Consider the following 115,343-nt stretch of genomic DNA (forward strand, 5'->3'; position numbering starts at 1 on the left):
GGGAGTTTTTTCATTTAATTCAACTGGAGGTAGTCAGCATGTTTCCAATTAAAGCAATTCATACACCAACTGTTAAAGCTTCGGTAATTTTGACGATTCTTATTGTCGCCATGATCAGCATCAGCATCGTCAACTTCGGTTCTGTGCCGCATGTGCCGATTTTGTTTGCGATTTTACTGCTCTTTGGGTATGGATTATGGAAGAAACTTACATACAAAGAGCTTGAAAGAGGATTAGTCGAAGGTGCAAGTGCAGGAATGAGTGCGGTCTTCCTGTTTTTCTTTATCGGCATTCTTGTCAGCAGCTGGATGATGAGCGGCACCATCCCGACCATCATTTATGCAGGCCTGCAATTAATTACACCCGCATTTTTTTACGCGATTGTTTTCGTCGTTACAGCGATTATCGGTCTCGCAGTCGGCAGCTCACTGACAACCGTCGCCACGATCGGTGTGGCTTTCATCAGCATGGCGCATGTCCTCGAACTGTCGCTTCCTCTTGCGGCAGGCGCTATTGTTTCGGGAGCATTCTTTGGAGATAAAATGTCCCCGCTTTCCGATACGACCAACCTGGCTTCTTCCATTGTCGGCGTCGATCTATTCGAGCATATACGGAATATGGGATGGACAACGATTCCTGCCTTTTTTATCTCCCTGATTTTATTCGGAGTGCTGTCACCTGACGTGTCAGGCGGCAATTTTGATACTGTCGGGACATTCAGCAGTGCATTGCTCGGCACCAATCTGATTCACTGGTACACACTGGTTCCGGTAGCTGTGCTAATCATTTTGACGTTTGTTAAAGTGCCTGCTATTTTAACGCTGTCAGTCAGCTCGCTGACGGCAATTGTCGTTGCTTATTTCCATACGTTCTACTCAGTTTCTGAAGTTATGACGATTTTATTCAGCGGTTATGAAGGAGCTACCGGTGTCCAGGCGGTGGATGAACTGCTTTCGAAGGGAAAAGGCATGGAGGGCATGATGTTCACCATTTCACTGGTGATGCTCGCACTCAGTATGGGAGGAATGCTTTTCACACTGGGCATCGTGCAGTGCCTGCTCGAAAAAATCGAAAGCTTATTGCGCAAAGTGTCTTCCGTGATTTTGACATCTGCGCTGACTGCAATCGGCATCAACGTGCTGATTGGGGAGCAATATTTATCCATCCTATTGACAGGCCAGGCATTCCAGTCATCTTACGAAAGAGTCGGCCTTGCCAATAAAAACTTGAGCCGCGTAATGGAAGATGCGGGAACAGTCATCAATCCGCTCGTGCCCTGGAGCGTCGCCGGAATATTCATTACGCAGGCGCTCGATGTACCGACGATTGCCTATTTACCATTCGCCTTCTTTTGTTTGCTGAGTCCTGTTCTGACAGTACTTTTTGGTTACTTGGGCAAAACACTGACACGCATTTAAACTGCTTTACACATAGATTTCCCGCATCGGCTCATACTCCCTATATTATCTTTAGCAGGCGGTGGCCGATTTATGGATTTCAATTCAATTTGGGAAGCTGTTCTGATTATTATAGCGGGCATTGTGCTATTGCATATTTCAGGACGGAAATCTATATCACAAATGACGGTGGGACAGACCGTATTGATGATCGCTGTCGGTACTTTGCTGATTCAGCCCGTAGCCAGCAATAATCTTTGGCAGACCTTGCTGCTCTCGCTTATTCTTGTCGTAACCCTGCTGCTGTTTGAATTAATTTCGTTAAAGTGGAATTTTTTTGAAGGTCTTGTGCGCGGCAGATCGAAAATAGTTGTGGAAAACGGAGTGCTGAATATCCGGAATATGCGCAAGCTCCGGCTGACGGTTGATGAACTGGAAATGCATTTGCGTCAAAATAGCATCGCAAAAATTGATGATATAAAATGGGCAACGATGGAAATGAGCGGACAGCTCGGCTATTTATTAATCGAACGCAAGCAATATGCAACAAAAGAAGACATTGACCGGCTGCAGCTCTCTCTGGAAGAAATGAGCCGGCAGCTGAATCTTCAGTTGTCAGCAATACCTAAACCTCTTCCCGTTGCTGAAGAAGAGAATCTCTTTACTGAAATTAAAAATCCAAAGCCAGAACCCGAGTATCTCGAATAAGGTGTTTAAGAGGTCGGCGAAAAGGGAATTTATCAGTAACAACTTCACGATGAGAGGAAGAACTGCATATGAAAAAGTTAATAAAAACCGTAATAAAATGGGGACCCCTTCTATACCCGGTCGTTAAAAAGATCATGAATGATAAGAAGAAAAAAGAAGCCTATACACGCGGCAGAACAGCAAGATAAGTAATTAGATAAGTGCTGACAGCTCGAATGCTGTCAGTTTTTTTGTTTACCTGCAGATAAAAAAGTAAAGTTAATTTCTCAAATTGGTTTATTTTATTGTAAATAAGAGTATACTAGTATTGAGGATTTTTTTCTGACCTCTTTTTTCCTCTCAATGTTTGACCCCCAAACAAAAAGCTCCAGGTACACCACATTACCTATGGAGGAGAATTTAACAAATGCATTGGTACAACAAATTAAACGAGTATTTTCCAGTTGAAGAAATGAAGTCAAAAGAACATATGGAGACATTATTGATCGATAAGGGAAATGTCTACCATAAGGAAGAAGGACCGAAACACGTTTTGATGTACGTGGAAACGGAGGACTTCGTATTCGTAGACTATCTTTTCGTTTCATCAGCGGCACGCGGTGAAGGACTCGGAAAAAAACTGCTGGATTCGTTGAAAACCAAAAACAAGCCAATTTTATTGGAAGTGGAGCCGGCTGCAGAAGAAGAACCTGACACGGCGAAAAGACTCAAGTTTTATGCTAGGGAAGACTTTTCCCATGCACAAAAAATCGGTTATCACCGCCGCTCCCTTGCGACCGGTGAAAAGAACAGCCTCGAAATTCTTTATTGGGCGCCCCCTGCTTCGTCCTCTGAACAGACGGATGAAAAAGAAGTATTCGACGCCATGAAGACCACCTACGAAGAAATCCACACCTACAAAGACCAAGACTTTTACGGAAATTCGTATGAACCGGCTGAACAGGCACTCAGCTTTTACACGAAGCCAAAAGAGAATATATTAGAAGCGTTTGAATCAGTAAACGTATAAGGTAAAGCCGGTCTTTCACAGACCGGCTTTTTGCATGCCTTCAACCTTGTATCTTGTTAGTTGACTTCGCCTGCCGAAAGTCACTCAGGAGTTGATTGTATCAACCAGCAATACATCATACACTGTAGATAACAGAAAGGTTGTGAGAGCATGCTGCAGATTGGAAAGACGATTTTACGTGAGCGGAAGCGGCGCCAGATCACTCAGGACACGCTGGCTGCCTATTGCCGGGTTTCGAAAGCCTCCGTTTCCAAATGGGAGAAAGAGCAGAGCTATCCGGATATTACGCTGTTGCCGAAAATCGCGGCCTACTTTGAAATGACGGTGGATGAACTGCTCGGCTATGAACGGCAGCTGTCGAAGGAGGAAATTCAGAACTGCTATCATTCATTTGCCGAACGTTTCGGAAAAGAACCGTTTGACACCGTGCTGCTGGCCGTTGAAGAGAAGGTGAAGGACTATTATCACGAACCGGCACTCCTGCTGCAGATGAGCATTTTACTGCTCAATCATCATATGCTCAGTACGGGCGGAGCAGCGATTCTTCAAAGGGCGGATGAGTGGCTTGAACGAATCCGCAATGTAAGTGAAGATGTCTGGATGCTGCGGCAGGCAAATACACTGCAGGCGACCGCCGCGTTGATGCAGGCAGATCCCGAAACGACACTGCGGCTGCTCGACGGCGTGGTCAAACCGATGATCGGGGATGAAATGCTGCTGGCGAAGGCCTATGAACAAGTGGACAACAAAGAGGAAGCAAAGCGCGTAATCCAGGTCATGATGTTTCAGAATATCCTGCAGCTTGTCGGCAGCAGCCCGCTGTACTTGTCTCTGTCCGACTATGATTCCCCTTCATTCACTGAGACACTGCGTCGCACGAATGGATTGGTGGAACTGTATTCGCTGCGAAAACTGCATCCGAATGTATGCCTGCAATTTTATTATGGTGCAGCCCAGTGTGCAGCGCTGAATGGAGACCGAAAAACGCTGTATACCTATCTGACCCGGTATGTCGAAGGGTGTGTCAACGATATGTTCCCTTTTTCGCTGAGAGGAGACGCGTATTTTGATTTATTGGAAGACTGGCTGACGGAGCAGTTGGATTTAGGCACCAGTGCACTGCGAAATACGGAAGTCATTAAACAGTCAATGATTGAATCCATGGATGCACCTTTTTTTGAAAGTTTTCAGGAAGATCAGGAGATGCAGGAATTACGGGACCGCCTGCGATGGGGATTGGAGGAACAATCATGAATAAAGACTTCGATTTACTGATAGAATATCTTCCGTTTTTAGCACCATTGATTGTGCTGCAGATCGGGCTGGCGATTTTTTCAGCGGTTCATGTAATACGCCACCCTCACTACCGCTTTGGTAATCAAGTGATGTGGCTGCTTGTTGTTCTGTTTCTGCAGTTCATCGGTCCGCTGGTTTATTTTGTATTTGGAAGAGGTGATGGCCATGGTCGTGCAAATTGACGGGGTGACGAAACAGTTCGGTGACCGCACCGTGCTGAGCGATATTCATCTGCATATCCCGGCGAATTCGATATTCGGCTTTGTCGGGGCGAACGGCGCCGGCAAAACGACGCTGATGAAATGCATGCTCGGTCTGCTGCCGCTGAACGCCGGGACAATCACGGTGGCGGGTGAACAAGTACGGTTCGGCGAGACGCCATCGAACCGGCATATCGGCTATTTGCCCGATGTTCCGGAGTTCTATCCGTTTTATACGGCGCGTCAATACTTGGAACTGTGCGCAGTAATCACGGAGATGCCGAAGCAGGAACAGAAACCGCGGATTGATGAATTATTGGAACTGACGGGGCTCGCGGATGTCTCTTCCCTCATCAGCACATATTCAAGAGGAATGAAGCAGCGTCTCGGCATCGCACAGGCTCTGCTCAACCGGCCGAAACTATTGATTTGCGATGAACCGACATCTGCACTGGATCCGGCGGGCCGTGCACAGATCCTGTCGATTCTGCGGCAGGCCAAGGGCGAGACGACGGTGTTTTTCTCTACTCACATTCTGTCGGACGCAGAACACATCTGTGATCATGTCGCCATGCTGCATGAAGGGAAAATTATTTTTCAGGATGAATTACAGGCACTGCAGCGGCAATTTCAAGGCCAGTATGTCTTTGCTTTCAATGTTCCGGCGGCTCAGGCAAAAACACAGCTGCAGGATACTTCATTTGTCATGGAATGCAAAGTTGATCAGCTGATTGCTCACCTGCCTGATGATGCGTCGCGTCTCGCGTTCATGGCGGAGCTGACGAAACAAGGATTACTTGTGGAATCCATGCATCCGCAGACCCGCCTGCTCGAACAACTCGTGCTGGAGGTGCTCGGATGAACCGCTGGATCGGTTTTTTCAAGAAGGAATGGACGGAAAGTGTGAAGACGTATAAACTTCTTCTCGTACTGTGCATTTTCGGATTTCTCGGTGTATTAAATCCGTTTACTGCCAAGATCATGCCTGTCGTGATGGAAAACTTCCTGCCTGAAGGTACGGTCCTCAATCTGCCAGAACCGGTCGCCCTCGATTCCTGGCTGCAATTTTTCAAAAATGTGCCGCAGCTCGGGCTGACCGTTTTCATTCTGCTGTTCAGCACGATGATGTCCAAAGAGCTGGAAAAAGGCACATTGATTATTCTGCTGACAAAAGGTCTGCGCCGCAGCACCGTCATTACTTCGAAGTTCAGTCTGGCGCTCGGCTACTGGACGATGGCGCTGACGCTGAGTTTCTTCATTACGTATGCCTACACTGCATTTTATTGGGATCAAAGCGGACTGCCGCACCTCTTCTTCGCAGTTTGCTGCCTGTATCTATTCGGTATCCTGCTGCTGGCGGTCACGCTATGGGGCAACACGTATTTCGCTTCATCATACGGCGGCATTCTCGTGACATTTATCGGGCTAATCGTGTTATTCACCGTTTCCATCTTCCCGACCGACACGCTGTGGAACCCCTTAACGCTCGCAACCGCAGGCCCCGCATTGCTGACGGGTGAAATGGCTCCGGCAGATGTATGGCTCCCATTCATTCTGTCATTCGGGCTGGCTGGATTCTTCCTGTGGCTGACTGTCTCGCACTTTAAGAAAAAATTATTGTGATCGTTCGTTATAAACCTCTTTGAAAACGTTGACATCCGCCAAATAATATTGTAAATTACTAAAGGGCGAATAATCCCAATGAATTCAAATGAAAACATTCGTATATAGAGGTGAACGTAATGGATACAGTATTTGATTACGAAGATATACAGCTGGTCCCTGCAAAATGCATCGTGGAAAGCCGTTCTGAATGTGATACATCAGTTATGCTGGGCGGACATACTTTCCGGCTGCCGGTCGTGCCTGCTAATATGCAGACGATTATTGATGAAAAGATCGCGATCCAACTGGCAGAGGAAGGCTATTTCTATATAATGCACCGCTTCAATCCGGAAAAGCGCGTGGATTTCATTAAGGACATGCATAATCGCGGGTTGATTGCTTCTATTAGTGTCGGTGTGAAGGAAGAGGAGTATGGATTTGTCGAGCAGCTGGCGATTGACGCGCTCGTTCCTGAATTCATCACGATTGATATTGCACATGGTCATTCCAATCAAGTCATTCGCATGATCCAGCACATCAAAAAGCACTTGCCGATGAGCTTTGTCATCGCAGGAAATGTCGGAACTCCCGAAGCCGTGCGTGAACTTGAAAACGCAGGCGCTGACGCAACAAAGGTCGGCATCGGACCCGGGAAAGTATGTATTACGAAATTGAAAACCGGCTTTGGCACAGGCGGCTGGCAGTTGGCTGCGGTTCGTTTATGTGCAAAAGCAGCTTCCAAGCCAATCATTGCAGACGGCGGAATCCGCACACATGGTGATATTGCCAAGTCTGTGCGTTTCGGAGCCAGCATGGTCATGGTCGGTTCCCTGTTTGCAGGCCACGAAGAATCACCGGGCCAGACAGTAGAACAGGACGGCCAGAAATATAAAGAGTACTTCGGCTCTGCTTCTGAGTTCCAAAAAGGCGAGAAAAAGAACGTCGAAGGCAAAAAGATGTTCGTGGAATACAAAGGACCATTAAAAGATACATTGATCGAAATGGAACAGGATCTGCAGTCAGCTATTTCGTATTCAGGCGGTAAAACGCTGAGCTCAATCCGCAACGTAGATTATGTTATCGTGAAGAACTCCATCTTCAACGGAGATAAAGTATTTTAAACAGACTACACCAGGGCTATCCGAAAAGTCATCTTCATCTGACTTTGGGATAGCCCTTTTTTGCAGCTAAACAGGGTTTGGTGCGGTGAACAATGAGATTGGCTCGGTCATTAGTCGGTTTCGTGCGTTTCAACAGGATAAATGCGCGGTCTTCATAGTTTTTGGTTCGGTCCTGATGGTTTTTGGTGCGGTCCGAAGCTGCTTTGGCGCGTTGCTGCTGTATAGCAGGACGATTCATTTGAGTTTACTCTCCCCTGTTCGTAGAATGACAGAAGCAGGTAAAAGGAGTGATTTCATTGGATAAACAAAAAGAACAAATTAAACAGCAGGTGCTTGACGCGTTCCGTTTCAGACACGCGACGAAACTTTACGACGAAACAAAACTGATTTCAGATGAAGACTTCGAATATATTCTCGAAGCCGGCAGACTGTCCCCCAGTTCACTCGGCTCGGAACCGTGGAAATTCCTGGTTGTGCAAGATCCGGCGATGCGCGATAAACTCATGCCGTTGTGCCCGGGCGCAGTGGAAAAACTGAGAACCTCCAGCCACTTTGTCATCCTGCTCTCCCGCAAAGATGTGCGCTATGACTCTGCATACTTACGCAGTCAAATGAAAGATATCCAGCAAATGCCCGAAGAGGTTATTGAAACGGTTACAGGACACTATCAGAATTTCCAGGAACTGCATCATCTTTTGGAAAATGAACGTACGCTGGCCGACTGGTCTTCCAAACAGACCTATATTGCACTCGGCAATATGCTGACGGCAGCTGCACTGATTGGGATTGATTCGACACCTATGGAAGGTTTCAACGCAGACGAACTGGAAAAACTGCTTGCGGCGGAAGGTTTGCTCGGGAACGGAGAATTCAGACCTGCCGTGCTGGCGGCGTTCGGGTACAGAAAAGACGAACCCGGGCGTCCGAAAATGCGCCGTTCTTTGGAGGAAGTTGTTACATTTGTTTAAACCGATTTCCAATTCATGAATAGTTTACCCATTTATCTTACAATGATATATTTAAGTTCTCGTTACTCTGCGTTTTTTCGGTCCGACGAGGAGGGACGCTTATGTTAAAAAAGAGAGTATGTCTACCAGGAAAACGCTGCAGAATTTATCATTTATCATAATAATAGGTTCGATGTTTCTTTTACTTCATGTCACCGGACTGGCAAGAAGATTTCCTAAAGAGATGTTGGATGCATTCCAGTTGGCGGGCATCCTAATTGCTTCATTGTTAAAGGTAAACAGTGAAATGTATAACATTGTCCTCCTATAAGTGAAATTTTTGAGGATGAAAGATGAGGTTGTAAAGTAAACAGGTGCATTTCCGTTACGGGTATTCTATAATCGGGCCATTTTATTGTAAAGGGGGAAGACATTTGGAGCGCCGTATATTCAAATTCCTGTTATATTTTTTAGTTCTTTTCACCGTAAACTTGGTGATTAATGCTGTGTTTAAACATGATTTGAATGTATCAACGGCATTTTCAGTTGCGTTAGGTGTTAGTTGGGGAATTATCTACTTTGGTCCATACGTGTACGGGAAATTTAGTAAGAGGTAAGCACATACTTAAACAAATGGGCGCAATTCTATGTGCGACACGTTCCTGGCTCAAATGAATTGTGGTAAACACAATTTCAATAAAGGCCAGGCGATTTATATTTTAAATTGAAGGATATTATCGAGAAGTCGAATGAAGAGGTAACGCTCTGAAAGGCTTCCCCTGCGTCGAGTAGCACGCTGCTTAGTAAGGAAACGCGTGTTATAAGCTCGGCTAATAGGCGTGAGAATTTACCGTAACAGTCCGGCTGACGAAAGCCTACCCGATGGGGTGGTGTAAATCATGGTGCTTGGGTTGAACAGATATGGTGAGAATGGCAATGTAAATACAATAAGATACTGTATTGCTGACGAACTTCCGAATGTACGGGTCTAGACGCGCGTTATATAGAAATGTATTTACTACCAAATGTAGGGTTAGCTGTGGATGAGTAAGAATCTAGAATATAAAAATCCATCTTGTGTTATAGGCGCATGCAATGCTAACAGGCTCATAGGAAGCACCTAAGTTTGTTCCATAATAGACAATATTCAACGTGGTAAGCTGATGACGTGGAGGGCTTACTCCCTGTGAAGCGTTGAAAAGGAAAATAGTCGCGAGACTAGCGGATATATAACTTTTCTTTATATCAGTGAAAGTGGTGGCACGGTACCATAGAAGCGTGTAATGAACGTGGAGGGACAGCCACTAGACTAATAAAAGATTCATTCACCATGCAAGACAGTTCTTCAACGATTAATAAGGTTCTTGTAAGACTAATAGAGGTTCAGCTCCTAAAGGAGCCACCGACTTGTTAAAACGAAAGAAACTGAGACACAACGAGTATTATAATATGCAGATTCATTTTGATTCTCTATATGCTCAAAGTGCTAATGGTCAAAATTTTTATGGTTTACTCGATATAATGCAATCTGATGAAAATATTCGATTAGCTTATCGCAATATTAAACGAAATACTGGTAGTAAAACAGCCGGATATGACGAAAAAACGATTGATGATATAAAACGACTGTCTGTATCAGAGGTTGTATCTACGATACAACGAATGTTTGAGCACTATACCCCAAAAGCAGTTCGGCGGGTATTCATTCCAAAGCCAAATGGAAAAACACGCCCTCTGGGTATTCCAACAATCTGGGATAGGTTGTTTCAACAATGTATCCTGCAAGTGCTTGAGCCGATATGTGAAGCGAGGTTTTATAAACATAGCTATGGTTTTAGACCAAACCGCAGTACACATCATGCGAAGGCTAGGCTTGAAACTCTTATCAACCGTGCTTGCCTATACCATTGTGTAGACGTCGACATAAAAGGCTTCTTTGATAATGTAGATCACGCCAAACTATTAAAACAAATGTGGACGCTTGGCGTCCGTGATAAAGCACTGCTTTCCATTATCTCACGTCTATTAAAAGCTGAAATTATCGGAGAAGGCATCCCAACGAAAGGGACCCCGCAAGGGGGGATACTATCTCCCCTTTTATCTAACATTGTATTAAATGAATTAGACTGGTGGGTCAGTAATCAATGGGAAAGCTTTGAAACAGATAAGCCATACAAATCAAAATTAGGCAGATATAATGCATTAAAACAATCGAATCTAAAACATTGCTATATCGTACGATACGCAGACGATTTTAAAATCTTATGTCGCACTCGTGCTCAAGCAATTAAGATGTTTTACGCCGTAAAGGATTTTCTTCAAACAAGACTGCATCTTCAAGTTAGTGATGAAAAATCAAAAGTAATCAACTTAAAGAAAAATTCTTCAGAGTTTCTAGGCTTTCGGTTTAAAGCTCATCCAAAAAAGACGAAAAAGAGAACTCTCTATGTTGCTCACTCACACATGACAAAGAAGGCGCTTGAAAATGCTCACGCAAAAGTGAAACAAGCAATCAAGTCGATTCAGAAACATCAATCAATAGAGAACGTTTGGCGCTTCAATACAGTTATAATGGGCATACAGAATTATTATTCTGCAGCCTCACACATCACAGATGATTTAAATGAGTTGAGCCACCGTCTCCACAAATCGTTATATAATCGTTTAAAAGAAATGAAACAGGAAGCAACGTTTCGGGACTTCACAAATTCCCTGCAGAAAAAATATAAGGGATATGAATGTAAGCTGTATAAAATAAAAGGAATGGTTCTTGTACCAATCCATGCCCAACGCTGCAAGGTCAATCTAAACTTCTCCCAAATAATCTGCAACTACACGACCGTTGGTCGGGATAAAATTCATCAAAATCTGCGGGCGATTGATAAGCTAATACTCGCTTATGTGATGAAACAATTTATACCAACCCGCTCCATTGAATATAACGATAATCGGATTAGCCGTTTTATCGCACAATATGGAAAATGTGCTATTACGGGAGTTGAATTAGGTCTGGATGATTGGCATTGTCATCATAAGACTCCATACCATCTTACACAGGATGATTCATACGGAAATTTAATGATATTGCATAAGACAGTTCATCGTCTTATTCATCTTAAAGACCACCAGAAGATACGAATGTCCTTAAACATGCTTAGGTTAAATGAAAAACAACTTACAGAAGTGAACAAATTGCGCAAGCAATGTCTGAACGTAGCAATCTGATTCTACATTTCATCTTGCTGAATACATAAAAATATTGAATGAATTGGATTAGTTGGAACGCCGTATGCGATGAAAGTCGCACGTACGGTGTGAAGTGGGGGAAAAGCCGGAGATAACTTCAAAGGCTTACCTATCACTATAACAAGGATTTGTGTCCGTTCATTAATCGGGCCAGATTGTTCAAGGTAGATGAGGGGGATAGACATTGAATAAAGTAGTAAAAGGATTACTGATTTTAGGCAGTTTAGTACTCGCAGTAATTTTGATTTTTGTAATAATTTTTTGGATAGAGATGTCGCCTAATAAATCCGAAGAAGAAAAAGTGAAAATGCAAGCCGAGGAATTTTTAAATTCTAACTATGATGGTGAATATGAAATATACGATGTGTTGTATGATAACATGGAAAACTTCAATTATTTTAAATACGCTGCAAAGGTAAGAGATAAGTCCAATGGAGAAGATTTTCTGGTTTATTATAATGACGAACTTCAGAAAATGGAAGACTCTAGGGAAGCTGATAAAAGATACAATGAGATTAAAAATAATGTGGAACCAAAAGTGAAGAAGTTTATTGATGAAAACATTAACAAAGAAAATGTGACATCTGTTCACTATCTACCTAAACGTGATGTATTAGTAAATATACGTTTACTTGAAGATCAGAAGGAAAATCAGGAAAAATATTATAATTTAATTACAGAATATCTAAAAGATGAATTGGGATATCCAAATGCTGACGTAAATTTAATATATGAACAAGAGATTAATTAAGAAGATATATCGCAATAGGACGCGTTACTGAATAATCTTCGAATTGATCGGAGCGAAAGCCGGCTGCAGTGCGCTCAACGAGTTCCAAACACAAGCCTCTTTTGGCACGATGTTAAATGAAAAATAAGAGCGATACTATACAAGATTGCTTGTATAGTATCGCCCTTTACTATTTTAGTGCTTAACTGACATGAATATCATATTATTTGCTGTTATTCAACACTAGTTTTCTGCTCTCTAATCATTTTAAGTGAATACCAGCCAATTTCCTTAATAGCTTGAAGCTGTTGTTCAGCCGTAAGAGATGTAAAAGGGACACTGTCGGTATGTAAATCACTGAAATAAGCTACATTTCTTTGTTCATCCAAATAGTAGTGAGCCATTTCTTTTGTCACTTGCTTCTGTTGGTCAGAAGAGAGCGCAGAAAAAGCATAATCATATTCGGAACCGTCGGAAAAAGTGGAGCCTCCCTTTTTTTCATCTGCTGCAATCTGTGTCTTTACTGCACCAGTAACCTCTGGTGTAATTTTCGCAGCCCAAACAGCTGTAGATGTACCAAGAGCACCAATAATAAGAATTGTAATTACTGTCATAAATTTAGTATGTTTTTTCAATTTCTTTACATTCAACATCATCGTCAACCTCCTCTTTAACTGTATTCCATCATCTGATAATGAAGAGCAGAACTTTATAGGCAATCCTCTACACCCTATCATGACGTTCAAAATCGTTTCGCCGTATCTTTTACGCTCGTCATGAGACATATCCTTTACAACTTCTGCATCGCAGGAAAGTTCACTCCACGTATGAATGTCCTTACGAAGCACGTGAACAAGAGGATTGAACCAATGGATGGCCCCAGCGCTTAGAACAAGCATCTTCACCCATAAATCCTTGCGCTTGAGATGAACTAATTCGTGGCGAATGACCATACCTAAATCCATATCCAGTTTATCGTTCGCAGGAAGTAAAATGGTTGGCTTTAGCAACCCGACCAAGACGGGACTTTTAATACTTGAATTATACTTAATTCGTACAATTTCTTTTATCCCTACTACTTGCTTCATATAAATAAGCTGTGTAGCTGCTTCGCTATCATTCGAAACAGGCATACTGGATGCTCTTATATTTTTTAAAAATCTTTGATAGCAGTAAATTTGCCAAATAATAAAGGTCAGAACGCCTGTTGCCCACAAGCTTAATAATACTGCAATTATCTCGAAGGAAATAATATATTCTGGGATCAACCGTCTAATGTTTCCAGCAGCTGTTTCCGGTATAAGTGTAACCGTTCCGGAAGCAGTCCCGATCTGCCCTGACTTGAAACTCACGAATGTCATGAGTCGTTCCGCTATAAATGCTATAGGAAATACATAGAAATAAACAGCCGTCTTTGCAATTATATAACGTACTTTTGCAGGGAAAACATCAGGTGAAATGAGACTCATCAAAGAGATGCAGCATACAATTATACTGCCGCTAACCGTGAGTGTGACAAGAAGTTCTAGAAATAAACTCATTTGGTTTTCACCTATCTTTCTGAAAACCATTGCTTCAATTCTGCAATGTCTTCACTTGAAAGCTTTTCACCATCATACAACGCTGAAATCAAATTTTTGACCGAGCCCTCATATAACCCATCTAGTACATTTTGTGTTTCTTGTAGTTTGTAATCCGCTGATGAAATGCAGGGCACATAGGTATTGATCCGGCCCCGTCTTGTGACATGTAAAAATCCCTTTTCTACTAATCTGGATAAAAATGTGGAGATTGTCTGGGACTTCCACTCTCTTCCCTTTGTGGAGAAGGTATTCAATAATTCTCTTGAAGTGACAGGTTGTTCATAACCCCAAATCTCTTCCATTAATTCTATCTCAGTATCAGACAACTTCTGTAAATAATTCAAAGTGTACACCTCTTTACTTAGTGTTATGCGTCCATAACAATTAAACCACTACAACTTGTAGTAACAATAATATACTACAAGTTGTAGTGACTGTCAAATAAGCTAATAATTACTGCACTGTTGCAATTGAACAAAAATAAAAACATCAATGAATTCAACTCCATTGATGTTTTTATTTCAGAATCGTTACTCATTATCTTTTCTTTTTAACCCTTCAATCTCCTCGCTCGTCAAGAAGCGCCACTGGCCCCGCGCCAATGAACCGAGCTCAATATGCTTGATCCGCACCCTCTGCAAATGCGTAACTGTATACTGGAAACGGCGGCACATTCTGCGAATTTGCCGATTCAGCCCCTGAGAAAGCGTGATGCGGAATGTATAGTCATCCTGCTGAATTACCGGACAGGGATTTGTTCTTGAATAGCCCTTTTTCCTCGGATTATAAATATCCACACCGCTTGAGAGGTCTGCTATGAAATCCTCTGTAATCTTTTTATCGACTGTCACGATATATTCCTTTTCCTGCTGATTTTCTTCCTTCATTAACTCATTTACGATACTGCCGTCGTTAGTTAATAAAATCAGGCCTTCTGTTTCTTTATCCAGCCGGCCCACCGGGAATATACGTTCGTGATACGCCACAAAGTCAATAATATTATCCGCAATGCCGGGTGAAGCCGTACAAATAATTCCGCTTGGTTTATTCAGCATCATATAAATATTCGGCGAAGCATGTGTAATGACCTGGCCATCCACTTCCACCTGATCATTCTCTTCAACAAAATACACATGCGGTGCAATCTCCCCGTTCACCTGAACCTTTCCGGCTGAAATATACCGCTCCGCCTGCCTTCTGGAACAGAAACCCGAAGAACTGATAAATTGATTTAACCTCAACGCTTCCGCTCCTTGTCTGTCCGCAGCTTTTTTCTATCATATCATGTAGTGTATAGAATAAGGTACTTGGTCCCTGTACAATTTAGAAACGTTCTTGAATTATGGGTGACTAGTTCCCATTTATTCTTTCAATCAGACCGGTCAGGAAATTCATTTCTCTGACCAGCCTTTTTTGTTTGTTTAGAGAAGGCGAAGTTGACTGAACCGCTTAATAATTCAGTCGTTTATGGTATATTTAGGTAAAATGGTATAGAAACGGAAACTGCTGAAAGGAGTTCATTTCATGGCTGAATATTTCAGGAGTGGATGGAGGAAATATCCAAAGATCTTTCTCGGCTTTCTCATCGGATTTATCATTGCAGGATTGGTTTTTGAAAATCCGGACTATAAAACAGGAATCACTGCTGCAGCCATAGGGTTACTGATCGGTGAATCTTTGATTTTTATTGGCTGGCTGAAAAGTCCAGGCAGGCGTTCATGAAAAATGTTTAGTTTGCGGGGGTGAATACGAGATGGCCAGATATAAAGTAAGAGAATACCTTGAAATACTTGTGATGACTCTGATTATAATTGCCATGGTGCTTATTTTTGATTTTTCCCGCACTGCGCTGATTACAGTCTTCACAGTGGCGGTAACAGTCATTGTGCTTAATGCATTTAGTACAAAAGAAAAAGCAACTCCCACCCGTAAGCGATTGTATGCCGGAACCTTTGGCGTTTTCGCCTTCTTAGCTATAGTGATATACTTCTTCAAATTGCCTTCCGAGATGTATATCATGATAGGCGTGCTGGCCCTTTCGAATATTTTCATTTATGAATTGTTCTACTTGTTGTGGAGGAAGTAGTGAGTTGTAAAAGTTTTTGGGCATGCCGTGTTAGAACAAGTTACTCATAAAAATGATAGAACTATAAATGAAATAAATAAAATTACCCTAACAGTTAAATGGTGATATGGGTGAATATGGCGGTTGGTTAATGAACACAGACTATAAAACTTTAGGGGAAGAATTAGACGATCATAATAAATACGCAAGTGATAAGTATATCCTGAAACAAACAAAGGACGGGAAGGTTGTAGATTCCTATGAAGGCAAGAAAAATAGATAGTAAGGTGCCGGGCTCCTATACATTATGGTGTAGAAGTTACTGAAGGAGGGCAAAATGAAGAATCAAATATTATATATTTTAGTGGGAATACTCCTAGTATCCCAAGCGGTTTCATTTTTTAAAATCAACAATCTGCAAATGCACATAGAAAATACAACTGCTGAAATGGAGCATTGGAATAACAGCGTAAGAAATGACATGAATATGATTTCTTCTAATGTTGACGACATGTTAAAACAAAAGGCGAGCCTTATTGAAAGTGCTGCTACCGAATTGGGAGCGATTAATGCAGAAGAGCTTACATTGCCCCTAACCTTCACTCTAACACCGAAGGAGGTCAGTCAACACACTGTTGTCAGTCTGGATTTTGACGGCGAGCTATTCCCTATGCAAAAAAGCGGCACCACTTTCCGCATAACTGTTTCCCGTGATATTTTTGGTGATGCACTGCCCAAAATTGTGATTAATGAACGGGGTGTAATGAAAACCACTCAAGACGACCGAATTGGTATGGAGAGTATAAAAGAGGTGGTTTTCCCAACGCTTATTCCAAGTTTTGAGGGTGAAGAGCGATACAATGACAATATTTATTGGAAAAAAGGAATTCTTAGTGCAGACATTCAGAAAGTAGAATCAGAGATAAAATTCACTGACATACGTGTCGTTAGCAAAGTAGATGATCATGTGATTTCTGATAAAAAAATCCCGCATGACATGTTTTCTGAAGGCTATGAAACGGATGAAGAAGTAACATTAGGCGACGGGGAGATTTATACGACGACAATCATAGCGACAAATAATATAGGGTTTGAACATCACTATATTGTAAATCGCTGGATTCAAGGTACTGAGCCTCCAGGAGAACCAATAGAACACGAACAAATTTACTCTGCTGATGGAAAGCTGCTTTGGGATTCCCGTGTCGAATAAAAGTCTTTTCATTACATTGATCTAGATAGAACTAGATCTACAGCCCGCTATTTCTTATCCTGTGTAAAACACAGACTATGATTGTTGTAACTAAACTGTAGAAACAAAGTCTAATGCAAGAAGCGGGTGGTGAAAAGAATGACAAATACTAAATTGGCAATTTTGACATCTGTGTTTATTTTAGCGTCTGTCATTTACAGCTCGTTGACACACAAGCCTTTATATCAGCTGACTTCCTATCTTGACCATGCGACCATAATGATGTCCATCATCACGTTAGGCATTCATTATAATGCGGTAAAAGAAACACCAGGTCGTAAACGATTGATTTTATTCAGCCTGTCCATACCGGTTTCTGTCATCATCTATTTTACAATCGGCCTCGTCTATTGGATTAACAATGGTGTAAATTAAATCTATTCAGGAAGGATGAAGGAAGGGATGACACATGGTATTTTTCAAAAAGATGAATGATCAGGAGTTGATTAATTCAAAAAGGGGCATCACTATTGGTTTTTTTGCGTATATGCTCGTCTCAGCGATAAACTACTTCTACTATTTAGCAAAAGACAGCATTTTATTCTCGCCGGGTATGATTTTTTGGAGCGGCCTATTAGCTTTCTTTGCGGGGGAATTTATTTTTAATATGAAAGATCAATTGAGTAAAGCAAAATCCAGCACATATGAATGAGTTTATTGCCCAGAAGTACATTGAAAATAAGGTAACTGGTCCCCCTACAACTTAGAAAGAATTCAAAACTGTACTTGGAGTTGCGTATGAACCAAGCAGCATGGAACATTAGTGCGGCGAACAGCCAATTTGGTGCGGTCTGGCATCACTTTGGAGCGCTGCGGTATTTATCTCACTGCATTTCATTAGAAAAGGCTGCCTTGGAAGCAACTTTCACTTCCCGGACAGCTTCTTTTGTCATACCTGCACTTCCTCATCCTTTATCCGAAACTTATTCTCAAATAAACTTGCCATCAGCGCCCCGATGGTCAGGTTCATGACCATATTGGCAACAGCCGGCACGGCAGCAAGCGAGCCGAAATGTTCCATTGCAAGCGTCGCAGCCAATGCGGAGTTGCAAATTCCCGTGTGGAATAAAATCGCCCGCGCATTGCGTTCCGGCACGCCGAGCCATCTGGCAATGAAGTAACCCGACAGCATTGGAATGCAGACTTGCAGGGTAACCGCCACGAAAACGAGCGGCAATACAGATAGATTTTCCGATAACGCCTGCTGTGCGTTCGAAATGACGGAGAGGATAACGACAAATAGCGCGAGCTGCGATAAAACCGGTGTATACGGTTTGACGGTTTCCACTTGTTTCTGCCATTTCCATTGCACTAGCAGTCCCGCCAGTAAAGGCAGGAATACGATATATATGATATTAAGGAATAAAGGCCAGAATTCAATCGGGATAAAGCGTCCTGCGAATACTTGCAGCAGCACAGGCGTCAGCACAGGCGAAATGAACGTGTCCAGTGTGGCCATCGTAATGCTCAGCGCAACTTCTCCGCCTGCAATGAATGTATAAATATTCGCGGATGTTCCGCTTGGCACCGTTCCCGCCAAGATAATCCCTGTTGCAATTTCGGCTTGATTGCTGAAGAACACATAGGCAATTCCGATTGACACGCCAACCATGATTGTCCATTTCAGAAATACACCGAGCAGCGCATACTTCGGATTTTTAATCACTTCGAGCAGCTTTTCCCAAGACAGCGACAGTCCCATCAGGAAGAAGATGGTCCCCAGTCCGAAGCCGGTCAGCTGGCGGATGGAAATGAAAGCATCCGGAATGGCGTAGGCGATTATCGATAACAGCACAATCCAGATGGGCAGATATTTAGAAATGATTTTAGAAATTACCGGTATGATTTTCACAGACAACTCTCCCTAACGAGCAAAACTTGCACCTGGCATCAGTATAGCATGCCAGGTACAAGCCGTTAACCCATAAAAAGAATATTCAAATATGGTGCTATGAGCGGCTGGCCCCTGTGTACGAGCACCTACGGGGTGTTTATGATCACGCAGACGCTTGTTATGAGCGTCCGTCGACTTTCTATGATCACTCGCGAGGTGTCAATGAGCGCTCAACCGCTTTCTATGATCACGGGCACATCGAACACTCCCATTTGTCAGCACTTGCTATAAATATACGCCCCATCCTCCAAATGATCCAAATCCACTGTGTCACCGATCTTCACACCAGAATTCATCCGCACGGTCACTTTCACTGGCGCTTCATCCAGCTGGACGAGCGCAACGGTATAAGGCGCTAGATGCGCAAATTCAGCAGGCGCAATATGGATGTCTGTGTAGCTGTAGACACTGCCTTTTGATGACAATTCCTTTTCTTGCAGTTGTCCGGTTCCACAACTTGGACATCTGTACTTATCCGACACGCTGGCATATTCACACTGATCACATTGATAAACCTTCATCCCTTCTTCACAACCTTTCTAAAATATGAACTGTGGAATAAGAGCCGGTTCCGCCCAGATTCTGCGCAAGTGCCAGCCGTGCGCCTTCGACTTGATTCGGCGCTGTCCCGCGAAGCTGCCGGACTAAATGATAGATCTGCGCAATGCCTGTTGCACCAATCGGATGGCCGCGTGACAGCAGACCTCCGCTCGTATTGACAGGCTTATCGCCGGTTGCTTTCGTTCGTCCCTGCTCCACCGCAAGCCAGCCTTCCCGTTTACGGAAGAAGCCGAGCTCCTCTGTCGCAATCATCTCTGTCATGGAGAAACAGTCATGGATTTCCACGACGTCTATATCTTCGGGGCCGACTCCTGCCTTTTCGTACGCCATACGGCCGGACTCCCAAACAGCAGGCAGCGCCAGCAGATCATCTGCATCCTGCATTTGTGTAGGTCCCGAACTCTGTGCTGACGAACGAATATGAATCTTTCCTTTTTTATTGGAAATAATTAAAGCTGCTGCCCCATCCGTTGTCGGTGAACAGTCAAACAGACCGAGCGGTGACGTGATAATCCGCGCACTCATGATTTCATCCATCGTCGTCGGCTTTTGGAACTGCGCCAACGGGTTGTTCAAGGCGTTCTCGCGATTCTTCAGTGCAATCATGGCCAGATGTTCTTTCGTGGCATCTGTTTCATGGAAGTACCGGTTTGCAAGCACTCCGAAGAAACCCGGGAAGGTCAGTCCCGCCTGCTTTTCATTGGAATCCGTATCCATTGCAGCGTTGATGGCCTGCGTGACGTCCGCTGTGGAGGCGTGTTTCATCTTTTCGACGCCCGCCACCAGCACCGTCTCGTACTCGCCGCTCAGGATTCCCATAATGCCTTGACGGAGAGCGATGCCGCCTGACGCGCAGGCTCCTTCCACTTTGGCTGTCGGAACGTAGCCGAGGCCCAGTTCATTCGCGACAATTGCGCCCAGAATTTCTTGATTGGAGATGGAACCGCCCATGAAGTTCCCGACGAATACCGCATCAACTTTCGGATTTCCCGCGTCTTCCAGTGCCTCAACACAGGCATCCAGAAGGAGCGATTTCATCGATCGATCCACAAATTTACCGAACTTCGTCATTCCGATTCCCTCAATATATACATTCGTCATGATTGCACCTCCTCATGCTGACTGCGCAGCTCCCGCTTCAGTATTTTGCCGTATGAGCTTTTCGGCAGTTCTTCCACGATATGGATTTCTTTCGGCTTCTTGAAACTGGCCATATGATCGAGGCAAAGCTGGATCAAGTCTTCATTCGTCACCTCAGCCGTGCCGTTCGGAACAACATACGCGATGACGTTCTCTCCCCACTTGTCATCAGGCACGCCAATGACACATGTCTCCTTTACGCCGGTATGTTTATTCAGCACTTCTTCCACTTCTCTCGGATAAATATTGACGCCCCCTGAGATGATGACGTCTTTTTTCCGGTCGACAATATGAACATAGCCTTCGTCACTTTTCCAGCCGAGATCGCCTGTCTGCAGCCAGCCGTCAATCAGTGTATCATTCGTCGCCTGCTCATTATTCCAGTAGCCTTTCATGACAAGTGACCCTTTGCAGACGATTTCTCCGACTTCCCCTGCCGGCAGTTCTGTCCCTTGGTCATCAACAATTTTCACATCAACAAACGGTCCGACACGTCCGCAGGATTCCAAATGATCTCCCAGTTCACGTTTCGGCATCATTGTAATGCACATGGGGGCTTCCACCTGCCCGAATGTCTGGGCAAAAATCGGGCCCGTCAGAGCGAGCGCTTGCTCGAGTTTACTCGCCGCGATAGCTGATCCCGCCATGTTAATTGCTTTCAGCGTGGACAGGTTTTTCGGATCAAACTTCGGATGCTGAATCATCAAATTGACCATTGTCGGCACCAGGAAGATGACGGTAATATTTTCACGTTTCAAATCAAGTACGAATTCTTCCGGCTCAAAATTACTGAACACTACCTGTGTCAGCCCATACAGCCACGCTACATGTGATAAGAAATTACTGCCGTGCGTCAAGGGAGCGACGTGCCCGATGACATCGTCGTAACCCGTCTCGCAGACAAGGGCCAGTGACAATGCGCCTGCAATCATGTTGCGGTGACTCAGCATGACGCCTTTTGGATTGCCTGTCGTGCCGGATGTGTACATAATCGCAAAAATATCATCTTCATCGACAGCTGCAGCCGAATGAATGCCCTTACAGCTTTCTATCGCCTTTTCATACGCCTCGCCGATCGGCAGTGCCTGTAATTTCATATCGATCGGTTCGATCAACTGCTCTTCTCCAATCACCAGCTTCACATCTGCATCCATCAGCATGTAGGCATGTTCTTTTGGATGAAGTCTATAATTCAGCGGTACTTTGATAACTCCCGAAAGTGCTGCGGCCACATCCAGTTCAATGTGTTCCAGCCGGTTTGACATCAAAATTCCGAAACGGTCTCCTTTTTTCAGTCCGACCTTCTTAAAATAAGCTGTCAGAGCGAGTGCCCGTTCCATCATTTCCCGGTATGTAAATGAACGCTGTGCGTCTTTTACCGCTGTTTTATCCGGATAGGCAGCTGCTGATTTCATTGCCAATTTACCGATTGTCTCCAAAATTCTTCACTCCTTCTCTAAAAAGTGGAATACAGGGATACCCGAAATTTCATCCGGGCGCCGCTGCATGGCAGCATCCAGCAGGGGAAAAATTATAAACTCCACTGTGATGGCAATCGGATTTTCACCGCCGATGAAATGACCGCCATTGATATTTTTATTGCAATCAACGAATAATCCGTGAAAATGGACTTCCAGTTCTCCTTCTGCACTGTGACCGACAAAGCCCGTACCTGTCAGCAGTTCAACCGGAGTGTCCGTGACAATCCGATTGGAATACTGCAGGGACTTGTCCTCATTCTGATCCAGCTGTACGAATGTGGCGTGTGCGAGAGAGCCCATGCATTGAAACTGTGCCGCTTCCACGCTGTGCTCTTTGCATATTTCAATAATGCCTTCAAACAAATCAATATCTTTCTTCAAACGTCCGATGATGCGATTCGTCGTGCCGTCATACACCGCTTGAATACGATTATCCAAAACTGTACCCTCCATCAACTTTCAGAATTTGTCCTGTCGTATAGCTTGATTCGGATGATGCAAAATATAAAACAGCCTGTGCGATATCAGCAGGCGTGCCGATCCGTTTGACCGCCTGGCCGCTGACATCGTATTCAATACCTGCCGTAATCGCACTTTCAGTTGCCCCGGGTGCCACTGAATTACACGTGATCCCGTATTCCCCCAGCTCTTTCGCCACCCACTTCGTCAACGCAATTATTGCACCTTTGGAAGCCGAGTAGGCCGGCCCGGATCTGCCGTCTTTGGAACCGCCGGAGATGACGCCGCCATTCATTCCTGAAATCGAACTGATATTAATGATCCGACCGTACTTTTGTCCCATCATATGCGGATAAACAACGGCTTGAGTAAACAGGAATGCAGCTTTTGCATTTGTATCCATGTCGCGGTCCCACATATCAAGTGTCATGGTTTCTAAACTATTTCTGCTGCAAGTGCCTGCGTTATTAATCAGGATATGCAATTCGCCGAATGTATCGGATGCCCTCGCGATGACAGCGCTTACAAACTCACTATCCCGAATATCGCCCAGACACTCCAGGACTCCCGCTTCTTCACGTGATTCTTGAATGTCATTCAGAGTGCTGCGGCAGCTGTTTAAGTCGACTAAAACAACATTAGCTCCTTCTTGAGAGAGAAGGAGGGCCGTCCGGGCGCCAATACCGCTGGCTGCCCCCGTGACGATCGCTGTCTGGCCTTTCAGTTTCACAAGCATCCCTCCCTGTATCTATTTAATATTTAATAAGTCTGGCAGAAATGTGGATATTTGAGGAATATACGTAATCAGGAACAAAATAATGATCGAGGAGACAACGAAAGGCAAGACCCCTCTTGATATTTGTCCGATCGATGTATTGGATATCCCGGCGGCCACAAACAAGTTGAGACCTACAGGCGGTGTAAAGAGTCCGATCGCCAAGTTGACTGTCATGAACACACCGAACACGGTGGGATCCACATCAAACAACAGCACGATAGGCAGTAAAATCGGCACGAAAATATAATAGGCAGAAATTGCGTCGATAAACATCCCCGCAATCAATAGAATGATATTGATCAGCAGCAGAATAATAATTTTATTATCGGAAATACCCAGCATGACGTCGGATACCTGTGTGGCAATCTGCTCCGTCGTAATGATATACGCGTATACACTTGCCGCACTGACGATGAACATGACGACCGCTGTCTGAATGCCTGCCGCCACCAAAATATCGTACAGTTTCTTCAGTGTTAATTCGCGGTAAATGAAAAAACCAATGAACAAACTGTAGAATACGGCGACAACTGCGGCTTCTGTCGGCGTGAAAAACCCGCCGTAAATCCCGCCCAGTATAATGACCGGAATCAGCAGTCCCCAGATCGCACTGACAAATGCCTGTAAACGTTCTTTTCCGGAAGCCGGCTCTGTTTTCTGCTGAGCAGCTATCGGGCCTTCGCGCTTTTCCTGCCGGCGTCTGACAAACATGGCTGCCAGGATGAAACCTGCACCTAATAACAGTCCTGGAATCACGCCTGCCATGAACAGCCGTCCGATAGAAACAGGAATTTGATCACCTGCTACGACTGCAAAAACGATAAATGCGATACTGGGAGGTATGATAATCCCAATTGCACCCGAACTCGCAACTAAGCCGGCTGCTGTTTCGGTCTTATACCCGTTCTTTACCATGCCCGGAATCAAAATACCGCCGATTGCCGCTACAGTCGCCGGGCCGGAACCAGAGATGGCAGCAAAGAAAATCGCCGTCATCACGGTAACAAAGATAATTCCGCTTTTCCGGTGACCGACCAAAGCTTGTGCAAAATCAATCAAGCGCTTCGAGATCCCTGCGTGCTCCATAATGACGCCCGCCAAAATGAAAAACGGAATCGCAAGCAGCGTAAACTTCGCCACACTCGTATACATAATATCTGCTACTAATTCCAAGCCGAATAACCCGCTGCCTGTAAAGAGCACCACAATGGATGAGATCGCCAGCGCTACAGCAATCGGCATTCGAAGCATAACTAAGATAAAAAACAGGCCGAATAAAATAATAGCTGTCATAATGGCTGCTCTCCCTTCCCATTTTGCTGACGGAATTCCGTGATTGTTGCTTGAATGGAGCGAATCAAACAGAAGAACGCTCCAATCGGCATCGACATGGAGAACCACCATTGTGGCCAGCCAAGAGAAGGCGTTTTCTGCCCCATATCCACCTGATACTGCACCATCTTAATTCCATAAAATAAAAGAATGAAAAATAATAGCACCATCATCAAGCCTACCAAAATCGTGATGATATTCTTCAGCAGTCTGTTCCCTCTGTCGTAAATCAGCGTAAAGCCAAGGTGCGCGTATTCACGCACACCAATGGCCGTTCCGACAAATGTCAACATGACAAACAAATTTACTGTGATTTCCTCCGTAAAGGAAAATGAATAATTGGCAAACCCTCTGGACAGCACATTGACGAATGCAATGGTGGACATGATGGACAACACGATGACGACAATCCACTCTTCTAATCTATTGAGTACCTTTCCCATGTATCCACCCTCCAGTCCTTATTGGTCGCGGAACTTTTCCAACAGATCCTTGCCCCAGATATCTTCGTATTTTTCATAAACAGGCTGTACCGCTTCTGTGAACACCGCTAATTCTTCCTCAGTCGGTGCGTAAAACTGCATCCCCGCATCCTTCAGCTCGTCAATTTGCTTCGCTTCCGTTTCACGTGCCAGCTCTACTTGATATTCCGCTGCTTCTTTACCCAGCTTCTTCACCAGCTCCTGATCTTCTGCACTCATGGAGTCAAACAACTTTTTATTGATCCCTAATACAAGCGGGTCATAAGAATAGTTCCAAGTCGTCAAGTAATCCTGTACTTCGCTCAGCTTGGACGAATGAATGACATCGATCGGATTCTCCTGGCCGTCAATCGTTCCTTGCTGCAGCGCTGTAAAGACTTCGGAAAATGCCATAGTCGTTGGATCCGCACCTAAAGCACGGTATAGATCGGTATACATCGTAATTCCAGGAATACGGATTTTCAGACCTTTCATGTCAGCTGGTGACTTAATTTCCTTTTTGCTGTTGGTAATCTGACGGAAACCATTTTCCCCAAAGCCAAGCAGCTCAACGTTCTTTTCATTGAGGATTTCTGCGATGGCTTCTCCGCCGGCACCGTTGAATACTTTGTCCACGCCGTCTTTATCTTTGAACAGGAACGGTGCACTCGCTACTCCGAAACGATCATCAAGGATTGAATAGATAATCGTGGAGTGAAGGCTCAAGTCAGTCTGTCCTTTTGTCAGGAGCTCGACGCCTTTACCTTGGTCGCCGTTTGATAATTGTTCATTCGGGAAGACTTCGATATTGATCCGGCCGTCTGTTTCTTCTTTCAGGTCTTTCGATAATTTGTCTGCCGCCTGATACCAAGTGGATGAGTCATTGACAGTTACGGACATTTTCAGGTTGTAGGATTTACCCTCTGATTCCGCTTTACCGCTGTCTGCAGATGTTTCTCCTTCTTTGTCTGATGAACATGCCGCCAGCATCAGCATAGCTGATAATCCAATCGCCCCTAGTACACTCTTCTTTTTCATTTTCATTTTCATTTCCCTCCAGTTTTTTATCAGAATAACTTTTCATGAATCAAATCAACGATGTGAACAGCTCTTGATGTTTGTGAGAGTCCCTCCCTTTCTACACCTACTTTCATTTGCAGCAGACAGCCCGGGTTGGTGGTTACGATGACGGTTGCCTGTATGTCTTGCACCTCTTCCATCTTGGCGTCCAGAATGGTCATGGCCATTTCGGGCTGCAGCAAGTTATAGATACCGGCGGATCCGCAGCATAGGCGGGCACCGGGCAGTTCCACGAATACCGCATCGTTCATGGCGCGCAGGATCTCTCTAGGTTCATTGATCACGCCATTGACGTTGCGCAGGTGACAGGAATCCTGATAAGTAATCAATTCTTTTATGTCAGAACCCGGACGTGCAGCGAGTTTCTCCACGATGCCCAGCTGTACGAGCAGTGAAGAGATGTCGATCTGCTTTTCAACAAACTCTTTCGCTTTTGCTGAAAGTGCTGCGTCCTGTTCGAATAAACGGTCATATTCTGCCAGAAATGCACCGCATCCGCCTGCGTTGTTGACGATGAAGTCTACATTTTCGGCATCGAATGCTTCTAAATTCGCTTTGGCATTGCGGGTTGCGCGGTCCATCTCGCCGCTGTGCCCCTGCAGCGCACCGCAGCATTGCTGGTTTTTCGGGATGACGATTTCACAGCCGAGATATTCCAGCAGATCAATCGTGTTGCGATTCGTTTCCTGAAACATCGTATCCATCAGACAGCCGGTGAAGAACGCTACCTTCGTTTTCTTCGCTTCCGAATGAATCAGCACATTCCGGCGCTTCGGCGGATCCGGCAAGACTTTTTCCATATCCCGCATAACCGGCGGGAACAAGTCCAGAAAGCCGACTTTCCTGACCACTTTCTGCAGGCCGGATTTCTGATAGAACCGTACAAGTCCGACTGCCTGCTTCATCCGCTTCTGATCAGCGAATAGATGGTCAAATGCACCTTTACGGATGGCCTTCTCTTTCACTGACAGCTGTTTTGCCGAAACAATTGCGTCTCGTGTCTCTTCAATCAATGTTCCATACTGCACGCCGGCGGGACAGGCGGGTTCACATGCACGGCAGCCGAGACATAGATCAAATGATTCTTCAATTGATCCGTCCCATTCCACCACGCCGTCTCTCACTGCTTTCATTAAGGCGATGCGTCCCCGCGGTGACTGGGTTTCGTCATAACCTGAATGAATATATGTGGGGCAGGCAGGTAAACAGAACCCGCAGCGCATGCAGTCCATCAGCCGATTTTCATCTACGTGCGTAACGAACGCCTGCCGGATGGCTTCTGGTTGAGCGTTACTCATGCTGCACCACAATCCTTTTCTTCATATCCTTCGCAAACATCTTTCCCGGGTTCATAATATTGAGCGGATCGATCGCCTGCTTAATACTCTTCATGACAGCGATTCCTTCAGGCCCGATCTTCCACTCCAAATAAGGAGATTTCATTTCGCCTACCCCGTGTTCTCCAGTAATAGTGCCGCCGAGTTGAATGGCACGGTCGAAAATCTCGGCGAATGCCGCTTCCACACGTTCCATTTCTTCCGGATCACGTTCATCTGTCAAAATCGTGGGATGAAGATTTCCATCTCCCGCATGTCCGAATGTACAGATCAGCAGATTGTATTTGACAGCAATATTTTGAATGGTCTTCACCATCTTGGCAATTTCCGACCGCGGTACCGTCGCATCTTCCAGAATGGTCGTCGGCCGCAGACGCGCCAATGCTGATAATGCCACACGCCTTGCGATACTGAGCTGGGCCGCTTCTTCTGCTGACTTTGCCATTTGGACGGAGGTGGCACCATGCTCCATACAGAGCTGATGCACGAGCGCCATGTCTTTATCGACTACCGCCTCATCACCGTCCTGCTCTATCAGCAGCATCGCTTCACAATCAGTCGGCAAGCCGATATGCATGAAATCTTCCACTGCCTGAATCGTGCCTTTATCCAAAAACTCAAGAGTAGCCGGCACAATCTTCGCAGCGATAATGGAAGAGACCGTCTCCGCCGCTTCTTCAAGTTCATTGTAATAAGCGAGCAAGGTTTTCTTCGTCTCTGGTTCCGGAATCAAACCTAGCGTGATTTCCGCAATGACTCCAAGCGTCCCTTCTGATCCTACATACAGACTGGTCAGATCATAGCCCGCCACGTCTTTCGCCAATTTGCCGCCCGTCGTTATCACTTCACCTGTCGGCATGACGACCTTCAATGCTTTGACATAATCCCGCGTCACGCCGTATTTCAGACCACGCAGGCCGCCGGAGTTCTCGCTGACATTGCCGCCGATTGTCGATATACTCATTGAGCTCGGGTCAGGCGGATAAAACAGACCGCTCGCCGCGACCTTTTCATTGATGGTCTGGGTGATAACACCGGGTTCGACAGTAATAGTTAAATTTTCTTCATCCAGCTCCAAAATTCTGTTCATCCGATTGAAAAGCAAGACCACTCCGCCGGATGTCGGCGTCGTACCGGCCGCCAAATTTGTCCCGGATCCTCTAGGGACAATCGGCACTTGAAACTCCGCACAAACTTTGACGATTTCCTGTATATCTTCAATGGAAGAAGGTGACAGCACAATATCCGGCATCGCCTGAAAGTTGGCTGTTGCGTCATAGGAATACGCAAGCTTCTGTGCAACTGTCGTTTTCGCATGTGCCTCTCCAGTAATCGCGACTAACCGCTTCAGTATTTGTGTGTCCATCCAGCTCCTCCTTTCTAAGCGTTTGATTAATTAGTCTAATTCTAATAGTCTAACTATTTTATTCATATAGACAAGTACACAAGATTACTTGTCGAATTTTGCCGCTTAATTGTTCACACATACAAAACACTGTGTATTTAGAACTAAATTGTATGCTATTATACTAATATACTAGTAAGCGCTTACATATTTGGGTGAAAAAAAGAGAAGCAGCTGAATGATTATCCCGCTGTTTCTCCTATGACTTTTCTCTTCTTCTGACTAAATAATTTGCATTAATCCACGAAGCTATCGGTATCACCAGTGCGATGCCCATTCCTGCACAAAGAATCAAAATCATTTCAGAACTGAATATTTTAGAATTGATAATTTCTCCAATTGAATACTCCAGATCCTTGAACCAAATCAGCAGAGCTAGATAGCCTCCAAAAAAGGCGAAGAACAGTGTATTCGTATCTGTTCCCAGAATATCACGGCCGATGCTGATACCTGTTTTGAACAATTCCTTCCTGCTGATTGCAGGATTATGCCTACACACTTCATGCATGGTGGACGCAATCGAGATCGCTACATCCATAATTGCACCAATCGTACTCATAATAATGACAGAAGCTCCGATTTTCATGAAGTTCACGCCGATATAGAGCGACAGCCCCGCAATCGCCTCTTCCTCTTCCTCACCAAACCCCTGTATCATCAGTTTCTGTGAAACAAAAACAATGAAAGAAAGTACTATCACATTAGTGATCATCGTCGAAATAAAAGCAATCGTCGTTTTGCTGTTTACTTCATTAATATAGAAAAGACTGATACATCCGATCAGCGTGCTGGCAATGAACGTGATCAGAATGGGATTGGCAGATGGATCGAGCATGAAAAACATCGTAAAAAAGATTACGCCAAAATTCAAGAACAACGAAAAGAAAGACCGCGCTCCACTCTTCCCGCCAACGATTACCATCAATACGAGTAAAATTCCTGAGAGCCATACTAGTGCATTCATACTCTCGCCCTCTTTCGCTCAATGAAGAATATAGCCGTGTACAGACCGATTGGAATCGTCAGCACGATGCCGATTCCACCCGCCAATGCGCGTGCCAGCTCCAGTGACAAATTCATCGAAAGTGCAAATCCGACTGGAGAAGCATTCTTCAAATAAAGAATCAACATTGGAATCGAGCCGCTGATATAGGCAAAGAACAAAATACTTGTGATGGTCCCCATAATATCTTTACCAATTCCTATACCCGATGATCTCAGTGCTTTTATTGAGATATCACGGTCTCTTTCATATAAGGCAAAAATCGACGAGGACATAGTAATCGCCACGTCCATAATGGCACCGAGCGACCCAATGAACAGCCCCGCCATGAACACGGTATGGTAAGGACGCGTCAAAAACTGCATTTCCTCATAACGCAGACCATTTCCGGAAGTAAGCCAGATGACAAGGGCAGTCACAGACAGCGATGCAGCTGTTGCGATGAGCGTCGCTGCAATTGCCGCATATGTTTTTACATTAAACCCGCTGACGAGAAGAAGCGATATCGCGGTAAATAACAGGATACATATTCCGCAGACCAACAGCAGGCTGACGTTTGAGTAATTCACGTAGATATCCAGTGCGAAAGACAGCAGCAACACATTGATCACAAAACTGGCGATCGCCAGCAGGCCTTGCTTATGCCCGACAAGTATTAAGGTAAAGATAAAAATCCAGGCAACAACGAGCACATATTTATCACGCTTCACATCCGTAATGGTACCTGCCAGATCCCCGTCAGTCTTCGAATCAATGGAAACAAAAAGTTCGTTTCCTATACGGTATTGCTGATCATACGCACCTGAAGTGGAATATTTATTATTCAAATGGATCTGTTGGCCTTTTTCTTCGCTGTTTTTTAACACTGCTGTGATGTTCTGAATAAACAGCGTGTCTTCATTGCCGTGAAGATCTGTTACATCTATTGCCTCTTCCATTGTCGTATCGACCACCTCAGCGATCGGACGGTCATAAAATGAATAATTGTGATTGACAAAAATGAGTGAAGTAATACAGCAAAGTGCCAGGATCGAAAATATCATCCATTGCATAGTTGTAGCGTTTCTGATTTTATTCAAAATAAATCCTCCTGACACTCTTGGGATAAGACACAGGGTAAGCCTGCCATGAATAGGACGCAGGATTTTAGAAAATGATTTGTTTTCCCATTCAATTAAGAAAAACTCCGATTCCATTATAGGAAGCGAAGCACTGTTCACTTATTCATCTGCTCGTCCAGCAGTGACAACGCCAAGTAAAGCAGAAACACATCGTGTGTACTTGATACAGATAACCCCGTTAACTGCTCGATTTTCTGCAGGCGGTAGGACAGCGTGTTCTTATGGATATGCAAACGCTGCGCGGTATTTTGCATGGATTGGTTTTCCGAAAACCAGACTTTCAGGTTATGCAGCAGCTCTTCTTCTTTCATAAGCGGCGCAATAGTCCGGCTCAGAAAATCAGCTCGTGCCGCTACCGGGATGCTCTGTAATATAATTTCAAGACGCAGCTCATGCTCAAATACGATTTCACCCGATCTTTTCGAAGCACTGACTGCGCGCTCCGCCTGTCCAAATGATTTAGCCAGGTCAAAGTAATCTGTCGGTGCTCCGATCCCCGCAACGACTTGGACCTTTTTACGCCGTTTCATATGAAGCAGCAAGAAATTTAATTCATGGGCGAGAGTTTCCTGATTCATTTCAGGCAGCAGCAGCAAAATCTTGTTCTGCGCCCAGCGTATCATTTTCATGGATTTGTGGATGTTTTGAATCGATGTAAATATGTCTATTTCCTCAATCGAGAACTGTTCCAATAAATCAATCACTTCAATGACCGCTACTTGCCGATACTGTGTCACGTCAATTCCGAGCAGTGTGCCCCTCTCTCCAAATCGCTCGTCTTTCTTCATTCCCGTCAGCCAGTCAAACACGAAGAACTCCAAATCCCGTACCTTTTCATCTTTTTGCTTTCGCTTCATGGAATCTTGAATGAATAGTTCTGCAACACGTAAAATCAGCTGTGCTTGCGGCCTGATTGTCTCAGGTTCACCGGTAATGCCGAGTGCAGCAATCGGTTCATCGTCAATAATAATCGGCAGCGCGATCCCTTTACGCACACCGCGCAATCGCTCTACTTCGTCATCATCCATATAGAGCATTTCTTTCTGTCGAATGCTCAACAATGCACCTTCATGGAATTGATTGATCCGGGCAGCGTCTGTGCTCGCCTGAATAAAGCCGCGGCGGTCTGTTAAAATCACCTGCTGCTGAATCAAATTCGATATCTCTTTCACCATCTCTTGTCCTAATGTATCAAATTGGAACATCCGCTTCACCTCTGATGAAAACTGCTAGTTAGTGTTATCTTACGCCACTTCAGTTTTCATCTCAATAGGGGGCGGGAAGGAAATGCAACGTGCTTCACAATATCTTACATCCATACAATGAATATTGCTGATTAGCGCGCATAGTATGATAACGATCGGAAACTTTACTCAGGAAAGGTGCGTGTGTATGGATAAATCACACTCAGGAAATAACCGTGAAAACGATGGCAACAGTAAAAACGAGCAACTGGAGGAATTCCGTGTTCAAAATACAGGAAAGCCGTTAACAACCAACCAGTCAAAGAAACTGTCTAATGACTCGGAGCAGCTGACAGCCGGTGTACGCGGTCCGTCACTTCGTCAGGACTATGAATATTTTGAAAAAATGACCCACTTCCTTCATGAGGAAATACCTGAAAGAATCGTGCATGCGAGAGGGTACGGCGCACATGGAGAGTTTGAATGCTATGAGTCGATGAGTCAGTTCACCAAAGCATGCTTTTTACAGGAGCCCGGCAAAAAGACGCCGGTATTCGTCCGCTTCTCTACTGTGCAAGGGAGTAAGGGTTCTAAAGATACGGCAAGGGATTTGCGCTGTAAAGGAGTGAAGTTTTACACGGAGGAAGGAAATTATGATCTGACTACCATTGCCATGCCTGTATTGATCAATCAGGATGCCATGAAGTTCCCGGACATGATTCACGCTTACAAACCTGAACCCCGCACCGGAATCCCGACAGCTGCCGGTGCACATGATAATTTTTGGGATTATGTCGCGAATAATCAGGAGTCCCTTCACATGGTCATGTGGATTATGTCGGATCGGGGCATCGTGAGAAGTTATCGGATGATTGAATCCTTTTCGATCAATACGTATCTTCTGGTCAATGAAGAAGGAGTGGCCACTTTTGTCCGGTTTGTCTGGAAGCCTGTGCTCGGCGTGCATTCGCTGCTGATGGATGAGGCGCAAAAAATTGGCGGAATTGATCCGGATTACCACCGCCGTGATTTGAGGGAAGCGATTGACCGCGGAGCTTATGCAGAATATGAGCTGGGCGTTCAGCTGGTTGCGATGGAAGACGAGTTCAAATTTGATTTTGATATTCTGGACCCGGCTAAATTCTGGCCGGAAGAATTGATTCCGGTTAAGCTGATCGGCAAGATGACATTGAACCGGAACGTCGATAATGAATTTGCTGAGTTGGAGCAAGTGGCGTTCAACCCTGCAAATGTAGTTCCGGGAATCGACTTCTCCAATGACCCGGTTCTGCAGGGCCGCTTGATCGCCTACCAGAGCACCCAATATCACAGACTTGGCAGCGCAAACTTCCAGGACTTGCCGATCAACCGGCCAATCTGCCCGTTCCATAACAATACAAGACGGGGCGCTATGAGATATCGGATTGATACCGACCAAGTCAACTACCATCAAAACTCACTGGCTAATAATACTCCGTACACGACTCCGCCGGAAGAAGGCGGCTATGAATCGTATCCGAAGAAAATAGACGGCCATGCGATCCGGGCACGAAGCAAGTCGTTCGACGATTTCTTCACGCAGCCAAGAATTTTCTGGAACAGTCTGACACCTGTTGAGAAACAGCATACAATTGACGGTTTCAGCTATCAGCTCGGCAGCGTAAAAAGCAAGTCGGTGCGTCAGCAAAACGTCGATATGCTGATAAATGTAGACAGAGAATTAGCGAATACGATAGCGGACAATATCGGCGTGGACCGGCCTAGCGGAACGCCTGTGCAGGTTACGACCAGCTACCCTTCCCTCAGCCAGGCAAATACGCCGAAATATGCGTACTCTATGAAAGTCGGCGTATTGGTCGGTGACGGCTTCCCTGCGAATGAAGTTTCAGGTGCGCTTGAAACACTGAAGAAGTATGGAGTCTTTGTTGTGATTGTCAGCGACACACTGGGCACTGTTACCGGTGATGACGGAACCAAGCTAAAAGTCAACGAGACATTTATCACGACTAGCCCCTATTTGCTGGACTCTATTTATATCGTAGGCGGAACGCATAAAAATCAAAGCAGATTTGATTACGAAATTGCAGACTATCTGCGCGTAGCCTACACTCATTATAAACCGATCGGTGTAGCTTCTTCAGGCCAGGCATTCCTGGAGAAGTCCAACGAAAGCAATATGGCAGGAGTCGTATTTGCTTCAGGAAATACAAATTTCGGAGAAGAATTTGTGGCTGCCGTAGCACAGCAACGCTTTTGGGATCGAGATTAATGGCAATAACAGAAAACCACCCGTCGGGGTGGTTTTCTGTTTGTTGAGAAGTCTAAGCGGAATGTTTAATATATATTCCTAACAACCGCAGAGGCATAACTGCAGAGCGGCTATGAGCGCGGAGATCGGTTCAATGATCATGCCGGTATGCTGTATGATCACGTAGCTGAGCCGAATGATCATACAGCCGATGTCTATGAGTGGATGAGGCTGGACTATGAGCGATTGAGCGGGTACTATGATCATCCGCCAAGCTTCTTTGGCAGAAAGCCATGCTTTTCGCCAGTATGCTCACAGTAGAAGGCGACCCCTAAGCGCCGAAGAGGGGTCAAACTGCAGCATGATTCTCGCAATACGCACAAGACAAGTTATCAAGAACAGAGCCTTACGCAGATCCCTTTTAAATAATCCTTACTTCTTCTATCCCGCTGCTCCAAGCCTTCATCAGCAGCTGTAATAATTCCGCCGTTTCCAGTAATGGAGACTTTTCCAATGTGATGGAACCGCCAATCTCCGTATGTTGCTGCTGTGCAGCGAGCCGGTTAATCATCGATAGCTGTCGGTGCTTAGTCGGGGGATGTTCTGACAAATTCACAGTATCCGAAGCTTTTCGCAACTTGCCGTTTCGAATGCCGTACTGCTTGATTTCATTGCTGATTTCCTGCCACGCTTCAGAAGTATAATGCCGCTGTTCAAAATAGCTTCCATCCTGCCAGCACGAGCCTTCAAATTGCGGATAGGGTCCTTTCTCTTTCGCCAATTGCAATGAAGCTTTGATTACGTGCAGATTTATCTCTTCAGACAGCCGTTCTATAAAGGACACAGCCTGTTCGGAATGCAGTCCAATTCGTTGGCCCGCCAGCAGTTCTTCCCAGCCGGCCACTTCTATACGCACTTCCCGCCTGCGATCTTTTCTCTCCCAAAAATCCAATATACCGTTCAGTAAACGGACCTGTATGGCACAAACCTGCGCCAAAGTATTGCCGTTCATCACACGCGGCAGTTGAATAGAAGAACCTAATCTTCCGATATCAGACTGACTATCTTCCTCAAAATGAAAAACAACACCGTCACTGGCCAGCAGCTGTTTCATCAGGCCGATAGCCGATAGTTTTTTATGCGTAATGGCAGGATTCGCAACAGCCTGATGAAATGCCTCACTGTCGACATCGTGAAGAGAACAATTCATCTCGCGCCGGACTTCTTCCATATTAAATACCAGCCAGGAACCGCACGCCTTCACTTGTTCCATAAATGTATGGGGTATACGGATATGCTTCTCCTTTACTCTGCTGGATAAATACGATTGAATTCGTATATCCAGCAAATCCAACAAATGCGGCACGCTTGCAGACTGACGCTGGCTGAATGTCTTGCCGAGAAATGCCATCACCTCATCCGGCAGCGTCACATATCCCTTGCTCAATACCCAATAAGCTTCCCTGACTTTTTGCAGACGCTGGACGGTTTCCTGCTGCATGGCAGCCATCGCAATGAGCATCAGCCGTTCTTGCGGGAGTCCCATTGGCCAATCATAATGATTGCATGTGACAAATTCATTCATATATTGACGGAGCTGTCTGATGCAAAGAAGCTGATCGCGTTCAGGTACAATTTGCAGGCCCAGCCATTTAATTTCATTGGCAGAATAATGATTGACCCAGCTGCCGTATAACCCGGCTTCCAGCAGCTTTCGCACGGTATGGTGAAATCCTTCGTATGCCGGTTTTTTGCGCAATTGTTCTGCTTGTTTGTATAAAATAGTCAGCAGCGCGCGTTCATGCGGCCGCTCTTCTGTTTGTTCCAATACCTTCATCTCGCCGTCTCCTTTCGTAAACAACAAAAAACAATCATTCCGCCTCTTCGGCAGTATGATTGCAATAGTTGTGAATGAGGAAACAAAAATAAGCAACTCTAAAGTAACCATGCAAGCCGCATGATGATCAGAGACTTTTTTGCCTCCACCTCTCAACCCCCGAAGAAAGTGTCGCTTTGACGATGCGCGGCAGGTCTCCTGGCTTCACTTCATCCTTCCGCCAAGCCTTCCCATGTCTCCATAGTGGCTGTTTCTGGCGGTCGTCCGTGTGTACAGTTGCGGGGACAGCTTCGATTTCCGAATTCCCTTTTATACCTTGATAGGTACCGGCGCATCGTGCAAACTCATTTATTTGGTTTGTTCTATTTTACCACGGATGAAGGCGAAGGTGGTAGAGTATGATTTGTGACGGATGAAAGAAATAGCTATTTGTTAACAATCTCAAACAACAGCTCCGTCATCTCTTTTGAAACAGTATAAATCCTATGTGTGTCATCAACCCGCATAATTGTACTCTTCTGTCCCTTTTCACCAATCCACAAATGATATCCCTGCGTTCCGCCGTCTTCATAGGACACTTTCATATCATAATCAGAAGCCGCCGTATCGACTATGCCAGGTTGTTTCACAGCATTCAAAATTGCAGTCTGGATCAATTCAGCTGATTCTTCGTCATCTATTTCTGCATAAATATCCCCATTCACTTGACCGAAACCTTTCGACTTGGATAAGCTGAATTTTTTGATTCCACCAGCAACCTGAAATTTCACCGGCGCCTCTATTTGATACTTTTTTTCTTCGGTTCCAATTAAATTAAAGTCGGCATTACCGTCAACAACATATTGACCCGCAGGAAAGTGGCCGTTCATGACTTGTTTCATAAACGTTTTATATTCTTCAGTATCCCTGTCCAGAAAACTGCCGCTGGATTCATAATCCATACGAAGCGATTCCCCTTTTTTCAGCATGGTTCGCTCTAAAGGCATATCCATAGAGTATTCAATATCGTATTCTCTTGTTGTTTCAGTAATAGGAAAATAAAACGGCGAAGTGGCATGGGTGATTTCTACTTCATCTTGATCACCTGTATATTCTAATTCTGCATATAATTTTATCGGCTCGCTAACTTGATACTGTTGTTTTTCGGAAACTAACCGGTAGACAAAATCATCTTCGGTCACTTCTGCTTGATTTGTCACTTCCCCTAAAAGCGGTGTTCCCTGCTTTTCCTCCGTCTGCTCATTCTGCTGGCATCCCAGTAAACTGAATAATACTAAGATCAAACTGATTAACAATCGACTTTTTTTCATATCGTAAGCCCCCTTTCCCACTTAGACTCTCAAAAGTGGATAAAGTTACAAGATAAGAAAGATGCAGCATCAAAAGACTAACGGCATAACAAAACAGGGTGCCTATGCACAAAACAAGTGTGGACTTCATCACAATTGTTTCCTGTCAGGCACCCTGTATCGAATTTTCTTCGCCGGTTACATTAGTTGTTGTTCGCATAGACAGCCGCACTCCGCCAATCCTTGTACATAAGCTTCTTCCCATGTAATCCCATGGATAAAGCCATTCTCCGAGTATCCTGTGATTAAATAGAATTGCTCATTTTGCTCCGGCAGTGCTGAATTGTTTTGATAGGTATTGTTTTTCATAGAAATGACCTCCTGATTTTTAATGTTTGCACAGTATATGCCCGAACAGAGAATTTAGAAACCTATCCTTGTATTTTTACTATATGCGCCGACCTGAAAAAAGTATCCCTCTCACAAGGTCATTTGGAAGCGCTTACATATTCTGATAAAGGTATAAGGAATTTCTCTTTCTTCTACTCCGGAAATATTAGTGTGCATGATTTTCAATTCTTCCTATTCAGAACATTATACTATAAATATATTCAATTGCGCAATAGAAAATTTCAAGCTTAGTTACTAAATTAGATAAATTCATACACATATACTGCCTATATGAAAAAACCTTCTTCTGCCAAAAAGATTGGCGGAAGAAGGTTTTCTGCGTTCATTCATACTATTCTAATCGGAACCGGCCGACTACATCCTGCAATTCACCTGCAATTTCTTTCATTCGGTTGGTCGATTCCGCCACACGCTCTACTTCACTCTGCTGTGCTTCAGACGATGCACTCACTTGTTCAGCAGAAGCTGCTGTTTCTTCAGATACTGCTGAAACACTCTGAATCGCAAGCATTGCCTGATCTTTGTGTACAAGCATTTCTTCCAGCTCAGCTGCCAGTTCCATGATGGCCTGGCGCATTTGATTGGTCAATTCCACGTTTTGTGTGAATGAGACTTCTGTGCTTGTGACAGATTGGTTTTGCTCTTCCATCACCTGCATATTCGCTGTAATCACTTCTGTCGTTTGCTTTGATTCTGCTACGATTTCTTTTACAATCTCTGAAATAACGCTTGTTTCTTTCTGTGACTGTTCGGCCAGATTTCGAACTTCCTCCGCGACGACGGCGAACCCTTTACCGTGCTCACCCGCTCTTGCAGCTTCGATGCTCGCATTTAATGCAAGGAGGTTCGTCTGCGCGGTGATATCATGAATGGACGTGATGACCTGATTGATGGCACCGATTTTATTCGATAGGGTTTCCATCTGCAACTGGACCTTTTCTGTCATTTCGTTAGCCGATATATTATGCTCACGAAGCTTTTTCACTTCATACATACCTGTCTCAGTAGAAGAAACGGTTTGTTTAGACAGTTCATCCATATTTCCTGACAAGTCGGATAATGCATTAATTTGGTCCGCCAATTCAGCCATGCGGTTGCTTGTTTCTTCTGTGTCCTCGGATTGCTTGGATGCCCCGTGTGCGATTTCTGTTGTAGCCAATGAAACTTCTTCGCTCGCCGCTACAATTTCTTCAAATGCCTGATGGACATGAGCAGATGATTCGTTTAAACGGGCAGCTGCATCGCGTACCGAATAAATGGCATGATTGGTTTGATCAATCATATTATTATAGGCCTTCGAAACAGCTCCGATTTCATCATTACGAATTAACTTTTCTTCCACACTTTGCGTCATGTCACCTTTTGCCGCCGCCTCTATCGATTGCTGCAAGGAAGATAACGGCTTCAGCTGTTTGAAGATGAAGCCTGCTGTGACTACAGTCATCAAGATGACCATCACGACTGCTGCAATAATTGTAAGCCATAAAATCGCATTGAATGTTTCCAGGATTTTTGTTTTGGGAACCACCGTTTGCACAGACCATTTTTCATCGATTTGATCCAGTACGATGGGTGCAAATGTATTAAATGCTTCTTCTTTCAATGATTTTGAATCTACATACAGGGTGCTTGTTTCTAAATTATTGATTTGCTGTTTAACAGGCTCCCAATTGATGGCCTGCGCCATATTTGTACCGTTCATCTCATCCTTCAGGCTATTGGCCGTCAGACTGCCCGCGTCCGTAATAATAGAAGCATAGCCGCCTTCCGGTTCGATGTCTTTAACCAGTTCATTTAAGAAATCAATGGATATGTCCGTCGTCAGCACACCAAAAAATTCATCATTTGCGCTAACTAACGGCACGGATAATGTCGTCATCAGTACAGTTTGGCCGCCTGCATTGTATTCATATGGTTCCGTCATGACCGCGCGTTTCTCTGCTTTCGGAGTTAAATACCAATCACCTTCACCAGGCGTATCATACTCACTGAGCGCTTCTACATTGATGCTGCTTCCTTCTTTATATAAATACGGAATGAAACGTTTTGTTGGATCGACCAGGTTTTTATTAGTTTGATCGTCCAGCTTGACAGAACCTTTTTCAAAAATAGCTGCCATTCCGGTTGCATCCATATTTTTTTCCAAGTTATTTTGAATGATTGAAATGATTTCATCTGTTGAGAGGTTTCCTTGTGACTGCAGTGTCTCAAAAATGTGCTTGGTCGTATGCAGCATTTCATTCGTTTTATTAAATCGCTCGCTCAATTTTTTGGCGTTTAATTGGGTGTTTTCAACTGCAAATTCCTCGGAGTCCGACATGCTTTGATTATATAAGATTGTACTTGTGCTGATTGTGTAGATAACGAATAAAAGTAAAAATAGTCCTATGATAATTCCTGATAGCTTCCAAGCAATACTTCTGAATTTTGACACCTATTTGTTACCTCCTAATATTTTTTAGTTCCTGATACTTATTTATAATTCTTCTGCAAAAAGACCTAGTCATTATGCAAAAATATCTCCCTAAGTCTTTACTGAGACTTAGAGAGATCGCTGTGGTCAAGTCATTACGCCATTTGTCGTTCGCAAATTTCAATAACTGCCTTCACAGAATTTGCCGACTGATCGAGCGCTTTTTGTTCATCGTTCGTCAATGGAAGCTCAATAACACTTTCAATTCCGTTTCCTCCAAGGACAGTCGGAACGCCCAGATAAATGTTCTGATAACCGTATTCGCCTTCCAAATAAGCGATGGACGGCAGAATTCTTTTTTTATCTTTGATGATCGCTTCCGCCATTTCAACCAGTGCTGCTGCAGGTGCATAATACGCACTGCCGTTTCCTAATAATGACACAATTTCGCCGCCGCCTTTTCGGGTGCGCTCGACAATCGCTTCCAGCCGGTCTTCCGGGATGATTTTATCCAGCGGAATTCCGCCGGCATAAGAATACCGGACAAGCGGAACCATATCGTCACCATGCCCGCCTAAAACGAAGCCTGAAATATCCTCAATTGAAATGTTCAGTTCTTCTGATACGAACGCGTTGAAGCGTGCCGTATCGAGTACGCCGGATTGGCCGATCACCCGGTTTTTCGGGAAGCCCGTCGTCTTATAACAAACATACGTCATCGCATCGACCGGATTACTCAAAATCAGCACCGTGCTGTCCGGTGCATAGCGTTTCACCTGTTCAGAAACGGATTGCATGATTTTCGCATTGGTCGCAACGAGATCATCCCGGCTCATGCCTGGTTTTCTCGCAACACCTGCGGTAATGATGACCATGGCAGCATCTTGTATGTCTTCATAATTCGATGTACCCGTAATACGGGAGTTGAACTGCTGGACAGGACTCGTTTGAAGGAGATCCAGCGCTTTCCCTTTGGTCGGGTTGGAGAGATCCGGGATATCGACTAAGACGATGTCGCCGAGTTCTTTCTGGGCTGCCATCAACGCAACAGTCGAACCTGTGTGACCTGCTCCGATGACCGCAATTTTATGTCTTTTGAAAGCCATGGAAACAACTCCTTTCTATATAGATTGGATGTTTTTTATTGGTTTGGTGCGTTGAGATTTGATTTTGGTGCGGAGGAACGCAGTTTTGGTGCGTTCCAATGAATGTTTCGCTCGCCTCCACCAGACTTTCGCTCGCACTGATCCCGGTTTGGTTCGGTGTACAGTCACTTTGGTGCGGCAGCCGATCTTTCGCTTGCATCGATGCCACCGCAACTCACCAAGTCAGTCTTTCTTCGGCGCTTTTGCCTTTACTTCTGCCGGCTTCTTTACTTCAGGCATAACCGGCTCAGGCGGCTTCACCATTTCATACACTGAATCATCCGGACGCGGGATTACATGCGCACCGAGCAATTCGCCCACTCGTGCAGCTGCGTCACGGCCGGCGTCAACTGCTGCTTGAACTGCCCCGACGTCACCTTGAACGATGACCGTTACAATTCCGCCGTCAACCATCTCCTGTGAAACCAACTCCACATTCGAGGCTTTCACCATAGCATCTGCTGCTTCAATTGATCCAATTAACCCTTTTGTTTCAATCATTCCGATCGCTTGACTCATGTAGATCACCTCTCTTCACTTCTGTTGAATCAATAATGCCAATAATGACCGCGTCAATGGGAATCGGGTTTTCTTTCGGCAAAATAAAGCGTGAAGAACCGCCGCTCGTAATGAGCACCTCGTCACCAATTCCCGCCCCAATCCGATCTGCTGCGACCATATGGCTTTGTATACTGTTGCCGTGTGCATCAATCGGCTGGACAATCAATAGCTTAAGACCTGCCAGCCCATCTTCTTTGCGGGTTGCCCACACATTACCGATCACTCTGCCCATTCTCATGCGTAATCACCTTTTTCTACTTTCTGATGGTTATCGTTTTACCGAGTTCCCGTGCTGTATCTTTCGCAAGCGCTGTGACAATCGTACCTTTTGTGATCACAATTTCATCCTCTGAAATTGACGCAAGGTCTTCAGTGGACAGCAGCTTTTTGGTAAATTCAAACGACTGCGGAGCAGCTGCTTTTACTGGAGCAGAAGGAGCACTCTGAACTGCTGCCGGTTGAGTGCGTACCGATTCTGCCGTTTCATTCAGCTTGACGAGACGTCCGATTGTTCCCTGTGTAATAAACCCGGCATTCGCTTCATCTGTATCGATATGCATTTCCAGACGATAGCGTTCATTCACCCGAATGCGGACATTGCGGAATGAAATCGGCCGGATACCATCTGCTTCCACTGTTATATACTCCCCGTCCTGCACGCCGAAACGTGCTGCATCCGAGGGAGCCATATGGATATGCGACTGCGCGATAATGAGACCTTGCTCAATATGCACGCTGCCCTTTGGTCCGATCAACGTAATGGGAGCAGATCCTTCAATATTGCCGGATTCCCGAAGTGGAGGCTTAACGCCAAGTTTCATGGCATCCGTAAAGCTGACCTCGACTTGAGTCGCTTTTCGGACAGGCCCTAAAATCCGTACGCGTTCAATACTGCTTTTAGGTCCCGCAATCATCACCGTTTCATTGGCGGCGAATTGGCCCGGCTGTGAAAGCTCGGACCGCTGCGTCAATTCATACCCTGCGCCAAATAGTACTTCCACATGATCAGGCTGTAAATGTACGTGACGGGCGGAAACCGCAATGGGAACCGCTCGTTCCGGCAATTGAGTAGATTCTTTACCTAACTGCCCGAGGATTTCTCCGACAATTTGTTCAATCAATTGCTGATTCATTTAGTTCACGCCTTTCTACTGCGTTCGAAGTAATTATTCGCTTTTTGGCAAGATCATTTCTAATTCGTTATGCGGTCTAGGGATTACGTGTACAGAAAGCAATTCGCCGACACGCTGTGCAGATGCTGCGCCTGCGTCAGTTGCTGCTTTCACTGCGCCTACATCACCGCGTACTAGTACCGTTACGATTCCGCCGCCGACATGTACTTTACCGACTAAGTTTACGCTTGCTGCTTTTACCATTGCGTCTGCTGCTTCAATTGCACCGATTAACCCTTTAGTTTCTACCATTCCTAATGCTGTACCTTCTCTGTTCATAATTGTTTCCTCCTAATATTGTTTTATTTTGTAAGTTGTTTAACAATTTCACTGACTAAGTTTTGTACTAATGCCGGATCGATATTGCTGTTTGTCGAAGATGATACATTGTTCATCACACTGGATACGAGCTGTTCATTTGATTGAGACACCGGCTCGGAATGCTTCGGCAGCTGGACATCTTTCGTGCCGTAAGCCATCCGTTTAATGTTCAGTAAATGTTTCGCTGTCACGTTGTCGGATGTAATGTTGCCGCCGAATGTACCGCAGCCCAATGTGAATGACGGCATCAAGCCCGTCGTTCCGCCAACTGCTCCAATCGAAGACATCGTATTGACCAAAATACGTGATACCGGCATTTCCATCGCAAACTCACGCGCCACTGCATCGATTTCAGTATGAAGCGACAAGCTGTGTCCGCGTCCGCCGAGGTTCAGTAGGTCAAGACATACCTTCTTCGCGTGCTTCACGCCGTCCACCGTATACATTGCAAAAATCGGTGATAACTTTTCCAATGAAAACGGAACATTCTTGCCGACTTCCGTTTCCAAGCCAATAATTACGCGTGTGCCTTCCGGAATTGAAATTCCAGCAAGCTGCGCAATGAACTGCGGACTCTTGCCGACCACTTTCGGATTGACTTTACCTGGAACCGGTGAAATAACACCTTCCATGATCTTCTTTTCTTCATCCGATAAGATATAGGCACCGTTTTTCTTCAGCTCACGTGTGACCAGATCGACCACATGCTTATCTACCACAATTGCCTGCTCCGTTGCACAGATCGTACCGTAATCGAAGGACTTGCTATCGATAATGTCTTTTACCGCCTTCTCAATTTTTGCAGAACGCTCGATATAAACGGGTACATTACCGGGGCCTACGCCGTAAGCCGGTTTTCCTGAGCTGTACGCCGCTTTCACGAGTGCACCGCCGCCTGTCGCTACAATCAGATTGATATCTTTGTGGGACATCAACTGCTGCGTCGCTTCCATCGAAGCAAGCGTCAGACATTGAATCAAACCTTCAGGCGCGCCCGCTGCAACTGCTGCTGCGTCACAGACTTGGAGTGCCTCCTGCGTACATTTCACTGCATACGGGTGAGGGCTGACAACAATCGCATTGCGTGTTTTCAATGAAATTAGTGTCTTGAAGAATGCAGTGGAAGTTGGATTCGTTGTCGGTATAATGGCTGCGACCACACCAAATGGAGCAGCAATTTCCACAACTTTATTCAAATGGTCTTCTTTGATGATACCGACCGTTTTAAGATCTTTAATGCTTTCATATACATCACGGGAGCCGACTTCGTTCTTGATTTTCTTGTGAGCCGCTACCCCCATGCCCGTTTCGTCTACAGCCAGCTGGGCAAGACGGCCGGATTGCGCGAAAGCTGCATCCGCAACGGCTTTGACGATTTTATCGACTTGCTGCTGGGTATAGCTCATGAATTTTTCTTGTGCTTCTTTTGCTGTTTGAACGGCCGTGCGCATTTGCTGCAGGGCCAATAAATCGTTATCTACTAATTGAACCAAGTTCAAACACTCCTTTCTAGTTACTTCTGCAGTCAATAGCTCAGCGGTTCATTCGCCATATTCTGTACAGCTTCTCTGAACGCATCTGCTGCTGCCTGGCAGGAAGATTGCGTTCCTGTCAGCAGGCCGCCGCCGAAGTTTGTTTCGGAGGGAGGCGCGTACAATTCGCATAGCGTGACATCTGCTGCTTTCAAAGCAGCGTCCAGGCCAATAATTGCTTCGGCAGGCGGTGCGATCAAGTAAGCCAGTGATTGACCCACCGGTATGCCTGCCATTTCCGCCAGGTAGCTGCCGCTGCTCGAGATGGTATGTGCATAAAATGCATGATCAGGATTTCCATTGATCGCTTCGAAATAAGCTTCATTCTCGATGGTGATCCGAATGGAATCCAGACCGCTTTTCACTTCATCCGGAGAAGGTCCGGCGATTATTCCAATGAACTCGCCTGACAACGGACCGGATGAATGTGCAGCGCCTGCGTAGAAACTTTTTGCGTAGACGACTTCCACATCAGTATGTTTGGTAGCTGCATCTACTGCCGTATATCCTACGTCATCAATCGTAGTGGTCACTAAGCCTAAGCTGCGCTGATAAGGCTTCAGCTGAAACTTTTCAGCGAGTTCTGGACTGACGTTCGGGATGACTTGCATTGACAGAATATCCGCAAAGATCTTCATACGTCCATCTCCTCCTTATCCTTCTTTTTGAACAAGCTTTACGCCGCTTGCTTCATATTTCAAGATTTTCTGTATAACCGTACCAAGAAATGCACCAGCTTCAACAGGCGGAATTCCACCTTTGTGAATATTGGAGATAACCATGCGATCCGCCTCAATCGTACCGTGTCTCGGCTGATAGCAAAGATACGCACTGAGTGATTCCGCCGAAACGAGTCCCGGACGTTCGCCGATCAACATAACCACAACATCCGGTTTCAGCAATTCACCGATATCATCCATCACGGCCACTCTGCCTTTATCGACATAAAACGTGGTACCCATTTCGATATTCAAGTTATTGAGAGACTGCTGAAGTGATAAGTAGACGTCTTCCAAGTTTTCCTCGATCGCTTTTGCACTCAGACCGTTGGACGCAACAATCTGAACAACCGGAGATTTTTTGCAGCGCTCTTGTATCGTTGTTTTCGCTTCATCGGAAAGCTTTCGTCCAAGGTCAGGGCGCCGGATATATTCTTCCTTATCCGCCACTTTGGACTGGACTTGGAATAACCCTAAACCTTCAAGCAAATTATCCGGAACTTCTCCGAATACCGCGTCGACAGCTGCCGCATGGTCCAGACGAAACTTCAGCCACGTATCGGTTTTAGGACGCGATCCTGCCCGGCCGACACCTATTCGCGCCGGGGTCTTTTTGCGATACTCCGCCAAGTGATCTTCTTTCGGCTGCTCTGCTTCAGCTTTTGGTTTGCCAAATGCCGTAGTCGGTTTCGGTTTCACAGTCGCAATATTGCGCTGCGGCTTTGCTTCCCCGGTTGTACTGTGGAATGTTACTGCACCGCTTGGTGAAGCCTGCGGTGTTTCAGCTGCCAAATGACCGGCCGGCTGCTGTGAAAACAACTGAACCTTTTGTTCATCGGCCGGCTGCTGTGCCGTTTGTCCGCCGTTTGCCGCTTCCAGTTTCTCCACAACCATTTTAGTAATCTGCTGAATCAATTCTTCGTTCAAATCCATCCACCTCCTATCGATTGAACATGGTGAGGTCTCCGGCACGCTTGCTCAATCTGCCGTTTTCATAGATCCCCATCTTTTCGAGCCACTGTAAGTATTCAGGTGCCGGTGTCTTGCCTAATGTTTGAAGGACTGTCGCCACATCATGATAGCTCATCGACTGGTAATTCAGCATGACATCATCGCCCATTGGTGCAGCAATGATGAAGTTCACGCCGGCAGCAGTCAGCAAAATACTTAAATCTTCAATATCGTTTTGATCCGCTTTAATATGGTTCGTATAGCAAATATCCACACCCATCGGCAGTCCGTGCAGCTTGCCCATGAAATGATCTTCGAGACCGGCGCGGATGACCTGTTTATTGTTATATAAGTACTCCGGCCCAATGAAGCCGACCACTGTGTTGACGATAAACGGATCATAGTGTCTTGCGAAACCATAGTTGCGGGCTTCCATTGTTACCTGATCGACGCCGTAATGCGCCTCTGCAGATAACTCGGATCCCTGTCCTGTTTCGAAATACAATGTTTGCGGACCCGTACCCGTGCCTTGTTTCAGCGATACCTCTTTTGCTTCCGCAATTAATTCTGCTGAAATTCCGAATGAACGGTGAGCCTTTTCTGTTCCTGCGATACTCTGGAAAATCATATCTGCCGGAGCTCCCTGCTCAATCGCTTTCATTTGGGTCGTCACGTGTGCGAGTACACAGTTCTGCGTGGGAATTTCCCAGTCATTAATAAAATCTTTTGTCGCATGCAACACGCGCTTTACACTTTCTACGGAGTCGTCTACCGGATTGATCCCGATGACAGCATCACCGATTCCGTAGGACAGACCCTCTTTCAGCGAAGTAATGATACCGTCGATATTGTCTGTCGGATGATTTGGCTGCAAGCGGGATGATAATGTTCCTTTATGCCCGATCGTAATATTACACGTCGAAAGGATTTCAATTTTATTGGCCGCATGCACTAAATCCAGATTCGACATCAGCTTCGTCACTGCCGCGATTACTTCAGAAGTCAATCCGCGGCTGAGACGTTTCAGTTCCCGGTCACCCACTTCATTGCTTAAAATGTACTCCCGGAGTTCCGCGATACTCCAATTTTGGATTTCGCTGTAGACTCTTTCGTTGATATCATTTTCAATAATCAGCGAGACCTCATCGTCTTCGATCGGAATCAATGGATTATTGCGGATATCACTGACCAGCAGCTCACTGACGACTGTTTTGGCGGCAATGCGCTCCTGCACGGTTTCCGCTGCAATTCCTGCGAGGCGGTCACCGGACTTCTCTTCGTTTGCTTTTGCAAGCACTTCTTTCAGGTCGGAGAATATGTATCGTTCCCCGCCTAATGTAGCCGATAAATTCACGTGCGATGCCTCCTTTACGTTGTGTGGAAGGTTAAGGTTTTTACTACGACGGGCACGACGCCCGACGCCAATATTTTTCCTATATCGATGTAATCGCCTGTCTCCACATTAATTTGATCAATGCAAATTACACTTTGTTTCACTTGTAACGCGGCTAATGTCTGGCCAAGCACTTTGGCGTGGTCCGACTGGATAACCAGAATGATCGGCTGTTCGGGCCTGGGCCGCTGATCCATGATCTGCACGATTGCTTTCGCCAATGTCTGCACATCACGAAATCCGAGATACGGCAGATTGGATAGATACAGCGCGAAGTTCTGCCCTTCTTTTGCAGAATCATATAGAGCGACCGCTTGCTCAATCGCTTTTTCAAAATTAGATAACCCGGCAGCCAGATCGGCTTCAAAATCATATTGATAGATCGGTATATTTTTTAATGGCAGTTCATGCGGCGCCACTTGGATGGTCGCTCCGCTTATTTCTGTCGTCTGCGTACCTGCGCCAAGCACTGTCGCACGAACGGTTTCGACAGGCTCCTGCCAAGTGAATTGCTGCAGCGATCGATTGTTCAATAATGCATCGGCAAGCTGAATTCCAATGTCATCATACTGCGCCGCCTGCTCTTCATCTGAAGAATGGCGATACATGCATTCAGATATTCCGCCTGAGAATACGATAGTATCAACAGGCTTTGCCCAGTTGGGTTCATGACCGAGCAGCAGCACTTGATCTTGCGCATGCACTTCTTTTTTTAAGATACGGGCCATCGCCTCCGCCATATAAACCGTGACGAATTTGACTGCCGCTGCACTTTGCGGATCACCGGCTTGCAGCGAGTAACCTTGATCTTTCAGCAGCTGCTCGACGGGAGGTGAGATTGTTCGGACTTTGCCTTGTGCAAACTCGATCAATCGGCCGCCGATGTGCATCGTGCACGTGCCAAGCAACTGTTTGTTTTGGTAGACTGCAATATTTGCCGTTCCCCCGCCAATATCGATATTCGCAATGACTCGGCTGCTTTTTTTGCCTGACTCTTCGTAGCTGCCTGAACCTTTTGCTGCAATGATGCCTTCTAAATCAGGTCCCGCCGTTGCCACAAGAAAATCTCCTGCTTCGTCCGACAGCTGATGAAGCATCTCACTGGCATTTCGCTTGGTAGCCGTTTCACCCGTAATAATGACAGCGCCTGTCTCAATTTGAGAAGGTTGAATTCCCGCCTTCTCATATTCCGAGCGAATGATTTCCTGAACACCCGCTACGTTAATCGTTACCGCATCTTGCAGCGGCGTTCGGAAGACCGGGCTTTTGTATAATATTTCTTTGTCCGTTATTTCAATTCTCGGCACATGCGCTGCTCCCGCAACATTCCGCAAAGAGAACCGGCTGATAATCAGCTTCGTCGTGCTTGTGCCAATATCAATGCCTGCACTGATGATAGTTTCGTGCTTATTGAAATTGCTCACGCCCACACCTCTTTCTGAATTACCTTCCAATAAATTTTGTGCCTCATATTGTTGAATTGCCATTGTTTTCGTCGTGGTTGGTGCGGTGAATCATTGTTTTGGTTCGGTGCCGCTTGCGTTTGGTGCGGCCGTCCGCCGTTTTGGTTCGGTTCCCTCTGCTTTTGGCTCGCTTCCACGTCATTTTGGAGCAATTTCAGCGGTTTTTGGCGCGGCCCTTCATCGTTTTCGTTCGGCACCTGCATTTTCCGGCAAGCCCTCCAACGCCTGTCGAGGCTAAACGGCGCTTTCCGCTTTTGAATTATCCAGCTGCGACGGCTAACTCCTCGGGTCACTTCAGACTTAAAGGAAAGGCAAAGTGCGCCTTTCTTTTAAGTCCTCCAGTGCCTGTCGGAGCTGGACAGCCGTCTCCGCTTTAGAATCATCCAGCTGCAAGCGCCAGCCTCTCGGGTCGTTTCGGTCCTGCCAGAAAGGCAAAAAGCGCCTTTATGGCAAGACCTCCAACGCCTGTCGAGGCTAAACGGCGCTTTCCGCTTTTGAATATAAAAAGACGCCTTTACAGACCCGTGGGAAGTCCACGAGATGTAAAGGCGCCATTGCCGTTTTTATTCACTTGTATGAGCTTTACTATATCAAATTCTGCGATAGGTGTAAAGGGTATCATCCTAGGAATAGTAAGCGTTCATCGTCCATTTGTTCGACGTATTGACGCATGGATGCCAGGTCATTAAGTTTGGTTAACTCTTTCAAGTGATCGATGCCCACTCCTGTTACAGAGGAGGTAATGACGATCGGGCCTTGATTCATGACCATTTTTAGCATGACGAGCGCTCGTTCAGTATCAGCATCAGGACGGTCACACTTTGTAATCACGCCGATCGGCAACTTCGGAACTCCCAGGCTGAAGCCGGGAGGGAAGATCAGCTTTTCGCTTGTTGAATCTTGCAGATAAAATACATGTGTTACTTCCAGAGCGGTTGCCATGATATTTTTATAAAACATTGGATTTTCCGTATATTCCCCAGGAGTATCGACAATCCAATCAAAATAATTGAGCGTCTGCGTCTTGACAGCTTTTACTTCCCGGCCTAACAAGGCATTCGTCAACGTGGACTTTCCTGCGCGTACCGCACCGACCAGCATCGCCTTGTTTTGCATCCTCACCACTCCTTAAGACTTCGTAATGGCAGCCGGTGTATAACCCAGCTTTTCAGATAAGAACCGATTGATTTCCTGCATTGCCATTTCCACTTCAGACACACTCCCGACAATTACCAGACTTCCGGTAAACCTGTCCAGAAAACCAATACGAACATTTGCCGCTTTTGTTGCTAAATCCCCTGCGATGATCACCGTTTCGCTTGGTGTGCAAGTTAGGATACCCAAGGCTCCAGCCTCTTGAATACCTAATTTCTGGAACATGTCGGGATCAGGATTTGCGATTAAGTGGCTGAGTGTCAGCTGTTTTCCCGGAACAAATTCCTGTATAAACCGTTTCTTTTCCTCGCTCATTCTACACACTCCCTCTCTAACTAATACCTATTTATCCTTTTACAGGAGGAGTTTCAGCTTTATCTTCGTATTCGCCTGGGCGAATAATTCCTGCTTCACGATCCTGTTGTTCCAATTTCCGCGCAGTCGGGATGGATAGTTTGTACGCAATAATAATCGCGATAATTCCAGCGCTGAGCTTCCCGATAATCACCGGCAAAATAATGTTCGGCTGGAAGTTCGCCGTGAATGATAAGTGATCGCCTAGCAAGAATGCCGCACAAACCGCAAATGCAATATTAACGACCTTGTCTTTTGGACGCATATAACGAACTAAAGAGAACATCGCCAAAATATTCGCTACGGTAGCCAGAAGACCCGCACTTCCTTCAGGAGAAAGGCCGATTTTCTGTCCCGCTGCTTCCAGTGGACGACCCAAATATTTTCTGATCAAGTAAATCATCGGGAAAGCCCCTGCCAGCATGATTCCGATATATCCCGCTGTTTCAAGCGCACGGAACTGGTCTGCCTCATCCGCCATAATCGGATCAAAGCCCCAAACACCAAAGATTTTAGTGAAAATGCCTGTAAATACTTCTACAATGGAGAACACTAGCACAAGTTTGATTGCTGCGTCCATGACACGCCCGAAAATCATAAATCCATTGATCATCAGACGCGGGAAGAATTTTAATCCCAGTGCGATTAAAACAACAAAAATTAATAATGGCAATAAATTTATGAAAATCTGTAAATAACCAATCGCAAATTCATAATTTGAATTAGCTGTAGTGCTAATCACATCACGCACATCTGTATTAAAAATAACTACTAAACAAGATGCAATAAATGCTCCGATCGGAATCGTCAATACTCCCGACATAATACCAAGTGCCATATACTTATGATCCCGCTTATCAAGCATCGCAAGACCCATCGGAATGGAGAATACAATGGTTGCGCCGGACATGAAACCGACGATCAACGCCATAACCCATCCTTCATTTGTAACTTTCAGTGCTTCTGCCAACTGGTAACCACCCATGTCCGAAGCCAAAATTGTCGTAGCGGCAATGGCTGGATCTGCTCCGATTGAATCAAAGATCGGTCCGATGAATTTACTGATGAACCATGTCAAATAAGGGATGGATGCCATGATACCTGCTGCCGGGACAAAAATATGTCCAACCGCGTGGAGTCCTGACATGAATTCCTTACCTAACCCTTCCTCCGGATTTTTGATGGAAGCAAACGCCCCTGCAATCGCACAGGCCATTATAATGTATACAATTACCGTACCTATCATTTCCATAAAGGCTATCCCCTTTTATTATAATATTGTGTTGCATTTTCAGCCAGTAACTAGCAAATCACCACCTTTTCATTGGATGAACTCACAAATAATAGAAAAAATTGAAGACAAAAAAACGCTTAAAGAATGAAGCTCTTTAAGCGCCTTTGCTTAAATCTATTTACTTGTACGATTCAATAATTTCATAGGCAAGCGACTCCATTGTCATTTGCCGTGACATACTCTCATTCCGCATCTGTTTGAACGCCTGCTGTTCTGTTAACTGCTCAGCGTCCATTAGAATGCCTTTTGCCCGCTCTATGATTTTTCGCTTTTCTACTTCCTTTTCTGCCTGCCGAACATTTTCCTTCAGTCGTTTCGCTTTATCCGATTGATGAAGCGCCACTTCTATAGCCGGAATTAAATTGGATTCCAATATAGGTTTAACCAAATACCCCACTATATTGTCTTGCTGTGCTTTTTCCACAAATTCCTTTTGGCTGTATGCGGTAAGGATTAAAATTGGCAGATCCAGCTGTTCTCCGATAATGCGGCTTGCCTTCAATCCGTTCATCTTCGGCATCTTGATATCCATCAAAACTAAATCCGGTTTATGCAGAAAAGCAAGTTCAATAGCCCTGTCCCCGTCCCCTGCTTCGCCCACCACTTCATAGCCATGGTCTTGCAAGGTCATTTTCAGGTCCATCCGAATAATCGATTCATCTTCCGCTATGACAATCCGTTTACTCACCAAAGATTTCCACCTCCGCGCCTATTGGAAAAATGATCAGTGCATGAGTTCCAATTTCCCTAGGCACGTACAAGAATTCACCATTCAGGTCATTGGTCACAAGGTTATGGATGATTTCCGTTCCTAATGAAGTCTGAGGATCCTTCATTCCAACGCCGTTGTCGGAAACGTGAAGTTCTACAAAATCATTATCCACAGTAAATTCTACATCAATAATCCCTTGTTCTCTACCTTGGAACGCATGTTTTAAGGAATTCTGTATGAGCTCGTTGATAATCAATGCGATTGAAACCGCTTTCTTAGAGGTTGTTACTATTTTATTGCCATTCGGCTCAATAATCAAGTCTACTTTTAAATTATATTCATTTAATACCATAGTAGAACAGATTTTTCTTGTCAAATTAATAATGTTTACATCATCATCGTCCGCATGTTCCTTAGCAAGAATGATTTCATAAACGGAAGAAATACTATAAATTCTGTTCAGTGTTTCTTCAAATGCAGTACGGCTTTCTGCTGTAACGCCATTGCGCATTTGCAGTCGCAGTAAGCTTGCCACCGTCTGAAGATTGTTTTTGACACGATGATGAATTTCTTTGATGACAACCGATTTCATCATTAATTCTTTTTCTTTCGTCCGAAGTTCGGTGATATCCTGAACAATGAGCAAGGTTTCTCGGGATTTATTTTTTTCTCGCATTTTTATTTTTTTCACTATGAGACTTTTGCGTTCAATTGTCATTTCAAATACAAATACATCATCTTTCTGCTCATACACCGGCTGTAAAAACGGCAGCAGTTCCACTAAGTTTTGGTTGTGCAGTTCATCGCAGCCGCTCAGCTCAGATATCAGTTTCAAACCCGACGGATTGGCGTAGACGAGCCGGTTTGAAGCATCTGTTAAGATCAGCATCTCCATTAATAAGTCTGAAACTACACCCAATCCCGAATTAGTCAGCTGATCTTCTGCGGTTTCTGTAATGACCGAAAAGTTCTGTAGCGGTTGATCGGTAGATGAGGAGGAGACTTCTTTTTCCTGAATCAGCACTCCAATCACCTGATGGCACATATTCTTGATTGGCACCACCGTCTGATCGACTGCGATTCCTTCCTGCGTCACAGCATGGCGAATAATGGACTTTTTCCCATTACGGTACGAATAAAACACGCCCGGCTCAAACGATTCGAAAACAATCTTTCCTATAACCGAATTGTCATACAGCGGCTTGCATCCTTTGGGAAATGCTTCTGCCACGACAATCGCTTGATTATGGGATTTTAATTTGCAGTCTATAAACATATAATCACCCGATAAATCTGCGTATGTCTGCAGACTAAACGCCAGTTCCTGCAGAATTTTTATATCTTGATCAGTTAAATCTGTATGCTGTTTACACAGTTGTTCCACTGTCGCTTTAACCAATCTACCACAACCTCGCTTCAGGGAAATATCTCTCCCTGCATTTTGTAAAGTTAGTATAATGCTGATTTTTTGGCAGGTCAATCTTTCAAAGCAGACAAGTGGGATCGCAAAAAGTCTGAAACCCTTAATTTATAAGCCTTCTCATCCATCACAAATGCCTCACCGTGATTGGCACCGTCCACTAACAGCAGCTCTGCCTCGCTGTTTGTCTCATTGAATAATTCCTCCGCCATTGCGGTCGGCACAAACGTATCCGCTTTGCCGTGAATATACAAGATCGGAACTTCTGTCTTTTTGACTTCATTCAGCGCATTCGCTTCTTTCAATGAGTAGCCGGCCTTCGCCTTCGTCAGCAGACTCATATTATCGAGCAGCGGATAAGCAGGCAAATGAAACATGCGGTCCATTTGATAAGCGAACAGCTGATACACGGATTGATACGGGCTGTCTGCCACGATTGCCTGCACCTGTTTCGGCAATTCCTCTTCTCCGCTCGCCATTAATACTGTCGCCGCGCCCATTGAAAGTCCGTGGTATACAACTTCTGTTTCGGGCCCCTGCTTCTGTACCAGCTGTTTCGTCCAGTCAATCAAGTCCAGACGATCCGGCCAGCCAAAGCCGTAGTAATCGCCGCCGCTCCGGCCATGCCCCCGCGCGTTCGGCATGAAAACATTAAACCCGAGTTCTTCATAATAATACTGGCCGTACAGCCCCATCTGTTTTGCATGTCCCAGGTAACCATGCGTCAGGATGACCAGCTTGTTGGAAGGCTGCTTTGCCGGCAGGTAATACCCCATCAGTTCCAGACCGTCCCTAGAGGTCAGCTTCATTTCTTCGTATTCTTGCTCCTCCACCCATTGTCTCCAGTCACCGTTCAGAAATACTTCCATCGTTTCAGCAGATACTTTAAGATCCGCATTGCCAGTCAGAAAGTCCTTTGGCCCCCGCTTAATTGCCAAGTTATAAAAGAAAAAACTGCCTGCTATTTGAAAGACTATAAAGAAAGCAACAATAATCAACAAAAACTTCTTCCAGCCTATTTTTCTCATCTTCATTTCCCTCGTTCTCTTATTCAATTGTCACTTGGCAAAGTTGTATCGGAGTCTGAACTAAGCGTCTAGATAGGTTGAATTAATAAATAAGCATTCCATAAATTACCTAGCACCGTTGATTTCCGTTCCAGGCGGACGCTTTCTGGAGGGCCCGCGGTGAGCCAACTTGGTCGCTTCGCTCCCCTAAGTTGTCATCACCTGTCGGGCTGATCCTCCCAGAGTCGCCGCCTTGCACTCCAATCAACTGAGTAGATAGAACATAGCTTCCTTATGATGTAAAAAGTTTAATACAACTTATATAGATAAGTATTTCTTCTTATTATACAATGAAAACCAAGTTTTGTTTATGACAATTTCATGAGAAAAGCCCCAACAGATAAAAGTATCTGCTGGGGCTTTTGATTAGTGTTATTTATTTTGTTTCTGATTGTTTTCTTGCTCAGCTGCTTTGTCTGCCCTCTTAAAGTCTTTTGCGTATAAGACTTCTTGAGTGGATGAAAGGCCATTGTTTTTATCAGTAAATGTTTTGTGCGGCTGCTTATTTTCACTCATGCATGAACACTCCTTTCCTTCTTATTTCTAGTCTTCCACATATGCTGCAAATTAAACGCAGCCAGTAAGTCTGCAGCGATTCCGATAAAGGAAGCAAAATCTTCTATCTTTTCGGCAAAACAACGTATACTACTTGCATAAGGAGCTGATCATATGCAATTTCACATGACAGAACACGGTTTTGACACCGAAACGGAATTTGGTACATTACACATTTCCTCCAATGAAGAAAAAGGATTTCGTCCATACCAGCTGATGGTCGCGTCCATCGCTGCCTGCGGAGGCGGCGTCATGCGCAAGATTCTTGATAAAATGCGCATGCCTGCTGACGATATTGCGATTGCTGTAAAGGAAGTCGTTCGTTCAGACGATGATGCAAGCCGCATTATGAAAATCCACCTTCATTTCACCGTCATCGGCTCTGATATTACGGAAGAAAAAATGCCGAGAATTATGGAGCTCACTGAGAAAAACTGTTCCATGCTGCAGTCCGTAATGGGCTGTATAGAAGTGGTGAAAACGTACGAGATTGGCAGTAAATAAAATAAACGGCGTGCCCGGAACATTCCGGCACGCCATTTACTTTTTTAAAGGCAGCAAAGGCTCTTCTTCTGTGTAGCGCGAATACGCCCAGCCACCCAGTGAGACATTTGTACACGCCTCATCCTCACAATAAAAAATATATGTTTGCTGATCAGTTGAAACATGCACTTCGTAATGAATGACGGAAGACGGATCTGCTACATTAAAACGGCTGACACGCTGCATAATCGAATGGACTGTTTCCTTTTCTGCAATGCTTTGATATTCTTCATTCTGCAGCGTCATCACTGTCATTTCTCCTAATATTTCTTGATCGTCTATATTTGGTGTATATGTACTTTTTAGAAAGCTCGATGTTCCTAAGTAGATATTCAGTGCCACGCTTATAATTACTATCGCTATAAACAACACAGACTTTTTCCGCATGCCTGCACCTTCTTTCATGTGGCCGCCGCTTCACAGCTTGCAATAGTCCTTATTTCAGCGTGAACTTCATGAGTAAACTAAGAATTGCAGACAGTAACGTAAATATAATTACCCAAATGAAAAAGGTTGTGTCGAAGACGGTAAATGTCAATACAGTGAAAATCACAAAAGTAAGTAACAGAACGACAAACCACTTCTTAAGCAGTAAATAGCCAATAACTGAAGTGATAACGACAAGAATCGGAAAAAGTAAAAATACCACAGCAAAATACACTCCATCCACTTCCTCTTTCATTTAGTTGGGAGGACTGCTGCTTATCCCCACCACATTGCTGTTACAAAAAAAGAAAACATCGAAATCGGTACCGCAATGATACTGATTGCCAACAAAGCACCCGACACTTTCCAGTCGCTAATACTTTTATTTTTCATTAATAAAGAGGCCAAAATAAAGCTGACTACATATAACAACAAGCTAATCACCGTGAACCCAGTCAAATAATAAACAGGATTAATATCTACCGCGTAATCGGTCATGAAATATGCCATTCCCTGACCATATACACCCAGGATTGTCGCTATAATCATACTGATCATTATCGATAACGTCATCTTCATCATAATTTTCTCCTGTTCTACGTACCTCAAGGTTTCCCTACCGGCACATAGCCAACCTCCTCCACCAGATGCTGTCCTTGATCCGACAAAATCCACTCAATAAACTTCTGAACATTCGGGTTCTTCGTTCCGGCTGTCACGATATAAAATTCGGATGAAATCGGGTACTCATCTGAACGAATCGTTTCCTTTGTTGGCGTGACACCATTAATGGCCAGCAGCTTGATCTCCTCATTGCCCGCCATTTCCGTTGAATAGTAACGGAACGTATAGCCGATCGCATTTTTATAGTTTCGGTAGGTCGACACTTCCTGAATGATTCCGCCCATTCCTTCCGCCACATTTTCCCGCGGCGCTTCCATAATTGGCACATCGCCCATCAGCCGCTCCAGCGCCGTCTGGCTTCCGCTGTCTGCTGGCCGCTGAAATGCACGGACGGGCTCATTTTTCCCGCCGACCTCTTGCCAGTTCGTCACTTTTCCCGCGTAGATATCCTGAATTTGCTTTAACTCCAAATTGTTGATCGGATTCTTTTGATTGACGAAAAATACGAAGGCTTCCCGCCCTACCGGTGTCAGTTTCAGATTCAGCCCTTTTTTCTCCGCTTCATTCAGCTGGGCATCAGAAGGGCCTGCCGCAAAAATCATATCAACACGGCCTTCAAATAAATTCTCATACGCTTCAGGTGTGGTATTGACCATTACTTCGCTGTCATAGGGACTGTATGCTTTCTCTGGGTACACAGCCTGCACAAATGAGGAATACAGCGGATAAAGGGCGGTGGCTCCATCCATCTTCGGCAACTGATCCTGCAGTTGCAGCGCTGCCGGTTCATTCAGTTTCTTAACTTTTGATTCCTGGCCAAACGGCTCATAATAATAGACTTCCACCTCAGCACTTACAGTCGGTATGCTGTTTTTATAAGCTGTATAAATCGGCCAGACAGACGCACCGAGCAATATGACGGCAGCAGAAATTCCAAATATCTTTTTCCGCTGTTTCGTCCGGAATGAATGATTGATCATCATGATAATCCAGACATATAAAGTAACAGCTACTGCGATCATCAGAGGAATATAATGAAACTGTCCCATAAACAGCAAATACAATAAGCCGATTCCAACAAAAAATAGCAGCGCGATCAGAAAAAACACAGCAAATACTATCGTTGTGAACATATCGCCCTCTCCTTCCTATTTCCCAGTTAATTCACTCAAACGTTGTCTGGCTTCTTCTTCATCAAATGAACTGTACCAGCGATAATGTTCTTCATCTAAAATCCGAAAATGCTGACTGATTACATTTTGTTGCAGCCGAAAACGTCCATTCTTTTCAATTTCCCGCCACCATACTTTCCCGCCCATCGACTGATCAATCGGCCGGTCTATTCCATCATGTGCGATCGTCTCCAATACTTCAAGCGGGTCTCCTCCTACCGTTGCCTGCAGAACATCACTGTCCCGGAACAGCGCACAGACCGCAATAACAGCCGTCCAGCCCGCTGCGGTCCGCCCCTTTTCAATCTGGATCAGCGTCTTTTTGGAAAGTCCCAGTACATCTGCCATCTTCTGTTGGGAATACTCTTTTTCCAAACGTACAACGCGGAGCTTAAGTGATATCAAATCGGTTAATTCCTGCTGGTTCATACTCTCACCTCATGGTTACATTTCATATCTATTGGTGTAATATTACACCACCGAATAAAATATTGCAAACGAATTTTCAAAACTCTCTGCGAACCGCAGAGGCATCGCTTTTTTTTCGAAATCATGATAGGATTTAGTGAATTTATAATTATGTAAAAGAAACGAGGACGTATATGAAACAGCGGGAACAATGGACTTCCAAGATTGGTTTTATACTGGCGGCTGCCGGCAGTGCGATCGGATTAGGGGCAATCTGGAAATTTCCTTATATGGCGGGAACAAACGGAGGCAGCGTGTTTGTCTTGTTATTTATTATTTGTACATTACTGATTGGACTGCCGATTTTATTGGCGGAGTTCGTTATTGGCCGGCGAGGACAGGCGGATGCTGTCACTTCCCTGCAGAAACTGTCAACCGGCAGGAACTGGGCGTGGGTCGGCTGGATGGGTCTTGCCTCATCCTTTATCATCCTGTCTTTTTACAGTGTGGTCGGAGGATGGATTTTATCGTATTTGGCAAGAGCTTTTACATTTAAACTGAATGGAAAGGATTACGGCGAACTGTTCAACACGACAATCGCAAATCCTTGGGAGGTCTTGATTACACAGGCTTTGTTTATGGCACTGACAATCTTCATCGTGCAGAGTGGAATACGGGGCGGGATTGAACGGGCGAGCCGCTGGATGATGCCGCTGCTATTTCTGTCATTTATCGTTCTGGCGATCCGTTCTCTGACGCTCGATGGCGCAATGGAAGGTGTTAAGTTTTTATTCGTTCCGGACTGGAGCTATTTCAACGGGACCACTTTTCTCGTGGCACTCGGTCAGGCGTTCTTTTCTCTCAGCGTCGGGGTGACGGCGATGATGACGTATGCATCGTATCTCTCAAAAGAAGAGAAGCTCGGTCAGTCTGCATTTAATGTATCCATCCTTAATATCGGAATTTCTATTCTGGCGGGTCTGGTTATTTTCCCTGCAGTTTTTGCGCTCGGGCATTCTCCGGCAGAAGGTCCGGGATTGATTTTCGTCATTCTGCCGGCAATTTTCAATGAAATACCATTTGGCAGTGTATTTTTGATCATCTTCTTTATTCTGATGCTGTTTGCGACACTGACTTCAGCGATTGCCATGCTGGAAATTGTGGTTTCTACCGGAATACGCAAGAAGCATGACCGCAGAAGACGTGCTTCATGGGTATTTGGCGGACTGATTTTCTTAGTCGGAATACCAAGTGCGTTGTCATTTGGTTTATTATCTGACGTTCAGCTATTCGGCAACTCGATTTTTGATTTTGCCGATATCCTGACGAGCCGGATTGCGATGCCTCTCGGTGCGCTGGCGGTATCACTGTTTGCCGGGTTTGTCCTGACAAAAGAAGATACAGCGGAAGAATTACGGATGAATCCGGCTGTTCATTCTTTGTGGAAGTTGATCGTCCGCTACTTTGCACCGCTCGCGATTGTCGTTATTTTTATTACGTGGATAGTGGGAATGTAAATTCTCTGTCTTCCTCTGCGTGAGAAGTTTGGTGCGGGAAAGGGCCGGATTGGTTCGTTTGTTATGTAGTTTGGCGCGTTAGAGCTTGTGTTACGTGCGGCGGCAGCAGTCTTTGGTTCGTTCGCGGGCTTTTTTGGCTCGGCTGACTGTTTTATTGGTGCGTTGACATGCAGAATAGAAATGAATATCATGAAAAAAGCGGTCTTGAAAGTAGAATTACTTTCAAGACCGCCTATTTAGTTAATATGTTTCATCAGGACAGCTGCCGCTTCTGTAAGCCCTGCCAGATCTTCTTCAGTGAAACGATTCAATTCAGGACTGTCAATATCGAGCACCCCGAACACTTCTCCGTCTTTCATAAGCGGTACAACAACCTCTGAACGGGAAGCTGCATCACATGCAATATGGCCCGGAAATTCATTCACATCTGGAACAACCAATCCTTTTTTTGTCTGTGCCACTGTTCCGCAGACACCTCTTCCAAGCGGAATACGGATGCAGGCGGGCAGCCCCTGGAACGGACCGAGCACTAATTCTCTGCCGTCCATTAAATAAAAGCCGACCCAGTTAATGCGGTCGAAAAATTGGTTCAATAAAGCGGATGCATTGCTTAAGTTGGCATAAATATTCGACTCGCCAGATAATAACGAATCCAGCTGTGCTGCAAGCTGTGTATACTTTTCCTTTGGATTGCTTGAATAATCCGTTGCAGTGAACATCATATTACCTGCTTTCTGTGTAAGATCTTTACTATATTCTACACAGAATCACAGCTTAGGAAAAGCATTCGGGCTTACATCTGGTTCCTGTTCAATCCAATTTCACCCTGAGGATTTCTCCAGTAACAGCATCCACTTTTACTTCAAACTTCTGGCCGTCTTCCGTGCGAATGTCAATTTCATAGAGCAACTGGCCGTCATCAAAGTCCAGTTCTGATTTCACTACTTTTCCTGGAACTCTTTTCAATGCAATTTCATTTGCCTCTTCCATAGATATCCTTCGGTATTGCGGATGCTGCCAGTGATTTACCCAGTAAGAATTTTCTTCACGCTGTTGGTTCATACGCCGATTCCTCCATTTCTTTACTCCATATCAATCTATGCAGTGAAATGAATTAACGTGCCTGCCTCAAGATTACAGCTGCGGTTTCTATGCTTTGAAAGCTGCTTCAGCCGATGTCTTTTTTTCTTTCAAGCGTACCCAGATAATCAGCGGAATGAGCAGCAGTGCGATATATGTTCCTAGAAGACCAAGCATTGCGAAACTCGAGAATGCAACAACTAAGCCTGATGCCAGGCCGCCCAAAGTGCCGGCGAGCGCTACAAATACATCAATACTCCCTTGCGTCTTCGCACGTGTCAGCACATCTGTGGAATCAATGACAATTGCTGTGCCGCTGATTAATCCAAAATTCCAGCCTACGCCGAGCAATATCAGCGAAACGGACATCCAGAAAACGGATCCGCCGGCCACATATGCCGCGAGTATGCCTGACAGCGCTAAGGTCACGCCGGAAGCCACTACCATTACCGGCCGTCCTACTTTATCCACCAAGACACCAGTAAAGATGGAGGGCAGATACATGCCGGCAATATGTAGTCCGATTACCAAACCGATGCCTTCCAATGAAGCGCCGTGATGCTTCATGTGAACAGGTGTCATTGTCATGACGGCCACCATCACACCATGGGACAGAACCAGGACAATCGCGCCTGTCCAGATGCCCATTCGGCTCGCTTTATGCTCGTGAATAAACGCTCCGTCATTTGCCTGTTCTCTTTCCTTTGTCTTAGCGAGTTCAATGGCCCGTGCAGCCAACAGCGGATCAGGACGCAAGAAAATGAGAAATATAAGACCTGCCAGGATATAGGAAACTCCTGCTAATAAAAATACGCCTGTTAATGTCGGAATGCCGATAAAGTCCGCCACATACCCCATCGGTATAACCAAGTTAGGACCGGCGACAGCACCGATCGTAGTAAAAACAAGGGCCATACTGACTGCCGTAGCACGCTGTTTTTGATTGGCCAGGTCAGTACCGGCATAGCGTGCCTGAAGATTGGTCGAGGTGCCTGCCCCATAAATAAACAAGAAAATGAATAATACGAAAAGGTTTCCCATCGCCACAGCGGCAATCACGCCGAGCGCGCCGATGCCTCCCGTTATAAAGCCGGCCCCCAGGCCAAGTCTGCGGCCATAACGCTGCGAAATTCTTCCGACTAGATATGCAGAAAAAGCAGAACCGAAAGTAGCCAGTGCAATCGGCATGCCAGCCAGGCTTTCATTCCCGGTCATCTGCTGAATCAATAGGGCTCCTACAGTTATTCCCGCTGCTAATCCGGCTCCGCCAAAAATTTGAGAAATCATGACCACAATCAAAGATCTCTTGTACAATTGCTGCTGGGCATGTTCTGATTGTGTGTATTGAGAGTAATCCTGCTGTCTTGCCATTTGTTTTCCCATCCCCCTTAGGCCGTCTGTCTATGTATCATCTCTTATCAGACATAGTGTTTATGCGCTAATAATTCCATCCATCTTATCATATCTGACGGCGCCTGCAGCGGAAGACTCTCTTTTAATCAGCGCACATAAAAAAAGAGCAATTCCCTTATCTTCAGGGATTGCTCTCATACTGTGTCTGTATTATACAAAGGGTATAATGAAAATAGGATTTTCTGAAAATCTCGCAATGAGGTCTTCGCCTTCGTGCACCCACTTTTCATCGTATACAATCGGTGCATCTTTATCATGCGGTGTTTGAAACTGATCCAGTCCGGCAGCCGCTAACACCGGGCTATCATCATCGTCCAAACCAATATTCACTACGTGTTTGATAATGAATGGTGTGCCGAATGAGATCATCGCACTGTCCTCGTCCATTACGCCGTCCACTACATCAAAAGGCAGTCGTAAATAGACGGACTCGCCGCCATCCTGCTTTAATACTGTGTCGAAGTTCCCCCGGTCAAAATCCCAGTTCCCTCCGATGATTACTCCATGTTCCGCAAGAACTTTACATGCATCGCCGAACAACGCTTTTTTACCCGGCATAGTGGTTTTTAATTCAATCATGGCTTGCCCCTCTTTTCTTTGTCGGTTTTTCTCGCTGCTGATCTAGTTGAATGTATATCTAGGAATACCCCAGTTACATAGCCGGCAAACCAACAGGAACTTCCGGAAAAAGAAGAGCTGCCGCTGTTTTATTTCTTTAATTCCTTACATCTGTCCAGACATTCTTCATAGGCTTCCTGCACCGTTTCCGCCTGAATAACGTGCTCGCCTGCAACAGCAAAACGCGCAACGGAATATTCATACTGCGGGTCGTAGTAGTTTGTCAGCAGCTGCTCGACAGCTTCAGCAAATCGTCCATTTTCCAAGTCACTTTCAATGTCTGCAGCAACCGGCTGATGGATTCGCTTTTTAATCAGTTTGAACGCTTCCAAAAACTGTTCAGGGCGCTCCTTCGGCTCATACTCTGACATAATTTCATCTACACGGACTTTGGTCGGCAGCTGGATGATCCACTGTGGACTTTTCTCTTTTTTCTCAAACAATAAGGGCGGCATATGCACTTGTCCTATGCGCTTGCTTTCCCCTTCAATGAACACAAACGGCTCATCTGCATAACGGTCGAGCTTCTCTGCCAGCAGTATTTCAAACTTCTTTTGATTATTAGGCTTCACACCGATCTGTCCGAAAATGGAACCACGATGCCCCGCCATGCCTTCTAAATCAATCACAGGGTAGCCGTCTTCCGTCAGCTTATGCAGAATTTTTGTCTTACCGCTTCCTGTATAGCCGTTCAGCACAATAAGCTCAGGTGTGAAGGGCTGCTCAAGACGCTGGATGACCCACTTTCTGTACGTGTGAATTCCGCCGCTTATACGATTTGCGCGGATTCCCATCAGCTCAAGCACTGTCACTGCCGTCTTGCTTCGCATACCGCCGCGCCAGCAATAGACCGTAATCGGTGTGCCGATCTTTCTGAATTCCGCAATGAACGCAGGCAGTTTCGCGGAGAAAATCTCCAGTCCTCTGTCCATCGCGGCCTGCTTGCCGACCTGTTTATATAACGTACCGATTTCCGCCCGCTCTTCATTCGAAAAAACCGGAATGTTGAGGCTGCCGGGAATCGTTGCTTCTTCAAACTCTTTAGGAGAGCGGACATCGACCAGCGTATGTGATTGTGTTTTTTGTAGTTCCAATGCATCTGTCAATGTTAATTCTCGAACCATTTCGTTCACCATCTCCCTGATTTACTGCACAATAATTCTTCCGTCTTGCTCGTCTGTTACTTCCCCAATCAAATGGGCGTCGACACCTTGTTCGCGCAATTGAGCGAGAAGGCGGTCAGCCTCTTCTCCTGCAACCGACACAAGAAGACCGCCCGACGTCACGGCATCACATAAAATCCATTGGCCGATCTGATCCATTGATTCTGGATAATCAACGTCACCTGCCAAATGAGCGTGATTATTTTTCGTTCCGCCCGGCACTGAACCCACTTCCGCCAGTTCTCTTGTACGCGGCAGGACAGGTACCTTCTCACTGTCGATGCGCAGGCAGACGCCGCTTCCTTTTGCCATTTCAGATGCATGTCCAAGCAAGCCAAAGCCTGTTACGTCTGTTGATGCATGGACGCTGTAATCATCCATAATTTCAGACGCCGTCTTATTAAGCGTGGTCATGACCTTCGTAACAAGCGTAATCTCTTCTTCCGTCAGCAATTCATTTTTCAATGAAGTGGTCATGATGCCGACGCCTATCGGTTTTGTCAAGATCAAGCGGTCTCCCGGCTTAGCTCCTGCATTCGTACGGATTTTATCAGGATGAACCGTGCCTGTGACCTGCATGCCGAATTTCGGCTCTTGATCATCAATGGAGTGGCCTCCGACGAGTACTGCGCCCGCTTCTTTCAGCTTATCGCCGGCTCCGCGCAGAATTTCAGTCAGGATGCTGCGATCCAGTGTGTGAATCGGGAAAGCTACAATATTCAATCCGGTAATTGGCTTGCCGCCCATCGCATAAACGTCGCTGATTGCATTCGCAGCCGCCACTTGCCCGAAGTCATACGGGTCGTTGACGATTGGTGTGAAAAAGTCTAGCGTCTGTACGATCGCCATCGTATCACTCAGTTTGTATACCCCCGCGTCATCGCTCGTATCAAGACCGACAAGCAGGTTAGGGTCAGAAAGGCCAGGAGGCAGTGTATGTAAAACTTCAGCAAGGTCGGCCGGTCCGATTTTACAGCCGCAGCCTCCTTTTGAAGACAATGATGTCAATTTAACAGAAGAATTTCGCATAATGGAAATCAACCTTTCATTTGTAGTGCCTTAATTTTATCATAAATTTTGCTCTCACTCGCGAATCGGCACTTGGAATTCTTGCTCTGCACAAAAAGGCATCCTCTTAGAGCAGCCATAACAACTGCCGCTAAGATGACGCCTTCAATACTTTCGCAAGAAGCTCGGCTTGGTCTGGAACCACTCCTTACTGACAAAGTGATGACACCGTTCAATGATCCGTTCTACCACCTGTGTTTGATTGGCCAAAATACGCACGGTAAACCCGCCAATCGGCAAACGCGATATTCCGATTCTGCATTCGACTTCTGCTTCCGCAACTTCTTGATACAGCCGGTTGACCAAGTCTTGCGTGATGTCTCCACGCACTGCCAAAATGGAGCCTAAATGTGTGTAACCTTCCATCGAACCAAGTGCGTCCATTTTCTGATGAGCCGGCTGCAGCTTGATGTGATCGTACACTGCTAATTCATCATCCACGTAGATTTCGGTTATTAAACGAAGCTGTTCATAGCTGAAATCCCGATTCTCAGGCGACCACCCGGGCGTCAGAATATCTGAATAAAACAAGGTGGAGGTCCGATCCATCCTCACAACGGTTTTTTGCATAAAGCGTGCTTGTTGATAAGCAATTAACGGATCAGGAAGATACTCCAGATAGCTTCCCTCTTTCAAGTGGAATTCTGCTTCTTGATAGACGTGATGCCGGGGAGTCCTGTACACCTTAGTCGCTGATTGTGTTGTCAGAGTGAGACGCGCCTGTTTCTCTGCGGTAATCTCCATGCGGTAACGATCTCCATCTATATAACCGCCGCCCGGGTTCAACAGGTAATAGCAAACCTGTCCTGATGCTTGATGATAAATGGGGCGCATCACTTTCAATGCGCCTTCAAAATAGACTCGATTTGGCACCGTCTTGCCGTTCCGGTCCGCTACAGCCAGCCGTAATAGACCTGTCCACCCGGCCAATTAGTGAAGACCCCTTAACAGCACATGCTCCTCAATCCATCGTATGACCTCATCAAGTCCTGTATTGTCTTTTAAATTTGTAAATACAAAGGGCTTATCTCCACGGAACACTTTGGTATCTGCCTCCATCACTTCCAAGCTGGCACCCACATACGGAGCCAGATCCGTTTTATTGATAATGAATAAATCGGATTTGATCATCCCCTGCCCGCCTTTACGTGGAATTTTTTCACCCTGTGCCACGTCAATAATATAAATAGAAAAATCCACTAGTTCAGGACTGAAGGTAGCAGCCAAGTTGTCACCGCCGCTTTCCACAAAAATAAGTTCGACGTCCGGATGTTTGCCTATTAATTCATCGATGGCTGAAAAGTTCATGGAAGCATCCTCACGAATAGCCGTATGCGGACATCCGCCCGTTTCCACTCCAATGATACGGTCTTCAGGCAATATGCCATGCTGAATTAAAAACTTTGCATCCTCTTTTGTATAAATATCGTTGGTCACGACAGCCATGCTCACTTGCCCCTGTAAAGCACGCGTTATTTTTTCAACTAGCAGTGTTTTACCGGCGCCAACAGGACCGCCTACTCCAATTTTTATCGGTTTCATATGAAATCTCCTTTACTGTCACGACATGAAAATACGAATATTCACATGCTCGTGCTTCATCTGTGCAATTTCCAGACCGGGCGAAACAATACCGAAATCTTCTATGTCCATGCATTGAATAAGTTCCGCCGCTTTTTGTAATTCACCATGAAAATGCTGAATTGTTTTCTGTCCATCTGTTTGTCCTAAGGGAATTGCCCGTACTGCATTTTGAATTAAGCTGCTGCAAGTCGAGTATAAATAATACAGCGTAACAGCGAATGAAGACGTATTCAGATGATGTCCAACCATGGAAAACACGAGCGCAGGATGACCAAATGATTGTTTCTTCTGCATCCTGTCTGCATAAAGAGTCAAAACCGGTATGTCATATAAGGATTGAATCAGCTTCGCCATTCGCTGCCCCATCCTTTGAGCGCCTTCCCGTGTTTCTGAAGGCAGGTTCTGTACATACAGTTTGTGGTCCAGCGCCCACAGTGCTTCCACGTCATTCTGCTCCAGCGCATTGAACGCAATCCTGCTGGCCAGTCCGTCTGTATAAATAAGCTGCTCGTGTAAAAATGCTGTCAGCCATTGTGTGAAAGACTGCCGGTCATGGATCAATCCTTCCTGAATATACGTTTCCAGTCCATAGGAATGACTGAATGCACCAGTCGGAAAACTGGAATCACAAAGCTGCATTAAAGGTAAATAGTGGTCAGTCATGACTATGGCCTATGTGACGGAACGCCTGTCGTACTTTACGTTCCTCCCGTACAAAAGGAATCTCCATTTGCTGCAGCAGCTCTTCGACGAGGTAATCATACTGAACCAGCATGTCATCTCCTTCAAATTGAGCCGGCAGATGACGATTTCCCAAGTTATGTGCAATCGTTCCCATTTCTTTCAAACCGCGCGGCTGGATGACTAGCAAATCATCTGAAATGACATCGATCATGATCAAGTTCCGCTCATCCATGAACAGGACATCACCCGCCTGAAGATCGCGCGGCTGCTTTAACCGAATGCCTATTTCTTTTCCATGATCTGTTTTCACACGCTGCACCCGCTTGACCAGATGGGCACTTTCCAAGTAGACCTTTTCTATATGCCGCTTTTGAATCTCTTGGTCATCCATTTGCTGTATATTCGCTACAATTTCCTCTACAATCATTCTTTCTCACCTCAAAATAGAAAATATCGCTGAGCCATCGGTAACTCATCTTCTGGCTCGCATGTAATATGTTCGCCGTTCACATACACTTCATATGTTTGCGGATCTACAGTAATTTCGGGCGTTTCACTGTTCAATTTCATATCTTTTTTCGTCAATAAACGTATGCCGCCAACCGGCAGAACAATTCGCTGCAGTCCCAATTTCTCGTGGACTTTATCATCGTAGGCTGCCTGCGAAATAAATGTGATTGCGGTCGTTTGCAGTGTCTTCCCGACTTGTCCATACATTGGGCGATAAATGACGGGCTGCGGTGTAGGAATCGAAGCATTCGCATCTCCCATCAGACTTTCTACAATAAAACCGGTTTTCAGGATCATTTCCGGTTTTACACCAAAAAATGCAGGAGACCATAGGACAAGATCTGCATACTTTCCTACTTCCACTGAACCAATAAACTTGGAAATTCCGTGAGTAATTGCCGGATTAATCGTGTATTTTGCGATGTATCGTTTTACCCGCGTATTATCCGACCGTTCTTCGTCGCCTTCCATCGTGCCTCTTTGGTGTTTCATTTTATTGGCCGTTTGCCATGTACGCAACACTACCTCGCCCACACGCCCCATTGCCTGCGCATCTGAACTCGTCATACTGAACACACCCATGTCTTGAAGGATGTCTTCTGCAGCTATCGTTTCACGACGAATCCGTGAGTCTGCAAAAGCCAAGTCTTCCGGAATAGATGGATTCAAATGGTGACATACCATCAGCATGTCCAAATGTTCATCCACTGTATTGACGGTAAAGGGTAAAGTAGGATTAGTTGAGGACGGCAAAATGTTTGGGTAGCTTGCTGATTTGATCAGGTCCGGTGCATGCCCGCCGCCTGCTCCCTCGGTATGATACATATGAATGACGCGGTCCTTTATCGCTGCCATCGTATCTTCCATAAAGCCGCCTTCATTTAACGTGTCTGCATGAAGTGCCACTTGAACATCGTATTGATCCGCTACAGACAGTGCGTTGTCGATTGCTGAGGGAGTGGCACCCCAATCTTCATGAACTTTCAACCCAATGACGCCCGCCTTCACTTGCTCAATTAACGGTTTTTTATCGGCAGCCTGTCCTTTGCCTGTAAAACCTACATTAATCGGCAATCCTTCAGCAGCTTCGAGCATTTTGTGAATATGCCACTCACCGGGCGTAACGGTTGTCGCCTTTGAGCCGGCTGTTGGTCCCGTGCCGCCGCCAATCAGCGTAGTCGTACCGGCAGCCAATGCTGTCCGGACCTGTTCAGGATTAATGAAATGGACGTGTGTGTCGATTCCGCCGGCCGTGACAATTAATCCTTCCCCCGCAATCACTTCTGTGCCCGCACCGATGACGATGTTGACACCATCCATGATGTTCGGATTTCCTGCTTTTCCAATCCCTGAAATCTTGCCGTCACGGATTGCGATATCGGCTTTAATAATTCCTGTATAATCCACAATCACTGCATTGGTGATGACTGTATCCGGCGCCCCGTCTTCACGGGTAATAAGCGGATCCTGGCCCATGCCGTCGCGAATTACCTTCCCGCCGCCAAATACTACTTCATCTCCATAAGTTGTATGATCTTTCTCCACTCGTATGAATAAATCTGTATCCGCCAAACGAATGGAATCCCCTGCAGTCGGTCCATACATTTGCGCATATTGCTCTCTCGACATTTCAAAACCCATTTATTTGCACCTTCCTTCTATAGAACCGTCGACTTTATTATTAAAACCATATACGCGCTGTTTGCCGGTGAAGCAGATCAATTCGATTTCTTTTTCATCACCCGGTTCAAATCGCACCGCCGCGCCTGCCGGAATATTTAACCGTTTTCCGAAGGCTTTCTCCCGTTCAAACTGTATGGCTCCGTTAACTTCATAAAAATGATAATGTGAACCTACTTGAATCGGCCGGTCTCCAGTATTCTTTGCTGTCAGCGTAGTAATGGGCCTGTCTTTATTTATAATAATTACATCGTCTCTCAAAAATAGTTCTCCTGGCTGCATTGTACGTTCCTCCCATGGTGTATTAATTAATTGGTTGATGAACCGTGACAAGTTTCGTTCCATCTGGAAAAGTTGCTTCCACTTGCACATCGTGAATCATCTCAGAAACTCCGTCCATCACATCATCACGCGACAAGATCGTAGCTCCGTATTCCATTAACTGGGCAACAGTCCTGCCGTCCCGTGCACCTTCCAGTACTTCATGGGTAATTAAGGCAACTGCTTCCGGATGATTCAATTTCAGTCCTCTTTCTTTTCGCCGTCTCGCCACGTCTGCCGCTACAACGATGAGAAGCTTATCAATTTCTCTTGGTAGTAAGTGCATTTTACAGTCCTCCCATTCAATAGGTAGCCTATATTTCCAAACAAAGTATTCACTTACCATGTTGTCCATTTATAATTATTCTTAATCAACAGTTCTCCGGGACTTTCAACATAATTTGATTTAAATTGCTCATATTATGATCAGTAAGCAGATGAACGTTTAGAAAAGAGGTGGATTCCATGGTGTCTATCAATCCCTTCATGACATGGCGTGCAATTGCCGCCGCAACTTGTAAAGGTGTTTCACAAGTGTTATTTATTGAAAATACAATGACAGGAATTTTAATTTTATTGGCGATCACAGTTTCCTCTCCCCTGCTCGGTATGGTCGCTTTGCTGTCCTCTCTAATCGGCACATTAATCGGCCTCGCGGGCAAGGCAGATACTCAACTGATACAGCAAGGTTTACTGGGATACAGTCCGGTTCTGACGGGAATCGCTCTCACCCTCTTTTTAACAGGGCCTTATCATTGGATCATCGGCCTGTTCGGAGCTGCTGTAACGGCACTTTTCACTGCCACTGTCATGCATTTTATGCGGCAGACTGAAATTCCTGTCTTAACATTCCCTTTCATTATTGTGAGTTGGATTACCTTATTAGCATCTTACCGATTGGACATCATTCAATTATCTTCTGAACTAGTGCCGCAGGATCTGTCTCGCTGGGATTTGCATATCGAGGGCAATGTTAGCGGTATGCAGGCAATGCTAAATGGGATAGGGCAGATTTTTTTTCTGCAAAATTCAATTTCAGGAGTATTGCTGTACGCCGGTTTATTCTGGGCAGGCTGGCGATTTGGAGTTTTTGCAATCGTGGGAAATGTTTTTGCGGTTTTAACAGCATTCGTTTTACTGGCGGAGCATTCATTGATTCAAGCGGGCTTGTATGGATATAACGCAATTTTGACGATTCTTGCGGTGTCAGTTGTATTTAAAGACTCCTCAAACCGGCTGGCCGTTGTAACAGGCATTTTAGGTGCATGTATTGCAGTCCCCTTAACTGCTGCCGTCACAACCTTGCTCATGCCATATGGTCTGCCAGCTTTCACTATGCCGTTTGTTTTAAGTACATGGCTATTGCTTGGGGTGAGAAAAGTGTTTCCGAGGTTTTAATTGAATGGCAAAAGACTCGCAGCCAGCGCAGGTGCGAGTCTTTTGAGAGATTATTTTACTTGCTGCCCAATTAACTTTTTTACTTCGATTTCTATTTCATTCATTTGCTCGTCTGCTTTTACGGCGTCAGGCTTTGGATGATACCAGATAATTTCACCGTCTTCCAAGATTCCCGTATACTCTTCTCCCTCCATCGTTACAACAAACTGATGGCGTTCGTGCACTTGATCTTCAAACAATGGCTCTATCATTTTAAAATTTTCAAACACGCGGTCACCCCCTTGCCCTGATTTCACTCTACGCTGGACAGTATGTGTAAATGGCAGGATTCGTAACCGCTTTTTTACTAAAATAAAATAATATGATTGCGCAATATAGGGTGAGTGGAGAGAGACCGTTTCCCTGCGTTCCAGGCGGACGCGTTCCGGAGGGCCCGCGGTAAGCCAAGCGAACAGCGAAGGGTTCGCTTTGCCGTATTTTTGCGCTCTTTGCAAAAATTAAGGCAATACAGGGTGCCTTCTGCCATCTTCTTTCGCTTCGCTCCCGCAAGTTGTCTTACCTGTCGGGCTGACCCTCCCGGAGTGGTTTTGCCGCAGGCTCACACGAAGTGAGTCATGCAGCCGTTGCCGCAGGACGCGGCGAACTTAGGCTGCCTGGAACGAAGGTACACTGGCTAGTTTTTCAAAACTTTTTGTGTGAGCAGGCAATATGAGTATATTATTTGAGATTATTACGAAAGGTGCGGTTCTTCATACATTACTTTTCATCCTGCAAAGGCTGAGCATCTTGTGATCAATGCGTTTGCAAAATCGAACAACGAAACAAAGCCAACTAAATCCACACTCTGCAAAAAAAAGCAACATGACATACATTCCCTTCACCAGCGAAGGCGCAACTGCGGGGTCGGCCGTGGCTGTGAGACTGCTGGCACGCCTTTCGCCAGTAGGCTCACAGCGTAAGGCAATCCCCCAGCGCCGAAGCGAGTTTAAACTGCAAACTCACACCTCATTCAAAATCCCTGCAAAGTCGAGCAACGAAACCAGTACATACCAGAAGCATTGCATAGTTCTCGCAATACCTGCCGGAAAAATTGCCAAGAACCAACTTTAATGCAAACCCAGGATGGTTATGAAAATATATGCTGAGTAAGCTCTGAAAACTGAAGTCTGCGTGTGCTGATGCGATCAAGTAAATAGGAATCATGGCTGATGGCCAAGATACCGATTCCGCGAACTTCCGCCAACTTCAATAATAACTTCCAAAGTTCTAGCTGCGTCACAGTATCCAGCATAGCCGTTGCCTCATCCGCCAAAACATAGGATGGATTTGTAAGCAATGCCCGCAACAAGCAGAAACGCTGCAGCTGTCCGGCCGACAATTCATGCGGATACCGGGAGAGCCATTGCGGATCGATATGTAACTGTTCCATCAGATCACTATCAGAATGCCCGGCCTCTTCAAGCAGTTTAGACAACTTCCATGTTGGATTGACCGTTTGCTCGGGGTGCTGCCAAATTAATTGGACGGGATGTGCTCTTCCCGTTGCGGTCTTGTCCATACTTTTCTCCATCACTTTAATGGCACCTTCCGAAGGTTCCATGTATCCTGCCAAGACCTTAGCCATTGTCGTTTTGCCGCAGCCGCTGTTTCCAGATAAGCCAACCACTTCCCCCTCAGAGATTTGCAGATTGAGATTACGAAATACCCATCTGCCCGAGTAACCATAACCGATGCTCTTTGCTTCCAGCATGTAAACACCCGACTTTCTTTTCATTAGGTGGAGAAAGCATTTTCCGGAAGGGCCTTCCATAAAGCTTTGGAATAGGGATGCCGCAGTCTTTCTCCTCGATTAGAAAAGTCCTCGACAGCTGCCACCTCCACAATCCTTCCCTCTTTACAGACGGCAATTCGATCAGCAATTTGCAAAGCCATCCGAATATCATGCGTAATGAGTACAATTCCCTTTCCTTCTGCAGACAACTGTTTCAGGAGGCCGACTACGGTGCGCAGCGACTCTTCGTCTAATCCGGGCGTCGGTTCGTCCGCAATCACCAAATCAGCTTCGCTTGCCAACGCCATGGCACCCAATACCTTTCTAGCCATTCCACCTGACAATTCAAATGGGTACAGCGAGTCAGTCCCTGGCGGCAATCCTACTTTTTCCAATAAATCCAAATCCGTCTGCAGTCTGCTTCCTTTTTTCAGTACAGTCTGTATCTGCTTACCAACCTTCATAAAGGGATCTAGTGCTTCTACAGATTGAGGAAGTAAAAAGATGCTCTTTCCACGAAGTCGCTGTTGATCTTCAAACTGAACTTTTTCCCCCTTGAAAAGCATACGCCCTCTCCAAAACCCTGACTTCGGCAATAGACCAATAAACGCCTGTGCCAGCAAGCTTTTTCCCGATCCGCTTTCTCCGATTATAGCTACGATTTCACCAGAGTCGATGGTAAAATCTATATCGTGAATTAATACTTGGCGCTTGCCAAGCGAGTTGTCAAAACCAATTGACAAAGACTGCACTTCAAAAAGAGATGAGCGCTGTTCAACCGCCATGATGATGGCCTCCCTTCACTTGTAACTTCTTTCCAAGCAGCCTTCCATACCAATCTACAGAAAGCACGGTCGCCAGTAAAATTAAACCCGGGAATAAAGCCATCCACCAAATACCTGCTGTCAAAAAGCCCATCGCCTCGGATAAAATGCTGCCGATTGCAGGCTGTTCCGGCGGCAGTCCGAATCCTAGGAAAGTGATTGCTGCTTCATGCAGAATTGCATGAGGAAACATTAACACAAACCCCACCACTATTTGCGGCAGCAGGAGGATCAATAAATGATTCCCTGCAATCCAGGATTTCGTTTTGCCAAGTTGCCTTGATACATGAATAAACGGCGACTCATTGATTTGAAGAATCTCGCTGCGTAATAGGCGGTAGAGCTTGGGCCAGTGTGTCAGCGTCAGGCCGATGATCAGCCCTTTCATACCCCCGCCCATTGCAAATGACAGTAACAGCAACATCACTAAATGAGGCAGGCTCAATAGTAAATCAGCCAGCCACACGATCACCATATCTATTTTCGTATGCCACCAAGACAGAATGCCGAATATAACTGCTAACAACGTACTGAGTAAGGCAGCAATTAATCCGATAGTCAAACTTCTCGTTAATCCAGACATTGTCCGGAAAAACAAATCTCTTCCCAGCCAGTCGGTCCCGAAAATATGTGTCAGACCGGGCGCCTGATTCCGCAACTGTAAGTTCACCATCACTTGCTCATTAGAATAAATTCCAAAAGCGAGAAGAGCAATCAGCGCAGTTAACGGCAGCCAGATTAACCGCTTATCGCTTCGCCTGCGCTTCAAATCGTGCGCAGCAGCTTCATTTCCGGCCTGCATTAAACTGCCCCCTTTCTCAATCGGGGATCAACCGCCACATATAAAATATCTGCCAGTAAGTTCCCGACAAATACAAACAGCGCACTGACGAGAACCATACCGAGCAGCAAAGGTATATCTCCTCCTAATCCCGCCTCTACCAGCGCCTGACCAATTCCGGGATAAGAAAATACTTGCTCAGCCACTATGGCACCGCCAAAAATTTCACCAAATGAAGCAAAATGCATGGAAACTGCAGGCAGGAGGACACTGCGAAACCCATGAAGGCGGAATAACTTCAGTCCGTTTATTCCTTTCGCCCTGGCAAATTGAATAAATGGCTGCTGATAGATTTCAATAACCTTTTCTCTCGTATGCAAAGCAACATTCGCTACGCCTAAAATACTCAATGTAGCAATGGGCAACATCACATGATGCAGACGGTCCATCCATGTCACTTCGGCAGAAAGCAAGCCCGCAGGTGTTCCAAGACCAACTGGAAACCAGCCGAGATGAACGGCGAAGAACAGTAAGAACAGCAAACCAATCCAAAATCCTGGTGAAGAAGCCAGCACGTAGCAATATAAGCGAACCGTCCTATCGATGAATGTATCGGGATTCAGACCGGAAAACACACCCAGCAGAAATCCCAGCACACCTGACAGTATCCATGCTCCGCCTGTCAGTAAAAGAGTGGCTCCAAACCGTTCCGCTATCAAATCTGCGACAGACGCCCGATAAATCGTTGAGGTCCCCAAGTCACCTTGGAGAACGGCTCTCAGCCAATGGCCAAATTGCGTCAGCGGATTTTGCCCCAATCCCCAATAAGAAGAGATTCTTTCCAACTGTTCAGGGCTGACTGTCATCATATCTGCCCCGACATAGGCTCTTACTGGATCAATCGGAGAACTTTTTACGAGCATGAATGATAACAGACTCACGCCTATGAGCAACAGGCCGAGCCGCAAACACTTTCGCAGTATGACCTTGCATAATTTCATAGTCCGCATAATCCATCAGTCTCCTTACTCGATTAACCGCCAGTTCTGAATGAAGTCTGTCATCGGCCAGCCATGACCATGAGGCTGAATCTTTTGCCTGCCAATCTCTAAGTCTTCACGAATTACATATAAATGTTCTACATTCACTAACCAAGCCCATGGTGCATCCCCTGCTACTGAAAATCCAATCTCCCCATCCCATTGTGCTTTTTTCCAATATTCATTTGCTTCTTCAGGTGAATTGGCATGGATTGCTTTCTCCATGTATTCATCTACTTTTTTATTTGAATAGTAGTTTGGATTGTAGTAGCCTTTGCCAGTAGTACTTGTACTATATAGGTGATACATTTCAAGAGGAGTATGGCTTCCCCATCCGAACAAAACAGGGTGCGAATGCATGAGGCGTTCTAAATCGTTCCAGCTTTTCCCTGCTGTTTCCACTTCGATACCGAGCGGTTGCATCATACTGGCAAACGCCATCGCCAATGATTGCCGCTGTTCATCACCAGTGGCATACAGCAGTGTAAAACTTGCTGGAATTCCATCCTTTTCACGCACTCCGTTCGAATTCATTTGCCAGCCGGCCTCATCGAGCATATTTGCAGCCTCATCCAAATTTCCGTCTTCAAAAGCGGTATCCGGATTCCACCAGGGCAGCTGATCCGCCACTGAATAAGCGGGAGTGCCGTACCCTTCCAGCACATTTTCCACAAGCTCTTTACGATTCACAGCCATGTTGATTGCTTTCCTTATGAGAGGGTCCGACGTGACGTCATTTCCGATGGGATCTCCATTGTCATTTACTTGACCAGAGGGCACATAAGGGAACACTATTCCCCGATTGTCCACACTCTCCAACTCAACCAACTTCATCCCATCGACTTTCTTATCGGCCAGACGAGGCTGAACGACTGCTACGTCTACTTGTCCTGCCTGTGCAGCAGCATACGCGGCATCTGCTTCAGTGAAAAGGAAAGTCAGGCGTTTGAAAAATGATTCATTTCCATAATAATAAGGATTTTTCTCCACAATCAATTGCTGACCACGATTCCACTCCACCAATTGATAAGGACCTGATCCTATAGGCTTTTCATGATATTTTTCGTTATACGCATGTTGCGGAACAATTCCTATACTTGCTAAGTGAGCAATAAATGTTGAATCAGGCTGTTTTAATGTAAATATTACTGTGTTGTCGTCTGAAGCATGGATGCTCTCTAAATTGCTGAGATCAATGACCGAGTTACTGTTCTTGGCTTCAGAAAATGTAAATACCACATCATCTGCCCGTACAGCTTCTCCATCTGAGAATTGAATATTCTGCCTAATCTTCACTTGCCATTCCAGACTATCTTCACTTAAAGAATAGTCGGTCGCTAAGTCACCAACCAGTTGAAAGTTTTCATCATAAGATAATAAGGTACTCTGAAATAGAGGAGAACCATAACGACCCCAGCCGGTAATCGGATCAAAACCGTCCTCCGGCTCGCTTCCTATCGCAAGTACTAATTCATCCTTGCGTGTTTGCTCATCCGCTTTATCATCTTCTTTTACAGTAGTTGCTTTTTTATTTCCGCAAGCCGACAATATGCCGACCAGCAGACAAAGTATAAATAGCGGCATCATTTTCCCTTTCACTGCTGACACTCCTTAGCGTTACATAATAGTAGTTCAGCTTATATATATTACGCAGTGCTGCACTATATGAATGCCCGTCCAATAAAAAAACGCAAAAAAAGACCATGCATTTTTAACGCATAGCCTTATGTCATCCCTTATTATTTCACGTATACGACATGCCAGTTGCCATCCTGTTGTTTTATCTGTCCGCCGGTCCATCCTTCAGCCAATAGTTGCTGTTGCTGTAAACTGTCGCCCATCAAGACAGAACGTTCTTCAGAGGGAGCAGCAAATTGAACGGGTGCTTCTGTATCTGCAGATAGGATATAGCGCAACTTGTGTCCATACTTCACCTTTAACGCAGAGATCCGCAAACCAAGTGCAAACTTATCTTTCAGACTTGGTATATTAAACGGCGCAACCGTTGAACAGATATAACGATAGCGTTTCGTATTGATCCGTTCCATCAGCCATTTACCGAGCGTGGTCTGCAGCCCATTTCCTCTGAATTTTGGATCTACACATGAAACCTCAGAATACAGGACACCGGACAGTTCTTCATTAGGAATCCCAATATCCGCTCCTAAATGTTCCTCATCATTTCCCGGATCAAGCATTGCCCTGAACGCGATTAGCTGACCATCTGCAAAAGCTCCAGCCATCATGCCGTTCCCCCGCAAAATATTCAGAAGTTCTTCCTCTGTTAAAGGCTGCAGAAATTCCGGCTTTTCCAGTACCGCAATCACTTTCTCCTGCAGCGCTGTAATTTCGGGCAGCTGGTCTTCGGTTAAGAAAGTAATATCCGTCTGCAAAGAAGTCATCCTGTCACTCACCTTTCAGCAAAACACTCAGATAGAATGTATTTTACCATACAGGAAGTGAAAATATCCCCGTTCAACTTTATAGCAATTTGGCTTATCATCAGTCGTCCGCTGCTAACCAAATGCTAAATTTTACATTAATTCTAATAAACAGGTTTGTTATAACGAAGAAAAGGGAATTGGTAAATGTACTTTCAAAAATGGGAGGCGCACGAATATTGGGAGCTCAACTACAAAAAACTTCAACTATAAAATGCATGACAGAATATGATACATTACGCCGGGTCATTTTATGTCCCCCAGAATTTATGGCAATTGACGAAGTAATCAATGAAGTGCAGAAACAATATCTGGACGAGAATATCGACAAGACACGCGCCATGAAACAGCATGCGCAGTTTGAGAAACTGCTGAAGGAAAATGGAGTGGACGTAATCACCCTTCCCGCATCTGAGGAATTTCCGGAGCAGGTATTCACGCGGGACATCGGCTTTACGATTGGCAATGAAGTGTTTGTTGCCGGTCTGGCGGCAGATATCCGCAAAGGAGAGGAAGGGCCGCTGAAGGAATGGCTGTCGGAAGAAGATATCACCTATCAGTCTGCTGCAGACCGGATGGAAGGCGGCGATGTAATTGTCGACCGCGACACCATCTATGTCGGCATCAGCAGCAGGACATCGTCAAAAGCAGTACGCCATTTAGAACAGAAGCTTCCTGAGTATAACGTCAAGCGTATCCCGTTTGACGGGCGCTATCTGCACTTGGACTGTGTATTTAATATTCTTTCATCTGAAAAAGCATTGATTTTCAAGCCGGCTTTCGACCAGGAGACCTTCGACGAACTGGCGGCTTCATTCGAATTGATCGAAGTTGATGCAGAAGAGCAGTTCTCTCTAGGCACCAACGTGTTGTCGATCGGCAACGGCAAAGTTTTCAGTCTTCCGCAGAATGCAAAAGTGAATGCTAAGCTGCGTGCCAATGGATTTCAAGTGATTGAAGTCGACTTTTCGGAAATTATCAAATCGGGCGGCTCATTCAGATGCTGCTCGATGCCTGTGGAACGCGGATAATATTTAAAAAGACTGTCAGCAAGCTCATTTTCTGAGTGGCTGACAGTCTTTTTTACAGTCTTTTTATGCAGAGCCTGAAGGAAAGGTGCGGTGAAAGCATGTTTTGGCTCGTTCAATAAATAGTTTGGTGCGCCTCTATTGATGAATGGTGCGGTTGGCTACTTGTTTGGCGTGCTGCCGTGCTGAACTAATCAAAATGGCGTTTAAAAAAGGTAGCTTGAAAGTATTTTCACTTCAAGATAGCTTTTATTTTACAGCAATTCGATATACTGATCATATTCAAATTCATCTTCAGTTTCAGAAATATCCAGCTCAATGGATTCCGGAATGCGTAAATGGATTGTCATCATCCCTGACACGGTGCCCGATACCATCCCTGTGCTTGTACTGGGCGAGCTGCCGAATTGAGTCAGCATATTCGAGTCATGATAAATTGAGTAGCGGATTTTATTTACCGGCTGTTTCGGAATACGCATCGAGCGGCTGTCCCATACCGGCAGTTCGATCTGCAGCTGACCGGTCAAATCAAAGTATGAGCCGTCTGACACGTCAAAACCTGCGTACAGCTCCGGCTTAAAAACGGTTTCTTCGATAATATTGCTTTCACCGGGCGTTCGTTCGATCAGAATGTAGGCTCCGTTGTATAAGTCAGGAATCGCAAATGTCCCGTCCACTTCATGTGTCCTTCTCGCTGCCACAAGTCTTTCAGGAATCGCCGCGTCCTGCTCAATAGCAGACCGCAGATCAAATTGTGCAGCATTTTCTGGCATCTTCGGCGGTGGTTCCTGATCATTCATAGAAGTCATGATTTCTGCTGTGATGACCCCGATAAACAGCAGGATCAGATAACCGATGATCAGCTTGCGGTGGACGTTCTTTTTAATTTGGATACGTCCCATGTTTTTCACGGTCATCATGATAGTAAGTAAGCCCAAGACTAACAAGATAGGCGTAACTATGGCAAAGATCATCATGGGTTCCGCACCTCCAATCGATTCGTCACCCAAAAGCTTATACCAAACAGGGCCGCTGCAGACAGCAGTACTTTTAAGGCAAACAGCCAGACAGAAGGCTCCGCATAGTAAAACTGCAGCAGACTGTCTGTATCAGTGCCCAGCATAAAGAATGAAAACTGCATGAAGCCAATCCACATCAGCGCGAACAGCATGATGAAAATACGGCTGTATTGAACGAAAGTGCCGAGCGTATAACCGACCAGCATGAGCAGCAGTGTATAGGACGCCATGACGAAAATTTGCAAGAAAAATTCCAGCGGAGCGGAAAACAGTCCTGCCGTTTCAATGACCGCATGGCCGCCTGCCAGTGTAATAATTTTCATCACGGAGCCGAGCATCACGGTCGTCACGCCGCCAAGCAGTGCAGCCGTACAGAAAAAATAGAAATTTGCCAGCTGAAAGGTCAGCCGGTTCGTCACAAAGACAAAGGATTCATTGCGCTGAGCAGCTGAAGTCAGCAAAAACCCGACAATCAATGCCCAAAACAGCGTCAGGCCGACCTGTCCGTCATTCGATACGGTCGTATAGCTTAAGCTGAACGGCTCACTTCCATAGTCTGACGTCGAAGTCGATGCCCCGCCGAGAAAAACGGTCGCGATAATCTGCAGCACGATCAGCATCGAAAACGCCGGTCCGTTGGCATTCAGTTTGAATAAAAACTGACGCTTCGCCAGCTCATGCACGCTCCATTGCGTTGAAAACATCATCGACCCCTCCTCTCGTCTGTCCGGTCATTGCTAAATAGGCATTACTCGCTGAAACCGGCGTGACTCGGATGCCTGCCTGCTTCAGTTCGTCAATTTCCGATTCGGTATGCTCATTATCCACAATCCATTCCGTCAGTGGACCGGCTGTTGATCGGTGAATGACTGCGTGGCGGTTCGCATGGGCTTCCAGCATGTCCAATTTCCCCTGCAGTGACAAAAACTTCTCTTGCAGCTCAATGATCGGACCGTGAAAGCCTACCCCTTTTCCGTCAATCAGCAGCACATCCTCCAACAAGTCTTCCATTTCCTCTACATGATGGCTCGATAATAAAATTGTCCGCGGATGCGCAATATAATCCTTCAGCAACGCGCGGTAGAAATCCCGGCGTGCAGCCGAATCCATCCCGGTGATCGGCTCATCGAACATCGTCAGCGGACACCGCGCGGCAATTCCAACTACCGCATTGAATGTGCTCCGCTTACCTTTCGATAAAATCCGATGCTTCAACGTCAGCGGCAAATAAAAGTATTCCAGCAGCCGTTTTGCCAATTCACCGTCCCAATTAGCATAGAAGCGCTCGCACTCTATTAAAATATCGCCCAGTGTCAGTGCATCCGGGAAATTCATCATGTCATCTATGAAAATCATATTTGACGAAACCGAGAGACTGTTGAACGGACGCTCCCCGAAAACTCGCAGCTCGCCTCCCGTTTCTTTCGTGTATCCTGCAATCATCTTCATTAATGTCGTCTTGCCCGCTCCATTTCGTCCGACTACGCCTGTTATGACGTTTTGCCGAATATTCAGGCTGACTTGGTCCAGTATAGTCAGTGAGCGGTACTTTTTCGTTACATTTTTCATTGAAATTGCCGGCATTACAATCTCTCCTTTCGCTCGGTCTGAATGAACCGGAACAGTTCCTCGTCTTCTATGCCTAATAATCTCGCTTCGTCCAACAGTTCCCGAATCAGGCGGCGCAATGTATGGTCTTTCCGTTTCGCCAGCAGCTTTTCCCGTGCATCGGCGGCAACAAATGTCCCGAGACCCCTCTTTTTATAAATCAAATCTGCATCAAGCAAAATCGTCAGCCCCTTCCCGGCAGTTGCGGGATTTATATTGAACAGCTCTGCCAGCTGGTACTGCGAATGCATTTTGTCGTCCGCTTCCAGTGTTCCGTCAATGATTTCATTTTCCAGCCATTCCGCAATTTGTATGTAAATCGGTTTTTCGCCATCCATCTCCAGCAAGAGCTTCACCGCCTTTCTGGTTACTCAGTGCATTACTGTTGTAATGTACTATACATTCTTTGCTAATTAAATGCAATATAAAAAAATGCGCAGTACAAGGGCTGCACATTTTTTTATCCACTATCATGCAGAAACTTCTATCGTTATAGTCTCAAACAGTATGCTCATACTACTACCTACTCACATAAAAAGTCCTGAAAAACCAGCCTAGTGTACCGGAGTGAAAGCCGTCACGTAGAACGGCTTTTGCGAGTAAAAGCGTAGCGTTAGGAGCACTGGTTTTAGGCGACTCCGGGAGGTTCAGCCCGCTAGGATGAGACAACTAAAGGGAGCGAACGAAAATAGCGTGCAGAAGGAACTCTGTATTGCCTTAATTTTTGCAAAGAGCGCAAAAATACGGCAAAGCGAACCCTTCGCTGTTCGCTTGGCTCACCGAGGGCCCGCAGGACACGCGTCCGCCTGGAACGCAGGGAAACGGTATCCTTCCACCTCCTCTATACTGCGCAATCACGAAAAATCTCAAACTGCTCATCAAGTAAACTGTCAAGCACATGTTTTGGTGAAGATCCGAAATTTATATGAATAAAATATACACTTTTTGCTCATCCTATCTATTTACTATACTGATTGGGAGTGGAGATTATGGATGCCTCAAAAGACTTGCCGCTCGAACGAAGCCGCCTATTGAACGCGAGCTTCCTATTAGCCTGCTTATGTTTATTAGATGCTGTCTTCACTGATTATGGATTGCGCGCAGGACACATCCAAGAAGCCAATCTGCTCGTTTCATTTATGTATGAGAAAAGCATTGTGCTGTATTACACGGTCAAAATCGGATTGCCGCTTCTGCTGCTGTATCTCGTGACAGCCGGCAAAACGGGAATATTCCTGCGAATCGGGCTAACGAGCGCCTTGTTTCTATATGTCACTGTGATCTGTCTGCATATTTTCTGGCTGATTGCAGTGGCGATCTAATATTCACAAATGAAAGAGCAGTTGAGGGAGTTATTCCCTCGGCTGCTCTTTTTGTTTAGACACGGAATATGTATATGGCAGCCAGACGCCCTGACGTTCCTTTTCATTCTGAATATATATAGGAAATAGGAGGTGAATTAATTGGAAGAAAAGAGCCATAGAGAAAACTTATACGGATTATCCGGCCAGCTAATGGAAATTTTTATTGCAGACTTATTTAGAAAAAACCAGATTAATACGGAAGAGGCAAAAGGACGGATTTCCGACGAGCAGAGAGAAAGCCTGAAGAAGACCGTCGAACAACTCAAGACACAAGTAGAGGACTTTTTGCAGACAAAAACAACATTTGAGGCGGATACTGCCGAATCAGAGGCGGTGAAGTCTGACGTCAATCCGCTCAGAGAGGCATTTCTGAAAAAATCCAAAAAGAAGGAGAGCAGCGAAAACCCGAATGAAAATAAAGAGAACAACTAATGGTCAATTCGTTCAGTTCAAACGGTTTCCTGCGCATTTACTAGTAAGAGAGAGGAGGGATGAAGCTATGAGTTACTATTCACATGATGAAGAACAGTGGTCTGCATTGGATTCTTCTGCACAGCACCCCTGCAACCCTTGTTCCGGGGATAACGACAACAATACAGGGGCTGACGCAGAAGTTTCTTCAGAAATTGACCAGCTGTCTAATGAACTGATTGTCATTCGGGATTCCTGCAATATCCGTGTCAGTACGACCGATACCCAGGTTGCCGTATCTTTGCAGGCAGCGCTTCAGGTTGCCATTGCAATTGTTGTCAACATTTCTATCGCTGACAGTTCACGCGCAGAAAGAGTTACAGCAGAGTTGTTGGAAAGATCTCAAATTCGCCAGACAAACCGGCAGAGACTGATTATTGTCAATAGCCGTGATATTGAAGTAACCACAGTAGACACAGATGTAGCGATTTCATTGCAGCTATTGCTTCAGGTTTTGGTTGCACTTGTTGCTCAACTGGACATTCTGTAAGAAAAATAGGCTATCCATGCGATAGCCTATCTTTCATTTCTAGTATATTCGGTTTCGACTGTTCTGTGCGTGTTTCATGTAAAATACTCGAAGTCGAATCTCTGGCCACACCTGATTCTTCGGGCAGAAGGAATTTCAATGAGCGGTTGAATGGCTGTTATGAGCGCTTGGCAAGTGTTTATGATCACTCAGACGCTGTGAATGCGCGGTCGCGGACTGCGAATGAGCGGTTGCACAGTTTAATGAGCAATAAAGTGGCTTTAATGATCAAACCGGCTTCATTCTGCTGTTACAAAATACTTTCGTGCAATGTACATAGTAAATACGGGACGATTGTGCTTCCTTCATAGCTCGGGCCTCATGTATAATAGCAGCAACAAACGGATAGAAAGAAGGAGTTTTATTGAAAACCAGAATTGAATTACGAACCTTATCCATCGGAATGCCGAGCAGTCTGAAGACTGTGCAAGGAAAAGAATATGTCAGTGCAATTTGCAAGCAATCATCGGAAGAAGCGTTTCTTTCTGCAGACGGATTCCAGGGAGACGGGATTGCGGACACGAAGCACCACGGCGGACCTGATCGTGCGGTATGTATCTATCCTTTTGAACATTATGCTTACTGGGAAAAGGAATTTGCCTGCACATTGCCCTCTTCCACGTTCGGAGAAAACTTAACGGTGTCCGGAATGCTCGAAGAAGATGTGTGCATCGGAGATATCTTCCAAGTGGGCGATGCCGTCATCCAAGTCACACAGGGACGGGTACCCTGCAGCACGATCAATATGCGGACAGGCCTGCCAGATCTTATGAAGAAACTGATTGATACAGGATTCACCGGCTATTTATGCCGGACATTGAAAGAAGGCATCGTATGCTCCGATTCAATGATTACCCTTCTGGAACGCGATCCTCATGCAGTTTCGATTCTCTATGCAAATGAAATCTATTTTAGAGGCACACGTGATTTGGAAGCGATGAAAAAAATCACAGCAGTCGACGCATTAGCAGCAGAATGGCAGAAGAAATTGGCTGCACGCATGGAAAAACTTCAGACAGTCTGATGGAAAGGATGACAGCAGAATGATCTATGAAGAATACGGCAATACAGCAGGTGAAATCTTGCTGTTCATTCATGGCGGAGGTGTGGGCGCATGGATGTGGCAGCAGCAAATCCCCTATTTCAGCGTGGATTTTCATATTTTGGTGCCCACACTTCAAGGACATGGTGCCCGCAGCGGAGACAGCGGGTTTTCAATCCGTGAAAATGCCGAGGAGATGCTGGCACTGCTTGCGCAAAAAGACTTTGGCAAACCCATACATATAGCAGGATTTTCCATCGGCGCACAAGTCTGTCTGGAAATGATCCATCTGGCACCGGATTTCTTTCATTCTGCCATGATCAACAGTGCATTAGTAAAACCAATGAAGTACGCTGTCCCTTTCATCAAACCGATGATCAGACTGACTTATCCGCTTATAAAAAACCGTCAGTTCGCCAGGATTCAGGCGCGGCAGCTGTATGTAAATGAAGAGTACTTTGAATCATATTATGCAACCAGTAAGAAAATGAAAAGCGGGACATTGACGGAAATGCTGCAGGAAAACCTTGCTTACTCATTGCCGGAAAACCTGGCAGGCAGCACTACACGTCTTCTGGCAACTGTCGGCACGAAAGAAACCCGGCAGGTGAAAGAATCGGCGGCACTGCTCTCCCGGCTGCCTGGTTCTCAATCTATTTTAATATCAGATATGGGGCACGGATTCCCTGTCGCACAGCCTGACGCGTTTAACCGGCTGCTGTCCCGCTGGCTTCAGAATTCGCTTTAATACTTCAAATAAGCTGCTTGATTAATTCACGGTTTTTCTCTTTAAACAGCTCGTTATGCGAAGAAACCATTCCGTTTTCATTGGCCTGCGGGTCTATATAGGTTTTTGCGCAGTTCACCGCATTTGCAGCGTCCTGGAATGCACCTGCAATTAAGTGGACTTTACTTTCATGACTCAATACGTCACCCGCCGCAAACATGCCGTCAACCGATGTCGCACTCTTGCAAGTACCGGCAATTTGCTGATGCTCGTTCAATTGAATGCCGAGCTGCTGGTCACCGATCAAGGAAGTATCCCGCTCATAGCCGTGATTGATGATTACTTCGTCAACGTTGACCGCTATATGAGAACCGTCTTCATTGTGCTGAAGCTCCACTTTCTCAATTCTGCTATGATCGTCCGAAGCAATGAAACGGGAAATATTCGTATTGAAATGGCATTCCACTCCACTTTCGAGCAACTGCCTCACCTGCGCTTCATGCCCATTCAAATTATCTTTGCGATACGTTAAATAAACCTTCTCAGCAATCGGCTGCAGTTCATTGGCCCAGTCGATTGCTGCATTTCCTCCGCCTGAAATCAGGACCGTCTTTCCTTTGAAACGGCCCAATGACTTCACTGTATAATTCAAGTTAGTCACTTCAAACCGCTCTGCCCCTTCAACCTCAATCTTTTGCGGATTCAAAATTCCCGTACCTGTCGCCAAAATAATCGTTTTACTGTAATGAATGGTTCCTGAAGCCGCCTGCAAAATGAAATATCCTTCCTCTGACTTTTCTATCTGGGTGATTTTCTCATTCAGCACGACTTCCGGGTTAAAAGTCAGCCCCTGTGTTACCAGCCGCTCGATTACCTGCGCACCGGGTGCCGGTGTAACGCCTCCAATATCCCAGATCATTTTTTCTGGATAGACATGAATTTTCCCGCCGAGCTGCGGCTGATATTCAATAATTTTCGCTTTCATTTCCCGCAGACCGCTGTAAAAGGCAGAGTACAGTCCCGCAGGTCCCCCGCCAATGATGGTAATGTCCAAGATATTTTTTCTTTCCACAGTAATTTCCCCTTTAAAAAGTATTTGACAATGACAGCGTTTCGAATTATAGTTTTCATTGTACTGAAAATGAGAATCATTATCAACGATTATCTTGCGGGAAAGGCTGGAATTCAGGAAATGGTGCGCTTATACACAGAAAATTTACAAATTGCATATGATGACCGGATCATTGTCAAGGATCTATCCGTACAGATACCGGATCAGCAGATAACTGCAATTATTGGTGCAAATGGCTGCGGGAAGTCCACCTTTCTAAAAGCGGTCACACGTCTGATCCCTCATCAATCCGGCAAAGTCGTACTTGACGGCGGGGATATTGCGAAACAGCATACGAAAAAGCTGGCACGCAAAATGGCGATTCTTCCGCAGACACAGGAAGCCGCAAGCGGTTTGACAGTCGGTGAACTGGTGTCTTACGGCAGATTCCCCTATCAAAATGCGATGGGACGTCTGACGGCACATGATATTGAAGTCATTGACTGGGCGCTCGATGTGACAAATACAAGCGGTTTCAAATACCGTGAAGTCGATGCACTGTCAGGCGGTCAGCGGCAGCGGGTCTGGATTGCGATGGCTCTCGCACAGGAAACAGATATTATCTTTCTCGACGAACCGACAACCTATCTGGATATGGCGCATCAGCTCGAAGTACTGGAACTTCTCCAAAAATTGAACAAAGAACAGCAACGTACAATTGTGATGGTATTGCATGATTTGAATCAGGCCGCTCGTTTTGCCGATTTCATTATCGCAATGAAAGACGGGACAATTGTCCGTGCAGGACAATGTGCGGATGTCATCCAGCCGGATATTTTGCGTGAAGTGTTCCGGATTGACGCAGAGATTGGAACGGATCCGAGAACCGGAAAACCATTATGTATTACATATGATCTATATAAAGGGGACAATGAATGATGAAAAAGTTTATATTGCCGGCACTGTTGCTGATGGCATTGGTGTTAGGAGCCTGCGGAAATAAGCAGGAAGACAAGTCGACTGAATCTGCACCGAAAGAGGACGAAGGAAAAAGCGGTACGATTACGTACGAATCTGAAGAAGGCCCGGTGGAAGTTCCTGCTGATCCTCAGAGAGTTGTTGTACTGGCAAGTTTTGCCGGTAACGTCATGTCACTGGGTGTCAACTTGGTCGGCGTCGATTCATGGTCGAAGTCAAATCCCCGTTTTGAGTCTGCATTACAAGATGTGGAAGAGGTATCCGAGGAAAATATCGAGAAAATCATCGAGCTTGAACCAGATTTGATTATCGGGTTCAATACCACTAAAAACATTGACAAAATGAAAGAAATTGCGCCGACTGTGACGTATACATACGGCAATTTTGATTATCTGACACAGCATATTGAAATCGGAAAATTGCTGAACAAAGAAGAAGAAGCAACGAAATGGGTAGAAGACTTCAAACAGCGTGCACAGGATGCAGGTAAAGAGATCAAGGAAAAAATCGGTGAAGATGCTACGGTTTCTGTTGTCGAAAAGTTTGATAAAGACTTATATGTTTACGGTGACAGCTGGGGCCGCGGCACAGAAATTCTTTATCAGGAAATGAAACTGGCTATGCCTGAGAAAGTAAAAGAAGCGGCGATGGAACCGGGCTATTACGCACTGTCCTCTGAAGTGCTTCCTGAGTTTGCGGGAGATTATATGATCTTGAGTATGTTCGATGCAGCGGATAATTCCTTCATGGAAACAGAAACCTATAAAAATATTCCTGCAGTGAAGAATGATCGCGTATTTGTAGCCAACGGAGATGAATTCTATTTCAACGATCCGCTGACACTGGACTACCAGCTTGGATTCTTTAAAGAGCACTTTTTAGGCACGAAATAATAATCGAAAACGGATCCCCCTCCCATCGGAAGTGAGGATCCTTTTCTAATGAACGGAAAAGGCAAGGAGCGGAGCAAATGAAAGAACAGCGAAAAATAACAATCCCTTTAAGCATAAAACTGCTGGCCAGTATGCTGCTTTTATTGGCTATCTTCATGCTTGCCATGAAGCTTGGCGCCGCTCACACTTCATGGCGCGATGTACGGCTGTCATTTACGAGCAGCAAGGAATCCAGTGCGATGATTTTAAAGGAGATCCGCATGCCGCGGGAAATCGGCGCGCTGGCTGTCGGCGCCGCACTGGCAGTTTCAGGGGCTATCATGCAGGGCATGACCCGGAATCCACTTGCAGATCCAGGGCTGCTCGGGCTGACTGCCGGAGCCAATGCCGCTTTGGCGATCACTCTCGCATTACTGCCCGGTGTTAATTATTTCGGAATTATGATTGCCTGTTTCATTGGATCAGCTGCCGGTGCTCTTCTGGTTTTCGGCATCGCCTCTGCCAAACGCGGAGGATTTGCGCCAATTCGTCTCGTTCTGGCAGGTGCTGCCATATCCACTTTTCTTTTTGCGATTGCAGAAGGAGTCGGACTGTATTTTAAAATCTCTAAAAATGTTTCCATGTGGACGGCAGGCGGAGTCATCGGCACGACATGGGGACAGCTGCAAATAATCGTTCCTGTCATTCTGGCAGGAATATTCATCGCTGTTCTGCTGTCCCGCCAGCTGACTTTGCTGAGTCTAAATGAAGAAGTGGCAATCGGGCTTGGACAAAATACTTTCAAAGTTAAGGCGATTCTTTTCGTTGTCATTATTTTATTGGCAGGGTCCGCTGTGGCGTTAGTCGGTAATCTGGCGTTCGTTGGCTTAATGATTCCTCATATTGTGAGGGCCATCGTCGGTACAGATTACCGGTTCATCATTCCTGTGTCGGCCGTCATCGGCGGGAGCTTCATGCTGCTGGCGGATATACTCGGCAGGACGCTGCAGGCGCCGTTTGAAACGCCGGTAGCCGCACTCATTGCTGTGATCGGACTGCCATTCTTCTTGGTGATCGTCCGTAAAGGAGGCCGCGCATTCTCATGATTCTTCCCCGTATACGAAAAAAACAGCGTCTTCTGGTTGGCTGCTTAGTTGTTTTAATACTGCTGCTGAGCGCTGTTGCGATGGGACTTGGCTATGCATCGATCGAATGGAACCGAATCATCCCTGTGTTTTTAGGCCAGGGAACGTTCAAAGAAGAATTCGTCCTGTTTTCCATTCGGCTTCCGCGAATACTTATTACACTTCTGGCTGGCGCTGCACTTGCGCTATCCGGAGCTATTTTACAAGGAATTACACGAAATGATCTGGCTGATCCCGGAATTATCGGAATTAATTCAGGTGCCGGTGTGGCAATCGCCCTATTTTTCCTTTTCATTCCGATTGAAGCCGGTTTATTCTCACTGCTATTGCCTCTGGCAGGATTTGCAGGAGCACTGGTGACGTCCATCCTCATTTATCTGTTTGCGTATAGCCGAAAAACCGGACTGCAGCCTATGCGGCTTGTACTCGTTGGGATTGGATTTTCTATGGCTCTTTCGGGGATCATGGTTGTCATTATTTCATCGGCTGAACGGGAAAAGGTTGATTTCATTTCCAGGTGGATAGCCGGTAATATTTGGGGTACTGACTGGCCGTTTATCTGGGCTCTGTTGCCTTGGCTGCTGGTACTGATACCTTTTGCTTTGTATAAAGCCCATCGATTAGATCTTTTAGGGCTGAATGAATCGCTGGCCACAGGAGTCGGGGTGTCGGTAGAGCGCGAGCGCCTGGTTTTGCTGCTGACTGCAGTGGCACTGGCTGCTTCTGCCGTATCGGTTACCGGTGGCATTGCGTTTGTTGGCCTGATGGCGCCTCATATCGCGAAGTCCCTCATTGGTCCGCGCCACCGCATGAATTTACCGATCGCCATTCTGATCGGCAGTTTTTTGCTGCTGTTGGCGGATACGATCGGGCGGAATATTTTAGAGCCGGACGGCATTCCCGCCGGCATCATCGTTTCGCTGATCGGGGCACCTTATTTCTGCTATTTATTGTTGAAGAAGTAGGATTTGCGGCTGAATGAAAGGGTTGGGGCGCGAAAGTCGTCCGTCACCGCGCCAAAAACGGCTGGAAACGAGCCAAACATCGCCGCAAACGCGCGTTTAGGCTGCTTCACCGCACCAAACAGCTTAACGAACGAACCAAAACTGCTATTCACTGCACCATTCTCTGTTTTCTTCAATCACAATAAAAAGAAGGACCACCTTGGCTAGTGCTGGATGGTCCTTTTTTTCATTCTGCTTAGCGCAGTGCCTTCAGTTCAACGCCCTTTTCAGTCAGCGATCTTCTGATTTCCTTCACCAGCTCCACCGCTTCATAATTATCGCCGTGGACGCAGATGCTGTCTGCTTCGACGCGGACTTCTTCGTCGTCGAGCGTGCGCACTTTGCCATGCAGAACCATATCCAGTATCTGATCGGCTGCTGCCTGCTTGTCATGAATCACGGAGCCTTCGACGCTGCGGTCCATCAACTTGCCGTCAGACGTATACCGGCGGTCGCCGAACACTTCACACGCTGTCTGCAGCCCGACTTCCTTCCCCGCCCGGATTAATTCTCCACCTGCAAGTCCCATGAGAATTAAGTCGGGATTCACTGCATGCACGCCTTCTGCAATCCCCCGTGCCAGCTCATAATCCTTGGCCGCCATATTGTAAAATGCACCATGTGGTTTGACATGCTGCAATGTGCCGCCTGCCGCTTTCACAAAACCATTCAGCGCACTCACTTGATACAGTACATAGGCCTTTGCTTCAGCAGGAGTGATGAACATCTGTCTGCGCCCGAAGCCCAATAAATCCGGAAAGCCCGGGTGCGCGCCGATTGCCACGTTATTATCCAGCGCCATTTCTACTGTCTTCTGCATCACAATAGGATCACCGGCATGAAAGCCGCATGCCACGTTGACGGATGTTACATATTGCAGGACCACCTCGTCATTTCCTACTTTGAAATTTCCGAAACTCTCTCCCAAATCACAATTCAAATCTACTTTCACCATTCATTCTTCACCTCTACATTTTATTTGGCAGCCATAAAATAATTTCCGGGAAGACGGTCACAACAGCTACGATCAGCAGAATGATCAAGAAAGAAGGCAGGGCATATTTTGCGATTGTTAATATGTCCTCTTCCACCATCCCGTTAATCACAAACAAGTTAAATCCGACCGGCGGCGTAATTTGTGCTACTTCGATCATAAAGATCAGATAAATACCGAACCACAACGGGTCAAAGCCGGCCGCAACAATTAATGGCAACGCCAGCGGCATAGTCATCACAATCATTGAAAAACCGTCCAGTAAACAGCCTAAAATAATGTACATAATTGTTAAAATGACAATCAGCATATAGCTCGATAATCCCATCTCTGAGATAAACGCCGTCAACTTGGCCGGCATATTCAAGTAGCCTACAACGACTGACAGATAAGAAGCTCCCGCGACAATCAGCATGATCATCGTACTCGTTTTCACCGTTGCCAGCAGGACTTCCTTGAAAATGCTGATTGTTAACGTCCGCGAGAATAAGGCAAAGACCAAAGATCCGGCAACACCCACGGATGCTGCTTCGGTCGGCGTCGCCCAACCGGAATAGATACTTCCCAATACAAGCACGATCAGTACAATGACCGGCAAAATCAAAGGCAATGTCTGGAACCGGTACGCCCAGGAATATTTCTCGTCCCCCACTGCAAGACTTGGATTAATTAGGCATCTGATAATGATATAGCCGCTCAATCCGGCCGCCAGGATAATTCCAGGGACAATTCCTGCGATAAACAGTTTCCCGATACTGACATCCGCAACAATTCCATAGACGATCATCATCATGCTTGGAGGAATCAGAAAGCCAAGCGTTCCCGCCCCGGCAAGTGATCCCAAACTCAGGGAACGGTCGTAATTGCGTTTCGATAACTCAGGCAATGTGATCTTTCCGACAGTTGCAGTCGTAGCTGCAGAAGATCCGCTCACTGCCGCAAACAGACTGCTTGCCGCGATATTAACATGAATCAGGCGGCCCGGCAGAAAACTGATCCAAGGCGTCAGTCCTTTGAACAAATTCTCAGAGATTTTACTGCGAAATAAAATTTCACCCATCAAAATGAATAATGGCAACGCAAGCATAGTGGAGCTATTGGTGTTGTTCCAAAGGATATTGTTCATGATGGTCATCGGAGGGCTGCTCGTAAAGAACATCAAACCGCCAATTCCCACAAGAAACAGCGAGACGCCCACCCATATGGTACTTCCTAAGAATAGGACTAAGAGACCTATTAATGTGATTGATACAACGGCTAAACTCAAGGCTAGTCCCCCTTCATCTCAATAAATGCTATTGTTAACGGCCCAGTATATCAATTTCTTCTTCATGCTGTTCGCCGTAATCTTTATTTTTAATCTGCAAGATACATTTAAAGATTTCCGCGACAAACTGAAGTGAAATAAGTAAAGAACCAAAAGGCATAGCAAATTGTGGTATGGCAAGCATCGTTTTGGAGATCTGCATAGAACGTTTGCCAGTTGTAACAGCATCTAAAAAGTAATTCGTTGTTGCATAGGTGATAATAATAAATAAGATGAGTCCGACCACTAACGCATAAATCTCTAGCATGGCACGGGATTTTCCAGTCTTCACTACCCTGTATAAAAACTCCAGTCTGATATGACCCTTATCTTTAAGTGTATAGGCTAAACCGAAAAAGGTGATCGCCACCATGAAATACGCTGTGTATTCCTGAGTAATATAGAGCGTGCCATTGAATAAATTCCGAACGACAATCTCACCCATTACCAGCACGACACCCGCCATGATAAATATACCGGCAAGAATCCCAAAAAATTGAGAAAGTGCATCGATGATCCGTATAAATCTTCTCATGCTGTCTATCCCCTTTCCGCAAAAAATAGATTCATCAAATTTCAATAGAAAGCTCTTGGCATTCTTTTGAATAATCCGCCAAGAGCTTTCTACTCTATTCAAAGAAGCAGATTAACGTCCAACTTCTTTATTGAACTTTTCAATGATTTCCTTTGCTTCAGGCGGCGCAGTCTTCAGCCAGTCCTGTCTGATATCTTCTGTTACTTCCGCTAAGTTATCCATAAACTCCTGGCTTGGCTCAAGCGTCGTGATGCCATTTTCATTAACGATGGCTTCCATTTCTTTATCTAGCTTTGCACCGATTTCCCACATTTTCTCTTCCATTTCCTTGCCTGCATTAATGATTTTGTCCTGTGTTTCCTTATCCAACTTGTTCAGTTCGTCCAAGTTTACAGAAACAAAATTTGTTGCCATTGTTACGTTGGCAGGTACATAGTAATCAAGAACTTCCCAGAACTTCGCATCTACCCCAGTCGGAGTGGACGTCAATACAGAATCAATTACGCCGGTAGATAACGAAGAATACACTTCACTGAACGGCAGCGGGTGAGGTGTTCCGCCAGCAGCTTCTACTACCAATGCTCCGTTTTTGTCATACGTGCGCATCTTCAAACCTTTCATATCAGCCAAAGACTTTACTTCGTTCTTTGTCCAGAAACCTGCAGCCGGCCAAGGAGCGATATAAAGAATCTTTTGGTTCCACTTTTCTTCCGCCATTTTGTAAAAATAAGGACGTGCAATATCATTCAGAACTTTTCCTTCATCAAAGCTTTGAACTAAAAATGGCAATGTAACAATTTCGAATAAAGGCTCATCGCCCGCCACACCGCTCGTTAAGATATCTGATACCGGTACTGCGTTGTCACGCACAGCAGATAAAAGCTCAGGTCCTTCATAGCCAAGAGCTCCACCCAGCTGTACTTCCAATTTCACTTTTCCGTCTGTTGCTTCATCCAGCTTTTCAGCAAATTCCTTCAGTCCTTCGCCATTGTGGTTGTTTTCCGGGTATACAGAGTTGGCTACCCAGCTGACCGGCTTGTCCGAACTTCCGCCGTCGCTTCCGCTGGCTTTGTCGCCGTCTGCTTTGTCATTTCCGCAGCCCGCCAATACTAAGAATAAAGATAATACGGATGCTGCAAGTGTCATTTGTTTTTTCATGTTTTGAGTTCCCCCTCATATATTTTACTGTCACTACATTCCATCCAGCACTACCTCGTCCCTCCTTCAAAGTCGCGTAGTTTTATAATCTTTTTATTGTAAACTCACCGATTACTAACAGACAGCAAATTGAAAGCGCTTTCCTGTTCTGCCAGCAGGAGGTGGCTTTCTTCTATTTCAATCGCTTCAAAGGATATACGGTCGCCGGGCTTTCCCTGCGCGATTTTAAACAAGTCGACCGTCACGACTACGCCGATTTTGGGATACCCGCCTGTTGTCTGCCTGTCTGCTAATAAAAGTATCGGTTCGCCGTTGCTCGGTATTTGAATCGCACCGTTAGGAATAGGATCGGTAATTTGCTCTTGTGTAAGGTTGGTTTCCAAGCGCTCACCCTGCAGCCGATAGCCCATCCGGTCCGAGTGAGCAGATATTTCATAAGTACTCGCTAAGAACTTCTCTTGACTGTCCGGCGTAAAAGCATCCCACTGCGGTCCCTTGATGACCCGCAGTATAATTTCATTGGAGTACTCAGGAATCAGCTCACTGTGAAGACTCTTTCGATACCCTTTCTTCATTTCTGTCGGAGAATCGTATGTATAGAGTACATCACCTTTTTGCAGCTTTCTACCTTTATACCCGCCAATTTCTGCGCGCAGATAAGTTGAGCGGCTGCCCATCAGAAGCGGTGAATCAAACCCTCCCCTAATTGCCAAATATGCTCTGCATCCATCTATAATTGGGCCAAATTTCAAAACCGTACCCTTTGGCAAATCAATCTCAGTCCACAAAGGAATGGATTTCCCATCAGCGGAAGGAGATAGATTTCCGCCTGTTATGGCGATCTTGCAGTCTTCTAAAATGGTAAACACGGGGCCTGTCAGCGTAATTTCCAGCACAGCTGCATTTTCTTCATTGCCTGTTAATAAATTAGCCATCCGCATGGCATACTTGTCCATTGCGCCTGACACTACAATTCCATATTGCTGATAGCCTGAGCGGCCAAGATCCTGAATAGTTGTAAGCATTCCAGGTTTTATTACTTCCAATACTGCCGTGCTTTTCATTATATCGGGCTGCCTCCCTTTTTTTGCGGAGTGTTTTCATTCAGTAATGAGGAATATTGCTCTTCTGTAATAGGGATAAAGCGGATTGCGTCTCCTGCGGAAATCAATACAGGACGTTCAGTCTGTTCGGGTCTGAAAAGCGGTACAGGAGTTCTCCCAATGATTCTCCAGCCTCCCGGTGTACTCAGTGGATAAATACCTGTCTGCTGACCGGCAATGCCGACTGATCCTGCGGGTGTCTGCAATCTCGGTGATTTTAATCGGGGTGTATGTATTCTGGAATCCAATCCTCCCAAATAGGGAAATCCCGGGACGAAACCGATCATATAAACGCGGTAGGTTTCTTTGGCATGGATCCGTATAACTTCATCTTCTGTCAAATTGTGATACTCCGCTATAAAAGACAGATCAGGTCCTGCCTCGCCGCCATACCATACCGGAATCTCATGCACAGTCCGCTCTACTTTCATTCGGCTTGGCTCTGATACATCTATGGACTGGATGAGGTCCCTCAATTCATTAAAAGTGATTTGCAGAGGATTATAGTAAACCATCAAAGAGGCAAAGGCAGGAACTAATTCCACTGCCCCATGAATCTCTGCTTTCTGAATGCATTCGGTTAATCGGATGACTTTTTCATTTATGTCCTCAGAAACGTTCTGTTCAAATGAAATCAAAACAGCACAATCACCTGCAGGCCGACAATCAAATTGCATAATGTATTCTCCTATTCGATAAACCTAATTGACTATATAAGTTGAATTAATAAATAAGCATTCTTCAAATTACCTAGTACCGTTGATTTCCGTTCCAGGCGGACGCGTTCTGGAGGGCCCGCGGTGAGCCAACTTGGTCGCTTCGCTCCCCTAAGTTGTCATCACCTGTCGGGCTGATCCTCCCAGAGTCGCCGCCTTGCACTCCAATCAACTGAGTAGATAGAACATAGCTTCCCTATGATGTAAAAAGTTTAATTCAACTTATATAGTAATAAGTATACATAGAATAATAGCAAATTAGAATAATGTCAATGTTTTAATTATTATAATTTGCAGAAAGGTAAGCGTTTACATTAACTGACTTAAAATATCTTCCACCTTGCCTATTTGGATGAAATACCTCTCTCCCACTTTCATGATGAATTTACTTCTTCTCATCAAATTCTAATCTTTCCCTCTCTATCTGCTCATGTTCTTTTCGTATACTTAGACTATCGAATCAAACTGGAAGGAGCAGGTCAATATGGCGATTGAAATATTCAGCAGAAAAGAGCAGAAATACTTAATCACACGCCGCCAATACAGAGAGCTTTTGGAGAGGATCGAACCCGAAATGCGCAATGATAAAAATGGCGTGGACGGGAAATATTCCGTCACCAGCCTATACTTCGACAATGCGGAAAAAGGCATTTATTTCGAGACAAAAAACAAGCTGAAATATCGGCAGAAACTGCGCTTGCGTGTATACGATGACGCGGATCTCAACAGCACGGCATTCTTTGAAGTGAAGCAAAAACATAAGAAAGTTGTCAATAAACGACGCATGCTCTTGCCGCTCGGAGAAGCCTACCGCTATTTAGAAGAAGACGGACAGGCTGGGCTGGATCACTACGAAACATCCAATTCACAGGTCATGAAAGAGATTGATTACTTCCGTAAGTTCTATCATTTGCGTCCTGAAATGGTTGTATCGTACAGCCGGCACGCGCTGCACGGCCTGACCGATTCCGAACTGCGCATCACATTCGACTTCGATTTGAGGTGCCGCAAGGAAGATCTGCATATTGAAAACGGACCATATGGAGACCACTTCATAGATCCCGATCTGGTCGTACTAGAAGTGAAAGTCGATCACAGCGTGCCGCTTTGGCTCGCACGCATCTTACAGGAACTGCAATGTGAGCAGCGGAGCGCTTCAAAATTTTGCACGAGTACCGAACTGCTGAGCAGTGATATATTGCCGCATGCCGGCTGTTTTGAACCAAAAGAATTGGAAGAACCGATTATAGGAGGAATAGAAAATGGATCAGATCACGAACTTGTTTTCATCTAACGGATTAGACGGTGCCGCGCCGACCATGTGGATGAGTATTTCTGCGATGGCGCTTGCCGCCGTTCTCAGCTTAATTATTACGAAGGTTTACCAGATTACATTTACCGGCGAGCGCTATTCACAGGCGTTTGTTCATACGATTATCATGATGAGCGTCGTCGTGTCAGTTGTTATGAATGTCGTGAGTGATAATGCGGGAGTTGCCTTTGGTTTATTCGCCGTATTCTCCCTTATCCGTTTCAGGAGCGCTGTAACGAACGCCAAGGATATTTCATATATTTTCTTCGGACTGTGCGTCGGGATGACTGCAGGGCTGTTTCAATTCCCGCTTGCCATTGCCTTAACATTATTCGCAAGTCTGATTTTCTATCTCCTATACAAAGTTGACTACGGCAAAGGCAAAGATACACAAATTCTAAAAGTTACCGTGCCGGAGAATTTGAACCACGAAGACTTATTCGATGACATCTTGAATGACAAGACAGAATCCTATCAGCTTCGGCAAGTGGAGACAACAAACTTAGGAACGATGATTCTCTATACGTTTGCCATCCGCAGTAAAACTGATACAAAAGATCAGGACCTGCTCAATGAAATCCGTGTTCGCAACGCAAATTTGAAAGTATCACTTTCTTATTTGGAAATGCGGGACTGAATCTCTGTATTTTAAAACCCAACCGGCATTTTATAAAATCCGGTTGGGTTTTTTAACGTTTCACGTGGAACATTGTAGAATATTGTCAATTAGAACATTTTCGTTGTCCATGTTTCTCCGTTCCAGATTGTAGAGACCACGCCTTCATAAAAGTCCGGTTCATGGGAAATAAGCAAGATACTGCCTTTATATTCTTTCAACGCACGTTTTAATTCTTCTTTTGCATCGTAATCCAAGTGATTCGTCGGTTCATCGAGAACCAGCAAGTTTGTCTCTTGATTCACCAGTTTGCAAAGACGTACTTTCGCGCGCTCTCCCCCGCTCAGCACTTTCACTTTGCTTTCAATATGCTTCGTTGTTAATCCAACACGTGCTAACGCAGCTCGCACTTCATACTGCGCAAAGTGCGGAAACTCACTCCAGATTTCTTCCAGACAGGTGCGGTCTGAATCAGTTTTCATTTCCTGTTCAAAATAGCCAATCGACAGATGCTCTCCACGCTCTACTTTGCCCTGCAATGCCGGAATTTCACCCAGCAGACTCTTCAGCAGTGTCGTTTTACCGATGCCGTTTGCACCTGATAAAGCGATTTTCTGTCCGCGTTCCATCGTTAAATCAAGCGGCTGGGAAAGCGGCTCATCATAGCCGATGACAAGGCCTGTCGATTCGAATAAGTACTTACCCGGCGTCCGTGCCGTCTTGAAATCAAAATGCGGTTTCGGTTTCTCGGAATCCATTTCAATGACGTCCATTTTATCCAGCTTCTTCTGACGAGACATCGCCATTCGGCTAGTCGCGGCGTTGGCTTTATTTCGTGCGACAAAGTCTTTTAGATTCGCAATTTCCTTCTGCTGTTTCTTATAGGCCGCTTCCACTTGCTGCTGCTTCATTTCATGTACACGCAGAAACTCATCGTAATCACCGGGATAGCGATTAACCTGCTGATTTTCCATATGATAGATCAAATTAATGACACTGTTCAAAAAGGGAATATCATGCGAAATCAAAATGAACGCGCCGGGATATTCCTGTAAATAAGTGCGCAGCCATTCAATATGTTCGACATCCAGATAGTTCGTCGGCTCATCGAGAAGTAAGATATCCGGCGTCTCCAGCAGCAATTTTGCCAGCAATACTTTTGTCCGCTGTCCGCCGCTGAGATCATGGACATCGCGGTCCAGTCCGAATTCATTGAGACCGAGTCCATTCGCCACCTCTTCCACTTTTGCGTCGATCATGTAAAAGCCGTTCTGCTCCAGAGCATCCTGCAGCTGCCCTGTTTCTTCCAGCAGTTTTTCCAGCTCATCAGGCTCCACTTCACCCATCTTGGCAAAGAGCTCATTCATCTCCGTTTCCATATCGTATAAATACTGGAACGCCGTGCGCAGTACATCACGGATGGACATCCCCTGCTTCAGTACGGCATGCTGGTCCAAATACCCGATGCGCACACGCTTTGACCATTCAACTGTACCGGCATCCGGTTCAAGTTTATGCGTGATAATATTCATGAAAGTGGACTTTCCTTCGCCGTTCGCACCCACTAATCCGATATGTTCTCCTGCCAATAAACGGAATGACACATCGTCAAAAATCGCCCGGTCTCCGAAACCGTGGCTGATATTTTTTACTGTTAATAAACTCATGTTGTACACCTGTTCCTTTTTATTTTAGGACTACCCTATGCTTTCCTTTATTTTACCACCCAGCGCCCTCAATTGCTTTATAAAACAGAAAACCAGCCTGATACAATTGGCTGGTTTTTCGCTTCAGTCTTCCAATTCAACAATCAGTTCAATTTCAACGGGTATATCAAACGGCAAAGTGTTCACCCCGATTGCAGAACGGGCATGCTTTCCTTTATCACCAAACACTTCAATAATGACGTCCGATGCACCGTTGATCACTTCCGGCTGGCGAATGAAATCATCTGTCGAATTAACAAAGCCAAGAATTTTCACGAAACTTTTGATTTTATCAAGCGAGCCCAGTTCATCCTGCAGATTACTCAGTAACTGCAGTGCAGTCCCTCGTGCAGCCTGATAACCCTGATCCATCGAAACATCGGCGCCAAGCTTTCCTGTCATTGCCGGATTCCCGTCCTTCATATAGCCTGCACCTGAAGAATACAGCGCATTGCCGATACGCGCCGACATTTCGTAGTTCGCCATAGGACGTGAGGGCGGCGGCAGTTGAATCCCCAACTCTTCAAGTTTTTCGTTGATGTTCATTAAACAGCCTCCAGTAAGTAAAATAGTGACTCGATCGTAACATGTCATACAAAAACGGTCAAAAGTATTTCAAAAACGAAAAGATTTTATACCCGCGGCGCTGCTAGATTGATCAATAACGAAAAAAGGAACACGCATATCGCATGTTCCTTTTATTATTAAGAATCAAGTTCTTGGTTCAGTGATTTAAACAGTGCGAACATCATAAATACGATGACGAACGAAAACGGCAGGGCCGCAATAATTATGGTGTTCTGCAAGGCTGCCAGTCCGCCTACTGAAAGCAAAATCAGCGCAATAGAGGATTGAATAATACCCCAGATGACCTTCACCGAGTTTGGCGGTGTCAGAGAACCGTATGTCGACTGCATACCGAGTACGTAGGTTGCCGAGTCTGCGGAAGTGATGAAGAAGGAAGTTACCAGAAGGATCGCGAATAATGAAATCACTGTTCCTAATGGAAGCTCATTAAACATCTCGAATATGACTAACTCAATATCGAGTGCCGCCAAGTTTACATTCCCTGCATTCTGTATATCGATTGCTGTCGTACCGAATGCAGCAAACCAGATGAAACCAAAGAATGAAGGGACAAGCAGAACGCCTGCCATAAACTCACGGATTGTCCGTCCTTTTGAAATACGCGCAATAAACATACTGACGAATGGGGACCAAGAAATCCACCAGGCCCAGTAGAATATTGTCCAGCCATCGAGCCAGCCCCGATTTTCTCCGTTCAACGGGGCTGTACCCATACTCATATCAATAAGATGTGTAAAATAACCGCCTACTGAATCAGTGAACATATTCAGGATCAGCAGTGTGGGCCCTAATATTAAAATTAATCCTAAAAGCGCGACTGCCAATAGTAAATTGGTATTTGATAAGTAACGAATTCCTTTATTCAGTCCCGACCAAGCAGATCCAATGAATAAGAACGTCACAACGGTCACGATGATAAATTGTGACTTGATGCCAATCGAAAACCCGAATAAATAATCCAGACCTGCGTTAATTTGAACAGCACCGAAGCCGAGGGATGTGGCTACGCCAAAAGCAGTTGCAAATACAGCAAGCACATCAATAACTGTCCCCCAAGGACCTTTCATTTTCGCTCCGAAAATCGGCTTCAATGTTGCTGAAATTAAACCAGGTTCACCTTTTCTAAACTGGAAGTATGCCAAAGCCAAAGCGACCATTCCATACAGTGCCCAGATGTGAAGGCCATAATGTAAAAATGTTTTCCGCATAGCTTCTTTAAATGCAGCAGCTGTAAATGGATCTTCAGTTGCCGGGACAGCGTAATGGGACAAGGGTTCTGCAGCGCCATAGAAAACTAAACCAATTCCCATACCAGCAGAGAACAGCATGGCAATCCATGTAATTGTAGAGAACTGCGGACGATCTGTATCCTTTCCGAGACGGATTTTACCGTACGGACTGAAAATCATGAAAATACTGAGTAATAAGAGCGCCGTCATGAGCAGCATATAATACCAGCCGAATGTAGACGCCACGAATGCTTTACCTGAATTCGTAATTTGTTCAAAATGCTCAGGATCAATAACACCATATCCAACTGCTAAAATGATTAACCCTATTGTAATGTAAAAAACATTTGATATTTTCTTCATATTTCCCCCTGTTGCCATAGTTTACACGAGCAGCTTTACACTATACTCTCCATTAATTAAGAAATCAAATGAAAAAATAAATTTTCTTTAATTTAATTAGTATGCAGGATAGCCGAAATACTGTGGTGACAACGTTCTTTCATTGATTATATTTTAATAAAAAAAATAAATTTCAGTAGAAGAAACGAAGTCATGCTGGGGTGCCTGTGCACGAAACATTCATGTTTATTTGAACAAACATGAATGTTTGAATTAACACAATAGTTTGGCACACAGGCACCTCCCAAAAGGCCGGCTTAGAGATTCATTATTCCCTTGCTGGTTTTTTTATTATGCCCAAACCTCGGGAAATTATTTGGTGTGCAACCGTTTGAAGTTTTACATTCATTGATTATTTTGCGCACTGGCACCCTACACACTATACTTTATATAAGTCTTCATTAATGGAAGGAAGTGAACTTGATGGACTTACGGCATTTACAAACATTTCACATCGTTTCCGCCCATCTAAACTTCACCAAAGCAGCCCGGATACTGAACTATAGTCAGCCTACGGTCAGTCAGCAAATAAAGTCGCTGGAGATGGAGCTCGGTCATACCCTCCTGAACCGGGTCGGCAAGAAAATGTATTTGACGCCCGCAGGCAGTATAGTAAAGCGTCATACAGAAAGTCTATTTGGGACGCTGGACAGCCTGACAAGAGAGCTGAAAAAACTGGAGAAGCCGGCAGGCACCTTAATCATCGCCGCTCCTGAATTTTACTGCGGACGCTATTTATCTCATATTATCGGTCCCTATATTAAGTTATATCCAGATGTAAATCTAAAGCTGATTTGCTGTAATAGCGAAGAGACACTCAAGCTCGTCAGTTCCAATCAAGCAGATATCGGCTTTGTGGCCGGAAATTTATATCAATCCGGGATTGAAAGGCAATTAATCGATGAAGAAGAATTGATTTTGGTCGCCAATCCCCTGTTGACAGCCGTCAGCCCCTTGCAAAATATGTTTGATTCCCATCCTTTTATTACCTACGGCTTAACGGATATCATCCAAAATTGTCTGGATGAAATACACTGTATCCCAAAAACAATCGTTGAATGTGGAAGCGAAGAGGCTATTAAACAAGCGGTCATGGGGCAGGCAGGCATTGCATTGCTGAGCGACCGGATTATTGAAAATGAACTTCACCGTAAAGAACTGAAAGTACTGAGCCGGTTTTCACATACTATGCCTACCTATCTGATTTATCCTGAAAATCTGAGAGGCTTCAGCACGGTCAGTACGTTCACAGATCTGACCATCGACATGTGGAGGTCTCTCACTGACTTCCCTAACTGTAAGGATCTCTAATAGTAACCATTGAAAACTCTAATTTCCGCTCCTGCTCTGTTTCTTATACAATGAATAAACAGAAATTTATATTTATGCATTCATTGTTTTAAACTTGCAGGAATTGGAGAGTGAGCACATTGAAATCATCAAGTGATACACCGAAAAAAGAGAAAAGCGGGATCAATGTCTTTGTTCTTCTGTTTTGTCTTATTGTTATATCCGCCGGTCTGACCTATGTCATACCTGCTGGCGAATTTGAACGCACAGTAGTGGACGGCCGAGAAACGCTTCTGCCTGATCAGTTTTCATTCGTTGACGGTCAATCGGCCGGGTTCTTGGATATTTTCAGTAATATTCATTCAGGGATGGTGCTGGGCGCTTCGATCATCTTTTTCGTACTGATTGTAGGAGGTTCGTTTGGAATTTTGACTGCAACCGGGGCATTGGATGCGTTCATTACGATGCTGTCGGTCAAAATGGCACATCGCGGAAAACTAGTGATCCCTGTCCTGATGTTCTTCTTTGCCTGTGCAGGATCGTTAATGGGCATGTCAGATGAAACGATTGTTTATATCGGAATATTGGCCCCGCTGGCTGTCGCACTGGGATTTGATGCAATTACCGGTTTTGCGATCGTCACACTCGGCGCTTCTGTCGGATTTTCATCTGCCGTCATGAACCCCTTCACAGTCGGGATTGCGCAGGATTTGGCGGGACTGCCTACGTTCTCGGGCATTTTCTTCCGCATTGTCTTATTTATCGTCCTTTACATAGCAGCCGTCTGGTATGTGTACCGCTATGCAGGAAAAGTACAAAAAGATCCGTCAATCGGGCTTTACGGCAACTACCCGGCTGGCAAGCAGGACAAACTTGACGGTTTATCCGGCACAATGGCTGCACGGCATAAACTGGTATTGCTCATATTCTTGCTGAATTTCGTCATTCTCATGTTCGGCGTCATTAAATTAGACTGGTACATCACAGAGATTGCAGGGTTATTTCTCATGTTCGGCGTGTTTATGGGACTGGCCGGCAGACTGCGCCCTTCTGAAATTGCAGACAGCTTTGTGCACGGAGCCGGCCAATTAATCGGCGGCGCCTTAATTATCGGACTGGCACAGACCATTTTAGTGACATTTAAGGATGCGCAGTTATTAGATACAATCCTTTATTATACAGCCGGTGTACTCGATGTCCTTCCCGCTGCCCTCAATGCAGTCGGCATGTTCATCTTCCAATTAGGCCTGAATTTCCTGGTGCCTTCCGGAAGCGGGCAAGCCGCGCTGACGATGCCAATTATGGCTCCGCTGGCTGATATGACAGACGTAACGCGCCAAACTGCTGTACTCGCATTCCAGCTTGGCGACGGAATGTCGAATCTTATTTTTCCTACCGTCAGTTTCTTGATGGCAGGACTCGCAATGGTCGGTATTTCCTGGACTAAGTGGGTAAGATGGGTCTTCCCTTTTATGCTGATCCAGGTCACCATCGCGATTATCGCACTGCTAATTGCACAATTTATTCAATACGGACCTTTCTAATGAAATGAAGGAGGATTTTCATGATTAATCAACCAACCATTGAATCCCTGGCTGAACAGGCGATTCAGGACAGAAGACATTTACATCAATATCCTGAGCTTTCAGGTGAGGAATACGAAACTTGTGACATGATACGGAAACGTCTTGAAGGGCTTGAAATTGAAATTCTGGATTATGCATTGCCGAGTATTGTCGGCTTCGTTAAAGGAACAAGCGGCGGGAAAACTATCGCACTGCGGGCAGATATCGACGCGCTTCCGATCCAAGAAGAAGGAGACCTGCCGTACGCTTCCACACGTCCAGGCATCTCCCATATGTGCGGGCATGACGGACATACCGCAGTCTTGCTGGCCGTAGCGGAATGGCTGGCTGCCAATCGGGACGCCGTCCAGCCGAATGTTTATCTGCTATTCCAGTCTGCCGAAGAAATCACTCCAAGCGGTGCACAGGCTCTGGTGGCACAAGGCGTTTTAGCAGATGTCGACGCAGTGTTCGGTCTTCATTTGTGGCAAGGGATGAAAAAAGGCCTGTTCGGTATTACACACGGACCAATGATGGCTTCAATCGACGACTTTGAGATTACGATCACAGGCTCGGGCGGCCACGGTTCGGCACCTCATGAAGCCGTGGATCCGATCTATATTTCCACACATGTCATTCAGGCATTTCAAAATATTATCAGTCAAAAACTGAACCCGTTGGATGCCGCGATCATTACGGTAGGCAAAGTCGAAGCTGGCAGCTCACCAAACGTCATTCCAAATAGCGCGAAGCTGACCGGTACAATTCGGGCGCTAACACCGGAAGCTGTCGCGACGATCAAACAGCAAATGGTCCGAATGTCAGAAGGGATTTGCCAGGCATTCGGGGCCGCTGCGCAAGTGGAGTTCATCGTCGGGACTCCCCCTCTCGTCAATGACGAAGTGCAGGCGCGCTTTGTCGAACAAGTGCTGACCGATACGTTTGGTAAGGACAGAGTGGAACTCATTGAGCCCACGATGGGCGGAGAGGATTTCGCTTACTATTTACAAGAGAAGCCAGGCGCCTATCTATTTGTCGGAATGGCGAGCGAAACCAGTGCCTATCCACACCATCACCCGAAATTCAATATTGATGAAGAGATGATTCCTGATGCCATTCGAGTCTTCATTGAAATCTTACAGCAGTTTAAGGAAGAATCATTATGATTATTAAAAAAATCGATATATTTGCGGCGCGCCTGCCGCTTAAAGAACCTTTTGTCATTTCTTATGTGCGGCTGGAAGACATGCCAACCATATTCGTCCGAGTAGAAACAGACAATGGATTTGACGGCTGGGGCGAAGCAGTGCCCGATCAGAACGTGACAGGCGAGACGTGGGAAAGCACCTATCATGTCATTGAAAAAGAACTTGCCCCGTTATTAATTGGAGAAAGTCCTTTTTCCATCGACAAGATCCATCAACAGTTTGCGAAAAAGATTTTGGGGACGCCTTCCGCTAAGGCCGCGCTCGATATCGCCCTTTATGACCTCATGGGTAAAGCAGCAAATTTGCCGCTTTATCAATTGCTCGGCGGCAGTTCTCATGAGGAAATAACAGTTCCTCAAGTGCTGAGCATTAAACCGCCTGCTGATATGGCAGAAGATGCACGCCGCTATGTCGCAGAAGGATTCCGCAGCATTAAGATCAAAGTCGGCACTGACGCAGCTACAGATATCGAACGCATCCGGCAAGTCCGGCAGGCAATCGGAAAAGAGGTCCAGCTGCGCGTGGACGCCAACCAAGGATGGAACCGCCACGAGACCTTGCACATCATTCGTGAAACGGCAGATTGTCAGGTGGACTGGTTTGAACAGCCCGTTGCTGCGCACGACCTGAAATCGCTGGCCGAAATCCGAGCCGTCTCCCCTGTTCCGATTATGGTCGATGAAGGCGCCGGCAACACAGTTGATTTATTACAAGTTATTGAGCTTCGGGCGGCCGATCTCGTCAATATCAAGCTGATGAAAGCCGGTGGAATTTATCCGGCACTGGCCGTAACCAGTATGGCGGCAGCGGCCGGCATGCCTTGCCAGCTCGGTTCTATGGTGGAATCTGCTATCGGCACGATGGCAGGTGCCCACCTGGTAAAAGCGCAGTCTAATATCAAGTCTAATGAAATGGTCGGACCGCTGAATTTCACAAAAGATGTGGCAGTGACTATATTTGACAACGATATACTTCATTTCAGCGGCCTTCCGGGATTGGGCATTACAGTTGATGAAAATTATGTGCAGGAGATTACAAAGTTCTCTTGCACGGTTCAGTAAACGGGTGCCTATTATATTAAATAGATAGACCGAAACATTTATGTTTGTTTGAACAAACATGAATGTTCGAATTAACACGATAGTTTGGCGCACAGGCACCTTTCAAAAGGCCGGCTAAGAGATTAAGTGGATTCTCTTGCCGGTTTTTTTATTGAATGATTTGAAGTTTTACATTCACTATGTTTAAATGAATGAAGGATAAACTTCATTCATTGGCAGGTGACTTTATGACAACCTTGCACGAAACTATTAAAATGCACTATTCTTCCTTATCTCCCGGCCAGCAAAAAGTAGCTGCCTTTTATATTGAACATCCGCAAAATGCAGCACTGTCAACCGCTTTTCAAATCGGAAAGCAAGCCGGCGTCAGTGAAACAACAGTCATTCGGCTCGCCTACGCGCTTGGTTTCAGCGGTTACTCTGATTTACAGCAAGCACTGCGGAATGATTGGCTTGTGCCGAAGCAGTCTGCCGCTGAAGGATTTTCTTCAAAGAATGAGCCGGATGACAGCAGTAACTTCATGCACCAGGTCCTCGAAAAAGAGCAGATGATCCTGCAGCACACGGCGGAACAGTTGAATATAGGCGATGTACAGGCCATGGCGGACACGCTCATTCAATCGGATCGCGTATACATCGCCGGTTTCGGCAGTTCGTATGCAGCAGCGTATTGGTTATTTTATTCCTTGAAACAACTGCGGAACGACGTGGTGCTTGCCAGTCCCGCCGGTTTTATGACCGAGGACGTTTGCGATTTGGGTGTGAACTCGACTGCCGTAATTTTTTCCTTTCCCCGCTATCGAAATGATACTTTACAAGCGGCAACTATGGTAAAAGGACAAGGAGCTAAACTGATCGGTATCACCGACCGGACCCTATCTCCAATTGGCCGGCTGGCAGATATGATATTCAGCAATTCGGATAATGAAGCCGCCGATACCCATTCTATGGCTTCCATTATAAGCTTTCTCGATACACTGCTTGCCGGCATACGTATATATAATTCAGAGGGTATAGCCAAACGGCAGCAGCAACTCGAACACTTATACACAGAGCAGCAGTTATTTTCAGAATAAAGGAGGCTACTTCATTGGATAAACCTATTCAATTCATTACAGACTGCAAAGAACAGATTCTGCAGACCTACCGAGAACTTCATGAACTGGCGGAGCCCAGCTGGGAGGAACAGCGGACGTCCCGTTATTTGCAGGAAAAACTTTCATCGGCGGGTCTTCAAGTAACCTCTTTTGCAGGACATCATGGATTCATCGCGGAGATTCCCGGGGAGAAAGAAGGCGTCATTGCGCTGCGTGCCGATATGGACGCGCTCGTACAGGAAGTAAACGGCGAAATAATAGCCAATCATTCATGCGGGCACGACGGGCACAGCACAATGGCGCTGTACACCGCTTTAGCATTGAAAAACAGTGATATGCAGCTCAGCCATACCATACGCTTTATTTTTCAGCCTGCGGAAGAACTTGCAGAAGGTGCGCTGCAAATGATGGAGGAAGGTGCATTGAACGATGTGCTTTTTCTGGGCGGAGTTCATGTCCGGCCTCACACAGAAGTTCCGTTTGGACAGGCAGCCCCTGTCATTCTTCACGGTTCCTCCTCTACTATAAAAGGGGTCATCACAGGAACACCTGCCCACGCTGCGCGTCCGGAAGAAGGCAATAATCCGATTGAAGCGGCCAGTATGCTGATACAGTCGCTGCAACGAATCCGGCTGACCGGCGGAAAGAAGTTTTCTATTAAGATGACGGAGTTGCACAGCGGGGAAACGAGCAACTCGGTTCCGGCATCTGCTCGTTTTACACTGGACATCCGTGCGGAAGCAAATGAAACGATGGAGGCACTGCTTGAAAAAGCAGTTCATCTATTGAAAAGCACAGCCGCTTTGACGGAAACAAAGATTGATTATGAAACAGCGGGCTACTCTCCTGCCGCCATCGAAAATGCGGCCGCAGTCCGTATTGCACGGCAGGCAATCCGCTCTGTTTTAGGAGAAGAAAATACTGCAGGACCGTGCATCTCGCAAGGCGCTGAGGATTTTCATTTCTATACATGGAAGACACCTCATATTGCGGCCACAATGATAGGATTGGGCTGCGACCTGAAGCCCGGGCTTCATCATCCGCAGATGTCTTTCAACACTGACGCTCTGATTTACGGCACAAAAATTTTGACTGAGATGATCATACGGGCAGATCGCGAAATGGAGGCAGATAAACAGTGAAAAACGTAATAAATATATCCATCCGCCTGATTGAAACAATAGACGAGTTACACAAAGTTCATGCACTCGAAGCGGGTATCTGGGGAGAAAATGATACCGTGCCGATCAGTCATATGACAGCTTCACTGAAGAATGGCGGACTGATTGTCGGCGCTTTTGATGAAGACCGGTTGATTGGCTTCCAATACAGCTTCCCGGGATTCGACGGGCAAAATGTGTATCTGTATTCTCACAATCTGGGCATTCATTCTGACTACCGGAAATTAGGCATAGGCGAACAATTAAAGCTCGAGCAAAAACAGGCGGCGCTGAAACTGGGCTACAGCCGTATTATTTGGACGTACGATCCGCTGGAGACAGTCAATGCAAATTTAAATCTTCATAAACTGCGGGCAAGAGTTATTTCATATACGGAAAATGCCTATGGCGACATGACCGGCGGGATAAACGGCGGCATTCCGACTGATCGTTTCACAGTGGAATGGATGATTCAAGAACAGTCATCCAGGACGAGTTCTCCCGATTTACATACCATTCCCTTACTGATCGACACACGCTGCAGTCATGGTTTCTTAATTGCGGAGAAATCACACTGGCGGAAAGGTGATCAGCTAGTAGGTGTTCCGGTTCCGGCAAACTTCCAGGAACTTAAACAGCATGATTTTAACGAAGCAATGATTTGGCGGGAAAAGACCAGAGAAATCTTTGAGGATTATTTGGAAAACGGGTGGATCGTGACGGATCTAGTTAAGCACCCCGGGGTTCAAGAAGGATATGTCTATATTTTAGAGAAACGGGGAATTTCACATGGAAATTAAAACAGTTATTTTACGATATATGAAGATGAGAATGCTGCATCCTTTTAAAACGAGCGTGGGAGTAGAACAGGATAAAGATTTTATTTTGGTGGAAGTAAAATCAGCGGGCGGGCAGTCGGGATACGGTGAATCAGTCGCGTCCATCGCACCGATGTTCCATGAAGAAACAGTGAAGACCAACTGGCATATGCTCGAGGATTACTTGGTTCCGCTGTTGTTAAAATCAGATATTCAGCATCCTGATGACGTTTCAAAAGTTTTTGAGCACTTTAGAGGGAATTATAATGCAAAAGCGGCGCTTGAAGGAGCCGTATGGGATTTATACGCAAAAGAACAGAATCTTTCGCTGGCTGCAGCACTGGGCGGAACGAAAAAACAAATTGAAGTCGGCGTCAGTGTCGGCATTCAGGAGACAGAAGCCAAGTTACTGCAAAAACTGGAAGGTTATCTGGCACAGGGTTTCCGACGGATCAAAGTCAAAGTCATGCCGGGAAGAGATTTGGATATTTTGCAGGCAATCCGCAGCGAATATCCAAATATCCAGCTGATGGCTGACGCGAACTGCGCGTATACATTGAATGATATCGATCACTTGCGAAGATTTGACGAGTTTAATCTATCGATGATTGAACAGCCTCTTGCCCACGGAGATATCATTGATCATGCACAGCTGCAGGCAAAAATCGAAACACCGATCTGTCTGGACGAAAGCATTCATTCTGCAGAAGACGCCAGAAAATCAATTGAACTTGGCAGTACAAAGATCATTAACTTAAAAATCGGGCGCGTCGGCGGTTTGACGGAATCGAAAAAGATCCACGATATTTGTGCAGAGCACAAAATTCCGCTCTGGTGCGGCGGTATGCTTGAAGCAGGTGTCGGACGCGCACACAATATCGCCATCACGAGCCTGCCGGGCTTTACGCTGCCTGGCGACACGGCCCCTTCCGCCCATTATTGGGATGAAGATATTATCTTGCCGGAAGTCACGATGCATGATGGTCTGATTGATGTACCAGAGACGCCAGGCATCGGATTCGACTTGAATTGGGATAAGGTGGAGGAATGCATGGTGCACAGCCGGGTGTTTCACCGGGGTTGAAGATATTTAATATCATAACAAGAAGAGTGCATTGTCGCCTTAAAACCACTTTGGTGCTGAGAAAATATTAAAATTAGTATAAGTTAAACTGTTCCTTGAAATAAGGAACAGTTTTTATTTTTATATATTCTATAGAATATAGTTGACATTGTCGAATTGATAATTGATAATAGTCTAAAGAAACAAATACTATAGAATATGGAGTTGGATATTTTGAAAAGTATGTTAATGTCTAAGGGTGCAAAACAAGTCGTCGAAGTCTGTGCAAATATTAAGGAAAATGAAAGCGTTGTCATCATTACGGAACCAAAGACCATGTCAATAGCAGAAAGTATCGCGTCCGCCGTTACAGCAGTTGGGGCAGAGCCAACAATCTCTATTATTATGCCGAGAACGTCAGACAGTAGCGAACCACCAGCAACTGTTGCTGCTGCAATGAAAGAAAGCGATGTATTTATCAGTGCGGTATTTACTTCAATCACTCATACTTATGCAGTTAAAAATGCAGTTGAAAATGGTTCTAGAGGAATCATGTTGACACAATTTGAAGATCATATGCTGATTGATAGTGGAGTTCTTGCAGACTTCCCAAAAGCAGCTCCGACTTGTGAAGCAGTAGGAAGAGCTTTGGAAAATGCAAAAGAAATTCATTTGACTACTACTCATGGAACTGATTTAAAGATGTCTGCAACTGGCCGTAAGAGCAACTCGATGACTGGAATGGTAAAGAGCGGACAATTTGCGCCTGTACCAACTATTGAAGCCAACGTATCTCCATTAGAAGGATCTGCAAATGGAAAGATTGTTGCTAACGCAAGTATTCCCTACATTGGAATCGGCATCTTGAAAGAACAAGTCGTTTGTACCGTAGAAGATGGCATGATCACTAATATTGAAGGCGGCTTTGAAGCGCATATACTGGCTGACAACTTAGCCTCTAAAAATGATCCGAATGTCTATAACATTGCAGAAATTGGGGTAGGATTAAATCCACGTTGTAAATTTAACGGTCTGATGCTTGAAGATGAAGGGGTATTCGGATCGGTTCATATCGGAATTGGTTCAAGTATTACACTTGGCGGAACAGTTAAAGCGGCATGTCACTATGATTTGATCATGACTGAAACAACACTCGTTGCGGATGGTGTAACTATTATAGAAAACGGCAACGTTCTCTTATAAAACCAGGGAGGTATGAATATGAAAAGGTTTCTGACTCTATCAATCGTATTGGCAGTTGCTATAATGACTGCAGCGTGCTCAGACAGCACGAGTGGTAAAGCAAGCAGTAACGATAAATACCCTGCTAAAACACTAAATGTTGTAATACCTTTTGGCCCCGGTGGCGGTACAGATTTATACCTGAGAAAAATTATGGAAATCATGCAAAAAGAAGATATTTATACAGAAAGTATTAAGATTGAAAACCGTGAAGGTGGTAGTGGTGCAGTTGGTTGGGGGTTCTTGGAGACCAAAAAAGGTGATCCTTACTTTGTAGGTCCAACAAGTGGAAGCTTCTTTACTACCCCTCTAGTTTCTGAAACTGCTTTCAGTTACGATTCTTTTACACCAATTGCGTTAATGGGCGCTGATGACTTATTCTTCCTAGTTAAAGGTGAGTCTAAATATGATTCTCTGGAGGACTTTATTGAAGCAGCAAAAAGTGGCAAGAAGATGAAAATTGGCGGAGTTGGACAAGTTAGTGATGAAATGATTGTTCCTAATCTTTTTGCTACAGAAGCAGGTTTTGATTTTGACTACGTTCCTTTTCAAGGAGCCGGCGAACTTACTAGTGCATTATTATCCGATAGTTTAGATGCTATTGTTGGTAATCCCGCTCGTTCAATGGGACAAATTGAAGGCGATCTTATGAAGCCGTTAGCTTTTTCAGGAATTGAGAGATTAAAGCAATTGGAAGACGTGCCTACTTTTACCGAACTAGGATACGACGTGAATATTTCACAACCGCGCGGCGTAGTTCTTCCTGCTGATGTTGATGATGAAGTAAAAGACTGGTGGATTGAAGCCATGAAAAAGGTAGCAGAGACGGACGAGTGGAAAAAATACATTCTAGAAAACGGGAT

At 45.5% G+C, this 115,343-nt stretch carries 122 protein-coding genes and 1 riboswitch (1 of these 123 only partly in view); of the genes, 44 read left to right on the forward strand and 78 right to left on the reverse strand.

Annotation, left to right across the window (positions count from 1 at the left end; translation table 11 throughout):
• Positions 1-38 precede the first annotated feature (38 nt).
• The 9 genes from nhaC to guaC all read left to right on the forward strand — a co-directional run bounded on the left by nhaC (position 39) and on the right by guaC (position 7,336).
• The gene (gene nhaC / locus NCCP2331_RS00250; protein ID WP_251667769.1) at positions 39-1,418 is read left to right on the forward strand and encodes a Na+/H+ antiporter NhaC; all 1,380 of its coding nucleotides are present in this window, start codon (positions 39-41) and stop codon (positions 1,416-1,418) included.
• Positions 1,419-1,490: 72 nt separating this feature from the next.
• Positions 1,491-2,105: a DUF421 domain-containing protein gene (locus NCCP2331_RS00255; RefSeq protein ID WP_251667771.1), complete on the forward strand. Its 615-nt coding sequence runs from the start codon at positions 1,491-1,493 to the stop codon at positions 2,103-2,105.
• A gap of 68 nt (positions 2,106-2,173) precedes the next feature.
• Positions 2,174-2,293 (forward strand): hypothetical protein, encoded by a 120-nt coding sequence (locus NCCP2331_RS00260; RefSeq protein WP_251667774.1) that lies wholly within the window; start codon positions 2,174-2,176, stop codon positions 2,291-2,293.
• A 218-nt stretch (positions 2,294-2,511) separates the two neighbouring features.
• Entirely contained in the window at positions 2,512-3,114 is a 603-nt protein-coding gene (locus NCCP2331_RS00265) for a GNAT family N-acetyltransferase (protein ID WP_251667776.1), read from the forward strand.
• A 150-nt stretch (positions 3,115-3,264) separates the two neighbouring features.
• Positions 3,265-4,368, forward strand: a complete 1,104-nt coding sequence (locus NCCP2331_RS00270) for a helix-turn-helix domain-containing protein (protein WP_251667777.1) — start codon at positions 3,265-3,267, stop codon at positions 4,366-4,368.
• A complete protein-coding gene (locus NCCP2331_RS00275; RefSeq protein WP_251667780.1) occupies positions 4,365-4,592 on the forward strand; it encodes a PLDc N-terminal domain-containing protein in 228 nt (75 codons plus the stop codon). Before NCCP2331_RS00270 ends, NCCP2331_RS00275 begins: the two co-directional genes overlap by 4 nt.
• Positions 4,576-5,472: an ABC transporter ATP-binding protein gene (locus NCCP2331_RS00280; RefSeq protein ID WP_251667782.1), complete on the forward strand. Its 897-nt coding sequence runs from the start codon at positions 4,576-4,578 to the stop codon at positions 5,470-5,472. The genes NCCP2331_RS00275 and NCCP2331_RS00280 overlap by 17 nt, the downstream gene beginning before the upstream one ends.
• Positions 5,469-6,233 (forward strand): ABC transporter permease, encoded by a 765-nt coding sequence (locus tag NCCP2331_RS00285; RefSeq protein ID WP_251667784.1) that lies wholly within the window; start codon positions 5,469-5,471, stop codon positions 6,231-6,233. The genes NCCP2331_RS00280 and NCCP2331_RS00285 overlap by 4 nt, the downstream gene beginning before the upstream one ends.
• Positions 6,234-6,352: 119 nt before the next feature.
• A complete protein-coding gene (guaC, locus tag NCCP2331_RS00290) occupies positions 6,353-7,336 on the forward strand; it encodes a GMP reductase (RefSeq protein WP_251667786.1) in 984 nt (327 codons plus the stop codon).
• A gap of 34 nt (positions 7,337-7,370) precedes the next feature.
• On the opposite strand, the gene NCCP2331_RS00295 is transcribed toward guaC, so the two are convergent.
• Complete coding sequence (locus NCCP2331_RS00295; RefSeq protein ID WP_251667789.1) at positions 7,371-7,574, reverse strand: hypothetical protein; 204 nt, start codon at positions 7,572-7,574, stop codon at positions 7,371-7,373.
• A 58-nt stretch (positions 7,575-7,632) separates the two neighbouring features.
• Between NCCP2331_RS00295 and NCCP2331_RS00300 the strand changes: the two genes are divergently transcribed.
• The 3 genes from NCCP2331_RS00300 (at position 7,633) to NCCP2331_RS00310 (ending at position 12,280) form a co-directional block, all read left to right on the forward strand.
• A complete protein-coding gene (locus NCCP2331_RS00300; protein ID WP_251667791.1) occupies positions 7,633-8,304 on the forward strand; it encodes an NAD(P)H-dependent oxidoreductase in 672 nt (223 codons plus the stop codon).
• A gap of 1,386 nt (positions 8,305-9,690) precedes the next feature.
• Complete coding sequence (gene ltrA, locus NCCP2331_RS00305) at positions 9,691-11,508, forward strand: group II intron reverse transcriptase/maturase (protein WP_483882474.1); 1,818 nt, start codon at positions 9,691-9,693, stop codon at positions 11,506-11,508.
• A 205-nt stretch (positions 11,509-11,713) separates the two neighbouring features.
• A complete protein-coding gene (locus NCCP2331_RS00310) occupies positions 11,714-12,280 on the forward strand; it encodes a hypothetical protein (RefSeq protein WP_251667794.1) in 567 nt (188 codons plus the stop codon).
• 212 nt (positions 12,281-12,492) lie between these two features.
• Here the strand turns inward: NCCP2331_RS00310 and NCCP2331_RS00315 are convergent, their stop codons facing one another.
• The 3 genes from NCCP2331_RS00315 to NCCP2331_RS00325 all read right to left on the reverse strand — a co-directional run bounded on the left by NCCP2331_RS00315 (position 12,493) and on the right by NCCP2331_RS00325 (position 15,083).
• Positions 12,493-13,800, reverse strand: a complete 1,308-nt coding sequence (locus NCCP2331_RS00315) for a M56 family metallopeptidase (protein WP_251667796.1) — start codon at positions 13,798-13,800, stop codon at positions 12,493-12,495.
• Positions 13,801-13,811: 11 nt separating this feature from the next.
• Positions 13,812-14,186 (reverse strand): BlaI/MecI/CopY family transcriptional regulator, encoded by a 375-nt coding sequence (locus NCCP2331_RS00320; protein WP_251667798.1) that lies wholly within the window; start codon positions 14,184-14,186, stop codon positions 13,812-13,814.
• 186 nt (positions 14,187-14,372) lie between these two features.
• Positions 14,373-15,083 (reverse strand): pseudouridine synthase, encoded by a 711-nt coding sequence (locus tag NCCP2331_RS00325; protein WP_251667800.1) that lies wholly within the window; start codon positions 15,081-15,083, stop codon positions 14,373-14,375.
• A 283-nt stretch (positions 15,084-15,366) separates the two neighbouring features.
• Between NCCP2331_RS00325 and NCCP2331_RS00330 the strand changes: the two genes are divergently transcribed.
• From NCCP2331_RS00330 to NCCP2331_RS00350, 6 genes are all read left to right on the forward strand, one after another.
• Positions 15,367-15,564: a hypothetical protein gene (locus NCCP2331_RS00330; protein ID WP_251667802.1), complete on the forward strand. Its 198-nt coding sequence runs from the start codon at positions 15,367-15,369 to the stop codon at positions 15,562-15,564.
• A 31-nt stretch (positions 15,565-15,595) separates the two neighbouring features.
• Positions 15,596-15,928, forward strand: a complete 333-nt coding sequence (locus tag NCCP2331_RS00335; protein WP_251667804.1) for a hypothetical protein — start codon at positions 15,596-15,598, stop codon at positions 15,926-15,928.
• 130 nt (positions 15,929-16,058) lie between these two features.
• Positions 16,059-16,190: a hypothetical protein gene (locus NCCP2331_RS18360; RefSeq protein ID WP_264879185.1), complete on the forward strand. Its 132-nt coding sequence runs from the start codon at positions 16,059-16,061 to the stop codon at positions 16,188-16,190.
• A 54-nt stretch (positions 16,191-16,244) separates the two neighbouring features.
• Complete coding sequence (locus tag NCCP2331_RS00340; RefSeq protein ID WP_251667805.1) at positions 16,245-17,120, forward strand: hypothetical protein; 876 nt, start codon at positions 16,245-16,247, stop codon at positions 17,118-17,120.
• A gap of 138 nt (positions 17,121-17,258) precedes the next feature.
• The gene (locus tag NCCP2331_RS00345) at positions 17,259-17,534 is read left to right on the forward strand and encodes a hypothetical protein (RefSeq protein ID WP_153721709.1); all 276 of its coding nucleotides are present in this window, start codon (positions 17,259-17,261) and stop codon (positions 17,532-17,534) included.
• A gap of 34 nt (positions 17,535-17,568) precedes the next feature.
• Positions 17,569-17,811 carry a hypothetical protein gene (locus tag NCCP2331_RS00350; protein ID WP_251667806.1) on the forward strand — a complete coding sequence of 81 codons (243 nt, stop codon included), beginning with the start codon at positions 17,569-17,571 and terminating at the stop codon, positions 17,809-17,811.
• 237 nt (positions 17,812-18,048) lie between these two features.
• Here the strand turns inward: NCCP2331_RS00350 and NCCP2331_RS00355 are convergent, their stop codons facing one another.
• From NCCP2331_RS00355 to NCCP2331_RS00420, 14 genes are all read right to left on the reverse strand, one after another.
• On the reverse strand, positions 18,049-19,011 hold the full coding sequence (locus tag NCCP2331_RS00355) for a bile acid:sodium symporter family protein (RefSeq protein WP_251667807.1): 963 nt from the start codon (positions 19,009-19,011) through the stop codon (positions 18,049-18,051).
• Between the two features lie 257 nt (positions 19,012-19,268).
• Positions 19,269-19,574: a Zn-ribbon domain-containing OB-fold protein gene (locus NCCP2331_RS00360; protein WP_251667808.1), complete on the reverse strand. Its 306-nt coding sequence runs from the start codon at positions 19,572-19,574 to the stop codon at positions 19,269-19,271.
• A 7-nt stretch (positions 19,575-19,581) separates the two neighbouring features.
• Entirely contained in the window at positions 19,582-20,715 is a 1,134-nt protein-coding gene (locus NCCP2331_RS00365; protein ID WP_251667809.1) for a thiolase C-terminal domain-containing protein, read from the reverse strand.
• On the reverse strand, positions 20,712-22,193 hold the full coding sequence (locus tag NCCP2331_RS00370) for a class I adenylate-forming enzyme family protein (RefSeq protein WP_251667810.1): 1,482 nt from the start codon (positions 22,191-22,193) through the stop codon (positions 20,712-20,714). Before NCCP2331_RS00370 ends, NCCP2331_RS00365 begins: the two co-directional genes overlap by 4 nt.
• A gap of 6 nt (positions 22,194-22,199) precedes the next feature.
• The gene (locus tag NCCP2331_RS00375) at positions 22,200-22,673 is read right to left on the reverse strand and encodes a PPC domain-containing DNA-binding protein (RefSeq protein ID WP_251667811.1); all 474 of its coding nucleotides are present in this window, start codon (positions 22,671-22,673) and stop codon (positions 22,200-22,202) included.
• Positions 22,666-23,430 (reverse strand): SDR family NAD(P)-dependent oxidoreductase, encoded by a 765-nt coding sequence (locus NCCP2331_RS00380; protein WP_153721702.1) that lies wholly within the window; start codon positions 23,428-23,430, stop codon positions 22,666-22,668. The genes NCCP2331_RS00375 and NCCP2331_RS00380 overlap by 8 nt, the downstream gene beginning before the upstream one ends.
• Before the next feature lie 12 nt (positions 23,431-23,442).
• Entirely contained in the window at positions 23,443-24,765 is a 1,323-nt protein-coding gene (locus NCCP2331_RS00385; RefSeq protein ID WP_251667813.1) for a TRAP transporter large permease, read from the reverse strand.
• Entirely contained in the window at positions 24,762-25,247 is a 486-nt protein-coding gene (locus tag NCCP2331_RS00390) for a TRAP transporter small permease (protein ID WP_153721700.1), read from the reverse strand. The genes NCCP2331_RS00385 and NCCP2331_RS00390 overlap by 4 nt, the downstream gene beginning before the upstream one ends.
• 18 nt (positions 25,248-25,265) lie before the next feature.
• The gene (locus NCCP2331_RS00395) at positions 25,266-26,315 is read right to left on the reverse strand and encodes a DctP family TRAP transporter solute-binding subunit (RefSeq protein ID WP_153721699.1); all 1,050 of its coding nucleotides are present in this window, start codon (positions 26,313-26,315) and stop codon (positions 25,266-25,268) included.
• Positions 26,316-26,332: 17 nt separating this feature from the next.
• Positions 26,333-27,643, reverse strand: coding sequence for a (Fe-S)-binding protein (locus tag NCCP2331_RS00400; RefSeq protein ID WP_251667815.1), 1,311 nt, complete (start codon positions 27,641-27,643; stop codon positions 26,333-26,335).
• Entirely contained in the window at positions 27,636-29,048 is a 1,413-nt protein-coding gene (locus tag NCCP2331_RS00405) for an FAD-binding oxidoreductase (RefSeq protein WP_251667817.1), read from the reverse strand. Before NCCP2331_RS00405 ends, NCCP2331_RS00400 begins: the two co-directional genes overlap by 8 nt.
• 238 nt (positions 29,049-29,286) lie before the next feature.
• Positions 29,287-30,051: a YibE/F family protein gene (locus NCCP2331_RS00410; protein ID WP_251667819.1), complete on the reverse strand. Its 765-nt coding sequence runs from the start codon at positions 30,049-30,051 to the stop codon at positions 29,287-29,289.
• A complete protein-coding gene (locus tag NCCP2331_RS00415; protein WP_251667941.1) occupies positions 30,048-31,142 on the reverse strand; it encodes a YibE/F family protein in 1,095 nt (364 codons plus the stop codon). The genes NCCP2331_RS00410 and NCCP2331_RS00415 overlap by 4 nt, the downstream gene beginning before the upstream one ends.
• 164 nt (positions 31,143-31,306) lie before the next feature.
• Entirely contained in the window at positions 31,307-32,416 is a 1,110-nt protein-coding gene (locus NCCP2331_RS00420) for a CdaR family transcriptional regulator (RefSeq protein WP_153721695.1), read from the reverse strand.
• A gap of 187 nt (positions 32,417-32,603) precedes the next feature.
• Here NCCP2331_RS00420 and NCCP2331_RS00425 point away from each other — a divergent pair, with 187 nt between their 5' ends.
• On the forward strand, positions 32,604-34,664 hold the full coding sequence (locus NCCP2331_RS00425; protein WP_153721694.1) for a catalase: 2,061 nt from the start codon (positions 32,604-32,606) through the stop codon (positions 34,662-34,664).
• A 400-nt stretch (positions 34,665-35,064) separates the two neighbouring features.
• Here NCCP2331_RS00425 and NCCP2331_RS00430 read toward each other — a convergent pair whose 3' ends face one another.
• The 21 genes from NCCP2331_RS00430 to NCCP2331_RS00530 all read right to left on the reverse strand — a co-directional run bounded on the left by NCCP2331_RS00430 (position 35,065) and on the right by NCCP2331_RS00530 (position 56,368).
• A complete protein-coding gene (locus NCCP2331_RS00430) occupies positions 35,065-36,480 on the reverse strand; it encodes a ribonucleoside-diphosphate reductase subunit alpha (protein ID WP_194841092.1) in 1,416 nt (471 codons plus the stop codon).
• A gap of 171 nt (positions 36,481-36,651) precedes the next feature.
• Positions 36,652-36,827, reverse strand: a riboswitch (cobalamin riboswitch).
• 78 nt (positions 36,828-36,905) lie between these two features.
• Complete coding sequence (locus NCCP2331_RS00435; RefSeq protein WP_153721692.1) at positions 36,906-37,790, reverse strand: YhfM domain-containing protein; 885 nt, start codon at positions 37,788-37,790, stop codon at positions 36,906-36,908.
• 177 nt (positions 37,791-37,967) lie between these two features.
• Positions 37,968-38,138 carry a hypothetical protein gene (locus NCCP2331_RS00440; protein ID WP_153721691.1) on the reverse strand — a complete coding sequence of 57 codons (171 nt, stop codon included), beginning with the start codon at positions 38,136-38,138 and terminating at the stop codon, positions 37,968-37,970.
• A 373-nt stretch (positions 38,139-38,511) separates the two neighbouring features.
• Positions 38,512-40,614: a methyl-accepting chemotaxis protein gene (locus NCCP2331_RS00445; protein WP_153721690.1), complete on the reverse strand. Its 2,103-nt coding sequence runs from the start codon at positions 40,612-40,614 to the stop codon at positions 38,512-38,514.
• Positions 40,615-40,748: 134 nt separating this feature from the next.
• On the reverse strand, positions 40,749-41,699 hold the full coding sequence (gene mdh / locus NCCP2331_RS00450) for a malate dehydrogenase (protein ID WP_153721689.1): 951 nt from the start codon (positions 41,697-41,699) through the stop codon (positions 40,749-40,751).
• 222 nt (positions 41,700-41,921) lie between these two features.
• Positions 41,922-42,257: a BMC domain-containing protein gene (locus NCCP2331_RS00455; protein ID WP_153721688.1), complete on the reverse strand. Its 336-nt coding sequence runs from the start codon at positions 42,255-42,257 to the stop codon at positions 41,922-41,924.
• On the reverse strand, positions 42,232-42,537 hold the full coding sequence (locus NCCP2331_RS00460; protein WP_153721687.1) for a EutN/CcmL family microcompartment protein: 306 nt from the start codon (positions 42,535-42,537) through the stop codon (positions 42,232-42,234). Before NCCP2331_RS00460 ends, NCCP2331_RS00455 begins: the two co-directional genes overlap by 26 nt.
• Positions 42,538-42,553: 16 nt before the next feature.
• Positions 42,554-43,432, reverse strand: coding sequence for a phosphate propanoyltransferase (gene pduL / locus NCCP2331_RS00465; RefSeq protein WP_153721686.1), 879 nt, complete (start codon positions 43,430-43,432; stop codon positions 42,554-42,556).
• A 33-nt stretch (positions 43,433-43,465) separates the two neighbouring features.
• Positions 43,466-43,750, reverse strand: a complete 285-nt coding sequence (locus tag NCCP2331_RS00470) for a BMC domain-containing protein (RefSeq protein WP_009499205.1) — start codon at positions 43,748-43,750, stop codon at positions 43,466-43,468.
• A gap of 23 nt (positions 43,751-43,773) precedes the next feature.
• A complete protein-coding gene (locus NCCP2331_RS00475; RefSeq protein ID WP_194841095.1) occupies positions 43,774-45,243 on the reverse strand; it encodes an aldehyde dehydrogenase family protein in 1,470 nt (489 codons plus the stop codon).
• Positions 45,244-45,317: 74 nt separating this feature from the next.
• Positions 45,318-45,962 carry an ethanolamine utilization microcompartment protein EutL gene (gene eutL, locus NCCP2331_RS00480; protein WP_153721684.1) on the reverse strand — a complete coding sequence of 215 codons (645 nt, stop codon included), beginning with the start codon at positions 45,960-45,962 and terminating at the stop codon, positions 45,318-45,320.
• Positions 45,963-45,977: 15 nt separating this feature from the next.
• Positions 45,978-46,976: an ethanolamine ammonia-lyase subunit EutC gene (gene eutC / locus NCCP2331_RS00485; RefSeq protein ID WP_376776784.1), complete on the reverse strand. Its 999-nt coding sequence runs from the start codon at positions 46,974-46,976 to the stop codon at positions 45,978-45,980.
• Between the two features lie 7 nt (positions 46,977-46,983).
• Positions 46,984-48,348, reverse strand: coding sequence for an ethanolamine ammonia-lyase subunit EutB (locus NCCP2331_RS00490; RefSeq protein ID WP_153721682.1), 1,365 nt, complete (start codon positions 48,346-48,348; stop codon positions 46,984-46,986).
• Positions 48,349-48,362: 14 nt separating this feature from the next.
• The gene (locus NCCP2331_RS00495; protein WP_153721681.1) at positions 48,363-49,811 is read right to left on the reverse strand and encodes an ethanolamine ammonia-lyase reactivating factor EutA; all 1,449 of its coding nucleotides are present in this window, start codon (positions 49,809-49,811) and stop codon (positions 48,363-48,365) included.
• 657 nt (positions 49,812-50,468) lie between these two features.
• Positions 50,469-50,966: a EutP/PduV family microcompartment system protein gene (locus tag NCCP2331_RS00500; RefSeq protein WP_153721680.1), complete on the reverse strand. Its 498-nt coding sequence runs from the start codon at positions 50,964-50,966 to the stop codon at positions 50,469-50,471.
• Positions 50,967-50,978: 12 nt separating this feature from the next.
• Positions 50,979-51,320: an ethanolamine utilization microcompartment protein EutS gene (gene eutS, locus NCCP2331_RS00505; RefSeq protein ID WP_153721679.1), complete on the reverse strand. Its 342-nt coding sequence runs from the start codon at positions 51,318-51,320 to the stop codon at positions 50,979-50,981.
• 31 nt (positions 51,321-51,351) lie between these two features.
• Positions 51,352-52,611: an ethanolamine utilization protein EutH gene (gene eutH, locus NCCP2331_RS00510; protein ID WP_153721678.1), complete on the reverse strand. Its 1,260-nt coding sequence runs from the start codon at positions 52,609-52,611 to the stop codon at positions 51,352-51,354.
• A 160-nt stretch (positions 52,612-52,771) separates the two neighbouring features.
• Positions 52,772-53,341, reverse strand: coding sequence for an ANTAR domain-containing response regulator (locus tag NCCP2331_RS00515; protein WP_153721677.1), 570 nt, complete (start codon positions 53,339-53,341; stop codon positions 52,772-52,774).
• The gene (locus NCCP2331_RS00520; RefSeq protein ID WP_228551040.1) at positions 53,334-54,764 is read right to left on the reverse strand and encodes a PAS domain-containing sensor histidine kinase; all 1,431 of its coding nucleotides are present in this window, start codon (positions 54,762-54,764) and stop codon (positions 53,334-53,336) included. The genes NCCP2331_RS00515 and NCCP2331_RS00520 overlap by 8 nt, the downstream gene beginning before the upstream one ends.
• A gap of 77 nt (positions 54,765-54,841) precedes the next feature.
• Complete coding sequence (locus NCCP2331_RS00525; RefSeq protein ID WP_153721676.1) at positions 54,842-55,819, reverse strand: alpha/beta hydrolase; 978 nt, start codon at positions 55,817-55,819, stop codon at positions 54,842-54,844.
• 405 nt (positions 55,820-56,224) lie between these two features.
• Positions 56,225-56,368, reverse strand: coding sequence for a YfhE family protein (locus NCCP2331_RS00530; protein WP_153721675.1), 144 nt, complete (start codon positions 56,366-56,368; stop codon positions 56,225-56,227).
• 153 nt (positions 56,369-56,521) lie between these two features.
• On the opposite strand from NCCP2331_RS00530, the gene NCCP2331_RS00535 reads away from it, so the two are divergent.
• Positions 56,522-56,911 (forward strand): OsmC family protein, encoded by a 390-nt coding sequence (locus tag NCCP2331_RS00535; protein WP_153721674.1) that lies wholly within the window; start codon positions 56,522-56,524, stop codon positions 56,909-56,911.
• A gap of 36 nt (positions 56,912-56,947) precedes the next feature.
• On the opposite strand, the gene NCCP2331_RS00540 is transcribed toward NCCP2331_RS00535, so the two are convergent.
• Genes NCCP2331_RS00540 through NCCP2331_RS00560 form a run of 5 tightly spaced genes read right to left on the reverse strand, consistent with a single transcriptional unit; the run spans position 56,948 to position 59,601 of the window.
• Positions 56,948-57,355, reverse strand: coding sequence for a hypothetical protein (locus tag NCCP2331_RS00540; RefSeq protein WP_153721673.1), 408 nt, complete (start codon positions 57,353-57,355; stop codon positions 56,948-56,950).
• 31 nt (positions 57,356-57,386) lie between these two features.
• The gene (locus tag NCCP2331_RS00545; RefSeq protein ID WP_228551039.1) at positions 57,387-57,611 is read right to left on the reverse strand and encodes a DUF2651 family protein; all 225 of its coding nucleotides are present in this window, start codon (positions 57,609-57,611) and stop codon (positions 57,387-57,389) included.
• A 41-nt stretch (positions 57,612-57,652) separates the two neighbouring features.
• The gene (locus NCCP2331_RS00550; protein WP_153721671.1) at positions 57,653-57,958 is read right to left on the reverse strand and encodes a hypothetical protein; all 306 of its coding nucleotides are present in this window, start codon (positions 57,956-57,958) and stop codon (positions 57,653-57,655) included.
• 23 nt (positions 57,959-57,981) lie between these two features.
• On the reverse strand, positions 57,982-59,133 hold the full coding sequence (locus NCCP2331_RS00555; RefSeq protein WP_153721670.1) for a PstS family phosphate ABC transporter substrate-binding protein: 1,152 nt from the start codon (positions 59,131-59,133) through the stop codon (positions 57,982-57,984).
• Positions 59,134-59,148: 15 nt separating this feature from the next.
• Positions 59,149-59,601: a helix-turn-helix transcriptional regulator gene (locus tag NCCP2331_RS00560; protein WP_153721669.1), complete on the reverse strand. Its 453-nt coding sequence runs from the start codon at positions 59,599-59,601 to the stop codon at positions 59,149-59,151.
• A 173-nt stretch (positions 59,602-59,774) separates the two neighbouring features.
• On the opposite strand from NCCP2331_RS00560, the gene NCCP2331_RS00565 reads away from it, so the two are divergent.
• On the forward strand, positions 59,775-61,097 hold the full coding sequence (locus NCCP2331_RS00565) for a sodium-dependent transporter (protein ID WP_153721668.1): 1,323 nt from the start codon (positions 59,775-59,777) through the stop codon (positions 61,095-61,097).
• A gap of 236 nt (positions 61,098-61,333) precedes the next feature.
• On the opposite strand, the gene NCCP2331_RS00570 is transcribed toward NCCP2331_RS00565, so the two are convergent.
• The 13 genes from NCCP2331_RS00570 to NCCP2331_RS00630 form a co-directional block, all read right to left on the reverse strand.
• Complete coding sequence (locus tag NCCP2331_RS00570; protein WP_153721732.1) at positions 61,334-61,816, reverse strand: GAF domain-containing protein; 483 nt, start codon at positions 61,814-61,816, stop codon at positions 61,334-61,336.
• Positions 61,817-61,907: 91 nt separating this feature from the next.
• Complete coding sequence (locus NCCP2331_RS00575; protein WP_153721667.1) at positions 61,908-62,159, reverse strand: PepSY domain-containing protein; 252 nt, start codon at positions 62,157-62,159, stop codon at positions 61,908-61,910.
• 87 nt (positions 62,160-62,246) lie between these two features.
• Positions 62,247-63,560, reverse strand: coding sequence for an MFS transporter (locus NCCP2331_RS00580; protein ID WP_194841091.1), 1,314 nt, complete (start codon positions 63,558-63,560; stop codon positions 62,247-62,249).
• Between the two features lie 180 nt (positions 63,561-63,740).
• Positions 63,741-64,169, reverse strand: coding sequence for a YugN family protein (locus NCCP2331_RS00585; RefSeq protein WP_251667821.1), 429 nt, complete (start codon positions 64,167-64,169; stop codon positions 63,741-63,743).
• A gap of 128 nt (positions 64,170-64,297) precedes the next feature.
• Positions 64,298-65,332, reverse strand: a complete 1,035-nt coding sequence (gene mnmH / locus NCCP2331_RS00590; protein ID WP_251667823.1) for a tRNA 2-selenouridine(34) synthase MnmH — start codon at positions 65,330-65,332, stop codon at positions 64,298-64,300.
• 21 nt (positions 65,333-65,353) lie between these two features.
• Positions 65,354-66,400 carry a selenide, water dikinase SelD gene (selD, locus tag NCCP2331_RS00595; protein ID WP_376776785.1) on the reverse strand — a complete coding sequence of 349 codons (1,047 nt, stop codon included), beginning with the start codon at positions 66,398-66,400 and terminating at the stop codon, positions 65,354-65,356.
• A gap of 144 nt (positions 66,401-66,544) precedes the next feature.
• On the reverse strand, positions 66,545-67,369 hold the full coding sequence (locus NCCP2331_RS00600; RefSeq protein ID WP_153721662.1) for an urease accessory protein UreD: 825 nt from the start codon (positions 67,367-67,369) through the stop codon (positions 66,545-66,547).
• On the reverse strand, positions 67,370-67,981 hold the full coding sequence (ureG, locus tag NCCP2331_RS00605; protein ID WP_153721661.1) for an urease accessory protein UreG: 612 nt from the start codon (positions 67,979-67,981) through the stop codon (positions 67,370-67,372).
• 18 nt (positions 67,982-67,999) lie between these two features.
• Positions 68,000-68,686: an urease accessory protein UreF gene (locus NCCP2331_RS00610; RefSeq protein ID WP_153721660.1), complete on the reverse strand. Its 687-nt coding sequence runs from the start codon at positions 68,684-68,686 to the stop codon at positions 68,000-68,002.
• Positions 68,679-69,134 carry an urease accessory protein UreE gene (gene ureE, locus NCCP2331_RS00615; RefSeq protein WP_153721659.1) on the reverse strand — a complete coding sequence of 152 codons (456 nt, stop codon included), beginning with the start codon at positions 69,132-69,134 and terminating at the stop codon, positions 68,679-68,681. The genes NCCP2331_RS00610 and ureE overlap by 8 nt, the downstream gene beginning before the upstream one ends.
• Before the next feature lie 11 nt (positions 69,135-69,145).
• Complete coding sequence (gene ureC, locus NCCP2331_RS00620) at positions 69,146-70,858, reverse strand: urease subunit alpha (protein WP_153721658.1); 1,713 nt, start codon at positions 70,856-70,858, stop codon at positions 69,146-69,148.
• Positions 70,859-71,179, reverse strand: coding sequence for an urease subunit beta (locus NCCP2331_RS00625; RefSeq protein WP_153721657.1), 321 nt, complete (start codon positions 71,177-71,179; stop codon positions 70,859-70,861).
• Between the two features lie 22 nt (positions 71,180-71,201).
• A complete protein-coding gene (locus NCCP2331_RS00630; RefSeq protein ID WP_153721656.1) occupies positions 71,202-71,504 on the reverse strand; it encodes an urease subunit gamma in 303 nt (100 codons plus the stop codon).
• Positions 71,505-71,683: 179 nt separating this feature from the next.
• Between NCCP2331_RS00630 and NCCP2331_RS00635 the strand changes: the two genes are divergently transcribed.
• Positions 71,684-72,616, forward strand: coding sequence for an urea transporter (locus NCCP2331_RS00635; protein ID WP_153721655.1), 933 nt, complete (start codon positions 71,684-71,686; stop codon positions 72,614-72,616).
• A 50-nt stretch (positions 72,617-72,666) separates the two neighbouring features.
• Here NCCP2331_RS00635 and NCCP2331_RS00640 read toward each other — a convergent pair whose 3' ends face one another.
• The 7 genes from NCCP2331_RS00640 to NCCP2331_RS00670 form a co-directional block, all read right to left on the reverse strand.
• Positions 72,667-72,885 carry a hypothetical protein gene (locus tag NCCP2331_RS00640; protein ID WP_153721654.1) on the reverse strand — a complete coding sequence of 73 codons (219 nt, stop codon included), beginning with the start codon at positions 72,883-72,885 and terminating at the stop codon, positions 72,667-72,669.
• Between the two features lie 857 nt (positions 72,886-73,742).
• On the reverse strand, positions 73,743-74,366 hold the full coding sequence (locus NCCP2331_RS00645; RefSeq protein WP_228551038.1) for an ABC transporter ATP-binding protein: 624 nt from the start codon (positions 74,364-74,366) through the stop codon (positions 73,743-73,745).
• Positions 74,367-74,389: 23 nt separating this feature from the next.
• Complete coding sequence (locus tag NCCP2331_RS00650) at positions 74,390-75,172, reverse strand: ATP-binding cassette domain-containing protein (RefSeq protein WP_153721652.1); 783 nt, start codon at positions 75,170-75,172, stop codon at positions 74,390-74,392.
• On the reverse strand, positions 75,162-76,013 hold the full coding sequence (locus NCCP2331_RS00655) for an ABC transporter permease (RefSeq protein WP_153721651.1): 852 nt from the start codon (positions 76,011-76,013) through the stop codon (positions 75,162-75,164). Before NCCP2331_RS00655 ends, NCCP2331_RS00650 begins: the two co-directional genes overlap by 11 nt.
• Positions 76,013-77,002, reverse strand: coding sequence for an ABC transporter permease (locus NCCP2331_RS00660; RefSeq protein WP_153721650.1), 990 nt, complete (start codon positions 77,000-77,002; stop codon positions 76,013-76,015). Before NCCP2331_RS00660 ends, NCCP2331_RS00655 begins: the two co-directional genes overlap by 1 nt.
• A gap of 15 nt (positions 77,003-77,017) precedes the next feature.
• Positions 77,018-78,631: an ABC transporter substrate-binding protein gene (locus NCCP2331_RS00665; protein ID WP_309296349.1), complete on the reverse strand. Its 1,614-nt coding sequence runs from the start codon at positions 78,629-78,631 to the stop codon at positions 77,018-77,020.
• Positions 78,632-78,771: 140 nt separating this feature from the next.
• Positions 78,772-79,434 carry a GNAT family N-acetyltransferase gene (locus tag NCCP2331_RS00670; RefSeq protein ID WP_251667825.1) on the reverse strand — a complete coding sequence of 221 codons (663 nt, stop codon included), beginning with the start codon at positions 79,432-79,434 and terminating at the stop codon, positions 78,772-78,774.
• Between the two features lie 200 nt (positions 79,435-79,634).
• Here NCCP2331_RS00670 and NCCP2331_RS00675 point away from each other — a divergent pair, with 200 nt between their 5' ends.
• A complete protein-coding gene (locus NCCP2331_RS00675) occupies positions 79,635-80,504 on the forward strand; it encodes a dimethylarginine dimethylaminohydrolase family protein (protein WP_251667946.1) in 870 nt (289 codons plus the stop codon).
• A 251-nt stretch (positions 80,505-80,755) separates the two neighbouring features.
• Here the strand turns inward: NCCP2331_RS00675 and NCCP2331_RS00680 are convergent, their stop codons facing one another.
• The 4 genes from NCCP2331_RS00680 to NCCP2331_RS00695 are packed head-to-tail and all read right to left on the reverse strand — an operon-like array spanning position 80,756 to position 83,466.
• A complete protein-coding gene (locus NCCP2331_RS00680) occupies positions 80,756-81,478 on the reverse strand; it encodes a hypothetical protein (protein ID WP_251667827.1) in 723 nt (240 codons plus the stop codon).
• Positions 81,475-82,227 (reverse strand): hypothetical protein, encoded by a 753-nt coding sequence (locus tag NCCP2331_RS00685; protein WP_153721647.1) that lies wholly within the window; start codon positions 82,225-82,227, stop codon positions 81,475-81,477. The genes NCCP2331_RS00680 and NCCP2331_RS00685 overlap by 4 nt, the downstream gene beginning before the upstream one ends.
• Positions 82,196-83,104 carry an ATP-binding cassette domain-containing protein gene (locus NCCP2331_RS00690; protein WP_153721646.1) on the reverse strand — a complete coding sequence of 303 codons (909 nt, stop codon included), beginning with the start codon at positions 83,102-83,104 and terminating at the stop codon, positions 82,196-82,198. Before NCCP2331_RS00690 ends, NCCP2331_RS00685 begins: the two co-directional genes overlap by 32 nt.
• Entirely contained in the window at positions 83,104-83,466 is a 363-nt protein-coding gene (locus NCCP2331_RS00695; protein WP_194841094.1) for a GntR family transcriptional regulator, read from the reverse strand. The genes NCCP2331_RS00690 and NCCP2331_RS00695 overlap by 1 nt, the downstream gene beginning before the upstream one ends.
• A gap of 651 nt (positions 83,467-84,117) precedes the next feature.
• Between NCCP2331_RS00695 and NCCP2331_RS00700 the strand changes: the two genes are divergently transcribed.
• The 5 genes from NCCP2331_RS00700 (at position 84,118) to NCCP2331_RS00720 (ending at position 87,282) form a co-directional block, all read left to right on the forward strand.
• Positions 84,118-84,450 (forward strand): DUF5658 family protein, encoded by a 333-nt coding sequence (locus NCCP2331_RS00700; RefSeq protein WP_153721644.1) that lies wholly within the window; start codon positions 84,118-84,120, stop codon positions 84,448-84,450.
• Between the two features lie 141 nt (positions 84,451-84,591).
• Complete coding sequence (locus tag NCCP2331_RS00705; protein ID WP_153721643.1) at positions 84,592-84,924, forward strand: hypothetical protein; 333 nt, start codon at positions 84,592-84,594, stop codon at positions 84,922-84,924.
• A gap of 67 nt (positions 84,925-84,991) precedes the next feature.
• The gene (locus NCCP2331_RS00710) at positions 84,992-85,453 is read left to right on the forward strand and encodes a spore coat protein (protein WP_153721642.1); all 462 of its coding nucleotides are present in this window, start codon (positions 84,992-84,994) and stop codon (positions 85,451-85,453) included.
• Between the two features lie 442 nt (positions 85,454-85,895).
• Positions 85,896-86,516 (forward strand): MOSC domain-containing protein, encoded by a 621-nt coding sequence (locus NCCP2331_RS00715; protein WP_251667948.1) that lies wholly within the window; start codon positions 85,896-85,898, stop codon positions 86,514-86,516.
• Positions 86,517-86,535: 19 nt separating this feature from the next.
• Entirely contained in the window at positions 86,536-87,282 is a 747-nt protein-coding gene (locus tag NCCP2331_RS00720; protein WP_251667829.1) for an alpha/beta fold hydrolase, read from the forward strand.
• Between the two features lie 4 nt (positions 87,283-87,286).
• Here NCCP2331_RS00720 and NCCP2331_RS00725 read toward each other — a convergent pair whose 3' ends face one another.
• Positions 87,287-88,333 (reverse strand): NAD(P)/FAD-dependent oxidoreductase, encoded by a 1,047-nt coding sequence (locus NCCP2331_RS00725; protein WP_251667831.1) that lies wholly within the window; start codon positions 88,331-88,333, stop codon positions 87,287-87,289.
• 120 nt (positions 88,334-88,453) lie between these two features.
• Between NCCP2331_RS00725 and NCCP2331_RS00730 the strand changes: the two genes are divergently transcribed.
• The 4 genes from NCCP2331_RS00730 to NCCP2331_RS00745 all read left to right on the forward strand — a co-directional run bounded on the left by NCCP2331_RS00730 (position 88,454) and on the right by NCCP2331_RS00745 (position 92,272).
• Complete coding sequence (locus NCCP2331_RS00730) at positions 88,454-89,251, forward strand: ABC transporter ATP-binding protein (RefSeq protein WP_251667950.1); 798 nt, start codon at positions 88,454-88,456, stop codon at positions 89,249-89,251.
• Positions 89,251-90,183, forward strand: a complete 933-nt coding sequence (locus NCCP2331_RS00735; protein ID WP_251667951.1) for an iron-hydroxamate ABC transporter substrate-binding protein — start codon at positions 89,251-89,253, stop codon at positions 90,181-90,183. The genes NCCP2331_RS00730 and NCCP2331_RS00735 overlap by 1 nt, the downstream gene beginning before the upstream one ends.
• 77 nt (positions 90,184-90,260) lie before the next feature.
• Positions 90,261-91,268, forward strand: a complete 1,008-nt coding sequence (locus NCCP2331_RS00740; RefSeq protein WP_251667833.1) for a FecCD family ABC transporter permease — start codon at positions 90,261-90,263, stop codon at positions 91,266-91,268.
• Positions 91,265-92,272: a FecCD family ABC transporter permease gene (locus tag NCCP2331_RS00745; protein ID WP_251667835.1), complete on the forward strand. Its 1,008-nt coding sequence runs from the start codon at positions 91,265-91,267 to the stop codon at positions 92,270-92,272. The genes NCCP2331_RS00740 and NCCP2331_RS00745 overlap by 4 nt, the downstream gene beginning before the upstream one ends.
• A 235-nt stretch (positions 92,273-92,507) precedes the next feature.
• On the opposite strand, the gene NCCP2331_RS00750 is transcribed toward NCCP2331_RS00745, so the two are convergent.
• The 6 genes from NCCP2331_RS00750 to pxpB all read right to left on the reverse strand — a co-directional run bounded on the left by NCCP2331_RS00750 (position 92,508) and on the right by pxpB (position 98,084).
• Positions 92,508-93,266, reverse strand: coding sequence for a LamB/YcsF family protein (locus NCCP2331_RS00750; RefSeq protein WP_251667837.1), 759 nt, complete (start codon positions 93,264-93,266; stop codon positions 92,508-92,510).
• A gap of 13 nt (positions 93,267-93,279) precedes the next feature.
• Complete coding sequence (locus tag NCCP2331_RS00755) at positions 93,280-94,572, reverse strand: TRAP transporter large permease (RefSeq protein WP_251667839.1); 1,293 nt, start codon at positions 94,570-94,572, stop codon at positions 93,280-93,282.
• Between the two features lie 34 nt (positions 94,573-94,606).
• Positions 94,607-95,146: a TRAP transporter small permease subunit gene (locus NCCP2331_RS00760; protein ID WP_153721635.1), complete on the reverse strand. Its 540-nt coding sequence runs from the start codon at positions 95,144-95,146 to the stop codon at positions 94,607-94,609.
• A gap of 111 nt (positions 95,147-95,257) precedes the next feature.
• A complete protein-coding gene (locus NCCP2331_RS00765) occupies positions 95,258-96,304 on the reverse strand; it encodes a TRAP transporter substrate-binding protein (RefSeq protein WP_251667841.1) in 1,047 nt (348 codons plus the stop codon).
• Between the two features lie 104 nt (positions 96,305-96,408).
• Positions 96,409-97,368 (reverse strand): 5-oxoprolinase subunit C family protein, encoded by a 960-nt coding sequence (locus NCCP2331_RS00770; protein ID WP_153721633.1) that lies wholly within the window; start codon positions 97,366-97,368, stop codon positions 96,409-96,411.
• Positions 97,368-98,084 (reverse strand): 5-oxoprolinase subunit PxpB, encoded by a 717-nt coding sequence (gene pxpB, locus NCCP2331_RS00775; protein WP_153721632.1) that lies wholly within the window; start codon positions 98,082-98,084, stop codon positions 97,368-97,370. Before pxpB ends, NCCP2331_RS00770 begins: the two co-directional genes overlap by 1 nt.
• Positions 98,085-98,607: 523 nt before the next feature.
• Here pxpB and NCCP2331_RS00780 point away from each other — a divergent pair.
• Together NCCP2331_RS00780 and NCCP2331_RS00785 are read left to right on the forward strand one after the other, a co-directional pair.
• Positions 98,608-99,417 carry a polyphosphate polymerase domain-containing protein gene (locus NCCP2331_RS00780; protein ID WP_251667844.1) on the forward strand — a complete coding sequence of 270 codons (810 nt, stop codon included), beginning with the start codon at positions 98,608-98,610 and terminating at the stop codon, positions 99,415-99,417.
• Positions 99,386-100,072, forward strand: coding sequence for a DUF4956 domain-containing protein (locus NCCP2331_RS00785; RefSeq protein WP_251667845.1), 687 nt, complete (start codon positions 99,386-99,388; stop codon positions 100,070-100,072). The genes NCCP2331_RS00780 and NCCP2331_RS00785 overlap by 32 nt, the downstream gene beginning before the upstream one ends.
• 89 nt (positions 100,073-100,161) lie before the next feature.
• On the opposite strand, the gene NCCP2331_RS00790 is transcribed toward NCCP2331_RS00785, so the two are convergent.
• From NCCP2331_RS00790 to NCCP2331_RS00800, 3 genes are all read right to left on the reverse strand, one after another.
• Positions 100,162-101,718, reverse strand: a complete 1,557-nt coding sequence (locus tag NCCP2331_RS00790; protein ID WP_153721630.1) for an ABC-F family ATP-binding cassette domain-containing protein — start codon at positions 101,716-101,718, stop codon at positions 100,162-100,164.
• 123 nt (positions 101,719-101,841) lie between these two features.
• The gene (locus NCCP2331_RS00795) at positions 101,842-102,303 is read right to left on the reverse strand and encodes a RidA family protein (RefSeq protein WP_153721629.1); all 462 of its coding nucleotides are present in this window, start codon (positions 102,301-102,303) and stop codon (positions 101,842-101,844) included.
• A gap of 158 nt (positions 102,304-102,461) precedes the next feature.
• Positions 102,462-103,937: a BCCT family transporter gene (locus tag NCCP2331_RS00800; protein ID WP_153721628.1), complete on the reverse strand. Its 1,476-nt coding sequence runs from the start codon at positions 103,935-103,937 to the stop codon at positions 102,462-102,464.
• Between the two features lie 462 nt (positions 103,938-104,399).
• Here NCCP2331_RS00800 and NCCP2331_RS00805 point away from each other — a divergent pair, with 462 nt between their 5' ends.
• The 10 genes from NCCP2331_RS00805 to NCCP2331_RS00850 all read left to right on the forward strand — a co-directional run.
• Positions 104,400-105,287 (forward strand): LysR family transcriptional regulator, encoded by an 888-nt coding sequence (locus NCCP2331_RS00805; protein ID WP_153721627.1) that lies wholly within the window; start codon positions 104,400-104,402, stop codon positions 105,285-105,287.
• A 119-nt stretch (positions 105,288-105,406) separates the two neighbouring features.
• Positions 105,407-106,810, forward strand: a complete 1,404-nt coding sequence (locus tag NCCP2331_RS00810; protein WP_376776787.1) for a YfcC family protein — start codon at positions 105,407-105,409, stop codon at positions 106,808-106,810.
• 20 nt (positions 106,811-106,830) lie between these two features.
• The gene (locus NCCP2331_RS00815) at positions 106,831-107,997 is read left to right on the forward strand and encodes a M20 metallopeptidase family protein (RefSeq protein ID WP_251667848.1); all 1,167 of its coding nucleotides are present in this window, start codon (positions 106,831-106,833) and stop codon (positions 107,995-107,997) included.
• The gene (locus NCCP2331_RS00820; protein ID WP_228551036.1) at positions 107,994-109,100 is read left to right on the forward strand and encodes a mandelate racemase/muconate lactonizing enzyme family protein; all 1,107 of its coding nucleotides are present in this window, start codon (positions 107,994-107,996) and stop codon (positions 109,098-109,100) included. Before NCCP2331_RS00815 ends, NCCP2331_RS00820 begins: the two co-directional genes overlap by 4 nt.
• A 227-nt stretch (positions 109,101-109,327) precedes the next feature.
• A complete protein-coding gene (locus tag NCCP2331_RS00825) occupies positions 109,328-110,176 on the forward strand; it encodes a MurR/RpiR family transcriptional regulator (RefSeq protein WP_251667850.1) in 849 nt (282 codons plus the stop codon).
• A 14-nt stretch (positions 110,177-110,190) separates the two neighbouring features.
• Entirely contained in the window at positions 110,191-111,339 is a 1,149-nt protein-coding gene (locus tag NCCP2331_RS00830; RefSeq protein WP_251667852.1) for an amidohydrolase, read from the forward strand.
• Positions 111,336-112,157, forward strand: a complete 822-nt coding sequence (locus tag NCCP2331_RS00835; RefSeq protein WP_153721622.1) for a GNAT family N-acetyltransferase — start codon at positions 111,336-111,338, stop codon at positions 112,155-112,157. Before NCCP2331_RS00830 ends, NCCP2331_RS00835 begins: the two co-directional genes overlap by 4 nt.
• Positions 112,147-113,259, forward strand: a complete 1,113-nt coding sequence (menC, locus tag NCCP2331_RS00840) for an o-succinylbenzoate synthase (RefSeq protein WP_251667855.1) — start codon at positions 112,147-112,149, stop codon at positions 113,257-113,259. The genes NCCP2331_RS00835 and menC overlap by 11 nt, the downstream gene beginning before the upstream one ends.
• Before the next feature lie 222 nt (positions 113,260-113,481).
• The gene (locus tag NCCP2331_RS00845; protein ID WP_228551043.1) at positions 113,482-114,441 is read left to right on the forward strand and encodes a 2,5-dihydroxypyridine 5,6-dioxygenase NicX family protein; all 960 of its coding nucleotides are present in this window, start codon (positions 113,482-113,484) and stop codon (positions 114,439-114,441) included.
• Between the two features lie 18 nt (positions 114,442-114,459).
• A protein-coding gene (locus NCCP2331_RS00850; protein WP_194841090.1) for a Bug family tripartite tricarboxylate transporter substrate binding protein crosses the window boundary here: on the forward strand, positions 114,460-115,343 show its 5' portion. It continues 94 nt past the right edge of the window; 884 of the gene's 978 nt are visible here — the first part of the coding sequence; its start codon is at positions 114,460-114,462; the stop codon falls past the right edge of the window.

It is taken from the genome of Sporosarcina sp. NCCP-2331 (genome assembly GCF_023707945.1).
GTDB classification, from domain to species: domain Bacteria; phylum Bacillota; class Bacilli; order Bacillales_A; family Planococcaceae; genus Sporosarcina; species Sporosarcina cascadiensis.

What these genes read in the sequence shown, in the direction of transcription:
- NCCP2331_RS00350 (WP_251667806.1), top strand. Translation starts at nt 17,569, where the DNA reads ATGGTATTTTTCAAAAAGATGAATGATCAGGAGTTGATTAATTCAAAA.
- NCCP2331_RS00670 (WP_251667825.1), bottom strand. Translation starts at nt 79,434, where the DNA reads ATGACTTCTTTGCAGACGGATATTACTTTCTTAACCGAAGACCAGCTG.
- ureE (WP_153721659.1), bottom strand. Translation starts at nt 69,134, where the DNA reads ATGATTGTAGAGGAAATTGTAGCGAATATACAGCAAATGGATGACCAA.
- NCCP2331_RS00695 (WP_194841094.1), bottom strand. Translation starts at nt 83,466, where the DNA reads ATGGATGGCGAAAAACCGATTTACATACAAATTGCGGAATGGCTGGAA.
- NCCP2331_RS00435 (WP_153721692.1), bottom strand. Translation starts at nt 37,790, where the DNA reads ATGAAAAAAAGTCGATTGTTAATCAGTTTGATCTTAGTATTATTCAGT.
- NCCP2331_RS00645 (WP_228551038.1), bottom strand. Translation starts at nt 74,366, where the DNA reads ATGCTGGAAGCAAAGAGCATCGGTTATGGTTACTCGGGCAGATGGGTA.
- NCCP2331_RS00315 (WP_251667796.1), bottom strand. Translation starts at nt 13,800, where the DNA reads ATGAGTTTATTTCTAGAACTTCTTGTCACACTCACGGTTAGCGGCAGT.
- NCCP2331_RS00820 (WP_228551036.1), top strand. Translation starts at nt 107,994, where the DNA reads ATGATTATTAAAAAAATCGATATATTTGCGGCGCGCCTGCCGCTTAAA.
- ureC (WP_153721658.1), bottom strand. Translation starts at nt 70,858, where the DNA reads ATGGGTTTTGAAATGTCGAGAGAGCAATATGCGCAAATGTATGGACCG.
- NCCP2331_RS00410 (WP_251667819.1), bottom strand. Translation starts at nt 30,051, where the DNA reads ATGAATGCACTAGTATGGCTCTCAGGAATTTTACTCGTATTGATGGTA.
- NCCP2331_RS00295 (WP_251667789.1), bottom strand. Translation starts at nt 7,574, where the DNA reads ATGAATCGTCCTGCTATACAGCAGCAACGCGCCAAAGCAGCTTCGGAC.
- NCCP2331_RS00265 (WP_251667776.1), top strand. Translation starts at nt 2,512, where the DNA reads ATGCATTGGTACAACAAATTAAACGAGTATTTTCCAGTTGAAGAAATG.
- NCCP2331_RS00400 (WP_251667815.1), bottom strand. Translation starts at nt 27,643, where the DNA reads ATGAGTAACGCTCAACCAGAAGCCATCCGGCAGGCGTTCGTTACGCAC.
- NCCP2331_RS00805 (WP_153721627.1), top strand. Translation starts at nt 104,400, where the DNA reads ATGGACTTACGGCATTTACAAACATTTCACATCGTTTCCGCCCATCTA.
- NCCP2331_RS00660 (WP_153721650.1), bottom strand. Translation starts at nt 77,002, where the DNA reads ATGCGGACTATGAAATTATGCAAGGTCATACTGCGAAAGTGTTTGCGG.
- NCCP2331_RS00690 (WP_153721646.1), bottom strand. Translation starts at nt 83,104, where the DNA reads ATGCCGGCAATTTCAATGAAAAATGTAACGAAAAAGTACCGCTCACTG.
- NCCP2331_RS00330 (WP_251667802.1), top strand. Translation starts at nt 15,367, where the DNA reads ATGGCTGAATATTTCAGGAGTGGATGGAGGAAATATCCAAAGATCTTT.
- NCCP2331_RS00580 (WP_194841091.1), bottom strand. Translation starts at nt 63,560, where the DNA reads ATGGGAAAACAAATGGCAAGACAGCAGGATTACTCTCAATACACACAA.
- NCCP2331_RS00540 (WP_153721673.1), bottom strand. Translation starts at nt 57,355, where the DNA reads ATGAAAGAAGGTGCAGGCATGCGGAAAAAGTCTGTGTTGTTTATAGCG.
- NCCP2331_RS00415 (WP_251667941.1), bottom strand. Translation starts at nt 31,142, where the DNA reads ATGCAATGGATGATATTTTCGATCCTGGCACTTTGCTGTATTACTTCA.
- NCCP2331_RS00255 (WP_251667771.1), top strand. Translation starts at nt 1,491, where the DNA reads ATGGATTTCAATTCAATTTGGGAAGCTGTTCTGATTATTATAGCGGGC.
- NCCP2331_RS00455 (WP_153721688.1), bottom strand. Translation starts at nt 42,257, where the DNA reads ATGAGTCAAGCGATCGGAATGATTGAAACAAAAGGGTTAATTGGATCA.
- NCCP2331_RS00430 (WP_194841092.1), bottom strand. Translation starts at nt 36,480, where the DNA reads ATGAAGGTATTGGAACAAACAGAAGAGCGGCCGCATGAACGCGCGCTG.
- NCCP2331_RS00530 (WP_153721675.1), bottom strand. Translation starts at nt 56,368, where the DNA reads ATGAGTGAAAATAAGCAGCCGCACAAAACATTTACTGATAAAAACAAT.
- NCCP2331_RS00475 (WP_194841095.1), bottom strand. Translation starts at nt 45,243, where the DNA reads ATGCGCACGGCCGTTCAAACAGCAAAAGAAGCACAAGAAAAATTCATG.
- NCCP2331_RS00405 (WP_251667817.1), bottom strand. Translation starts at nt 29,048, where the DNA reads ATGGACACACAAATACTGAAGCGGTTAGTCGCGATTACTGGAGAGGCA.
- NCCP2331_RS00760 (WP_153721635.1), bottom strand. Translation starts at nt 95,146, where the DNA reads ATGAGAAGATTTATACGGATCATCGATGCACTTTCTCAATTTTTTGGG.
- guaC (WP_251667786.1), top strand. Translation starts at nt 6,353, where the DNA reads ATGGATACAGTATTTGATTACGAAGATATACAGCTGGTCCCTGCAAAA.
- NCCP2331_RS00270 (WP_251667777.1), top strand. Translation starts at nt 3,265, where the DNA reads ATGCTGCAGATTGGAAAGACGATTTTACGTGAGCGGAAGCGGCGCCAG.
- NCCP2331_RS00630 (WP_153721656.1), bottom strand. Translation starts at nt 71,504, where the DNA reads ATGCACTTACTACCAAGAGAAATTGATAAGCTTCTCATCGTTGTAGCG.
- NCCP2331_RS00440 (WP_153721691.1), bottom strand. Translation starts at nt 38,138, where the DNA reads ATGAAAAACAATACCTATCAAAACAATTCAGCACTGCCGGAGCAAAAT.
- NCCP2331_RS00500 (WP_153721680.1), bottom strand. Translation starts at nt 50,966, where the DNA reads ATGCAAAACAAGGCGATGCTGGTCGGTGCGGTACGCGCAGGAAAGTCC.
- NCCP2331_RS00710 (WP_153721642.1), top strand. Translation starts at nt 84,992, where the DNA reads ATGAGTTACTATTCACATGATGAAGAACAGTGGTCTGCATTGGATTCT.
- NCCP2331_RS00800 (WP_153721628.1), bottom strand. Translation starts at nt 103,937, where the DNA reads ATGAAGAAAATATCAAATGTTTTTTACATTACAATAGGGTTAATCATT.
- eutC (WP_376776784.1), bottom strand. Translation starts at nt 46,976, where the DNA reads ATGGATTTGAACGAAGAATTGATTCAGCAGATTACTAAAATGGTTGTG.
- NCCP2331_RS00720 (WP_251667829.1), top strand. Translation starts at nt 86,536, where the DNA reads ATGATCTATGAAGAATACGGCAATACAGCAGGTGAAATCTTGCTGTTC.
- selD (WP_376776785.1), bottom strand. Translation starts at nt 66,400, where the DNA reads ATGCGAAATTCTTCTGTTAAATTGACATCATTGTCTTCAAAAGGAGGC.
- NCCP2331_RS00610 (WP_153721660.1), bottom strand. Translation starts at nt 68,686, where the DNA reads ATGACTGACCACTATTTACCTTTAATGCAGCTTTGTGATTCCAGTTTT.
- NCCP2331_RS00715 (WP_251667948.1), top strand. Translation starts at nt 85,896, where the DNA reads ATGCCGAGCAGTCTGAAGACTGTGCAAGGAAAAGAATATGTCAGTGCA.
- NCCP2331_RS00675 (WP_251667946.1), top strand. Translation starts at nt 79,635, where the DNA reads ATGGGAGGCGCACGAATATTGGGAGCTCAACTACAAAAAACTTCAACT.
- nhaC (WP_251667769.1), top strand. Translation starts at nt 39, where the DNA reads ATGTTTCCAATTAAAGCAATTCATACACCAACTGTTAAAGCTTCGGTA.
- menC (WP_251667855.1), top strand. Translation starts at nt 112,147, where the DNA reads ATGGAAATTAAAACAGTTATTTTACGATATATGAAGATGAGAATGCTG.
- mnmH (WP_251667823.1), bottom strand. Translation starts at nt 65,332, where the DNA reads ATGGTTCGAGAATTAACATTGACAGATGCATTGGAACTACAAAAAACA.
- NCCP2331_RS00380 (WP_153721702.1), bottom strand. Translation starts at nt 23,430, where the DNA reads ATGCTTGTGAAACTGAAAGGCCAGACAGCGATCGTCACGGGGGCAGCC.
- NCCP2331_RS00420 (WP_153721695.1), bottom strand. Translation starts at nt 32,416, where the DNA reads ATGTTCCAATTTGATACATTAGGACAAGAGATGGTGAAAGAGATATCG.
- NCCP2331_RS00735 (WP_251667951.1), top strand. Translation starts at nt 89,251, where the DNA reads ATGAAAAAGTTTATATTGCCGGCACTGTTGCTGATGGCATTGGTGTTA.
- NCCP2331_RS00635 (WP_153721655.1), top strand. Translation starts at nt 71,684, where the DNA reads ATGGTGTCTATCAATCCCTTCATGACATGGCGTGCAATTGCCGCCGCA.
- NCCP2331_RS00565 (WP_153721668.1), top strand. Translation starts at nt 59,775, where the DNA reads ATGAAACAGCGGGAACAATGGACTTCCAAGATTGGTTTTATACTGGCG.
- ureG (WP_153721661.1), bottom strand. Translation starts at nt 67,981, where the DNA reads ATGAAACCGATAAAAATTGGAGTAGGCGGTCCTGTTGGCGCCGGTAAA.
- NCCP2331_RS00340 (WP_251667805.1), top strand. Translation starts at nt 16,245, where the DNA reads ATGAAGAATCAAATATTATATATTTTAGTGGGAATACTCCTAGTATCC.
- NCCP2331_RS00815 (WP_251667848.1), top strand. Translation starts at nt 106,831, where the DNA reads ATGATTAATCAACCAACCATTGAATCCCTGGCTGAACAGGCGATTCAG.
- NCCP2331_RS00550 (WP_153721671.1), bottom strand. Translation starts at nt 57,958, where the DNA reads ATGATGAAGATGACGTTATCGATAATGATCAGTATGATTATAGCGACA.
- NCCP2331_RS00365 (WP_251667809.1), bottom strand. Translation starts at nt 20,715, where the DNA reads ATGACGAATGTATATATTGAGGGAATCGGAATGACGAAGTTCGGTAAA.
- NCCP2331_RS00460 (WP_153721687.1), bottom strand. Translation starts at nt 42,537, where the DNA reads ATGAGAATGGGCAGAGTGATCGGTAATGTGTGGGCAACCCGCAAAGAA.
- NCCP2331_RS00575 (WP_153721667.1), bottom strand. Translation starts at nt 62,159, where the DNA reads ATGAACCAACAGCGTGAAGAAAATTCTTACTGGGTAAATCACTGGCAG.
- NCCP2331_RS00750 (WP_251667837.1), bottom strand. Translation starts at nt 93,266, where the DNA reads ATGGTGAAAGTAGATTTGAATTGTGATTTGGGAGAGAGTTTCGGAAAT.
- NCCP2331_RS00560 (WP_153721669.1), bottom strand. Translation starts at nt 59,601, where the DNA reads ATGAACCAGCAGGAATTAACCGATTTGATATCACTTAAGCTCCGCGTT.
- NCCP2331_RS00470 (WP_009499205.1), bottom strand. Translation starts at nt 43,750, where the DNA reads ATGAACAGAGAAGGTACAGCATTAGGAATGGTAGAAACTAAAGGGTTA.
- NCCP2331_RS00770 (WP_153721633.1), bottom strand. Translation starts at nt 97,368, where the DNA reads ATGAAAAGCACGGCAGTATTGGAAGTAATAAAACCTGGAATGCTTACA.
- NCCP2331_RS00685 (WP_153721647.1), bottom strand. Translation starts at nt 82,227, where the DNA reads ATGATGTTTTCAACGCAATGGAGCGTGCATGAGCTGGCGAAGCGTCAG.
- pxpB (WP_153721632.1), bottom strand. Translation starts at nt 98,084, where the DNA reads ATGCAATTTGATTGTCGGCCTGCAGGTGATTGTGCTGTTTTGATTTCA.
- NCCP2331_RS00335 (WP_251667804.1), top strand. Translation starts at nt 15,596, where the DNA reads ATGGCCAGATATAAAGTAAGAGAATACCTTGAAATACTTGTGATGACT.
- NCCP2331_RS00730 (WP_251667950.1), top strand. Translation starts at nt 88,454, where the DNA reads ATGGTGCGCTTATACACAGAAAATTTACAAATTGCATATGATGACCGG.
- NCCP2331_RS18360 (WP_264879185.1), top strand. Translation starts at nt 16,059, where the DNA reads ATGAACACAGACTATAAAACTTTAGGGGAAGAATTAGACGATCATAAT.
- NCCP2331_RS00745 (WP_251667835.1), top strand. Translation starts at nt 91,265, where the DNA reads ATGATTCTTCCCCGTATACGAAAAAAACAGCGTCTTCTGGTTGGCTGC.
- mdh (WP_153721689.1), bottom strand. Translation starts at nt 41,699, where the DNA reads ATGGCTTTCAAAAGACATAAAATTGCGGTCATCGGAGCAGGTCACACA.
- NCCP2331_RS00825 (WP_251667850.1), top strand. Translation starts at nt 109,328, where the DNA reads ATGACAACCTTGCACGAAACTATTAAAATGCACTATTCTTCCTTATCT.
- NCCP2331_RS00765 (WP_251667841.1), bottom strand. Translation starts at nt 96,304, where the DNA reads ATGAAAAAACAAATGACACTTGCAGCATCCGTATTATCTTTATTCTTA.
- NCCP2331_RS00390 (WP_153721700.1), bottom strand. Translation starts at nt 25,247, where the DNA reads ATGGGAAAGGTACTCAATAGATTAGAAGAGTGGATTGTCGTCATCGTG.
- NCCP2331_RS00780 (WP_251667844.1), top strand. Translation starts at nt 98,608, where the DNA reads ATGGCGATTGAAATATTCAGCAGAAAAGAGCAGAAATACTTAATCACA.
- eutH (WP_153721678.1), bottom strand. Translation starts at nt 52,611, where the DNA reads ATGGAAATGATAGGTACGGTAATTGTATACATTATAATGGCCTGTGCG.
- pduL (WP_153721686.1), bottom strand. Translation starts at nt 43,432, where the DNA reads ATGAATCAGCAATTGATTGAACAAATTGTCGGAGAAATCCTCGGGCAG.
- NCCP2331_RS00790 (WP_153721630.1), bottom strand. Translation starts at nt 101,718, where the DNA reads ATGAGTTTATTAACAGTAAAAAATATCAGCCACGGTTTCGGAGACCGG.
- NCCP2331_RS00280 (WP_251667782.1), top strand. Translation starts at nt 4,576, where the DNA reads ATGGTCGTGCAAATTGACGGGGTGACGAAACAGTTCGGTGACCGCACC.
- NCCP2331_RS00275 (WP_251667780.1), top strand. Translation starts at nt 4,365, where the DNA reads ATGAATAAAGACTTCGATTTACTGATAGAATATCTTCCGTTTTTAGCA.
- NCCP2331_RS00655 (WP_153721651.1), bottom strand. Translation starts at nt 76,013, where the DNA reads ATGCAGGCCGGAAATGAAGCTGCTGCGCACGATTTGAAGCGCAGGCGA.
- NCCP2331_RS00385 (WP_251667813.1), bottom strand. Translation starts at nt 24,765, where the DNA reads ATGACAGCTATTATTTTATTCGGCCTGTTTTTTATCTTAGTTATGCTT.
- eutL (WP_153721684.1), bottom strand. Translation starts at nt 45,962, where the DNA reads ATGAAGATCTTTGCGGATATTCTGTCAATGCAAGTCATCCCGAACGTC.
- NCCP2331_RS00740 (WP_251667833.1), top strand. Translation starts at nt 90,261, where the DNA reads ATGAAAGAACAGCGAAAAATAACAATCCCTTTAAGCATAAAACTGCTG.
- NCCP2331_RS00680 (WP_251667827.1), bottom strand. Translation starts at nt 81,478, where the DNA reads ATGATGATCTTTGCCATAGTTACGCCTATCTTGTTAGTCTTGGGCTTA.
- NCCP2331_RS00570 (WP_153721732.1), bottom strand. Translation starts at nt 61,816, where the DNA reads ATGTTCACTGCAACGGATTATTCAAGCAATCCAAAGGAAAAGTATACA.
- NCCP2331_RS00795 (WP_153721629.1), bottom strand. Translation starts at nt 102,303, where the DNA reads ATGAACATCAACGAAAAACTTGAAGAGTTGGGGATTCAACTGCCGCCG.
- NCCP2331_RS00625 (WP_153721657.1), bottom strand. Translation starts at nt 71,179, where the DNA reads ATGCAGCCAGGAGAACTATTTTTGAGAGACGATGTAATTATTATAAAT.
- NCCP2331_RS00260 (WP_251667774.1), top strand. Translation starts at nt 2,174, where the DNA reads ATGAAAAAGTTAATAAAAACCGTAATAAAATGGGGACCCCTTCTATAC.
- NCCP2331_RS00535 (WP_153721674.1), top strand. Translation starts at nt 56,522, where the DNA reads ATGCAATTTCACATGACAGAACACGGTTTTGACACCGAAACGGAATTT.
- NCCP2331_RS00425 (WP_153721694.1), top strand. Translation starts at nt 32,604, where the DNA reads ATGGATAAATCACACTCAGGAAATAACCGTGAAAACGATGGCAACAGT.
- NCCP2331_RS00785 (WP_251667845.1), top strand. Translation starts at nt 99,386, where the DNA reads ATGGATCAGATCACGAACTTGTTTTCATCTAACGGATTAGACGGTGCC.
- NCCP2331_RS00345 (WP_153721709.1), top strand. Translation starts at nt 17,259, where the DNA reads ATGACAAATACTAAATTGGCAATTTTGACATCTGTGTTTATTTTAGCG.
- NCCP2331_RS00525 (WP_153721676.1), bottom strand. Translation starts at nt 55,819, where the DNA reads ATGAAGATGAGAAAAATAGGCTGGAAGAAGTTTTTGTTGATTATTGTT.
- NCCP2331_RS00555 (WP_153721670.1), bottom strand. Translation starts at nt 59,133, where the DNA reads ATGTTCACAACGATAGTATTTGCTGTGTTTTTTCTGATCGCGCTGCTA.
- NCCP2331_RS00395 (WP_153721699.1), bottom strand. Translation starts at nt 26,315, where the DNA reads ATGAAAATGAAAATGAAAAAGAAGAGTGTACTAGGGGCGATTGGATTA.
- NCCP2331_RS00700 (WP_153721644.1), top strand. Translation starts at nt 84,118, where the DNA reads ATGGATGCCTCAAAAGACTTGCCGCTCGAACGAAGCCGCCTATTGAAC.
- NCCP2331_RS00285 (WP_251667784.1), top strand. Translation starts at nt 5,469, where the DNA reads ATGAACCGCTGGATCGGTTTTTTCAAGAAGGAATGGACGGAAAGTGTG.
- NCCP2331_RS00585 (WP_251667821.1), bottom strand. Translation starts at nt 64,169, where the DNA reads ATGATTGAATTAAAAACCACTATGCCGGGTAAAAAAGCGTTGTTCGGC.
- NCCP2331_RS00845 (WP_228551043.1), top strand. Translation starts at nt 113,482, where the DNA reads ATGTTAATGTCTAAGGGTGCAAAACAAGTCGTCGAAGTCTGTGCAAAT.
- NCCP2331_RS00360 (WP_251667808.1), bottom strand. Translation starts at nt 19,574, where the DNA reads ATGAAGGTTTATCAATGTGATCAGTGTGAATATGCCAGCGTGTCGGAT.
- NCCP2331_RS00650 (WP_153721652.1), bottom strand. Translation starts at nt 75,172, where the DNA reads ATGGCGGTTGAACAGCGCTCATCTCTTTTTGAAGTGCAGTCTTTGTCA.
- eutS (WP_153721679.1), bottom strand. Translation starts at nt 51,320, where the DNA reads ATGAGCGAGGAAAAGAAACGGTTTATACAGGAATTTGTTCCGGGAAAA.